General features: G+C 24.1%; 113 protein-coding genes, 21 tRNA genes, 3 rRNA genes and 2 pseudogenes (2 of these 139 cut by a window edge). 53 read left to right on the top strand and 86 right to left on the bottom strand.

Annotated elements, in window-relative coordinates; genetic code table 11:
* Together ESZ_RS00705 and ESZ_RS00710 are read left to right on the top strand one after the other, a co-directional pair.
* Positions 1-203, top strand: the 3' portion of a protein-coding gene (locus tag ESZ_RS00705) for an RsmD family RNA methyltransferase (RefSeq protein WP_176604887.1). It extends 343 nt beyond the left edge of the window; the window shows 203 of its 546 coding nt (coding positions 344-546); the start codon falls outside the window, past its left edge; its stop codon occupies positions 201-203.
* Positions 204-212: 9 nt separating this feature from the next.
* Positions 213-1,433: a hypothetical protein gene (locus tag ESZ_RS00710; RefSeq protein ID WP_176604888.1), complete on the top strand. Its 1,221-nt coding sequence runs from the start codon at positions 213-215 to the stop codon at positions 1,431-1,433.
* Here the strand turns inward: ESZ_RS00710 and cysS are convergent.
* Positions 1,430-2,746, bottom strand: a complete 1,317-nt coding sequence (gene cysS / locus ESZ_RS00715; RefSeq protein WP_176604889.1) for a cysteine--tRNA ligase — start codon at positions 2,744-2,746, stop codon at positions 1,430-1,432. The genes ESZ_RS00710 and cysS overlap by 4 nt on opposite strands.
* A 72-nt stretch (positions 2,747-2,818) precedes the next feature.
* On the opposite strand from cysS, the gene tatC reads away from it, so the two are divergent.
* Positions 2,819-3,499, top strand: coding sequence for a twin-arginine translocase subunit TatC (tatC, locus tag ESZ_RS00720; RefSeq protein WP_176604890.1), 681 nt, complete (start codon positions 2,819-2,821; stop codon positions 3,497-3,499).
* A 20-nt stretch (positions 3,500-3,519) separates the two neighbouring features.
* On the opposite strand, the gene ESZ_RS00725 is transcribed toward tatC, so the two are convergent.
* The gene (locus tag ESZ_RS00725) at positions 3,520-5,094 is read right to left on the bottom strand and encodes an Npt1/Npt2 family nucleotide transporter (RefSeq protein ID WP_176604891.1); all 1,575 of its coding nucleotides are present in this window, start codon (positions 5,092-5,094) and stop codon (positions 3,520-3,522) included.
* Positions 5,095-5,264: 170 nt separating this feature from the next.
* Here ESZ_RS00725 and secY point away from each other — a divergent pair, with 170 nt between their 5' ends.
* From secY to ESZ_RS00765, 8 genes are read left to right on the top strand one after another with little or no spacing between them, the layout of a single operon-like run.
* Positions 5,265-6,566 (top strand): preprotein translocase subunit SecY, encoded by a 1,302-nt coding sequence (gene secY, locus ESZ_RS00730; protein WP_176604892.1) that lies wholly within the window; start codon positions 5,265-5,267, stop codon positions 6,564-6,566.
* 28 nt (positions 6,567-6,594) lie between these two features.
* Positions 6,595-6,708 (top strand): 50S ribosomal protein L36, encoded by a 114-nt coding sequence (gene rpmJ / locus ESZ_RS00735; RefSeq protein WP_176604893.1) that lies wholly within the window; start codon positions 6,595-6,597, stop codon positions 6,706-6,708.
* Between the two features lie 9 nt (positions 6,709-6,717).
* Entirely contained in the window at positions 6,718-7,068 is a 351-nt protein-coding gene (gene rpsM / locus ESZ_RS00740) for a 30S ribosomal protein S13 (protein ID WP_176604894.1), read from the top strand.
* Between the two features lie 13 nt (positions 7,069-7,081).
* Entirely contained in the window at positions 7,082-7,474 is a 393-nt protein-coding gene (rpsK, locus tag ESZ_RS00745; RefSeq protein WP_176604895.1) for a 30S ribosomal protein S11, read from the top strand.
* A 13-nt stretch (positions 7,475-7,487) separates the two neighbouring features.
* Positions 7,488-8,126: a 30S ribosomal protein S4 gene (rpsD, locus tag ESZ_RS00750; RefSeq protein WP_176604896.1), complete on the top strand. Its 639-nt coding sequence runs from the start codon at positions 7,488-7,490 to the stop codon at positions 8,124-8,126.
* Positions 8,127-8,145: 19 nt separating this feature from the next.
* Positions 8,146-9,147, top strand: a complete 1,002-nt coding sequence (locus ESZ_RS00755) for a DNA-directed RNA polymerase subunit alpha (RefSeq protein ID WP_176604897.1) — start codon at positions 8,146-8,148, stop codon at positions 9,145-9,147.
* 12 nt (positions 9,148-9,159) lie between these two features.
* Positions 9,160-9,528: a 50S ribosomal protein L17 gene (gene rplQ / locus ESZ_RS00760; protein ID WP_176604898.1), complete on the top strand. Its 369-nt coding sequence runs from the start codon at positions 9,160-9,162 to the stop codon at positions 9,526-9,528.
* Complete coding sequence (locus ESZ_RS00765; protein WP_176604899.1) at positions 9,521-9,922, top strand: nucleoside deaminase; 402 nt, start codon at positions 9,521-9,523, stop codon at positions 9,920-9,922. The genes rplQ and ESZ_RS00765 overlap by 8 nt, the downstream gene beginning before the upstream one ends.
* Here the strand turns inward: ESZ_RS00765 and ESZ_RS00770 are convergent.
* The 9 genes from ESZ_RS00770 to gltX all read right to left on the bottom strand — a co-directional run bounded on the left by ESZ_RS00770 (position 9,919) and on the right by gltX (position 13,587).
* Positions 9,919-10,494 carry a NifU family protein gene (locus ESZ_RS00770; RefSeq protein ID WP_176604900.1) on the bottom strand — a complete coding sequence of 192 codons (576 nt, stop codon included), beginning with the start codon at positions 10,492-10,494 and terminating at the stop codon, positions 9,919-9,921. The two genes, ESZ_RS00765 and ESZ_RS00770, sit on opposite strands and share 4 nt — an antisense overlap.
* The gene (locus tag ESZ_RS00775) at positions 10,491-11,645 is read right to left on the bottom strand and encodes an aromatic amino acid transport family protein (RefSeq protein WP_176604901.1); all 1,155 of its coding nucleotides are present in this window, start codon (positions 11,643-11,645) and stop codon (positions 10,491-10,493) included. Before ESZ_RS00775 ends, ESZ_RS00770 begins: the two co-directional genes overlap by 4 nt.
* Positions 11,646-11,651: 6 nt before the next feature.
* A tRNA-Leu gene (locus tag ESZ_RS00780) sits at positions 11,652-11,735 on the bottom strand.
* 4 nt (positions 11,736-11,739) lie between these two features.
* Positions 11,740-11,811 (bottom strand) — tRNA-Cys (locus tag ESZ_RS00785).
* A gap of 9 nt (positions 11,812-11,820) precedes the next feature.
* Positions 11,821-11,893 (bottom strand) — tRNA-Gly (locus ESZ_RS00790).
* A 48-nt stretch (positions 11,894-11,941) separates the two neighbouring features.
* A tRNA-Ser gene (locus tag ESZ_RS00795) sits at positions 11,942-12,032 on the bottom strand.
* Between the two features lie 7 nt (positions 12,033-12,039).
* Positions 12,040-12,111, bottom strand: a tRNA-Glu gene (locus ESZ_RS00800).
* A gap of 9 nt (positions 12,112-12,120) precedes the next feature.
* Positions 12,121-12,195 (bottom strand) — tRNA-Ala (locus ESZ_RS00805).
* The gene (gene gltX / locus ESZ_RS00810; protein ID WP_176604902.1) at positions 12,172-13,587 is read right to left on the bottom strand and encodes a glutamate--tRNA ligase; all 1,416 of its coding nucleotides are present in this window, start codon (positions 13,585-13,587) and stop codon (positions 12,172-12,174) included. Before gltX ends, ESZ_RS00805 begins: the two co-directional genes overlap by 24 nt.
* 78 nt (positions 13,588-13,665) lie before the next feature.
* Here gltX and ESZ_RS00815 point away from each other — a divergent pair.
* From ESZ_RS00815 to rpsA, 5 genes are all read left to right on the top strand, one after another.
* Positions 13,666-13,739, top strand: a tRNA-Met gene (locus ESZ_RS00815).
* A gap of 14 nt (positions 13,740-13,753) precedes the next feature.
* Complete coding sequence (miaB, locus tag ESZ_RS00820; RefSeq protein WP_176604903.1) at positions 13,754-15,070, top strand: tRNA (N6-isopentenyl adenosine(37)-C2)-methylthiotransferase MiaB; 1,317 nt, start codon at positions 13,754-13,756, stop codon at positions 15,068-15,070.
* A 5-nt stretch (positions 15,071-15,075) separates the two neighbouring features.
* Positions 15,076-15,148, top strand: a tRNA-Phe gene (locus ESZ_RS00825).
* A gap of 7 nt (positions 15,149-15,155) precedes the next feature.
* The gene (locus ESZ_RS00830) at positions 15,156-16,376 is read left to right on the top strand and encodes an aromatic amino acid transport family protein (RefSeq protein WP_176604904.1); all 1,221 of its coding nucleotides are present in this window, start codon (positions 15,156-15,158) and stop codon (positions 16,374-16,376) included.
* A gap of 64 nt (positions 16,377-16,440) precedes the next feature.
* Positions 16,441-18,114 carry a 30S ribosomal protein S1 gene (rpsA, locus tag ESZ_RS00835; RefSeq protein ID WP_176604905.1) on the top strand — a complete coding sequence of 558 codons (1,674 nt, stop codon included), beginning with the start codon at positions 16,441-16,443 and terminating at the stop codon, positions 18,112-18,114.
* Between the two features lie 112 nt (positions 18,115-18,226).
* On the opposite strand, the gene ESZ_RS00840 is transcribed toward rpsA, so the two are convergent.
* The 9 genes from ESZ_RS00840 to ESZ_RS00880 all read right to left on the bottom strand — a co-directional run bounded on the left by ESZ_RS00840 (position 18,227) and on the right by ESZ_RS00880 (position 21,655).
* On the bottom strand, positions 18,227-18,472 hold the full coding sequence (locus ESZ_RS00840) for a BolA/IbaG family iron-sulfur metabolism protein (protein ID WP_176604906.1): 246 nt from the start codon (positions 18,470-18,472) through the stop codon (positions 18,227-18,229).
* A gap of 2 nt (positions 18,473-18,474) precedes the next feature.
* On the bottom strand, positions 18,475-18,783 hold the full coding sequence (locus ESZ_RS00845) for a hypothetical protein (protein WP_176604907.1): 309 nt from the start codon (positions 18,781-18,783) through the stop codon (positions 18,475-18,477).
* Positions 18,780-19,352, bottom strand: coding sequence for an MlaC/ttg2D family ABC transporter substrate-binding protein (locus ESZ_RS00850; RefSeq protein WP_176604908.1), 573 nt, complete (start codon positions 19,350-19,352; stop codon positions 18,780-18,782). Before ESZ_RS00850 ends, ESZ_RS00845 begins: the two co-directional genes overlap by 4 nt.
* 5 nt (positions 19,353-19,357) lie before the next feature.
* Entirely contained in the window at positions 19,358-19,819 is a 462-nt protein-coding gene (gene mlaD / locus ESZ_RS00855) for an outer membrane lipid asymmetry maintenance protein MlaD (protein ID WP_176604909.1), read from the bottom strand.
* Position 19,820: 1 nt separating this feature from the next.
* Entirely contained in the window at positions 19,821-20,612 is a 792-nt protein-coding gene (mlaE, locus tag ESZ_RS00860) for a lipid asymmetry maintenance ABC transporter permease subunit MlaE (protein ID WP_176604910.1), read from the bottom strand.
* Complete coding sequence (locus ESZ_RS00865; protein WP_407925657.1) at positions 20,584-21,384, bottom strand: ABC transporter ATP-binding protein; 801 nt, start codon at positions 21,382-21,384, stop codon at positions 20,584-20,586. The genes mlaE and ESZ_RS00865 overlap by 29 nt, the downstream gene beginning before the upstream one ends.
* Before the next feature lie 34 nt (positions 21,385-21,418).
* Positions 21,419-21,491, bottom strand: a tRNA-His gene (locus ESZ_RS00870).
* Between the two features lie 11 nt (positions 21,492-21,502).
* Positions 21,503-21,576 (bottom strand) — tRNA-Arg (locus ESZ_RS00875).
* A 4-nt stretch (positions 21,577-21,580) separates the two neighbouring features.
* Positions 21,581-21,655, bottom strand: a tRNA-Pro gene (locus tag ESZ_RS00880).
* 48 nt (positions 21,656-21,703) lie between these two features.
* On the opposite strand from ESZ_RS00880, the gene ESZ_RS00885 reads away from it, so the two are divergent.
* The 3 genes from ESZ_RS00885 (at position 21,704) to ESZ_RS00895 (ending at position 23,509) form a co-directional block, all read left to right on the top strand.
* The gene (locus ESZ_RS00885; protein ID WP_176604912.1) at positions 21,704-22,573 is read left to right on the top strand and encodes a bifunctional 5,10-methylenetetrahydrofolate dehydrogenase/5,10-methenyltetrahydrofolate cyclohydrolase; all 870 of its coding nucleotides are present in this window, start codon (positions 21,704-21,706) and stop codon (positions 22,571-22,573) included.
* Between the two features lie 24 nt (positions 22,574-22,597).
* Positions 22,598-23,293 (top strand): YebC/PmpR family DNA-binding transcriptional regulator, encoded by a 696-nt coding sequence (locus tag ESZ_RS00890; RefSeq protein ID WP_176604913.1) that lies wholly within the window; start codon positions 22,598-22,600, stop codon positions 23,291-23,293.
* Positions 23,294-23,436: 143 nt separating this feature from the next.
* Positions 23,437-23,509, top strand: a tRNA-Lys gene (locus ESZ_RS00895).
* Here the strand turns inward: ESZ_RS00895 and dnaJ are convergent.
* From dnaJ to rpsO, 10 genes are all read right to left on the bottom strand, one after another.
* Positions 23,507-24,631 (bottom strand): molecular chaperone DnaJ, encoded by a 1,125-nt coding sequence (gene dnaJ, locus ESZ_RS00900; RefSeq protein WP_176604914.1) that lies wholly within the window; start codon positions 24,629-24,631, stop codon positions 23,507-23,509. The genes ESZ_RS00895 and dnaJ overlap by 3 nt on opposite strands.
* A 22-nt stretch (positions 24,632-24,653) precedes the next feature.
* Entirely contained in the window at positions 24,654-26,594 is a 1,941-nt protein-coding gene (dnaK, locus tag ESZ_RS00905; protein ID WP_176604915.1) for a molecular chaperone DnaK, read from the bottom strand.
* Positions 26,595-26,609: 15 nt separating this feature from the next.
* Entirely contained in the window at positions 26,610-27,128 is a 519-nt protein-coding gene (locus ESZ_RS00910) for a nucleotide exchange factor GrpE (RefSeq protein WP_176604916.1), read from the bottom strand.
* Between the two features lie 85 nt (positions 27,129-27,213).
* Positions 27,214-28,449: an ATP-dependent Clp protease ATP-binding subunit ClpX gene (clpX, locus tag ESZ_RS00915; RefSeq protein WP_176604917.1), complete on the bottom strand. Its 1,236-nt coding sequence runs from the start codon at positions 28,447-28,449 to the stop codon at positions 27,214-27,216.
* A gap of 8 nt (positions 28,450-28,457) precedes the next feature.
* On the bottom strand, positions 28,458-29,054 hold the full coding sequence (gene clpP / locus ESZ_RS00920; protein ID WP_176604918.1) for an ATP-dependent Clp endopeptidase proteolytic subunit ClpP: 597 nt from the start codon (positions 29,052-29,054) through the stop codon (positions 28,458-28,460).
* Positions 29,038-30,252, bottom strand: coding sequence for a trigger factor (locus tag ESZ_RS00925; RefSeq protein ID WP_176604919.1), 1,215 nt, complete (start codon positions 30,250-30,252; stop codon positions 29,038-29,040). Before ESZ_RS00925 ends, clpP begins: the two co-directional genes overlap by 17 nt.
* Before the next feature lie 17 nt (positions 30,253-30,269).
* Positions 30,270-30,352, bottom strand: a tRNA-Leu gene (locus tag ESZ_RS00930).
* A gap of 22 nt (positions 30,353-30,374) precedes the next feature.
* Positions 30,375-30,447, bottom strand: a tRNA-Lys gene (locus ESZ_RS00935).
* A gap of 1 nt (position 30,448) precedes the next feature.
* Positions 30,449-32,500, bottom strand: coding sequence for a polyribonucleotide nucleotidyltransferase (pnp, locus tag ESZ_RS00940; protein ID WP_176604920.1), 2,052 nt, complete (start codon positions 32,498-32,500; stop codon positions 30,449-30,451).
* A gap of 17 nt (positions 32,501-32,517) precedes the next feature.
* On the bottom strand, positions 32,518-32,790 hold the full coding sequence (gene rpsO / locus ESZ_RS00945) for a 30S ribosomal protein S15 (RefSeq protein WP_176604921.1): 273 nt from the start codon (positions 32,788-32,790) through the stop codon (positions 32,518-32,520).
* Between the two features lie 126 nt (positions 32,791-32,916).
* On the opposite strand from rpsO, the gene ESZ_RS00950 reads away from it, so the two are divergent.
* The gene (locus ESZ_RS00950; RefSeq protein ID WP_176604922.1) at positions 32,917-33,813 is read left to right on the top strand and encodes a DMT family transporter; all 897 of its coding nucleotides are present in this window, start codon (positions 32,917-32,919) and stop codon (positions 33,811-33,813) included.
* Here ESZ_RS00950 and ESZ_RS00955 read toward each other — a convergent pair.
* The 4 genes from ESZ_RS00955 to ESZ_RS00970 are packed head-to-tail and all read right to left on the bottom strand — an operon-like array spanning position 33,810 to position 38,010.
* Entirely contained in the window at positions 33,810-34,571 is a 762-nt protein-coding gene (locus tag ESZ_RS00955) for a hypothetical protein (protein ID WP_176604923.1), read from the bottom strand. The two genes, ESZ_RS00950 and ESZ_RS00955, sit on opposite strands and share 4 nt — an antisense overlap.
* A complete protein-coding gene (gene rsfS / locus ESZ_RS00960) occupies positions 34,561-34,881 on the bottom strand; it encodes a ribosome silencing factor (RefSeq protein ID WP_176604924.1) in 321 nt (106 codons plus the stop codon). The genes ESZ_RS00955 and rsfS overlap by 11 nt, the downstream gene beginning before the upstream one ends.
* Entirely contained in the window at positions 34,844-35,677 is an 834-nt protein-coding gene (locus ESZ_RS00965) for a hypothetical protein (protein WP_176604925.1), read from the bottom strand. Before ESZ_RS00965 ends, rsfS begins: the two co-directional genes overlap by 38 nt.
* Positions 35,674-38,010: a class I tRNA ligase family protein gene (locus ESZ_RS00970; protein WP_176604926.1), complete on the bottom strand. Its 2,337-nt coding sequence runs from the start codon at positions 38,008-38,010 to the stop codon at positions 35,674-35,676. Before ESZ_RS00970 ends, ESZ_RS00965 begins: the two co-directional genes overlap by 4 nt.
* A gap of 73 nt (positions 38,011-38,083) precedes the next feature.
* Here ESZ_RS00970 and mnmA point away from each other — a divergent pair, with 73 nt between their 5' ends.
* Positions 38,084-39,166 (top strand): tRNA 2-thiouridine(34) synthase MnmA, encoded by a 1,083-nt coding sequence (gene mnmA / locus ESZ_RS00975; RefSeq protein WP_206752495.1) that lies wholly within the window; start codon positions 38,084-38,086, stop codon positions 39,164-39,166.
* Positions 39,167-39,168: 2 nt separating this feature from the next.
* On the opposite strand, the gene tilS is transcribed toward mnmA, so the two are convergent.
* Complete coding sequence (gene tilS / locus ESZ_RS00980) at positions 39,169-40,344, bottom strand: tRNA lysidine(34) synthetase TilS (protein WP_176604928.1); 1,176 nt, start codon at positions 40,342-40,344, stop codon at positions 39,169-39,171.
* Between the two features lie 72 nt (positions 40,345-40,416).
* Here tilS and thrS point away from each other — a divergent pair, with 72 nt between their 5' ends.
* Genes thrS through ESZ_RS01020 form a run of 8 tightly spaced genes read left to right on the top strand, consistent with a single transcriptional unit; the run spans position 40,417 to position 48,696 of the window.
* A complete protein-coding gene (gene thrS, locus ESZ_RS00985; protein WP_176604929.1) occupies positions 40,417-42,300 on the top strand; it encodes a threonine--tRNA ligase in 1,884 nt (627 codons plus the stop codon).
* A 13-nt stretch (positions 42,301-42,313) separates the two neighbouring features.
* The gene (gene infC, locus ESZ_RS00990) at positions 42,314-42,820 is read left to right on the top strand and encodes a translation initiation factor IF-3 (protein WP_277875229.1); all 507 of its coding nucleotides are present in this window, start codon (positions 42,314-42,316) and stop codon (positions 42,818-42,820) included.
* Between the two features lie 7 nt (positions 42,821-42,827).
* Positions 42,828-43,022 carry a 50S ribosomal protein L35 gene (rpmI, locus tag ESZ_RS00995; RefSeq protein ID WP_176604930.1) on the top strand — a complete coding sequence of 65 codons (195 nt, stop codon included), beginning with the start codon at positions 42,828-42,830 and terminating at the stop codon, positions 43,020-43,022.
* Between the two features lie 9 nt (positions 43,023-43,031).
* On the top strand, positions 43,032-43,382 hold the full coding sequence (gene rplT, locus ESZ_RS01000; RefSeq protein WP_176604931.1) for a 50S ribosomal protein L20: 351 nt from the start codon (positions 43,032-43,034) through the stop codon (positions 43,380-43,382).
* Between the two features lie 8 nt (positions 43,383-43,390).
* The gene (pheS, locus tag ESZ_RS01005; RefSeq protein ID WP_176604932.1) at positions 43,391-44,395 is read left to right on the top strand and encodes a phenylalanine--tRNA ligase subunit alpha; all 1,005 of its coding nucleotides are present in this window, start codon (positions 43,391-43,393) and stop codon (positions 44,393-44,395) included.
* A gap of 3 nt (positions 44,396-44,398) precedes the next feature.
* The gene (locus ESZ_RS01010; protein WP_176604933.1) at positions 44,399-46,393 is read left to right on the top strand and encodes a phenylalanine--tRNA ligase subunit beta; all 1,995 of its coding nucleotides are present in this window, start codon (positions 44,399-44,401) and stop codon (positions 46,391-46,393) included.
* Positions 46,394-46,400: 7 nt separating this feature from the next.
* The gene (locus ESZ_RS01015) at positions 46,401-47,081 is read left to right on the top strand and encodes a hypothetical protein (RefSeq protein ID WP_176604934.1); all 681 of its coding nucleotides are present in this window, start codon (positions 46,401-46,403) and stop codon (positions 47,079-47,081) included.
* A 40-nt stretch (positions 47,082-47,121) separates the two neighbouring features.
* Positions 47,122-48,696 (top strand): Rne/Rng family ribonuclease, encoded by a 1,575-nt coding sequence (locus ESZ_RS01020; protein WP_176604935.1) that lies wholly within the window; start codon positions 47,122-47,124, stop codon positions 48,694-48,696.
* A gap of 38 nt (positions 48,697-48,734) precedes the next feature.
* On the opposite strand, the gene rrf is transcribed toward ESZ_RS01020, so the two are convergent.
* From rrf to tyrS, 6 genes are all read right to left on the bottom strand, one after another.
* A 5S ribosomal RNA gene (gene rrf, locus ESZ_RS01025) occupies positions 48,735-48,843 on the bottom strand.
* 8 nt (positions 48,844-48,851) lie between these two features.
* A 23S ribosomal RNA gene (locus tag ESZ_RS01030) occupies positions 48,852-51,762 on the bottom strand.
* Positions 51,763-51,859: 97 nt separating this feature from the next.
* Positions 51,860-51,932, bottom strand: a tRNA-Ala gene (locus ESZ_RS01035).
* A 10-nt stretch (positions 51,933-51,942) separates the two neighbouring features.
* Positions 51,943-52,017 (bottom strand) — tRNA-Ile (locus ESZ_RS01040).
* Positions 52,018-52,061: 44 nt separating this feature from the next.
* Positions 52,062-53,603: ribosomal RNA gene (locus ESZ_RS01045) — 16S ribosomal RNA — on the bottom strand.
* The 16S, 23S and 5S rRNA genes sit together here with 2 tRNA genes alongside, the layout of an rRNA operon.
* Before the next feature lie 146 nt (positions 53,604-53,749).
* Positions 53,750-54,943: a tyrosine--tRNA ligase gene (gene tyrS, locus ESZ_RS01050; protein ID WP_176604936.1), complete on the bottom strand. Its 1,194-nt coding sequence runs from the start codon at positions 54,941-54,943 to the stop codon at positions 53,750-53,752.
* Between the two features lie 8 nt (positions 54,944-54,951).
* Between tyrS and ybeY the strand changes: the two genes are divergently transcribed.
* Positions 54,952-55,368 (top strand): rRNA maturation RNase YbeY, encoded by a 417-nt coding sequence (ybeY, locus tag ESZ_RS01740; RefSeq protein ID WP_176605064.1) that lies wholly within the window; start codon positions 54,952-54,954, stop codon positions 55,366-55,368.
* Here ybeY and ESZ_RS01060 read toward each other — a convergent pair.
* From ESZ_RS01060 to sdhC, 6 genes are all read right to left on the bottom strand, one after another.
* Positions 55,322-55,393: transfer RNA gene (locus tag ESZ_RS01060), tRNA-Val, on the bottom strand. The two genes, ybeY and ESZ_RS01060, sit on opposite strands and share 47 nt — an antisense overlap.
* Positions 55,384-55,650, bottom strand: coding sequence for a 30S ribosomal protein S20 (gene rpsT, locus ESZ_RS01065; RefSeq protein WP_176604937.1), 267 nt, complete (start codon positions 55,648-55,650; stop codon positions 55,384-55,386). The genes ESZ_RS01060 and rpsT overlap by 10 nt, the downstream gene beginning before the upstream one ends.
* A gap of 101 nt (positions 55,651-55,751) precedes the next feature.
* Entirely contained in the window at positions 55,752-56,456 is a 705-nt protein-coding gene (locus ESZ_RS01070; protein ID WP_176604938.1) for a succinate dehydrogenase iron-sulfur subunit, read from the bottom strand.
* A 9-nt stretch (positions 56,457-56,465) separates the two neighbouring features.
* Positions 56,466-58,229 (bottom strand): succinate dehydrogenase flavoprotein subunit, encoded by a 1,764-nt coding sequence (gene sdhA / locus ESZ_RS01075; RefSeq protein WP_176604939.1) that lies wholly within the window; start codon positions 58,227-58,229, stop codon positions 56,466-56,468.
* On the bottom strand, positions 58,226-58,576 hold the full coding sequence (gene sdhD / locus ESZ_RS01080) for a succinate dehydrogenase, hydrophobic membrane anchor protein (protein WP_176604940.1): 351 nt from the start codon (positions 58,574-58,576) through the stop codon (positions 58,226-58,228). Before sdhD ends, sdhA begins: the two co-directional genes overlap by 4 nt.
* Positions 58,573-58,938, bottom strand: a complete 366-nt coding sequence (sdhC, locus tag ESZ_RS01085; RefSeq protein WP_176604941.1) for a succinate dehydrogenase, cytochrome b556 subunit — start codon at positions 58,936-58,938, stop codon at positions 58,573-58,575. The genes sdhD and sdhC overlap by 4 nt, the downstream gene beginning before the upstream one ends.
* Positions 58,939-59,100: 162 nt before the next feature.
* Here sdhC and ESZ_RS01090 point away from each other — a divergent pair, with 162 nt between their 5' ends.
* Both ESZ_RS01090 and ESZ_RS01095 read left to right on the top strand, forming a co-directional pair.
* Entirely contained in the window at positions 59,101-59,865 is a 765-nt protein-coding gene (locus ESZ_RS01090; RefSeq protein ID WP_176604942.1) for a CbbQ/NirQ/NorQ/GpvN family protein, read from the top strand.
* Position 59,866: 1 nt separating this feature from the next.
* Positions 59,867-61,693 (top strand): hypothetical protein, encoded by a 1,827-nt coding sequence (locus tag ESZ_RS01095; protein ID WP_176604943.1) that lies wholly within the window; start codon positions 59,867-59,869, stop codon positions 61,691-61,693.
* 4 nt (positions 61,694-61,697) lie between these two features.
* Here the strand turns inward: ESZ_RS01095 and ESZ_RS01100 are convergent, their stop codons facing one another.
* From ESZ_RS01100 to ESZ_RS01135, 8 genes and pseudogenes are all read right to left on the bottom strand, one after another.
* Complete coding sequence (locus ESZ_RS01100; RefSeq protein ID WP_176604944.1) at positions 61,698-62,255, bottom strand: SCO family protein; 558 nt, start codon at positions 62,253-62,255, stop codon at positions 61,698-61,700.
* Complete coding sequence (locus ESZ_RS01105) at positions 62,239-62,934, bottom strand: formylglycine-generating enzyme family protein (protein WP_176604945.1); 696 nt, start codon at positions 62,932-62,934, stop codon at positions 62,239-62,241. Before ESZ_RS01105 ends, ESZ_RS01100 begins: the two co-directional genes overlap by 17 nt.
* 94 nt (positions 62,935-63,028) lie before the next feature.
* A pseudogene (gene nirK / locus ESZ_RS01110) lies at positions 63,029-64,015 on the bottom strand (copper-containing nitrite reductase); the annotation flags it as partial.
* A 16-nt stretch (positions 64,016-64,031) separates the two neighbouring features.
* Positions 64,032-65,363, bottom strand: a complete 1,332-nt coding sequence (locus ESZ_RS01115) for a cbb3-type cytochrome c oxidase subunit I (protein ID WP_176604947.1) — start codon at positions 65,361-65,363, stop codon at positions 64,032-64,034.
* A gap of 13 nt (positions 65,364-65,376) precedes the next feature.
* Positions 65,377-66,075: a c-type cytochrome gene (locus ESZ_RS01120; protein ID WP_176604948.1), complete on the bottom strand. Its 699-nt coding sequence runs from the start codon at positions 66,073-66,075 to the stop codon at positions 65,377-65,379.
* Between the two features lie 71 nt (positions 66,076-66,146).
* Positions 66,147-66,521 (bottom strand): c-type cytochrome, encoded by a 375-nt coding sequence (locus ESZ_RS01125; RefSeq protein WP_176604949.1) that lies wholly within the window; start codon positions 66,519-66,521, stop codon positions 66,147-66,149.
* Positions 66,522-66,535: 14 nt separating this feature from the next.
* On the bottom strand, positions 66,536-67,144 hold the full coding sequence (locus ESZ_RS01130) for a peroxiredoxin (RefSeq protein ID WP_176604950.1): 609 nt from the start codon (positions 67,142-67,144) through the stop codon (positions 66,536-66,538).
* 75 nt (positions 67,145-67,219) lie between these two features.
* Positions 67,220-68,329, bottom strand: coding sequence for a S1C family serine protease (locus tag ESZ_RS01135; protein ID WP_176604951.1), 1,110 nt, complete (start codon positions 68,327-68,329; stop codon positions 67,220-67,222).
* A gap of 138 nt (positions 68,330-68,467) precedes the next feature.
* Here ESZ_RS01135 and tatA point away from each other — a divergent pair, with 138 nt between their 5' ends.
* Complete coding sequence (gene tatA, locus ESZ_RS01140) at positions 68,468-68,662, top strand: twin-arginine translocase TatA/TatE family subunit (RefSeq protein WP_176604952.1); 195 nt, start codon at positions 68,468-68,470, stop codon at positions 68,660-68,662.
* A 142-nt stretch (positions 68,663-68,804) separates the two neighbouring features.
* Here the strand turns inward: tatA and smpB are convergent, their stop codons facing one another.
* The 7 genes from smpB to ESZ_RS01175 all read right to left on the bottom strand — a co-directional run bounded on the left by smpB (position 68,805) and on the right by ESZ_RS01175 (position 71,300).
* Positions 68,805-69,254, bottom strand: a complete 450-nt coding sequence (gene smpB / locus ESZ_RS01145) for an SsrA-binding protein SmpB (protein WP_176604953.1) — start codon at positions 69,252-69,254, stop codon at positions 68,805-68,807.
* Between the two features lie 5 nt (positions 69,255-69,259).
* On the bottom strand, positions 69,260-69,586 hold the full coding sequence (bamE, locus tag ESZ_RS01150; RefSeq protein WP_176604954.1) for an outer membrane protein assembly factor BamE domain-containing protein: 327 nt from the start codon (positions 69,584-69,586) through the stop codon (positions 69,260-69,262).
* Positions 69,561-69,749: a 50S ribosomal protein L33 gene (gene rpmG / locus ESZ_RS01155; protein WP_176604955.1), complete on the bottom strand. Its 189-nt coding sequence runs from the start codon at positions 69,747-69,749 to the stop codon at positions 69,561-69,563. Before rpmG ends, bamE begins: the two co-directional genes overlap by 26 nt.
* Before the next feature lie 14 nt (positions 69,750-69,763).
* Positions 69,764-69,985 carry a 50S ribosomal protein L28 gene (gene rpmB, locus ESZ_RS01160; RefSeq protein WP_176604956.1) on the bottom strand — a complete coding sequence of 74 codons (222 nt, stop codon included), beginning with the start codon at positions 69,983-69,985 and terminating at the stop codon, positions 69,764-69,766.
* On the bottom strand, positions 69,978-70,574 hold the full coding sequence (gene pth, locus ESZ_RS01165) for an aminoacyl-tRNA hydrolase (protein ID WP_176604957.1): 597 nt from the start codon (positions 70,572-70,574) through the stop codon (positions 69,978-69,980). Before pth ends, rpmB begins: the two co-directional genes overlap by 8 nt.
* Positions 70,571-71,200 (bottom strand): 50S ribosomal protein L25, encoded by a 630-nt coding sequence (locus ESZ_RS01170; protein ID WP_176604958.1) that lies wholly within the window; start codon positions 71,198-71,200, stop codon positions 70,571-70,573. The genes pth and ESZ_RS01170 overlap by 4 nt, the downstream gene beginning before the upstream one ends.
* A gap of 26 nt (positions 71,201-71,226) precedes the next feature.
* A tRNA-Gln gene (locus tag ESZ_RS01175) sits at positions 71,227-71,300 on the bottom strand.
* Between the two features lie 108 nt (positions 71,301-71,408).
* Here ESZ_RS01175 and dnaQ point away from each other — a divergent pair.
* Genes dnaQ through acpS form a run of 5 tightly spaced genes read left to right on the top strand, consistent with a single transcriptional unit; the run spans position 71,409 to position 75,669 of the window.
* Positions 71,409-72,074, top strand: coding sequence for a DNA polymerase III subunit epsilon (gene dnaQ, locus ESZ_RS01180; protein ID WP_176604959.1), 666 nt, complete (start codon positions 71,409-71,411; stop codon positions 72,072-72,074).
* Positions 72,071-73,861 carry a translation elongation factor 4 gene (gene lepA, locus ESZ_RS01185; protein WP_176604960.1) on the top strand — a complete coding sequence of 597 codons (1,791 nt, stop codon included), beginning with the start codon at positions 72,071-72,073 and terminating at the stop codon, positions 73,859-73,861. Before dnaQ ends, lepA begins: the two co-directional genes overlap by 4 nt.
* Position 73,862: 1 nt before the next feature.
* Positions 73,863-74,525 (top strand): signal peptidase I, encoded by a 663-nt coding sequence (gene lepB, locus ESZ_RS01190; protein ID WP_176604961.1) that lies wholly within the window; start codon positions 73,863-73,865, stop codon positions 74,523-74,525.
* Positions 74,522-75,322: a GTPase gene (locus ESZ_RS01195; protein WP_176604962.1), complete on the top strand. Its 801-nt coding sequence runs from the start codon at positions 74,522-74,524 to the stop codon at positions 75,320-75,322. Before lepB ends, ESZ_RS01195 begins: the two co-directional genes overlap by 4 nt.
* Positions 75,319-75,669 (top strand): holo-ACP synthase, encoded by a 351-nt coding sequence (gene acpS / locus ESZ_RS01200; RefSeq protein ID WP_176604963.1) that lies wholly within the window; start codon positions 75,319-75,321, stop codon positions 75,667-75,669. Before ESZ_RS01195 ends, acpS begins: the two co-directional genes overlap by 4 nt.
* On the opposite strand, the gene serS is transcribed toward acpS, so the two are convergent.
* From serS to ESZ_RS01220, 4 genes are read right to left on the bottom strand one after another with little or no spacing between them, the layout of a single operon-like run.
* On the bottom strand, positions 75,659-76,924 hold the full coding sequence (gene serS, locus ESZ_RS01205; RefSeq protein ID WP_176604964.1) for a serine--tRNA ligase: 1,266 nt from the start codon (positions 76,922-76,924) through the stop codon (positions 75,659-75,661). The genes acpS and serS overlap by 11 nt on opposite strands.
* Positions 76,925-76,928: 4 nt before the next feature.
* Positions 76,929-77,321: a single-stranded DNA-binding protein gene (locus ESZ_RS01210; RefSeq protein ID WP_176604965.1), complete on the bottom strand. Its 393-nt coding sequence runs from the start codon at positions 77,319-77,321 to the stop codon at positions 76,929-76,931.
* A 7-nt stretch (positions 77,322-77,328) separates the two neighbouring features.
* A complete protein-coding gene (secA, locus tag ESZ_RS01215) occupies positions 77,329-79,890 on the bottom strand; it encodes a preprotein translocase subunit SecA (RefSeq protein ID WP_176604966.1) in 2,562 nt (853 codons plus the stop codon).
* A 15-nt stretch (positions 79,891-79,905) separates the two neighbouring features.
* Positions 79,906-80,583: an MlaA family lipoprotein gene (locus ESZ_RS01220; RefSeq protein WP_176604967.1), complete on the bottom strand. Its 678-nt coding sequence runs from the start codon at positions 80,581-80,583 to the stop codon at positions 79,906-79,908.
* Between the two features lie 229 nt (positions 80,584-80,812).
* Here ESZ_RS01220 and sohB point away from each other — a divergent pair, with 229 nt between their 5' ends.
* Together sohB and ESZ_RS01230 are read left to right on the top strand one after the other, a co-directional pair.
* The gene (sohB, locus tag ESZ_RS01225) at positions 80,813-81,778 is read left to right on the top strand and encodes a protease SohB (RefSeq protein ID WP_176604968.1); all 966 of its coding nucleotides are present in this window, start codon (positions 80,813-80,815) and stop codon (positions 81,776-81,778) included.
* Positions 81,779-81,785: 7 nt separating this feature from the next.
* Positions 81,786-82,355: a thymidine kinase gene (locus tag ESZ_RS01230; protein WP_176604969.1), complete on the top strand. Its 570-nt coding sequence runs from the start codon at positions 81,786-81,788 to the stop codon at positions 82,353-82,355.
* 14 nt (positions 82,356-82,369) lie between these two features.
* Here ESZ_RS01230 and ESZ_RS01235 read toward each other — a convergent pair whose 3' ends face one another.
* Together ESZ_RS01235 and metG are read right to left on the bottom strand one after the other, a co-directional pair.
* Entirely contained in the window at positions 82,370-82,651 is a 282-nt protein-coding gene (locus ESZ_RS01235; RefSeq protein WP_176604970.1) for an ATP-binding protein, read from the bottom strand.
* Entirely contained in the window at positions 82,648-84,267 is a 1,620-nt protein-coding gene (metG, locus tag ESZ_RS01240) for a methionine--tRNA ligase (RefSeq protein ID WP_176604971.1), read from the bottom strand. Before metG ends, ESZ_RS01235 begins: the two co-directional genes overlap by 4 nt.
* 115 nt (positions 84,268-84,382) lie before the next feature.
* Here metG and grxD point away from each other — a divergent pair, with 115 nt between their 5' ends.
* The 4 genes from grxD to ESZ_RS01260 all read left to right on the top strand — a co-directional run bounded on the left by grxD (position 84,383) and on the right by ESZ_RS01260 (position 86,063).
* The gene (gene grxD, locus ESZ_RS01245; protein WP_176604972.1) at positions 84,383-84,691 is read left to right on the top strand and encodes a Grx4 family monothiol glutaredoxin; all 309 of its coding nucleotides are present in this window, start codon (positions 84,383-84,385) and stop codon (positions 84,689-84,691) included.
* A 38-nt stretch (positions 84,692-84,729) separates the two neighbouring features.
* Positions 84,730-84,802 (top strand) — tRNA-Val (locus ESZ_RS01250).
* A 15-nt stretch (positions 84,803-84,817) separates the two neighbouring features.
* Positions 84,818-84,891: transfer RNA gene (locus ESZ_RS01255), tRNA-Asp, on the top strand.
* Between the two features lie 17 nt (positions 84,892-84,908).
* Complete coding sequence (locus tag ESZ_RS01260; RefSeq protein WP_176604973.1) at positions 84,909-86,063, top strand: SurA N-terminal domain-containing protein; 1,155 nt, start codon at positions 84,909-84,911, stop codon at positions 86,061-86,063.
* On the opposite strand, the gene ESZ_RS01265 is transcribed toward ESZ_RS01260, so the two are convergent.
* The 10 genes and pseudogenes from ESZ_RS01265 to nosZ form a co-directional block, all read right to left on the bottom strand.
* Positions 86,035-86,304, bottom strand: a complete 270-nt coding sequence (locus ESZ_RS01265) for an FAD assembly factor SdhE (protein ID WP_176604974.1) — start codon at positions 86,302-86,304, stop codon at positions 86,035-86,037. The genes ESZ_RS01260 and ESZ_RS01265 overlap by 29 nt on opposite strands.
* Positions 86,305-86,307: 3 nt before the next feature.
* Complete coding sequence (gene lysS, locus ESZ_RS01270) at positions 86,308-87,741, bottom strand: lysine--tRNA ligase (RefSeq protein WP_176604975.1); 1,434 nt, start codon at positions 87,739-87,741, stop codon at positions 86,308-86,310.
* 8 nt (positions 87,742-87,749) lie between these two features.
* Positions 87,750-88,742 (bottom strand): annotated as a pseudogene (prfB, locus tag ESZ_RS01275) (peptide chain release factor 2); the annotation flags it as partial.
* A 111-nt stretch (positions 88,743-88,853) separates the two neighbouring features.
* Positions 88,854-89,369, bottom strand: coding sequence for a nitrous oxide reductase accessory protein NosL (locus ESZ_RS01280; protein ID WP_176604977.1), 516 nt, complete (start codon positions 89,367-89,369; stop codon positions 88,854-88,856).
* Positions 89,366-89,674 (bottom strand): hypothetical protein, encoded by a 309-nt coding sequence (locus ESZ_RS01285; RefSeq protein WP_176604978.1) that lies wholly within the window; start codon positions 89,672-89,674, stop codon positions 89,366-89,368. Before ESZ_RS01285 ends, ESZ_RS01280 begins: the two co-directional genes overlap by 4 nt.
* 10 nt (positions 89,675-89,684) lie before the next feature.
* Positions 89,685-90,494 carry an ABC transporter permease subunit gene (locus tag ESZ_RS01290; RefSeq protein ID WP_176604979.1) on the bottom strand — a complete coding sequence of 270 codons (810 nt, stop codon included), beginning with the start codon at positions 90,492-90,494 and terminating at the stop codon, positions 89,685-89,687.
* Entirely contained in the window at positions 90,491-91,405 is a 915-nt protein-coding gene (locus ESZ_RS01295) for an ABC transporter ATP-binding protein (RefSeq protein ID WP_176604980.1), read from the bottom strand. Before ESZ_RS01295 ends, ESZ_RS01290 begins: the two co-directional genes overlap by 4 nt.
* Positions 91,399-92,619 (bottom strand): NosD domain-containing protein, encoded by a 1,221-nt coding sequence (locus ESZ_RS01300; protein WP_176604981.1) that lies wholly within the window; start codon positions 92,617-92,619, stop codon positions 91,399-91,401. The genes ESZ_RS01295 and ESZ_RS01300 overlap by 7 nt, the downstream gene beginning before the upstream one ends.
* Positions 92,604-94,634 (bottom strand): 4Fe-4S binding protein, encoded by a 2,031-nt coding sequence (locus ESZ_RS01305; RefSeq protein WP_176604982.1) that lies wholly within the window; start codon positions 94,632-94,634, stop codon positions 92,604-92,606. Before ESZ_RS01305 ends, ESZ_RS01300 begins: the two co-directional genes overlap by 16 nt.
* A 6-nt stretch (positions 94,635-94,640) precedes the next feature.
* Positions 94,641-96,476, bottom strand: coding sequence for a TAT-dependent nitrous-oxide reductase (gene nosZ / locus ESZ_RS01310; protein WP_176604983.1), 1,836 nt, complete (start codon positions 96,474-96,476; stop codon positions 94,641-94,643).
* A gap of 110 nt (positions 96,477-96,586) precedes the next feature.
* On the opposite strand from nosZ, the gene ESZ_RS01315 reads away from it, so the two are divergent.
* A complete protein-coding gene (locus tag ESZ_RS01315; protein WP_176604984.1) occupies positions 96,587-97,243 on the top strand; it encodes a hypothetical protein in 657 nt (218 codons plus the stop codon).
* On the opposite strand, the gene rsmH is transcribed toward ESZ_RS01315, so the two are convergent.
* The 4 genes from rsmH to rpsB all read right to left on the bottom strand — a co-directional run bounded on the left by rsmH (position 97,244) and on the right by rpsB (position 100,462).
* Entirely contained in the window at positions 97,244-98,113 is an 870-nt protein-coding gene (gene rsmH, locus ESZ_RS01320) for a 16S rRNA (cytosine(1402)-N(4))-methyltransferase RsmH (RefSeq protein WP_176604985.1), read from the bottom strand.
* Between the two features lie 260 nt (positions 98,114-98,373).
* Positions 98,374-98,928, bottom strand: a complete 555-nt coding sequence (locus tag ESZ_RS01325) for a ribosome-recycling factor (protein ID WP_176604986.1) — start codon at positions 98,926-98,928, stop codon at positions 98,374-98,376.
* An 8-nt stretch (positions 98,929-98,936) separates the two neighbouring features.
* Complete coding sequence (gene tsf / locus ESZ_RS01330; protein WP_176604987.1) at positions 98,937-99,770, bottom strand: translation elongation factor Ts; 834 nt, start codon at positions 99,768-99,770, stop codon at positions 98,937-98,939.
* An 8-nt stretch (positions 99,771-99,778) separates the two neighbouring features.
* Entirely contained in the window at positions 99,779-100,462 is a 684-nt protein-coding gene (gene rpsB, locus ESZ_RS01335; RefSeq protein ID WP_176604988.1) for a 30S ribosomal protein S2, read from the bottom strand.
* Positions 100,463-100,543: 81 nt separating this feature from the next.
* Between rpsB and map the strand changes: the two genes are divergently transcribed.
* The 7 genes from map (at position 100,544) to csrA (ending at position 106,778) form a co-directional block, all read left to right on the top strand.
* The gene (gene map / locus ESZ_RS01340; RefSeq protein ID WP_176604989.1) at positions 100,544-101,314 is read left to right on the top strand and encodes a type I methionyl aminopeptidase; all 771 of its coding nucleotides are present in this window, start codon (positions 100,544-100,546) and stop codon (positions 101,312-101,314) included.
* Between the two features lie 9 nt (positions 101,315-101,323).
* Positions 101,324-101,800 (top strand): transcription elongation factor GreA, encoded by a 477-nt coding sequence (gene greA, locus ESZ_RS01345; protein WP_176604990.1) that lies wholly within the window; start codon positions 101,324-101,326, stop codon positions 101,798-101,800.
* A 68-nt stretch (positions 101,801-101,868) separates the two neighbouring features.
* Positions 101,869-103,695, top strand: coding sequence for an ATP-dependent zinc metalloprotease FtsH (ftsH, locus tag ESZ_RS01350; protein WP_176604991.1), 1,827 nt, complete (start codon positions 101,869-101,871; stop codon positions 103,693-103,695).
* An 18-nt stretch (positions 103,696-103,713) separates the two neighbouring features.
* Entirely contained in the window at positions 103,714-103,983 is a 270-nt protein-coding gene (secG, locus tag ESZ_RS01355; RefSeq protein WP_176604992.1) for a preprotein translocase subunit SecG, read from the top strand.
* A gap of 4 nt (positions 103,984-103,987) precedes the next feature.
* Positions 103,988-104,069: transfer RNA gene (locus ESZ_RS01360), tRNA-Leu, on the top strand.
* An 8-nt stretch (positions 104,070-104,077) separates the two neighbouring features.
* Positions 104,078-106,573, top strand: coding sequence for an alanine--tRNA ligase (gene alaS, locus ESZ_RS01365; protein ID WP_176604993.1), 2,496 nt, complete (start codon positions 104,078-104,080; stop codon positions 106,571-106,573).
* Positions 106,574-106,586: 13 nt separating this feature from the next.
* Positions 106,587-106,778 (top strand): carbon storage regulator CsrA, encoded by a 192-nt coding sequence (csrA, locus tag ESZ_RS01370; RefSeq protein ID WP_176604994.1) that lies wholly within the window; start codon positions 106,587-106,589, stop codon positions 106,776-106,778.
* Between the two features lie 39 nt (positions 106,779-106,817).
* On the opposite strand, the gene ESZ_RS01375 is transcribed toward csrA, so the two are convergent.
* Genes ESZ_RS01375 through mutS form a run of 3 tightly spaced genes read right to left on the bottom strand, consistent with a single transcriptional unit; the run spans position 106,818 to position 113,884 of the window.
* Positions 106,818-110,207: a DNA polymerase III subunit alpha gene (locus tag ESZ_RS01375; RefSeq protein ID WP_176604995.1), complete on the bottom strand. Its 3,390-nt coding sequence runs from the start codon at positions 110,205-110,207 to the stop codon at positions 106,818-106,820.
* Between the two features lie 4 nt (positions 110,208-110,211).
* Positions 110,212-111,294, bottom strand: coding sequence for a cell division protein ZapE (zapE, locus tag ESZ_RS01380; RefSeq protein WP_206752496.1), 1,083 nt, complete (start codon positions 111,292-111,294; stop codon positions 110,212-110,214).
* Between the two features lie 4 nt (positions 111,295-111,298).
* Positions 111,299-113,884, bottom strand: a complete 2,586-nt coding sequence (mutS, locus tag ESZ_RS01385; RefSeq protein ID WP_176604997.1) for a DNA mismatch repair protein MutS — start codon at positions 113,882-113,884, stop codon at positions 111,299-111,301.
* Here mutS and nhaD point away from each other — a divergent pair.
* Entirely contained in the window at positions 113,850-115,235 is a 1,386-nt protein-coding gene (gene nhaD / locus ESZ_RS01390; RefSeq protein ID WP_176604998.1) for a sodium:proton antiporter NhaD, read from the top strand. The two genes, mutS and nhaD, sit on opposite strands and share 35 nt — an antisense overlap.
* Positions 115,236-115,238: 3 nt before the next feature.
* Here the strand turns inward: nhaD and bamA are convergent, their stop codons facing one another.
* Positions 115,239-115,343, bottom strand: the final stretch of a protein-coding gene (bamA, locus tag ESZ_RS01395) for an outer membrane protein assembly factor BamA (protein WP_176604999.1). Its footprint extends 2,208 nt past the window's final position; the window shows 105 of its 2,313 coding nt (coding positions 2,209-2,313); its start codon lies beyond the right edge, outside the window; it ends in the stop codon at positions 115,239-115,241.

Consider the following 115,343-nt stretch of genomic DNA (forward strand, 5'->3'; position numbering starts at 1 on the left):
TAGTTTTAGATCCACCATATTCATTTGAAAATATTGATTTTTTTTTATTAAAAATTAATTCAGTAAAATTTTTACGCAAGTGTGTATTCTTTTTTTTCGAAACTAATTTTGTTTTTGCTTTGAATTATTTTTCGTATGATCTTTTTTTAATTAAGAAAAAGGTTATTGGAAATGTTTTATTTTTTTTATTTAAGAAGTTTTAGAATATATTTATGTTAAATGTGTTTTTGGTTGGCGGGTCTGTTAGGGATAAAATATTAAAGTTGAATTTTAAGGAATTTGACTGGGTTATAATTAATTCTGATATTATTAATTTTTTAAGGATGGGGTTTAAACGTGTTGGAAAAGACTTCCCAGTTTTTTTACATCCTTTTAGTAAAGAAGAATATACTTTAGCTAGAAAAGAAAAAAAAGTTGGAAAGGGATATTATAATTTTAAATGTGATTTTTCATTTTATGTTTCATTAAGTGAAGATTTACTAAGACGAGATTTAACTATTAATACTTTAATTTTAAATGAATTTGGGTTTTCATTAGATTTGTTTAATGGTAAAGATGATTTAAAAAATAAAAGAATTTTACATGTATCTTTTGCTTTTTTTGATGATTCGTTGAGAATTTTACGTATTTTTAGATTTTTTATTAAATATTTTAATTTTAATTTTTTTATATCTAGTTATACGGAATCTTTTATAAAAAAAATTGTTTTTAAAGGAGAAATATTAAATTTTACATTTGAACGTGTTTTTAAAGAAATTTTTTTGTCTTTGCATTATAAAAATGCATTTTTATTTTTTTCTTTATTATTTAAATTTAAACTTTTAAAGTTTATCTTTTATGATTTAAATTTATTATTTTTTTTTTCTAATAAATATTTTTTTAATATTTATTTAGATTTTATTTTACAAATAAATAATATATTTTTAAATATTTATTTTTTTACAAATAATATATTTTTTAAGTTTATTCTTTTGTTTTATAAACTTTCATTTTATTATATTTCTTATTTTACATTCGATTATTTATTTTTTTACAATAAAAAAAACTTAATTCTTATAGATAGGTATATTAAAGATTTTAGTTTATCTAAAAGATATAAAGTTTTTTTAATTAATTTATTTAAATTTAAGTGGTTTTTTGAAAATATTTTTTTTATAAATGATTATTTTTTGTTTTTATTTTTTTTTAAAATCAATTCTTTTAAAGATAAATTAAAGTTAATTAATTATATATTAATTAATGATTTAGATTCTAAAATTAATGATAAGAATTATAATTTTTTTAAAAAATATTTATTTATGGATTTAGCTCAATTTATATACTCTAATAAATATTATAATTCGTATTCATTTAAAATTAATTATATTTTTTATAATAAAAATTTTAAAACAAATATATATAAAATTAAATTTTATTATAATAAATACTTTTAATCTGGTTCAAAAATAGTTGTGTTATCTTTTTGATCTTTTATTTTTATATTAAATTTAATTAATTTTTGTCTAATTTTATCAGCTAGTGACCAATTTTTATTTTTTCTTGCTTCATTTCTTTGTGCTATTAAAGTTTCAATATTTTCTATATTTAATTTTTTTATTTTTAGAGTTTCATATTTTAATAGTCCTATTTTTTTTAATAATTCTATTGTTGAATATTTTATTTCTATGTCATTTTTTTCTTTTAATTTTTTAAATAAAATTGCAATTGCTTTTTGTGTGTTAAAATTATTTTGAAGCGCATCATCAAACGCTTTATTTATTTCTGGGTTTATATTAAATTTTTTATTTTTTAAGTTTTCTTTAATTTTATATAATTTATCTAGTGTTATTTTCATTTTTTTAAGTGTTTCATAGTTAAAATTTATACTTTTTTTATAATTGGTTGATAAAATTAAAAATCTTAGATATTCTTCATTATAATTTTTTAATAAATCTTTAATTAAAATTTGATTGCCAAGTTTTTTTGACATTTTTTTTTTTTCTATTTTTAATTGTCCAACATGCATCCATATTTTTATAAAATCTTTTTTACCACTTGCTATGCATTGAGCTAACTCATTTTCATGGTGTGGAAATAATAGGTCTTGTCCTCCACCATGTATATCTATATAGTCTTTTGAATAATACATTGTCATTGCGGCGCATTCTGTATGCCATCCTGGTCTTCCTTTTCCCCATGGAGTTTGCCAGTAAATTTTTTCTTTTTTTTTAAAGTTTTTCCATAATACAAAATCATTTTTATTTTTTTTATTATTTTGATAAGATTGTTTAATGCTTTTATTTTTTTGATTTGATAGCATTCCGTAATTATTTAATTTATTTACTTCAAAATATATTGCAGATTGTTTATTTTTATATGTATATTTTTTTTTAATTATTTTAATTAGTTCTATCATTTCTTTTATGAAAGAAGTTGCTTTTGGTTCGTAAGTCGGTTCTATTATATTTAATTTTTTTGTGTCATCATGCATGCTTTTTATAAATTTTTCAGTTAATGTTTTTATATGTATGTTTTTTTCCTTTGCTTTTTTAATAATTTTATCATCTATATCTGTTATGTTTCTTATAAAAATTATTTTTTTATTTGAAGTATTCAAATATCTTATTAAAGAATCGAATAAAAGAAATAATCTTGCATGACCAATATGGCAGTTATCATATACCGTTATTCCGCATGTATATATTTTTATTATATTATTTTTTATACTTTCATTTTTTTTATTTAAAGTATTGTATATTTTTATCATGTTTATTATTTGATTAATTTTATGTTTTTTGTTAATATTTAACCATTATAAATTTTTTTTTATTTTTATAAAATGAATACACATTTTTTTGAGCTTAGAAAAAGAATAATATATATTATGTTTTTTTGTATTGTTATTTTTTCTGTGTTTTTTTATTACTCTGATATTGTTTATGATTTGTTTTCCTTACCTATTAAATCACAACTACCAATAGGTAGCAGCATTATAGCTACAAATGTCACTTCTACATTTTTAGTTCCGTTAAAATTATCTTTTAATTTAGCTTTATTGGTATGTTTGCCTTATTTTATTTTTAATTTGTGGGGATTTATTGCTCCAGGTCTTTATAGGCATGAAAAAATTTTTGTAAAACCATTTTTATTTTTTAGTATTTTTTTATTTTTTATAGGTATTTCTTTTGCATTTTATGTTATTTGTCCATTAGCGTTAAATTTTTTTATGACATGTTCACCGTCTAATGTAGTTGTTATGATTTCAATAAACAATTATATTGAGTTTATGACTTCAGTTATTTTGGCGTGTGGTATAAGTTTTCAAATACCTTTAGTTATATATTTTTTGACATATGCAGGGATTGTAGAGAAGAAAGATTTTGTAGAAAAAAGATCTTATGTTATAATATTTGCATTTATTTTAGGTATGTTATTGACGCCGCCGGATGTTGTTTCTCAAGTTTTACTTGCAATTCCTATATGGTTATTATTTGAACTTGGTTTATTTTTTTCTAAATAGGGCTTAAAGCCCTATTTTTTCTATTTAGTTCCGTCTGCTTTCAATTTTTCAGCTGCGTTTATTTCGTCCATTTTTCTATCTGTGTTTTCTTTTACTTTAACAGATAAGAATTTAACTGATATAATCCATAATATAGCTACTACGAAGAAAACTCCAAAAGCTATGTGTGCTATTGATAATACGTTTGTTGTGGCCATTATTGATAAAAGAGTACTTTGTACGAAAGCGCCGCCTGCTTTACCTGCTCTTCCACCTATTACATCTACAGCTGCCTTACCCTTTGTTTTTAATTCATCATCTAATGGTATGTAAGCCATTTCTTTTGTTGGATCAAATAAAGAATATTTAACAACTTTTGATATTATAACTATTGCTGCACCCAAGAAGGTTGCTGCTGTTACAGGTGTTGTTCCTAATGATGATAATAAATTATATGTAGCATTTTTAATTAATGATATATCATTTGCTAATATAAAACAAAAGAATACTGTTCCGCCAATAATTATTACAAAAGGAGTTATTACTGCTGCCTTAAACCAACTTAATAATCTTAATATGTTTGATCCTATAAATAAGCTAAACAATATTGTTATTATTCCAGACCAGGTAGAGTAATTTCCCATAAAAGCATTGTACCCACCTTTGTCTCCAGCATAGTAAAATTTTAATTGTTCTTTCCATTGAACTTCTACTAAATTTATTGTTACTCCGTATGCCATTATTAATGTAGCTATCAAACCTAATTCTTTAGATTTTACTATTATTTTTAAGCTTTCTGACAACCCAGGTTTACTTTTTTTCTTTTTAGTTGTTGGTTCATTTTTATTTAGATCATAATATCTTGGGTCTGTTAATACATTTAAATACATCCATCTGTATAAATACATGGTTGCAATTCCCATTATTACCACAGTGCCCATTAATAAATATAATGACCATTTCCAAGGATCATCTGATACAAATGCTTTTATTCCTGTAGAACAATATCTTACTACTTGTCCTGATAATATAAGCGAGATGTTCCCTATTACTACAAATAATCCATAGAATCTTTTTGATTCGCTTATTTTAACTATTTCATTAGCAAATTGCCAGAACATTAGGGCTACCATTGCGCTACCCCAAATTTCTGCTAATACATAAAATGCGGAATATGACCAATATGCATATATATTTATGAATCCACTAAATGCTGGATATTCATTGTTTAAATTATTTATAAGTGTTGATGAAGGATGTAATACATCAAAATTTGGATATATTATAAAAGCAAATGCTGCAAAAAAAAATAAAAACGGGGTTACAACTATATAAAAAATCGTTTCTTTGTTAAAAACATTGCATAATTTTGCATAAATCACCACAAATGCTACTGCTGCTGGAGTTACACAATAGAATTTTAAAAAAGGTATTAATCCGGCGCCAGCTGCAGTTACTACTAAAGTATCTTTTGTATCTCTCAATAAAGTATAATTAAACAATATTCCGAACATTATAAATCCTAAAGGAAGGAATTTTTTTAGTTCGTGATTGTGAATTGGCCAGAGCAATTTTCTCCAACGACCAAATTCTTCTAGTTGCTTAACATCTGACATTTTTATCACTCCGATTTGTCAATTCTGGAAAATTGAATTATACTAATAAAAGATGTTTACTACAATATTATTTAATTATAAAATTTTTTTTACATATTTAGGATTTATTATATTTTTATTTTTTGTTCTTATGTATAATATATTTGTTATTTTATTAATTTTGTTATTTTATGACATCTAAATTTTTTGAAAAAAATAATACCGTTAACGATCTTAGAAATAGATTGTTATTTGTTTTTTTTATTTTAATTATATATAGACTGGGTGCGCATATACCTATTCCATTAGTAGATGCTAAACAGATTTTAAATTCTTTCTCTGATGATAATGCTGGAATATTTAGTTTGTTTAATTTATTTTCTGGTGGAGCTTTATCCAAGATAACTGTTTTTTCGTTAGGTATTATGCCATATATATCATCTTCTATAATTATTCAATTACTTTCAACGACTTGGGAACCAATGATTAAACTTAAGAAGGACGGTGATTTTGGTAGGCGTAAAATGTCCGATTATACACGTTTATTAACTGTCGTTTTGTCTAGTTTTCAAGCTGTAGCTATGGCTAAAATGATTATTAATTTTAGCATATATTCTAATTTTAACTTTTTATTTTATTCTGTAATTGTTATTACTTTAGTTGCTGGCACATTATTTCTTATGTGGTTGGGTGAGTTAATTAATGAGAAGGGCATAGGTAATGGTATATCTTTGATAATTTTCACAAGTATAGTTTCGAATTTACCAAGAAGCGTTGCTTCAACATTAGAAAAAGTAAGACAAGGTGAATTAAATATTATTGTTATGTTTTTATTTCTTATCGTTTTATTTGTTGTTATTTTTCTAATTATTTTTGTAGAGAGAGCACAAAAAAAAATAACTATTAATTATCCTAAAAGGCAGCAAGGTAGAAAAGTTTTTGCTGCGCAAACGACTTTTTTGCCGTTAAAAATCAATATGTCTGGAGTTATTCCACCTATTTTTGCGTCGAGTTTAATTTTATTTCCAATTACTTTAATACACTGGCTAGATCCAAATTCAAGTAATTTTATTTTAAATAGCATAAGATATATAATTACTCCTGGTAAACTTCCTTATTTATTTTTATTTGCTTTATTTATTATTTTCTTTTGTTTTTTTTATACGTCATTGGTTTTTAAATCTTCTGATACAGCTGATAATTTAAAACGATCAGGAGGTTTTATTGCTGGTATAAGACCAGGCGATAACACTGCTGCTTATATAGATAAAATTGTTAAAAAGTTGACTATAATAGGTGCTTTTTATTTGACGTTTGTTTGTTTACTCCCTGAATTTTTAGTTACTTTTTTAAATGTTCCTTTTTATTTTGGAGGAACTTCTTTATTAATAGTTATAGTTGTTATAATGGATTTTATTTCTCAAGTTCAATCAAAAATGATTTCCTATAAATATGACGGACTTATTAAAAAATATAAATTAACTGGTTTTTGAAAAATTTATTAATTATAGGTGTTTTATAATGAAAGTTAGAGTTTCTGTTAAAAAAATTTGCAGACATTGTCTTATTGTTAGAAGAAACAGGATTTTAAGAGTTATATGTATTAATCCTAAACATAAACAAAGGCAAGGTTAAGGAGGGCTTATGGTTAGAGTTGCTGGAGTTATATTAGAATCTAATAAACATATTGTTATAGCTTTGAGAAAAATTTATGGTATAGGAAAAGTTAGTTCTTATTATATTTGCAAAAAAGCTAATGTATTACCATCATTAAAAGTTAATCAATTGGATGAAAGTTCTATAATGTCTATTCAAAAAGTTGTTTCTGAATTTGATATAGAAGGTAATTTAAGAACACGAATTAGATTTAATATTAAACGTTTAAAAGATATAAAGTGTTATAGAGGAGTTAGGCATAAAGTTGGGTTACCTGTTAGAGGACAACGCACTAAGACTAATGCTAGAACAAGAAAAAGATCGAGAAAGAAATCTTAAAATAGGATATTAAATGTTAAAAAAATTAAAAAATAAAACGGTAAAAAAAAGTAAAAAACAAGTTACTTCTGGAAAAATTTACATTAAAGCTTCTTATAATAATACATTGATTTATATAACTGATCTTATTGGAGATGTATTATTATGGAAAACTGCTGGCAGTGAAGGATTTAAAGGCTCTAAAAAAAGTACCCCTTATGCAGCACAAGTAGCATCTAAATCTGTTTCTAAAATTGCAAAAGAAGTTCATGGGTTAACTTCTGTTGAGGTTTATGTTAGTGGTCCTGGTCCTGGAAGAGAAGCTGCAATACGTGGTTTAGCTAATTTTTTAAAAGTTACTTATATAGCAGATGTAACAAGTATTCCACATAATGGTTGTAGACCTGCTAAAGAACGTAGAGTATAGAAGGAGTTTTTTTATGGCGCGTTATTTAAAATCTGGATGTAAAATGTCTAGGAGAATAGGACTTGATTTAGGGTTAAAAAGTATTGGTGGTAGAGATATTAACAGCAAGTGTAATCTAAAAGTTTTTCCAGGGCAACATGGTAATAAAAGAAAAAAATCTAGCGGCAGTCATTCTTTACAGTTAAGTGCTAAACAAACTATAAAATATATGTATGGTGTATTAGAAAAGCAATTTAGATATTCTTATTTTAGGGTTTCAAAAAAAAAAGGCGCTAGTGGTGAATTGCTTTTAAAGTTATTAGAATCTAGATTAGATAATGTTGTTTATAGGTCTGGGTTTGCTGTAACAAGAGCTGAAGCTAGGCAGTTAGTTTCACACAAATCTATTTCTGTTGTTAGAAATGGAATTGAAAAAGTTATTGTTTTTCCTTCTTTTATAGTTAAAGTTGGTGATGTTATAAAAGTTAGGGATAAAAGTAAAGATCAAGTTAGAATACATTATGCTTTGAAATGTGCAGAAAAGATTGGTTTTGTTAAATGGATTGATGTTGACATTAAAAATATGACTTCTGTTTTTTTAAGATCCCCAGAAAGAAAAGAGTTATCTAGTGATTTAAATGAACAATCAGTTGTTGAATTTTATTCCAAATAATTTTTTTTGAGTAATTTATATGTCTAGTTTTTTTGATGATTTTTTAAAACCCAAAATAGTTGATATAAAAGATTTAACAAATAATGATATTTCTGTTGTTATAGAACCATTAGAAAGAGGATTTGGACATACTATTGGCACAGCATTACGTAGAGTTTTATTATCTTCTATGCCTGGATGCGCTATAGTAGAGGCGAGATTATCTGGTGTTTTGCATGAATTTATGATTAAAGATGGTGTTTATGATGATGTTATGGATATTATGATAAAGTTAAGTGGTATTTGTTTTAAAATGCATAATAAGGATAATGTTGAGTTAAGTTTAAGTAAAAAGGGGCCGTGTGATGTTTTTGCGTCTGATTTTGTTTTGCCGCCTGACGTTAAGATTATTAATCCGGATTATTATATAACAACTGTTGATGCATCTGGTGATTTAGGAATAGATATAAAAGTTAATAAAGGCAGAGGTTGTATTTCTTCAAGTGAAAAAATTGATTTTAACAAGCTTGATTTTTCTGGATGGTTAAAGCTTGACGCTTACTTTAGTCCTATAAATAGAGTAAGTTATGAGGTTGAAAATATACGCTTTAAAGATAGAAGTGATTTAGATAAATTAATAATTAATATTAGTACTAATGGAACAATTAGTGCTATAGAATCTTTGCACTGGGCGTCTAAAATTTTATCTGAACAATTATCTGTCTTTATAAGTTTTGAAAAAGAAAAAGTTGATGTTAAATCTTCAGTCAAAGACAAAATTAACCCAGAATTATTTAAAACAGTAGATAATTTAGAGTTAACAGTAAGATCAGCCAATTGTTTAAAAGCTGAAAACATATATTACATTGGAGATTTGGTTCAAAGGAGCGAAGCTGAATTATTAAAAACACCTAATCTTGGGAAAAAGTCTTTAGCTGAAATTAAGCATGTTTTACATGAAAGAGGTTTATCTTTAGGTTGCAAGGATAATAATTGGGTTAAAGTTTTAGAAGAATATAAAAATGATAATAATTTAAAGTGAAATGGATTAATTATGAGACATAGAAATATTGGACGATATTTTAATAGAAATTCAGAACAAAGAAAAGCTTTATTTTTAAATTTGTGCAAGGATTTAATAAAATATGGCATTATAAAAACTACGTTAGAAAAAGCTAAAGAATTAAGAGGTTATATAGAACCTTTAATAACGTTATCTAAAAATGATTCTATTAGTAATAGAAGACTTGTTTTTAAAACAGTTAGGGATAAAAATAGTGTACATATTCTTTTTTCTGTTTTAGGAAAAAGGTATGTTAGTAGGCCCGGTGGATATACTAGAATTTTAAAATATGGTATCAGACGTGGAGATTGTGCTACTTTAGCTTTTATAGAATTGGTAGATAGAAATATAAATGGATGATGAATTTTGGATGGCAAGAGCTTTGTTGATAGCTAATAAAGCCTTGTCTATAAATGAATTACCTGTTAGTGCTATTTTAGTTTATGATAATTTTGAAATTTCTTATTGTTTAAATTCTTGTTACATTTATAATTTTTGTCATGCCGAAAGTAATGTTTTTTCTAGAGCGTGTTTTTATTTGTCAAAAAATTTTTTGAGTGAATGTACTTTATACGTTACTCTTGAACCATGTGTTGTATGCTTTTCTTTCATTTGTTATCATAGAATAAAAAAACTTGTTTTTGGAGTACGTTCTGGTAGTAATAATAAGTACTGTAGTAATAATATAAAAGTTAAGAGTGGTGTTTTAGAAAAGGAATCATTAAAATTATTAAAGAAATTTTTTATAGTTTAGTAGTATGAATTTTTTCTTATTTCATGTGAGGTTGTATCTTTTATTTCATTTATTTGTGGAAAATTTTTTTTAATTATTTTTTCTATGTAATTTGTCATTGTGAAATTTACCATTCCGCATCCTTGACATCCCCCGTGAAATTTTATTATTAATGTTTCATCGTTTTCTATATCTATTAATTCTATAAATCCGCCGTGTTGAGATAACATAGTGTTTATTTCTGTTTCAAAAAGTATTTTAATTTGATCTTTAATATCATATTTTTCATTTTTTTTATTATTAAATAAGTTTGGAGCATTTATTTTTAGTGTGTTTTCCTTTATATCTATAACAGCATCTTTTATAAGTTTTTCTATTTTTTCATCTAAATATATATCAATGTTTTCTAAATTTAATTTTACATCATTTTTACTTAAATCTTCTTTTTTGCAATATGTTATGTTTACATAAGCGTATTGTGTATATGGGTATGTTACTGATATATATATAATTAAATTTTTTTCTTTTTCTAAAATCAAATTAGATGATAAATATTTTAATGCGTCGTTTGTTATTTTTATTAAGTCTGTCATATTATTTTTTTTATTTGAAGTGTTAATGATATAAGAATTATTATTACTGTTATTATATATAAAAAGTTTAATTTAAACAAATTTTCATTTTTTTGTTTTTTAATTGCTATAATAGGCATTAATCCGAATATTGTTAATGTTAATATACCTCCAGATATTTCCAATGCTGTAAAAAATATATTTGTATTTAATTTCATTAAAATTATTGGTGGAATTATTATTAAAATTTTAATTATTTTTTCTGGTATTTCAGTAAATATCTTTTTAAAAAAAAAATTCATACTTATAGTTATGCCAAAAATTGTAGTTATTATAGCTAAAAAAGAAAATGTATTTACTATTGTTATTGTTAAGTTATTATTTTTTTTAATTATTAGTAATTCGGTTATTATTTTATCAGAGTTATAATTTTCTATATCGTCTAATTTATAATAATTATTTTTAAAAATTATTATAAATGATATCCATATAATGTATATTAGTAGTGTTATTATTATACCTATATTAATTGATTTATTTAATTTTTTTTCATTATTTTTAAATTCATTTTTTAAATATGGAAGTATATTATGAAACCCAAAAGATGTTATTAGTATAGGATAAACATATTTTATGTTATTTATATTTATTTTTTCTATATTCGTTATATTAATTTCTGATTTTGAGTTTTGTAATATTATTATTAAAAATACGCTTATTAATGCTATTGTTAATATATTATTTGCATATTTAAATTGGGTATTTTTTGAATTTAATATTAATATCATCGTTGATATTATAATTATATAACATATATTTATGTTTATATTTGTGTAGGCGGTAGTATCTATTATAGTTTTTAATAATGTGCTGCTTTTTGATATATAAGCTGCTATTATGGTTATAAATAAGAAACCATATGTTATTAAGCTGATTGTGTAATTTGATGTGGATAAATTTTTTTTGAAGGCGACACTTAAATCTTCAGATTGTGTTTTTATTAATAAACGAGTTATTATTTTTGCAGTTTCACTCATATATAATGCAATTATTAGCATTAGTATTACTGATGGTATTAATCCAACTAGACTGCAAGTTATTGGCATCCCCAAAACACCAGCACCTATGCTGCTACCAATTATTATTAGAATACCATTTATATTATTTTTCATTTTTTTTACCCGGAGCCGGACTTGAACCGGCACAGAATTACTTCCGAGGGATTTTAAGTCCCTTGCGTCTACCTATTCCGCCATCCGGGCTTTTAAGCTGAGGCCGGGATTGAACCGACATTAATGGCTTTGCAGGCCACCGCATAATCCATTCTGCCACTCAGCCTTATTTATTAGCGGGAAACGAGGTTCGAACTCGCGACCCCAACCTTGGCAAGGTTGTACTCTACCAACTGAGCTATTCCCGCACTTATATTATTCTATCTTTACATAATAATATGTCAAGATTTATTTATCGGAGAGGCAGGGATTTGAACCCTGGGAAGAATAAATTTTATCTTCAATGGTTTTCAAGACCACCGCATTAAGCCGCTCTGCCACCTCTCCTCTTTATCATCCCCAAGGGGATTTGAACCCCTGTTACCGCCGTGAAAGGGCGATGTCCTAACCACTAGACGATGGAGACATGTTTGAATGGAGCTAAGCGGAATTGAACCGCTAACCTCTTGCATGCCATACAAGCGCTCTAACCAATTTGAGCTATAGCCCCATTTTCATATTGTTTAATAATATTTCTAATTTTTTTTAAAAGCAATATCTTTCCAGTAAGAAATATTAATTCATATGTTGATAAGGATATGTTTTTTCCAGTTATTATTATTCTTATTGTTGGAGCTAATTCTATGAAAGTTGTTTTATTTTCATTAATTATATTAGATATAAATATTTTTATATTTTCTATATTCCATTTTAAATTAAATGTTTTTAAATTAGTGTATAAATTTTCTATAATCTTTATTATTTTATCCGAAAAAAAAAGTTTTAATAACTCATCTTCTATTTTAATATTTTCTTTATAAAAAAAAGTATAATTTGTTATTATATCTTCTAAAGTATTAACTTTAAATTTTGCAAAGTTTATTAATTCAGTTAAATTTGGTCCTATCATATAATTTAGATTAAAGTTTTTTTCTATATTGATTATTTCTCTGATTATTTTTTTTGTTTCTAAAGTTTTTATATAATGTTTGTTTAGCCATATTAGTTTGCTTTTATTCATTATGCTTGGAGCGGTATTTATATTTTTTATGTCAAATAAATCTATCATTTCTTTTATTGTAAATATTTCTTTGTCTTTGTTAGACCATCCTAATCTTACTATGTAATTTAATATAGCTTCTGGTAAAAATCCACATTTTTTATAGTAATTTATATTTGAGTCTTTATCTCTTTTTGATAGTGTTTTTTTATTTTCGTCCAAAATCATTGGTAAGTGAGAAAATGTTGGTATTTTTTCGTTTAATAATTTAAAAATTATTATTTGTTTTGGTGTATTAGAAATATGATCTTCACCTCTTATTATATCAGTTATTGAAAACTCTATATCATCTATTACGCTAGCAAAATTGTATGTTGGATAAAAATCATTTTTTGCTATTATAAAATCATCTATTTCTGAATTGGTAACTGTTATTTTGCCTTTTACGCAGTCATCAAAAACTATTTCTTTGTAATTTTCAGTATTTATTCTTATAACAAAATCACCTTTTTGTAATTGGTTTCTTTTACAAAAGCCATCATATTTTATTTTTCCAGTATTTATTATTTGTTCATTTTTTAGTTTTGTCAATCTATCTTTTGAACAAAAACATTTGTAAGCTTTTTTCTCTTGTATAAGTTTTTCCATTATTAGTTTATATGTTCTTAATCTTTTTGATTGAAAAATTAATTTTTTGTCAGATTTTATATTTAGCCAATTTAATATATATGTTATGTTGTTTGTATATGTTTTTAAATTTCTTTCTTTATCTGTGTCATCTATTCTTATTATAAACTCACCGTTATATTTTTTAGCATAAAGCCATGAAAATAATGCAGTTCTTATGTTTCCTATATGTAAGAAACCAGTGGGGCTTGGTGCAAAACGTGTTTTAATGTTCATATTTTTATTTTTTGTGTCTTGTATATTTTAAATATTATGATATAATTAAAAAAAATTATATATGTATATTTTTTCAATGGCTATGTAGCTCAGTTGGTTAGAGCACAGCACTCATAACGCTGATGTCAGTGGTTCAATTCCACTCATAGCCATTTAAAGGTGTTAAATGAAACAAGTCTATATAAAAACATTAGGGTGTCAAATGAATGAATATGATTCTAGTTTGATATTGAATGTTTTGTCTAAAAAGTTTTTTTTTAAAGAGGTATCTGATTTTTCTAATGCTGACATACTTATTTTGAATACATGTTCAGTCAGAGATAAAGTTGATAAAAAAGTTATTTCTGAACTTGGATTATGGAATAAGTTAAGACAAACCAGAGATATAGTTATTTGTGTTGGCGGATGTTTTGCTGCAAGTGATAAAGATTTTTTTATAAAAAAATTATCATTTATTAATGTTATATTTGGACCTCAATCTTTGCATAGAGTAGGCGATATGATATGTGAATATTTAAATACTAGAAAATTGGTTTTAGATATACAATCATCAAATTTAAATAAATTTAATTATGTTTATGATTTATATAATCACGTGGACTTTTCTTCTTGCGTTTCAATAATGGAAGGATGTGATAGGTACTGTTCATATTGTATAGTTCCATTTTCTAGAGGAAAAGAGATAAGTAGAAGTTTCAATAGTATTATATCTGAAATTTATACTTTATTGATAGATGGTGTTAAAGAAATTATTTTGTTAGGGCAAAATATAGGTTCATATGTTAATGTTATAGATAATGGTATTAGTATTGATTTTGCATATTTATTAGATTATATTAGTAACATAGAAGGCATTGGTAGAGTTAAGTTTGTTAGTTTACATCCTTTAGATTTTTCTGATGAGTTGTTAAAAGTTTTTAATCGTAGTAATGTTTTTTCTAAACATATACATTTACCAGTACAAAGTGGATCTGATAGCATATTGAATCTTATGAAACGTGGACATAGTGTATTAGATTATATTAATATTTTTAATAAAATTAAAAATATTTCTGGCTATTTAAGTGTTTCTACGGATATTATAGTTGGGTTTCCAGGTGAAACTGATAATGATTTTGATCTTACTGTTGATTTGGTAAAAAAATTAAAGTTTGATAAATCTTTTGTTTATATATATAGTAAAAGAAATAAAACTATTGCGTCTAATTTAAAAGATAATATTTCTTTTGAAAAAAAAAAATATAGATTGCAAGTTTTAAATGATATATTATTTGATAATGCATTTAATATAACTAGTTCTATGGTTGGATCTGTACAAAGAGTTATTGTTTACAAAAAGTTGGAAGATCAGTTTTTTTTAGGTAAAACTGATAATAATAGAAGTGTTGTTTTTTCTAGTTTTAATAATTTAGTTGGTGATGTTTTATTTGTTAAAATAGAAAAATTTGTAGATTTTTTTTTATATGGTAAAATTTTTTTTTAATTTTTGGCTAGATAGCTCAGTTGGTAGAGCAAAGGACTGAAAATCCTTGTGTCGGTGGTTCAATTCCACCTCTAGCCATTTTTTTATGAATTATATTATTTTTAGTAGGATTGTTGGCTCTATCTTATTTATATCTGGAACATCAATTGGTGCTGGAATGTTGGGGTTACCGATAAGAACTATAGGAATTGAGATATATTTTGTCTGTTCTATATTTTTTTTTGTATGGATTGGTATGACACTTTCTGCTCTGGCTATGTTAGAGATTTCTCTTTGGTTACCAGGAAATACAAATATAATAAGTATATCTAATTTTATTTTTGGAAAAAAAATTGGTATAGTTATTGGATTTTTATATGTATTATTTTTATATTCTTTAATATCAGCTTACATTTCAGGTGGATCATCAATGTTAATAGATCTTTTTTCTATTAATTGTGAAAGTTTTTTTTGTCATTTTTTTTCTTGTTTGTTTTTTATTTCTCCATTTTTTTTAATAATTTTTTTTGGTGTAGGTTTTAGTGATTATATTAATAGATTTTTTTTTATTGTATTGATAGTAACATATATTTTTTTAACACTTAATCTTGTAAATGTTTTAAATTTTGATATTAAAAATTTTAAGTTTTTAGACATTAGTTTATGTTTTTTTTCTTTACCGCTAATATTAACTTCATTTGGTTACAGTCTTCTGATCCCGTCTTTAAAAAGTTATTTATTTAATAATACGCGATTTTTAATTTTTGTTATTATTTTTGGAAGTTTTATACCACTTTTAGTATATATATTTTGGGAATATTTTATATATTCTTTTTTATTTAATATCAGTAATAAATTATTTGTTCAAACTTTATTTGGATATGGCAATCCAGCTGAAAAACTTATGGTATTAATTGGAAATAATAGTATTTTTATATTATATGTTATTTCGTTTTTTTCTTTATCTGCATTAATTAGTTCTTTAATTGGAGTTGCTTTAAGTTTGTACTATTTTTTTTTTGATGCATTAAAATTATCTTATAATTCTTATTTTAATAAACTTTTCTGTGTATTTATTGTATTTTTTGTTCCAGTTATTTTTAGTATTTTTTTTCCTCATGGGTTTATGTTTTTTTTGTCTTATGCAGGTGCTGTGGCAGCAATTCTTCTGGTTATATTTCCTGTTTATACTTTATGGTATGGTAGATATATAAAAAAGTTTTCTTATAAATATATTTTATTTGATAATAAATTTGTTTTAAGTTTATTATTATTATTTGGTTTTTTAGTTTTTTTTATAGATTTATTTTTTATTTATTTTGTATAAATTTTTATTTATTTAAATATTTTATTTTATATAATGTTTATATATTTTTGGGAGATTTTTTTTTATGAAAGATGGTAGTTTTTGTGATTTATATAATAATGTTTTAAAAAATCCTAATATTTATCCTGGAGCTTTAATATTAGGTGAAGTTACCGATATAAGTTCTAATTTTGTTACTATTAATGCTTTTTTGAAGTCTGATGGCTATATTCCAATAGCACAATTTATTGATGAAGATGGTGGATTAGAAGTAGAAATTGGTAATAAAGTTGAAGTTGTTATAGAGTATCTTGAAGATTTGTCTGGAGATATTAAATTATCCAGAGAAAAAGCTAAGAAGATTAGATCTTGGGAAGATTTAGAAAAAATTTATAAATCTAATGAAACTGTTAGTGGTTATGTAACTGCTAAAGTTAAGGGTGGATTTACTGTAAAAATAAATGTTATAAAAGCATTTTTGCCTGGATCTCTTGTTTCGTTTAAATCGGCTATAGATTCTGAGGAAGTTAAGGGTAAAGAGCTGAAATTTAAAATAATAAAATTAGAAAAAAAGAAAAATAATATTGTTTTATCACAAAAATTTATTTTGGAAGAAAAAACTAATAAAAATTTTCAAAATTTGTTATTAAAGATAAACGAAGGTGATACTATATCAGGTGTAGTTAAAAATATAACTGATTATGGTGCTTTTATAGATTTAGGTGGATTAGATGGGTTATTACATATAACTGATATGTCTTGGAAGCGTGTTAAACACCCAAATAATATATTAAAAATTGGCGATGATATAAAAGTTAAAATTTTAAAGTTTGATAAAGAAACAAATAGAGTTTCTTTAGGCTTAAAACAATTGACACAAGATCCTTGGGATATTGTAAAGACTAAATATAAAGAAGGTGTTATGGTTAGTGGCGTTGTTACTAACATAACTGATTATGGTTGTTTTGTTGAATTAGAGGATGGAATAGAGGGATTAGTTCATTTATCTGAGATGGATTGGACAAATAAAAATGTTAATCCTAATAAAGTTGTTAAACAAGGAATTAAGGTTTCTGTTTCTATTTTGGATATAAATGTTGATAGACGTAGAATTTCACTTGGATTAAAACAATGTACAGATAATCCTTGGGCTACTTTTTTTAAGTTACACAAAGATGGAGATATAGTGTCTGGAAAGATAAAATCTATAACTGATTTTGGATTATTTCTTGAATTATCTGGTGGTATAGATGGATTAGTTCATTTGTCTGATCTTTCATGGGATAGTTCTAATGATAATGTTTTAAGAGAATATAAAAAAGGTGAAGAAATAAAAGCCGTTATATTGGGTATAGATGTTGAAAGAGAACGTATTTCATTAGGTATAAAACAATTAACTCAGGATCCTTTTATAAGTTATACGTCTAAATTTGTTAAGGGCAGTATAGTGGAATGTTTTGTTATAAGAAAACTTGAAAAAGGGTTTATAGTTAAGTTGAATGATAAGTTAGATGGCTTTTTAAAGGCTAATGAATTAATTTATAGTAAAATTTGTAAGAAATTAGCAGATCAAAATGATAAATCTTTGATAAAAGCTAGAATTGTTAATATAGATAAAAAGAACAGGAATATTATATTAGTTGTAAAAAATGAAGTTATACATAATAAAAAAGATGTTTTAAAGTCAGAAACTAAATATGTTAATAAGCTACAAAAAAATAAACCAACTTTAGGTGATTTATTGAAGAAACAGATGTAAAATTTATTTATTTGTTTTATAGAAAGCATTTCTTAAAATGGTAATTTAAAAAAAACTTAAACCGGTTTTAAAAAAATCGATTTAAGTTTTTTTTTATTTGTAAAGTAATTATTTAGTCCTTATTTTCTATTAGCCATTCGTCTTTAGTGTAAGTTTTAAAGCTTATTGCGTGTATTGTTTTGTTTATAATGTAATTGCTTATTATATTATATATAAGTTGTTGTCTTTCAACCAAATCTTTATTTAAAAAGTCATTTGATATTATTATTGCGTTAAAATATTTATTGTCATTTGTAAATATTTTAATTTCTACATCAGGTATTTTTTTTGTTATTTCTGTTATTAAGGTTTGTTTCATTTTTATTCCTTTTTAATTTTTTCGTTTATTATGTCATGTAAATTATATACTTTGCTTAATTCTAATAACATTTCTGATACATTTAAGAATTGTATTTTTTTTTTAGTTTTCATTGAATATCTTATACAATTTATTATAAAAAGTAACACAGAGCTGTTTGAATTATATAAATTTTTTAAATCTATTTCTATCATATTCATATTTTTAGTTTTATCTTCAAAAAAAAATATAGTTTTTTCGATATTATCGAATGTAAGATATCCAATAACAAAAACTTTTTCGTTATTAAAAATTAATTCAACCTTATTCATGATTCATTAGCAATTTTTATTTTTTTAATTGCTTCATTAATACCTTGCAATCTTATAATTTCTGAATATTGCGTTTTCAAACTTTTTAATATGCTTATACCTTCTATTATCACATCAAAAACAAGCCAAGAATCATTATTTTTAATTAATCTGTACATTATAGTCACATTTTTATTATTTTTTTTCATAATGCTAGAAATTTGTGTTCGTGTATTATAAATATTATTGTCTATTTTTTTTGATTTTGGTGTTATAAATTCTACATCAGCATCTACATAGTAATATATTGTTTTGCTGTAAGTTTTTAGCATTATTTTTTTTAATTCATTTATAAATAATTCTCTTTGTTTTTCTGAACTATCTTTCCATATCTTTTTACCAGCTATCCATGTTGCTATTTCATTAAAATCTATATATTTTTCCATGGTTTCTTCTAAAAAAGAATTATTTTCTTTAACTAATGCTGGTTTGCATTCATTTATTATGTTTTGTATAAAATCAGATGGTGTTATAGCATTAGAATGTGCTAAGTTGCTTATAAAAAATATTATAAATATTATTATTTTCATTTTATTTACTTATTAAACGCGAGTTTTGATATTATTTCTTCAATTATTAATGCTTGAGTTGTTAATGTTACTATGTCTCCATCTTTTAAAAAGATTTCTTCATTTCCTATTTCTATTTGAATGTAACTATCTCCTAGTAAACTGCTCATAAGTATATTTATAGATGAATCTATAGGTATATTTTTGTAATTACAATTTATAGATAATTCTACTTGTGGATAATATTCATTTTCTTCTGATTTTTTAAGTTCTATCTTGCTTACACTGCCTATTTTTACGCCACCTATTGTTACTCTAGCTTTTTTTTTAAGGTTACCTATATTTTTAAATATAGCTTTTATCGTATAAGTATTTTCTTTTATATATATATTTTTTAGATCTGTTATTTGTGTTATTATTATTAACATTGATATTATACCAAGTAACACAAAAATTCCAACAAAAAATTCTGTTTTGTATTTAGTCATACTATTGCCATTGAAACATAATTGCTGTTAAACAAAAATTAAAACTTAATATTATAAATGATGAATATACAACTGTATTAGTTGTAGATAATGCTATTCCTTCAGTTGTTGGGTTACTATTTAATCCTTGATAAATTGATATCCAACTTATTATAAATCCAAATATTAAGCTTTTAATTAAACTATTTATTATGTCTATTCTAAAGTCTATGTTTTCTCTTATACTTGTCCAAAATATATCATTATCTACATTTAACCATAATACAGTAGATACATAACTTCCAATTATTGACACAACTATAAATATTAATGCTAATATTATCATTGACACTATACAAGCCCAAAATCTTGGAGCTATAATTTTAATTATTGGATTTACGCCCATCATTTCCATAGCTATTATTTGATCTGTGTTTTTCATTAAGCATATTTCAGCTGTTAATGATGCGCCAGTTCTTCCAGCAAATAGCAAAGCGCTTACGACTGGGCCAAGTTCTCTTATTATTGTTAACGCTGTCATTTGCCCTATTATTTCTTCAGTGCCAAATTTTTTAAGTATATAGCATCCTTGTAATCCAACAACCATGCCTATAAATAAACCTGATAGTATTATTAAGCCTAAAGATAGAACACCTATAAAATATATGTGTTTTATAAAGTTTTTTATATTTTTTTTAAGATTTAGAATAGCAAATATAGTTTTTTTTAATAAAATCGTTGCTTTTCCTAACTCATTAACAATGCCTATTATTTTTTCTCCAATGTTAACTATAATTAAATAAATCGTTTTCATATGTATTTTTAGAAGATTGATTAATTTTTTCGTAATTTATTTTTTTTTTTATAAAATATTGTGTAAATTCATTTTTACTTTGTTCTATTTTTTTAGGTGTACCTTCATCTATTATTCTTTTGTCATTTATTATATAGATGTAATCTGCTATGCTCATTGTTTCTATTACATCATGAGATACTATTATTGTAGTTGTTTTTAAAGATTTATTGAGTAACTTTATTAATCGCATTAAAGTAGCCATAGAAATTGGATCTTGCCCTGAAAATGGTTCATCATACATTATAATGCTTGGATCTAGAGCTATAGTTCTAGCTAAAGCCGTCCTTTTAGCCATACCTATTGATAATTCAGATGGCATTAAGTTATATACATTTTTCAACCCAACCGATTGTAACTTTATTAGCACCAAATCTCTTATTAATTTTTCTGATAAATTTGTGTGTTCTCTTATTGGAAAGGCTACATTTTCGTATACACTTAAATCAGAAAATAAAGCACCATTTTGAAATAAAATTCCTATATTTTTTCTAATTTTGTATAATTCCGAGTCTTTTAATTGTGATATTTCTTTATTTTGTATTTTTATTTTTCCACTATTTTGTGTTAGTTGGCGCCCTATTAACTTTAATAATGTAGTTTTTCCACATCCGCTTGGCCCCATTATTGCTGTTATTTTATTTTCTTTTATTTTTAAGGATATATTATCAAATATTATTTTATCACTATGTTTAAAAGATAAGTTTTCGATTGTTATTATTGACATAGACAATTATTTATTATTTTATATTCTTATATTTTTTTTGGGTGAATGATGGGGATTGAACCCACGACAACCGGAATCACAACCCGGTGCTCTACCAACTGAGCTACATCCACCATTTTTTTTTTGCGCTTGGCAGGAATCGAACCTGCAACCCCCAGCTTAGAAGGCTGGTGCTCTATCCAATTGAGCTACAAGCGCTTTTTCGGGGCAGAGGGATTTGAACCCCCGATCCTCTGCTCCCAAAGCAGATACGTTAGCCAGACTACGCTATGCCCCGTGTGTTACTATAATACACATAATAATTTTTTAGGTCAAATTTTTTTTTATGATAACTAAATTTTTTAATGGAAAATATTTTTTTGAAAATTTATTTAAAAATATTTGTAATGAAATATTTTTTTATAAATATTTTTCATACAAATCGTTATGTTTTTCTATTTTTATTGTAGGCAATATTTTTTCCGCAAATTTATATGTTAAAAATAAAATATATTCTTGCTATTTATCTAGTATTGATTTTTTAATTTTTAAATTTTCAAATGATGTCAAAATGAAAACATTATTAATGGTTTTAAAGATAGTGAAATTTGACATTTTAATTAATGGCATTATTATTCAATTGCCTTTAGTTTGTCGTTTAAACAAACCTGTTTTATTTAATTCTATATGTGTTTATAAGGATATTGATTTATTAAATTCGTTTAATTTTGGACATTATTATTTAAGTTATTCTAAAAATATTATTCCTAGTACAGTAAAGTCTGTATTATTTTTGTTAAAAAAGTTTAAAATTAATTGTGTTGGATTAAGATGTGTTGTTTTTGGGTTTTCAAATATTGTTGGCAAACCATTATCTTTAGAATTGAATTCTTTAGGTATGACTGTAGTTATTGTTAGTAAAAATGATTTGTATTTTTATGATATTTTAAAATCTAGTGATATTGTAATTTCTGCTGTTGGCATACTAAATTTTTTAAAAATTAAAAATGTTTCAAAAGGCTCATTAGTTATTGATATTGGTATAAATGAAAGTAACTATGATATTGTATTAGGCGATTTTTGTGTGGAATTTTCATCAAATTTTATTAATTTAATTACGCCTGTACCTGGTGGTATAGGACCTTTAACAGTTTATCATATTTTAGATAATTTTGTTAAAATTAATGTAAATAAAAATTTTGTAGCTATGGTATAATTTATTATTTAATAAGAAGATTTTATGGCTGGACATAGTAAATGGTCAAATATAAAACATAGAAAACAATCTAATGATTTAAAAAAAAGTAAATTATTTTCTAAATTAGCAAACGATATAAGAGTTTCAGTTGGGAATTCTAAATTAGATATAAATTCAAATGTTAAGTTAAAAAAAACAGTAGATAAAGCTTTATCTAATAATATGAGTAAAGATGTTATAAATAACATTATTTCTAGTTTGGATACTGCAAGTCAAATTAAAAATGTTTATTCCGCTACTGGAGATAATGGAGTATCTATAATTATGGAATGTTTAGATTACAATAAGAATAGAATAATAGGCGAAATCAGGTATGTGTTAAATCAATATAATATGGCATTAGTGCCATTTAAATCTATAGAATATACTTATTTTAAAATAGATAAAATTTCTTTAAATTCTGATTATAATGATAGATTATTATTTTATTATTTAGATGAATTATTTTTAAAAGATGTTTTTAGTAATTCTATTTATTCAAATATAGATTTATCAAAAGATTTATTCTCTTTATTAAAAGTTTTAGATATTGGTTTTGAAGTTTGTAAAATTCTTTACCCAAAAAATGTTATTAAATTAGATTGCAATAATAGCAACAAATTTTGTAATATGATCATCGAGTTAGAAAAATTACCTTATATAGCTAATATTTTTTCCAATTTTTTAAAAAAATTATAGTTTTATTAAAATTTTTGTTTTAATTTTTTATACAATACTTGTTGCCTTTATCATTAATATTATATACTATAAGTATTCATTAGTTGTTTGTAATTTAGTAATATATAATAATTTTTATAAACATGTAGCAATGAAAAAAAAATGGGTCGTTAGCTCAGTTGGTAGAGCAGTGGACTTTTAATCCATTGGTCGTAGGTTCAATCCCTACACGGCCTATTTTATTTTTTTATCTATAAAATTTTTTAATAAATTTTGCCAGCTAGTTATTTTAGGAAAATTTATCTTCTTAACAGTAGTCTCAAAATCTGTCAAAATTTTAATTTGAGTTTCGGTTAAATCTATAGGTGTTTCTATTATTATTTTACAAAATAAATCACCATATGAATTATTTCTTAAATTTTTTATTCCTTTATTTTTTATTCTAAAAACTTTATTTGTTTGAGTTTCTTTTGGTATTTTTATTTTAATATTTCCTGTCAAGCATGGAACTTCTATTTCTCCACCTAAAATTGCTGTATTAAATGTTATTGGTACATCACAATATAAATCTGATTCTTTTCTAATAAAAATATCATGTTTTTTTATTTTTATTTGTATATATAGATCACCTGCTGGTCCACCATTTTTTCCTATTTCTCCTTCTTCACTTAGTTTGATTTTATCATTATCATTTATACCTGCAGGTATTTTGGCTGAAATTGTTTTTTCTGATTTGATTCTACCTTTTCCATAACAATTCGCACATATTTCCTTTATATATGATCCTTGACCATTACATTTATCACAAGTTTGTTGTATTGTTAAAAAACCTTGTTGTAATCTAATTTGTCCATATCCGTTACATTTATTACACTTAATAAAAGAATCTTTATCTTTTGCGCCAGATCCATTACATTTTTCACAACTTATTTGTGTGTTTATTTTAAATATTGCTTCTAATCCGTTGGCAGCTTCTTCTAACTCTATTTTTAAAATATGTAGTAAATCATTTCCTCTGTGTGAATATGGTTTATTTTTAGATGTTGTATTATGATCTCCAAATAAATCGCCAAATATGTCACCAAAAATATCAGTAAAGTGCGATGTTGAATTTGAGTATGTGTTGGATGTATTGTTAAATCCTGAATGTCCATATTGATCATAAATTTGTCTTTTGCTTGGGTCAGATAATATTTCATAAGCTTCACCTATTTTTTTAAAGTTTTCCTCAGCTTTTTTGTCTCCTGGATTTCTATCTGGATGGTATTTCATTGCCATTTTTTTATATGCTTTTTTGACTTCCATGTCACTAGCATTTCTATCTATTCCCAAAACGTTATAATAATCTTCTTTATTCATTAATTTTTTTTTAATCTAAACTTTATTTTTTGTTATTTTTAATTTCTTCGTAGTCAGCATCTACTACATGTTCTTCTGTAGTTTTATCTTTTTTTGTATCATTTTCGTTATCATCATTATTTTTATCATTATCATTATCATTTTTATTTGATGTAGCTTGATGCAATAATGTGACAGTTTTATTTAATTCATTTATTTTTTCTTCTATTTCATTTTTATTGTCATTTGATAATAAGTCCTTTAATTCTTTTATTATTTTTTCTATATTATTTTTATCATTTATATTTATTTTATCTCCAATGCTATCCATTGCTTTTTGAGCAGAATGAATTTCACTGTCAGCTCTATTTTTTAACGCAACTAATTCATCAAATTTTTTATCTGCTTCAACATTCATTTCAGCGTCTTTTATCATTTTTTTAATTTCATCATCTGATAATCCACTTGAAGCTTTTATAACCATGTTTTGTTCTTTATTTGTTGATAAATTTTTAGCAGAAACTTTCAATATACCATTTGAATCTATATCAAAAGCTACTTCTATTTGTGGAATACCTCTTGGAGAAGCTGGAATATCCGTTAAATCAAATTGGCCTAATAATTTGTTAGCGGCTGCTTGTTTTCTTTCTCCTTGAAAAACTCTAATTGTAACAGCAGGCTGATTGTCTGTTGCTGTTGAAAAAATTTGTTTTTTACTTGTAGGTATTGTTGTATTTTTATCTATTAGTTTTGTCATTACACCACCCATTGTTTCTAACCCTAAAGATAATGGTGTCACATCTAATAATAAAACATCTTTTATTTCTCCAGACAATACACCACCTTGAATTGCAGCACCTACTGCTACAGCTTCATCTGGATTTATATTTTTTTTGATTTCTTTTTTAAAAAAAAATTTTACAGCTTCTTCTACTTTTGGCATTCTTGTTTGTCCACCAACTAAAATAACTGTACTTATTTCTTTTATATCCTTACCAGAATCTTGCATAGCGATTCTACAAGGTTCTAATGTTTGTTCTATTAAATGTTCTACAAGTGATTCTAATTTTGCTCTTGTTAATTCTATATTTAAATGTTTTGGTCCACTTGCATCAGCTGTTATATAAGGCAAGTTTATTTCAGCTATATCTTTTGAGGATAATTCAATTTTTGCTTTTTCTGCTGTTTCTTTTAATCTTTGTAAAGCTATAGAATCATTTTTTAAATCAATCCCTGTGTTTAATTTAAAATCTTTTATTAAATAATCTATTATACAAGTATCAAAATCTTCTCCACCTAAAAATGTGTTACCATTTGTTGATAATACTTCAAATTGTTGTTCTCCATCAACATCCGATATTTCTATTATAGAAATATCAAAAGTTCCACCACCTAAATCGTATACAGCTATTATAGAATCGCCTTTTTGTTTATCTAATCCATATGCTAATGCCGCGGCAGTTGGTTCATTTATCATTCTTTTTACATCTAAGCCAGCTATTTTACCTGCATCTTTTGTAGCTTGGCGTTGAGAATCATTAAAATAAGCCGGCACCGTTATTACAGCTGAAGTTACTTTTTTACCTAAATAATCTTCAGCTGTTTTTTTCATTTTCATTAAAATTTCTGCTGATACTTCTTGTGGAGAAATATTTTTACTTCCAATCTTTACCCAAGCATCTCCATTTGGTGACTCTGTTATGTCGTAAGGAACTGTTGATTTATTTTTTTGTACTATTGAATCATTATATTTTCGTCCAATCAATCTTTTTATTGCAAACAAAGTATTTTTAGGATTTGATATTCTTTGATTTTTTGCAACTTGACCTACTAATTTTTTATCATTTTTTACATAAGCAACTACAGAAGGCGTAGTTCTTGCTCCTTCATTATTTTCTATAACTTTAGGTTGCCCATTTTCAAGAATTGCTACACAAGAATTTGTCGTACCTAAATCTATACCTATTGTTATTTCTTTTGACATTTTTTTTCCCTTTTTTTAATTTTTTCTTTTCAACACAGATACTTTTACATATCTTAATACTCTATCATTTAAAATATACCCATTTTGTAAAACCGTTTTAATTGTATCGTCTTCTTCTATATCATCTTTGTATTCTACTGATATTGCTTCATGTTTTGAAATATCTAGTTTTTCATTTTCTTCCGTTGATATTTTTTTTAGATTGTATTTATCTAAAATATTTAGAAGCATTTTATGCATTAAAATTACTCCATCTATATTTATTAAGTTATCTTCAGTTTTTTTTTTAAAACACAATTCAAAACTATCTAGTAATGGTATAAAATCACATAATATATTTTGTAACGCGAAATTAGATGTATTTAATATTTCCTTATCAGTGCGCTTTTTTAAATTTTCCATTTCAGCTTTACATCTTACAAATAATTCCCAATTATTTTTAGATTCATTATTTAACTTATCTATTTCCAAATTTAATGATTCTATTTTTTCATTTAAATTTTGCTGTGTATTATTTATATTTGTTTCGTTCATTTCAAGAATATTGTTTCTAATTTTATATTAATGGTGGGGACTAAATTTTGCTATTCAAGTATGTTAATGTATTTTTTTTAATTTGTTATTTTTTATTAATCAAAATTGGGTTAGAATTATTTTTTATAACAGAATCATTTATTATTATTTTTTTTATATTTTTTTTAATTGAAGGTAAATTGTACATTGTATCTAAAAGTATTTCTTCTAATATTGAACGTAATCCTCTTGCGCCTGTATTCCTTTTTTTAGCTCTAGTTGCTATTTCTTTTAATGAGTCAGTATCAAATTCTAACTCTACATTTTCAAAACTAAATAATTTTATATATTGTTTTATCAAAGCATTTTTAGGTTTTGTTAAAATATCTATTAATGCATTTTCGTCTAAATTTTTTAAAATACTTATTATAGGTAATCTTCCAACAAACTCTGGTATTAATCCATATTTTATTAAATCTTCTGGTTCGACATTTTTAAATATTTCGGATTCAATATGTTCATCTTTTAAATTTGCTGAAAAACCTATACCACTTTTATTTAATCTTTGAGAAATTATTTTATTTAGCCCTATAAATGTTCCACCACAAATAAAAAGTATTTCTGTAGTATCTACTTGAAGTAATTCTTGTTGAGGATGTTTTCTTCCGCCTTGTGGTGGAACTGATGCTACTGTACCTTCTATTAGTTTTAATAAAGCTTGTTGCACGCCTTCACCAGACACATCTCTTGTTATTGAAGGGCTTTCACTTTTTCTGCAAATTTTATCTATTTCATCAATATAAACTATGCCTTTTTGAGTTTTTTCAATATTATAATCGCTATTTTGTAGTAATTTTTGTATTATATTTTCCACATCTTCTCCAACATAACCAGCTTCTGTTAATGTTGTTGCATCTGCTATTGCAAATGGAACATTCAAAACCTTTGCTAAAGTCTCAGCTAATAATGTTTTGCCGCTGCCAGACGGACCAATTAATAATACATTACTTTTACTTATTTTAGGTTCAGCGGTTTTGCTAGAATTTTTTAATCTTTTATAATGATTATAAACTGCTACTGATAATATTTTCTTAGTTTCATCTTGCTGTATTATGTATTGATTTAATATATCATTTATTTCCATTGGTGTCGGTAATTTTATATTTTCTATACTATCTGATTTTTTGTTATCACTATTATATGCCAATATATCATTGCATAATTCTATACATTCATCACATATAAATACATTAGGTCCTGATATTAATTTTTTAATTTCAAGTTGGGTTTTATCACAAAAAGAACACTTTAGTATAGATTTTTTATTATTTTTTGTATTCATTATATCACCTAATCTCTTTTGTATATTATTTTATCTATTAATCCATAATTTAAAGCGTCTTCTGCTGACATAAAATAATCTCTTTCTGTATCTTTTTCTATATCTATAATATTTTTTTCCGTATGTTTTGACAATATTTTATTTAAGTTAGATCTTATTTTAATTATTTCTTCTGCATGTATTTTTATATCTGATGCTTGTCCTGAATAAGAACCTAATGGTTGATGTATCATTATTCTAGAATTTGGGAGTGCATATCTTTTATTTTTATTTCCAGCTGATAATAATAGTGCTGCCATACTACATGCTTGCCCTATAGATATCGTACTTATTTCTGGTTTTATAAATTGCATTGTATCATATATAGATAATCCAGCCATAACTGATCCGCCTGGGGAATTTATGTAGATTGCTATGTCTTTATTTTGATTTTCTGATTCTAAAAATAATAATTGAGACACTATTAAACTTGATATCTCATCATTTATTTCTCCAACTATGAAAATTATTCTTTCTTTTAATAATCTAGAAAATATGTCATATGAACGTTCCCCTCTACCAGTTTGTTCTATAACAATTGGTACTAAATTAATATTTGTGTACATTTTCAATTTCCAGTTTTTTTAAATCTTTATATGTTATTTTTTTTGTCATCTTATTAGCTTTGTTAAGTATTAAATTAAATATTTTTTCTTCTAAAAGATTATTTTCTATCTTTTTATAAAGATCATCTTTATTGTTTTTAACATTTTTATAAAATGTGTCTAAAACTTTTTGTATTTCATCATGTAATACATTTATGTTAAACTTAATTTTTATTTCATTTAATAATAATTCTAGCTTTATATTTTTTTCTATTTCTATTTTATCAACCTTCATTTCTTTTTTTTCATAATCATTTAATGACTCTGTCATTAAATATTTAGGAATTTCAAATGTGTTATTTTCTAATAACTTATTTATAATTGATACTTTTAATAATTTTTTTGTTACGTTTTTGCTTATTTTTTCTAGTTTGTCTTTTATTTTTTCAATAATGTCTTCTTTTATATATAATTTTTCTTTTAATTCTATTTCTGTTTCTATTTTTTTGCTTCTCATAATTTTTTTAATGTAAATCTTAATGAGATTTTTATTATAAAAAATTTTATCAAATATTTTAATGTCTTTTATGTTTATTGAAATATCCATTCCCGTGCTGTAATTTTTAATTATATTTATGAACCCATCAAAAAATACAAATTCTTCATGTAAAAATACATCATTATTTATCAAAAGTGGGGTTTCTTGTTCATTTTCTAAAGAGAAAATATCCAATGTTATTAGATCTCCAAAATTTATGGGCAAATTTGTTTCTTCCCACTTACCATTAATAATTTTTAATTTTTCTATTTCATCAGCTATTTCTTCATCTTTTATTTCAGATATATATTCAATAATTTTAATGTTATCTATATTTAATTTTATTTCAGGCAATATTTCAAAATTTATTACTACTTTTGTATTTTCATTTATTTTTGATATTTGAAATATTGGTAAATTAATTATTTTAAAGTTATTTTTATTTATTAACTCTATGAAAATTTTATTTATTAATTCTTTAAGCGAATCATTTGTTATTTTTTCGCCAAATTTATTTATTAAGACATCTTGAGTTATATGGCCTTTTCTAAATCCTTTGATTGTAATTGATTTTAATAATTCCGATATTTTTTTATTTTTTTCATTTTCTATTTCTTCGTTAGATAGAGTTATTATTATTTCTTTTTCTAACAAATCTTTTTTTTTAATCTCTACGTTCATAATATAAATATCCAAAATACGAAAGGAGAGATTCGAACTCTCACAGGATATTCCTACTGGGTCCTAAACCCAGCGCGTCTACCAATTCCGCCACTCTCGCTACCAATATTTTATAAAAATTTTGAGCCGTGTAGGAATTGAACCTACGATCAGCTGATTAAGAGTCAGCAGCTTTACCAACTAAGCTAACGGCTCATTATTCAAATATATTTAAACTTATTTTACCATCTGTATCAATATTAGATATTACAACATCAATAACATCATCTTCTTTAATTTCCCATAAAGGATTTACAGTTTTATATTTGTTAATTTTACTTATATGTAATAAACCATCTGTTTTATTCATTATATTTACAAAAGCACCAAATTGAATTATTCGCGTAACCTTTCCTCTAAAAATTGTGCCTATTTTCACTTCTTTTATTAAATTTTTAATATCATTTATTACTAAATTTATATTTTCTTGTGAATTAGCTGAAACTCTTATTATTCCATCATTTGATATATTTATTTCGCATTCATATTTTTCTGTTAAATCTTTAATTATAGATCCATTTTTACCTATTATATCCTTTATCTTATTTTTATTTATATGTAATACTTTTATCTTAGGTGCCTTTTCAGATAACTTTTCTTTGTGTTTTGGGATTAATGTTATCATTATGTTTAACAATTTATTTGTTGCTAACCCTGCTTCATTTATTATGTTTTTTATTAAATTTAGTGTTATTCCTGGTATTTTTAAATCCATTTGTAAAGCAGTTATACCATTTTTTGTTTTTGCTAATTTAAAATCCATATCACCAAAAAAATCTTCTTCACTTGAAATATCTGTTAGAATAATACAATCATTTTCTTCTTTAATTAATCCCATTGCTATTCCAGCAACATGATTTTTAATAGGAACCCCAGCATCCATTAAAGCTAAACTACTGCTACATACAGTAGCCATTGAGCTAGATCCATTAGATTCTGTTATCTCGGATACAACTCTAATTACATATGGAAATTCATCATAAAGTGGTATTATATAGTTTAAAGCATTTTTAGCCAGATTACCATGCCCTATTTCTCGTCTTTTTATTACATTTACATTTCCTAGTTCGTTAACTGCATATGGTGGAAAATTATAATGTAATATAAAGTTATTTTTATAACAAGAAAAAAATGGGCAATCTATTAATTGTAAATCTTTGTGTGTGCCTAATGTTACTACAGCTATTGATTGAGTTTCGCCTCGCGTAAAAATAGCTGATCCATGTGTTGATTTAAATATGTTTGTTTCTGAATTTATATTTCTTATCTCATTAAAAATTCGTAAATCTAATCGTTTACCTGTATCAATTATTTTTTTTCTAATTATTTTTTTTTCTATACTGCTTATTATTTGTGTTAATATATTTTTATTATTTAAATTATTTTTTTCATTTATTAAATCTGTTAATAAAGTATTTTTAAATTCTTTAACTTTATTTTTATCATAATTATAATATAATTCATAAAATATTTTTTCATATTTATTGAATAAAATACTACTTACTTCATCATAATTACTTGATAATTTCAATTTTTCTTGCTTTTTTAATTTTATTTTAAGTTCTTGAATTGATTTTATCACATTATTGAATTCTGTTAATCCAGTTTTTAAACACTCTAATAAAATTTCTTCTTTTATTTCATTAAAACTACCTTCTATCATGGTTATTTTATCTTCTGTGCCTGATAAAACTAACTCCATAAAAGATTGTTTCATTTCGCTTGAACTTGGATTTACTACTACTAAATTATTACATAATCCTATTCTGACTGAAGATATTGGTAAAAATGGAAGATCTGATAATGCTAATGCTATAGATACACCATTTATTGCTAATATATCCGGATTTATTTCTTTATTTATTGATAAAACTGTTACTGTTATCTGTATTTCTAATTTAAGATCTTTCGGAAACATTGCTCTAATTGACCTATCAATTAATCTAGCAATTAAAATTTCTCTTTCACTAGGTTTACCTTCTCTTTTAAAATAATTAAACGGTATTTTACCATTTGCATAAAACCGCTCAAAATATTCAACTTTTAGTGGCAAAAAATCACAATCATCTGTTTGAGCATAAACTATTGTTATTAATAAAGTTGTACCTTCCACATCTAAAAATATCGAAGAAGCAGTATTTCTGGCTATTTTTCCTATTTCTATATTTAAAGTGTAATTATGTAATTTTATATCTGTTTTAATGTACAATTTTTTTTTCCTTTTTATTATTTTCTAATATTTAGATATTTTGTTATATGATCATATTTTTCTTTATCTTTAATTTTTAAATATTTTAATAAACTTTTTCTTAAATTAACTTTTTTAATCAATCCTATTTTAGAATGATTATCTTTTTTAAATTTTTTTAAATGTGTTGTTAACATATCTATTTCAAAGGATAATGATGATATTTGAACAATACTTGATCCACAATCTTTGTTATGCATTTTTAAATTATCTACTATTTCCTTTTTATTTGTATTTAATTCTGAACTCATAATATTATTTACCTATATAACAAAAAATTTTAATTTTTTTTTTGTATTAAATTATATATATTTAACTTTTGACTGTCTATATTTTAATTGGTATTATTTTAAATTAATTTATATTTTTTAATTAAATTGAAAAAAATACGACTTTTATTAGTTTTTTTGTTATTTGCTTTGTTTGCTAGCGTGTTTTCATTACAAAAAATTTGTTTGTGTTATGCTGATCCATTGTTTCTTATGGGGTTTAGAATGGCATTATCTGGGTTTTTGTTAATATTTATATTATTTTTAAATGGTAAAATAAAAATTAAAAAAGAACATTTTTATTTATTCTTTCTATTGGGATTATTTAATATTTATTTTACAAATATATTTGAAATATTAGGACTTAAAACTATGTCATCAGCTAAAGCGTGTTTAATATATAGTTTATCTCCGTTTTTAACAGCTTTTATAGCACCTATTTTTTTAAATGAATTTATAACTGCTAGAAAATTTTTTGGGATATTAATAGGTTTTTTTGGTTTAATACCAATGATTTATATAAAATCATTAGAAGAATTAAATATTAAAACTATATGGGTATTTTCAATGTCTGAATTATTTTTATTATTTGCTGTATTTTTCAGTGTTATAGGTTGGATTTTTTTAAAAAAAATTCAATTAAAAGGATATTCATTTTTTTTAGCCAATGGTATAAGTATGTTTTTTGGTGGTTTTTGTATTCTAATTACATCTTTTGTTGTAAATGAAAACTGGAACCCTTTTCCTATTTATAACCTTTTCTATTTTATGTTTTTTACATTTTTAACAGCCATAATTTCTAATATAATTTGTTATAATCTTTTTGGTTATCTTTTAAATTATTTCTCCGCTACTTTTATGACATTTTCTGGATTAATGACTCCATTTTTTGCTGCTTTTTTCGGATATTTTTTTTTAAAAGAGGGTATAACATGGCATTTTTTTTTATCTGTTTTTATATTTTTTTTTGGGTTGTTAATTTTTTATTTTGACGAAAAAAATTAAGCATTAATGTATTCTATTATAAAATTTATTAATAAAAAAATATTTAAATTATTATTTTTAAATGTGTTTTTTTTATATTTTTCTAAAACATTTAATATAAAAAATGTATTTTTTTTAATCAATTTTTTTTTAATTTCATTGTTTATTAATATCCTATTTTTTTTTAAAGAAAAATTGTATAAATAAATTTTAAAAAAAAATATTAACGAATCTATTATTATTACTTTATCTATATTTAAAAAGTTTGTTGGTTTAAAGCTAAATTTTTTGTTTAAAAATTTATAATATATGAATTTTATAACTTTTATAGATATTAGATTGACTTTATTCTTTACATAAAAAATTAATGATAAATTATTTATTTTTAAATTTTTATTATTTAAAAAAAGTAAAAAATATGTGTTATTATTTTCAACATTATTTTCTAAAAATTTTATAATGTTTTTGCTTTTATTGTTTAAAAATAAAAATACAACTTTTATGTTAGAAAAAATTGGTTTATTTTTAATAAATTTTTCTAAAATAAAAATTTCATTATTTACTAACTCAAAATAATCATAATTTATATTTTTTTTAAATCTTATGCATGATTTGCATTTCTTGCAAATAAATTCTTTTTTTTTCGTGCACATTAACCATATAGCTATATTTTTTATTTTAAAAAAATCATTTTTATTTAAATTATAAATAGATATAATTCGTGGTAAATTATTTTTATAAAAATAAAACTTAATTGTCCTGAAAATTTTATTTATCATTTTCAATTTTATTATATAACGATTCTAAGTCATAATAAGCTCTAGCCTCTTTTAACATAATGTTTATAATAATGTTTTCTAATTCTATTAGCACCCAATCTGTATTAACGCCTGCCTTTGTATATATTACACCACTAAAATTCTTTTTTAAAAAAATTGTTAAATTTTTTGTAATGCTATTTATATGAACAAAGGATGTCCCAGTTGTTATTATTATTTCACTTTTTTCTGTAAATCCAAAATCTTTTTCTAAAATTAGAATATTTAATGCTTTACTTTTTTGTAATATATTTAATATTAAGGTTATCAAAATAATTTCCCCTATTTCTCTTTTCAAAAAATGTATTAATTATGAAATTAAATAATATTATTTCGTAATTTAATTGTTCATTATTTTTTTCATTTATATCTAAAATTATAAATAGATACATTATAAATTTATTTTTAAAGTTAAGTTCGTCATATTTTTTTAATAAATTAACATGATTATTCTTATTTTTATATGCATATAAAAGCATATTTATTTTTTTTTTATGTAAATTTATTAAAGAAAAGTCATAATTAATATTTAAATTTATATTTAACAATAATTGCAATAAAGATTTATTATAAATGTTTAATTCGAAATTTATTATAAAAAGTTCAAGTTTTTTTTTAAAAAAAATACTTAAATAATTGCAAATTCTATCATTGAAATAATATGATTTGTAAATAAAAAATTGTTTAATCCATAAAAAATTTTCTCTATAAGTTAATTCTTTAAATGTTATTATAATTATATATTTTTTAAAAAAATAATTTATTTTATTTATAAAAGTTTTATCTTTAAAATCGTTAGATATTAATATAATAACATTATTGTTAGATATTAATTTGTGTATAATTTCATTATCAAAAATATTATGAAATTTTTCTTTAAAAACTAATATTTTATTAGCATATGTACTACAATTAAAATCTTCAAAATTTACTAAAAAAATTTTTCTTTTAAAAAAATTTTTAATTATGTTGAAAATTATGACACTTCTTAAAGAATCATCTAATAAAAAAAAAAATTTAAAATTTTTCTTTAAAAAAAACATTAATTCAAAATCATTTACTATCATTTAACTACTAAATTTATAAGTTTTTCTTTTTTATAAAAAACATTTTTTATTTCTTTATTTTCTAAAAATTTATTAAGATTATTATCCATAAGAATAAGTTTTGTTAAATTTTCTTGATTAGTATTTTTTTCTATTTGTATTTTTTTCTTAAATTTTCCATTTATATATATTGGTATCCATATTAAAAGTGGATTTTCATTAATTAAATCGATATTTTTTGGAAATGATTCATTTAATATTGTAGTATTTTTTTTAAGTATGTGAGTCCATATAACATGTGTTATATGAGGAGAAAATGGTGATAACAATATAATTATAGCTTCCAATATTTTTTTAAATATATATTTATTTATATCGTATGTTATTTCCATTTTATATATTAAATTTGTCAATGTCATTAAAATTGCTATAACAACGTTAAATGTCATTTTATTATCAATTATTGATTTTATATTAATTAAACTATCATTATATGATTTAACTATAGATAATTGAATTTCATTTAAATTTTCTTCTTTTATAAAAAAATCGAAATTTTCATTTAAATTTTGTATTTTTTTTGATAAATTCCATATTTTATCTAGAAATTTTTTACAGCCAATTATTCCATTTTCATTCCATTCAAAAGATTGTTCTGGTGGTGCTACGAACATAATAAATAATCTTAATGTGTCAGCCCCATATTTAGATATTATTTGAGCTTGATCTATTATATTGCCTTTAGATTTAGACATTTTTGATCCATGCATCAATACCATTCCTTGTGTCAATAAATGAGTGAATGGTTCGTCATAATTTAAAATATCAAAGTCTTTCATTACTTTACAAAAAAATCTTGCGTATATTAAATGTAAATTTGCGTGCTCAATACCGCCAATGTATTGATCAACAGGCAACCATTTATTTAAGTACTTGCTGTTTAAATTTTTTTTACATAAATATTTAGCATAATACCAAGATGATTCAAAAAAAGTATCAAAAGTATCTGTTTCTCTTTGAGCTTTATTTTTACATTTGTAACATAATATATTAATAAAATATTTATTTTTTTTTAATGATATATTTTTGTAACATTTTTGATTAATTTTTGGTAATTTAATTGGTAATCTTTCTATATTTTCTGGTATAATTCCACATTTTGAACAATCAATAATTGGGATAGGTACGCCCCAATATCTTTGCCTTGAAATGCACCAATCTTTTAAATTGTAATCATTAATTATTTTTATTTTTTCATATTTATTTAATATACGAAACGATAATAGACTTTTATTATTATTATTTAAATTTTTCAATAAAAAATTTAAATTATCATAATTATTAATTTTACTAATCACTATCTTCGATTGGCTATTTGTTAATATTTCTATTTCTTCTATTTTTATATTTAAATTATTTTGTTTGTTAAAAATATATAAGCAGTTAGTTATGTCATCGTTTATAAATAAAATATGTGTTTTATTATTTAATTTATTTAGCAATAAAATTTGTTCAACATTATCTAAAGAAATGAAATGTTTGTTTTTTATTAAATCTAGATTTTCTTTTGAAATTTGGATAAAAAGAATATTATTTAAATTATTAATTTGTTCAAAGAATAAATTTAATTCTAGATTATTTTCAATATCATTATAATTTATATTATATCCAACTTTTTTTTCTATCCAATTTTTTTGCATATCTTTTACTTTTTGTGGCCAATGTTTTAATTTTAAAAGATCATCAAATAATAAATCTGCGTATTTTGTTATACTAATGTACCATTGATTTATTTTTTTTCTTTCTACTAAAGCGTTAGAACGCCATCCTCTACCATCTATTACTTGTTCATTGGCTAAAACTGTTTTATCTATTGGATCCCAATTTACAAATGTATTTTTTTTATAAACTAACTCGGATTCAAAAAGCTTTATAAAAAACATTTGTTCCCACTTGTAATAACTATAATGTGATGTATTTATTTCTCTATTCCAATCAAAACTAAACCCTAAATTTTGTAATTGTGTTTTCATGTCTTTTATATTTTTTTTGGTCCATTCTTCCGGAGATATATTATTGTCTCTTGCGGCATTCTCTGCAGGCATGCCAAAAGCATCCCATCCAATAGGATTAAATACAACATGTCCACACAATTTTTTATAGCGTGAAATTATATCACCTATTGTGTAATTTCTAATGTGCCCCATATGTAATTTACCACTTGGATATGGGAACATAGATAAACAATAGTACTTGTTTTTTATATTTATCTTCTTTAAAGTGAAAGATTTATTTTTTTTCCAAAATTCTTGCGCTATTTTTTCTATTTCATTTGGCGAATATTTATCTATCATATTATCTAAAAAATTATTCTATTTTTTAATTATAACATTTCTTAAATATAGAAAATATATTTTAATATTTTTTATGTTTAGTATTTTTTATTATATGACATGTAAAAAAAAAATTGCTTTATCATTTTCTGGTGGGTTAGATTCTTCTTTTTCCACATTTATTTCAAAAAAAAATAATTTTTATATAGAAGTTTTTTTTATAAAAAATTGGAATGCTTTTGAAAATAAAAATTGTTTTTTTAAAATAGATTTAGTTTATGTAAAAAATTTATGTAAGAAATTTAAAATTAAGTTGCATATTTTAGATTATTCTAAAATTTATTGGAATTCAGTTTTTTTACTTTTTTTAAAATCATTGAAAATGGGACTAACTCCAAATCCGGATGTGTATTGTAATAGAGAAATAAAATTTAAAATTTTGTTTTATTATTTAATTTATATATTAAAATTTGATTTTTTATCGACAGGACATTATTCAAAAATATTAAAATTTAAAAAAAAAAATATTTTTTTAGTAAGCGCAGATTTAAAAAAAAATCAAACATATTTTTTATTTAATATAGATAAAATAGCACGAAAAAAAATTTTTTTCCCAATATCTAACTATTTGAAATCATCAATAAAATTGTTTATCTATTATTTTAATTTTTTAAATTTTAATAAAAAATCTAGTATTGGAATATGTTTTATTGGTGAAAAAAAATTTAAAGTTTTTATAAATAAATATATTAAAAAAAAAGCAGGGTTTGTCATTGATGACAAAAAAAAAATTATAGCAAAACATGATGGAATTTTTTTTTACACTATAGGTGAAAAATTTTTTTGTTGTGAAAATGTCGATAAGAGTTATATCTTTAAAAAAAATATTAATAAAAATTTATTATATGTTACGAATGAAAAAGAAAAATTATTAATGCAACACATTTTAATTAAAAAAATAAATTTCAAAGGTAAAGAAAGTAAAAACATTTATTTTACAAAAACAAGACATTCTATAGATTTTAATTTATCAATTTTTTATTGGAATAAAATTTATAAAAAATACGCTATTTTTTTTAAATTTAAACAAAAAATTGTTAATCCTGGGCAATATGTTGTTTTTTATAAAAATAATGAATGTATTGGCGGAGGCGAAATATTTAAAATAATAAAATAAACTCATTTTAATACCTTAATATAAAAAAAATTTCTTAAAAATTTAGAATAAATTTTTGATTTCCATATACCAGATAATATAATTAAAAAATTATCATACTTTATTATCATATGTTTTTTTTTATCTATATTTAATATTAAATTATTTAAAAGAATTCCATCAATATTAAAATTCAATGAATTGGAATTTTTAATTTTTTTATAAAAATTATTACTTTTTAAAAATTTAAAATTAAAAAAATGAGTTTTTATCTTTTTAATATAAAGTTTTTTTAAATTTATATAAAACATAAAATTATTTATTTTAAAAAATGAAAATTTATTTCTATTTATTAAAATTTTATTTAATTCATTAATATGTTTATATGATAAAGGTTTAATATTGTTATTTTTTATAAAAATCTTAAGTATTTCAGTTTTAATATAAGATGGTAAAAAATTAATACTGTCTAAATTTAAATAGTTATTATTTTTATTTTTTTTTAGAAAAAAATTACACCTATATTTAATATATAAATTCAAATATTTAGATAAGTCTATATACCTTAAAATTGGCGTTTTAAAATTTTGCCATTTTTTATTAATTTCATTAAATAAATTATATCTTATAAAATTTCTATTAAACTTAATATCAAAATTAGTAAAATCAGTTATGTAATTAATATTGTTTTTTGTTGCGTAATTAAATATTTGATCTTTATTAAAATCAGTCATAGGACGAAAAATTGAAAAATTTTTATATACTGGGTTATCACTTATGCTTGAAAATCCAGTAATTCCACACCCTCTGAAAAGATTTAAAAAAAAAGTTTCTATTATATCATTAGAATTATGCGCAAGTAATAAAGTTGTTGATTTATTTAGTAATTTTAAAAATATTTTATATCTTATAATTCTTAATTCTTGTTCTAAATTTTTATCTTTAATGCTATTAATGAAAAAAGTTGTAATAGGTATTTTATATTTATAACATTGAGTTTTACAAAAAATATACCAATTTTTTGCATTTTTATTATTCATATAATTTATGTTTATAACTCTAATTGAAAAGTCTTTTTTTTTCAAAATATTAAAACATAGATGCAATAAGACGCTTGAGTCTATTCCACCACTATAACCAATATATACTTTTCTATTGATTTTAAAATTAATAAATTTTTCGTGAATTTTTTTAAACATAAAACTGTGTATACTATTGTAATTTAATTATGTATTATTATATTAAATAATAAGTATTTTATTAATTTATATATGATAACTGTAATAGATAATAATATTATATTTTTTAAAAAAAAAAATTCTTTTAAAGAAGAAAAAAGAAAACTTTTCAAAAATACATTTAATTTTTTTATATCTATTTATTTAAATGGAAAAATTAAAACAGTAGGCTACGAATTGGTAATAAATGCAACGTTAATTTTTATTAAAATAAATAGTTCAAAAGCATTAAGCATAATAAGACATTCATGCGCACATTTATTAGCACATTCATTGATTAATATTTATAAAGATATTAAATTGTCCGTTGGACCTGTTATAAAAAATGGATTTTATTATGATTTTTTTTCAAATGTAAAATTATCTTTTTCTGATTTAAAAAAAATAGAAAAAAAAATGTTTGGTTTAACAAAAAAACAATTTGAAATAATAAGAGTTAATGTAAATAAAGACGCAGCAAATATTCTGTTTAAGCATAATAAGTATAAAAAAGAAATCATAGATAATATATCAGAAAATAGCATAATATCTATATATGAACAAGATGATTTTTCAGATTTATGTAGAGGCCCACATTTGCCAAATGTTTCTTTTTTAAAATTTTTTAAATTAATTAAAATTTCTGGAGCGTATTGGAAAAATAATAATAAAAATGAAATGTTATATAGAATATATGGGACTGCGTGGGAATCAAAAAGAAATTTGCATAAATACGTTAATAAAATAAATAATTTAAAAGAATGTGATCATAGAGTTCTAGGAAAACATCTTAATTTATTTGATTTTTATAAACATTCTCCAGGTGTAGTTTTTTGGAATAAAAATGGGTGGAATATATACACAAGCATTAAGGAATTTATTAAGAAAACTCTTGAAAAATTTAATTACTTTGAAGTAAACACTCCTGTTTTGACAGGTTCATTTTTATTTAAAAAATCTGGGCATATTGACAAATTTATAGATAATATGTTTATTTGTAATATAAAAAATAATATAAATGTTTTAAAACCAATGAATTGTCCTTGTCACATAGAATTATTTAATAATTTTTATAAAAAAAGTTATAAGAATCTACCATTTAGAATAGCAGAGTTTGGCATGTGTTTTAGAAACGAATTATCTGGATCTTTGCATGGATTAATGCGATTAAAAAACTTTACGCAAGACGACGGTCATATTTTTTGTTCAGATTATCATTTAGAGAATGAAATCATAAATTTCATTCATCTTTTAAAAAATGTTTATTATAAATTTGGATTTAATATTTTTAAATTAGTGTTATCTAAAAAGCCTATAGATATTTCTGATAATTTAGATATTTGGTATAAAGCTGAAAAAATTTTAGAAAATGTTATAAAAAAACTTAAAATAAATTATTCTGTTTCAAATGATGGTGCATTTTATGGTCCAAAATTGGAATTTTCTTTACGGGATAAATTTAATCGTATATGGCAATGTGGAACAATTCAAGTGGATTTTTTTACAGCAAAAAATTTAAACGCTAAATATGTTGATCATAAAGGTTTTTTGCAAACTCCAATAATTTTACACAGAGCTATTTTAGGATCAATAGAAAGATTTATAGGCATTCTTATAGAAAATGGATCTGGATATCTACCATTATGTTTAACACCAATACATTTCATTTTAATATATATAAGTAATAAATATTTATTTTATGTAAAAAACATTTATAATATAATTAAAAACAAATATAATGTTACAATATATTTTGGAAATGAAAGGTTAGAGTATAAAATTAAACATTGTATTTTAAAAAAAATACCATATATCATAATAATTGGAAATAAAGAATATACAAGTAAAACAATAACTTTAAGAGATAATAAAACAAATTTTGTGAAAAATATCTCATTGAAAAACTTTTTAAAAGAATTTAATTTTAAAGGAGATTAATATTAGAAACAAAATAAATAATGAAATAAAATCATTGCAATTAAGATTAATAGATGAAAATGGAAGACAAGTTGGAGTGGTTTCTTTAGAAGAAGCCTTAAAGATGGCAATAGCTGCAAATTTAGATTTGGTTGAAATTCAACCAAAATTAGTACCGCCTGTTGCAAAAATAATGAATTATGGTAAATTTCAGTTTTCTATAAATAAAAGAAAATCTTTAGCAAAAAAAAAGCAAAAAGAAATAAAAATTAAAGAAGTAAAATTTAGACCAAATACTGGAAATAATGATTATTTAATAAAATTAAAAAATATTAAAAATTTTTTATTAAATGGAAATAAAATTAAAATAATAGTTTGTTTTAAAGGTAGAGAAATAATTCATAAAAATTCTGGACTTGAATTAATGAAAAAAATATGTTTTGATTTGCAAGATTTTTGTAAGGTAGATGCTGATCCAAAATTTGAAGGTAAAAATATAATAACTATTATTAGTTCATTGACTAAAATAAAAAACCCGTAGGATTTATATGAAAATTAAAACGCACAAAAGCGCTTATAAACGTTTTAAAAAAACAAAAAGCGGAAATTTTAAACATAAACAATCTTTTTTAAGACATATTTTGACAAAAAAAACTTCAAAAAGAAAAAGACAGTTAAGACATTTAAAATGTGTAGATATTTCTCATAAAAAAACTTTAAATAGAGCTTTGTTATATATATAGGAAAATAAAATGAGTAGAGTAAAAAGGGGAGTTACAGCTAGAAAAAGACATAAAAAAATTTTAAATAGAGCAAAAGGCTATTATGGAGCTAGAAGTAAAGTATTTAGAGTAGCAAAACAAGCTGTTATAAAAGCTTTGCAATATTCATATAGAGATAGAAAATGTAAAAAAAGATTAATGCGACAAAATTGGATAATAAAAATAAATGCAGCAGTTAGACAGTTTGATTTGTCTTATAATAATTTTATTTTTTTGATGAAAAAAAATAATATATTAATTAATAGAAAAGTGTTATCAGAAATAATTGATAAGAACTTTGAAATATTTACACAATTAGTACATAAGATTAAAAATGCGTAATAATTATTATGAAAGAGCTAGAAATTTATGACCTTTTAAATGTTTTTAAAAAAGAAATAACATTTATAAATAACATTTCAGATATTAATAAAATTAATTCTTTATATCTTGGAAAAAATGGTAAGTTAAATAAAATTTTTGATTATTTAAAAAAAGAGAATTCAAATAATAAAACTGAACTTTTAAAAACAGTGAATAATGTAAAGTCAGAAATATTAATTTTAATAAATACAAAAAAAAGTGAAATATTTAATAAAGAATCAATAATAGATTTTGATTTTACAATACCTAAAAATTATTATAATGTAGGATCTATGCATATAATAAATAAAACCATTACTGATATTAAAAAGTTTTTTAATATTTTTGGATTTAAGTGTGAAAATGGAATAGAAATAGACAATAAATATAATAATTTTGACGCATTAAATATGCCATTGAATCATCCATCAAGAAATTTACAGGATACGTTTTATATAGATGATTTTTTTTTGTTAAGAACACACACATCAAATATGCAGATTCATTTAATGAAAAATAAAATGCTTCCAATGCGTTTTTTATCTTGTGGAAAAGTTTATAGAAGAGATTATGATTTATCACATACACCAATGTTTCATCAAATAGAAGGCTTTATTATAGAAACTAATATATCTTTATCTAACTTAAAATTTATATTATTAGAATTTCTTAACTTTTTTTTTAATAATACAATAATAACGAAATTTAGATCATCTTATTTTCCATTTACAGAACCTTCTTTTGAAGTTGATATAAAATGTTTTTATTGTAGCGGCATTGGTTGTTCTATATGTAAAAGTAGTGGATGGATAGAGATACTTGGATGTGGATTAATACATCCAAATATATTAAAAGAATGTGACATAGATCCTTTTATATATAATGGATTAGCTTTTGGAATAGGTGTAGAACGATTAGCTATGATAAAATATAAAATAAACGACATTAAGTTATTTTTTGAAAACAATATTGAATTTTTGAATCAATTTTAAATCATGAAAATAAGTATCAAGGCATTGTATTATTTGCTTAATAAAAAAACAAATATATCAAAACTAGTTGAAAAATTGAATATCTTAGGTTTTGAATCTAATATAATTGAAAATTACTTAGACATAAATGTTCCATATAATAGACATGATTGTAATAATTTTGTTAGCATTTTAAATGAAATTAAAAATTTTGATAAAAATTTTTCAATTAAATTATTTGAAAATGAAAATGAAAATCAAAATAAAATAAGTAATAATATTGATATTAAAATTATTAACAAAAACTTTTGTCCAATTTATTCGTATAAAATAATAGGTAATTTAAATATTATAAAAAGCATTCCAAATTATATAAAAGAGACTTTAAAACTTAATAATATTAATAGTGTTAATAGTTTAGTAGATATATTAAATTATTCTACAATAATAACTGGGCAGCCATTTCATTGTTATGATTTAAACTGTTTAGATAAAGAAATTAATATAATTAAAACTGAAACACTTTTAAATTTTAATACAATCAATGGGCTGGAAATTAAATTGCCGAAAGACATTTTTGTTATAAAATCTAAAAAAGAAATAATATCAGTACCAGGAATAATAGGATCTTTTAATTCTAAAGTTTGTGAAAATACAAAAAAAATTCTATTAGAAAGCGCTTTTTTTGATTATAGCGAAATAAAAAATATAGAAGATAAGTTAAATATTTCTACTGACGCTTCAAAACGTTTTGTAAATAAAATAGATTTTAATTTAACATTAAAAGCATTAAATTACGTTTCTAGTCTTGTAGTCAAAATACTAAAATCTAATATTATTTGCACTGGCTTTAAAATAGAAAAAAAAAATCTACCACAAAATAAAAAAATAAAAGTAAATAAATTTTTTTTTCTTACTTTACTAAATAATAATTTAAATAATGAAGTTTTTTCTAATTGCATAGATAATATTTTTTTAAAAAAAAAAATATCAAAAACTTTTATAACTTTTGATATACCAAATAATAGAAAAGATTTAGAAATAAATGAAAATATTTTTTCAGAAATATTGAAATTATATGGATATAATAATGTTTTGCCAACAAAATTGAAAAATGCTTTTTCAAACAAAAACATAGATGATGAGTTTAATTATAAAATAGCATATTTTTTAAAAAATATGGGATTTAACGAAATAATATCTTATAGTTTTGTAGATTCTAAAATTGAAAAACTTTTAAATTTTGATGATAATTTTGTTTATATAAAAAATCCAATATCTGAAAAAATGGATGTTATGCGCCAAACTTTAATACAAGGTTTAATAAAAACAGTAACATTTAATGTAAATAGAAAAAATAATAAATTAAAATTATTTGAAATTGGAAGCATTTACAAAAAATGCAAAAATAAAAAATTTGAAGCAGAAAATAACTTATCATTATTGATAACTGATAAAATTAATAAAGACAACGACTTTTTTTATATGAAAAATATTGTAATCAATTTATTGAAAAACTTATTTAACATAGAAGAAATTGATCTTATAGAAAAGAAATATGTTTTTTTAAATAAAAGAATTAGTTTATCTATTTTATACAATAATGAAGAACTAGGTTTTATCGGATTAATTAGAAAAGACTTATTAAATTTTTTTGATTTAAAGCAAGAAATCTATTATTGTTCGTTATTTCTAGATAAGATAAATATTAACTTTTTAAATTTTTTCGAAGAGATTTCTAAATTTCCATACGTTATGCGTGATTTGTCACTTATATTTAAAACAAATATCTTTTATAAAGATATAATTAATTTTATTAAAGATTTAAAAATAAATAATTTAACAAAAATATCTTTTTTAGATTTTTATAAAATAGATGATATTAATAAAAGTTTAACATTAAGATTTAAGTTTTGTAGCAAAATAAGAACGTTGCTTGATACAGAAATTTCTGATTCCATGGAAATTATTAATAAACATTTAAAAATTAAATTTAACATAGAAATTAAAAAGCAATAACATTTTTATGAAAATAAATTCATTATGTATAGAATTGGCTTTAGATTTTTGTTCAATTACTTTGAAAAATTATAATAAACTTTATTACAAAGAATACATAAATGTTTCGCAAAATACAAAAACTATAATCCAGGCAATAGATTTAATTTTATTAGAAAGCAATATGCGTTATAAAGATATTGACTTTATAGTTTTTGGGGATTATCCAAATAATTTAATGAACTCAAAAGCAATAAGTATTATTATTAAAAGTTTATTTTTTACTTGGAAAATACCTATAATGAAAATTAATTCTTTATTAACATTAAGTTTAGAAATATTTTCTCTATATGAAAATAATTCTATATTAATATTCATTGAAACTAATGAAAATACATTACTTTATTGTAAATGTATTTTTGAAAAAAAAAAATTATTAAATTTTAATATTAAAGAATTAATTTCTATAAAAGAATTTGAAGAAAAAAATTTAAATAATTTTATATTAATTATAAATTGTGATAAAAAAATTGTTGATTTTTTAAAATCTAATTATAGATTTATGAAAATTGAAGAAAATATTTTACCAAAATCTTTATATACAAACTTAATTATCGAAGAATTAATTTTAAAAAAAAAAGAATTGAATCATAACAATATTAAACTGTCTTATTTAATAAAAAATTCATTTATTAAATATAAATATTGATTACGATTATACATTTTAAATAATAATTAACTAATAAATGATGAAAAAAATACTAATAAATACAAACGAATTTAACGAGACACGCTTAGCTGTTTTAGAAGACGATTTTTTATTTAACTTAGAAATTGAAAATAAAAAATTAATTCCAAAAAAAGGTAATATATATAAAGGTGTCATAACCAAAGTTGAACCTAGCTTAGATGCAGTTTTTGTAAATTATGGCGAAAATAAAGAAGGATTTTTGCCGTTCAAGGAAATAATAAAGGACTATGTTAATTTCAATAAATCTAGTAAAAATTTATTGACAAAGGGCAAGGAAATATTAGTACAAATAGAAAAAGAAGAAAGAAAAAATAAAAGCGCAGCGTTAACAACATATATAAGTTTAGCTGGATTTTATTTAGTTTTAATGCCCAGTAGTTCCAATTTAGAAGGGATATCTAGACATATAGAAGGTGAAATGAGAAATAATTTAAAAGATAAACTAACAAATATAAGCATACCAGATGATATGGGAATAATAGTTAGAACAGCAGGTATAAGTAAAAGTTTGGAAGAGTTAAAATGGGAATTGAATGTTTTACTAGCTCAATATAATCTAATTAAAAATTCCAGTAAAATTTTTAAAGCTCCATGCTTAATTCATGAAGAAAGCGATTTAATAGTAAGATCTGTTAGAGATTATTTACGTTCAGATATAGAAGAAATAATAGTTGATAATATTAAAACTTTTAATTATTTATATAAATATTTAGTTAATATAAATTCTGATTTTGTTAGTAAGATACGTTTATATTGTGAAAATATGCCCTTATTTAGCAAATATAAGGTTGAACAACAAATTGAATTGGCATTTAAACGTGAAATATTTTTACCTTCTGGAGGATCCATTATTATAGATCATACTGAAGCATTAGTTTCTATAGATGTAAATTCAGCAAAATCTAACAGATGTCTAGATATAAAGGAAACAGCGTTACAAACAAATTTAGAAGCTATAAATGAAATAGCCAGACAAATGAGATTAAGGGATTTAGGCGGATTAATAATAGTTGATCTAATAGACATGCCAGATAATAATAGTCAGAAAACAATAGAAAAAAAAATAAAAGAATTAATTTTATTTGACAGAGCCAAAATCCAAATAGGTAAAATATCTAAATTTGGATTGTTAGAAATGTCTAGACAAAGAATACGTCAATCTTTATCAGAATCAAATCAAGAAGTATGTGATAAATGTAATGGAAATGGCAAGGTTTATAACATAGAAACACTTAGCAATAAAATATTAAGAGCGATTGAAGAAGAATCTTATAATACAAATCAAATAAATATAGAAGTTAATATAAAGTTAATGGTTTATTTATTAAATTTGAAAAAAATAGAACTGTTAAGAATAGAAAAAGTTCAAAATATCAAAATAATAATTATACCAAATGATCAATTATCTTTATTGGATTATAAAATATATAAGTTAAAACTTTCTCAAAAAAATAAATATAAAGAAATGATTAAAAATAATAATATAAAGGGGAAAAAAAATGTAGGAATTAATGTAAAAAACGACTCTCATGTATCATCAATTGTAAAAGCAATTATCAAAATAATAAAATAATAAAATAATAAAATAAATATCAACGTAAAAAAGAAAATGTCTGGCAGCGACTTACTTTCGCACTTTCGTACTATCATCAGCGCAGCATAGTTTAACTTCCGAGTTCGGGATGGTATCGGGTGGGTCCTATGCGCTATAGCCACCAAACAAAATGTATGGTCAAAACTCACGGTCAATTAGTACAGGTTTGCTCAACATCTCACAATGCTTACACATCCTGCCTATCAAAGTCGTAATCTTCAACAGACCTTTAGAAGGATTAAATCCTTAGGGAAAACTTATCTTGAGGTTGGCTTCCCGCTTATATGCTTTCAGCAGTTATCCTATCCGTACTTAGCTACCCGGCAATGCAATTGGCATCACAACCGGAACACCATTGGTACGTCCACTCTGGTCCTGTCGTACTAAGAGCAGGTCCTCTCAATTTTCCAACGCCCACGGCAGATAGGGACCGAACTGTCTCACGACGTTCTAAACCCAGCTCGCGTACCACTTTAAATGGCGAACAGCCATACCCTTGGGATCTTCTTCAACCCCAGGATGTGATGAGCCGACATCGAGGTGCCAAACACCCCCGTCGATATGAACTCTTGGGGGGTATAAGCCTGTTATCCCCGGCGTACCTTTTATCCGTTGAGCGATGGCCCTTCCATGCAGAACCACCGGATCACTAAAACCAACTTTCGTTCCTGTTCGACTTGTGTGTCTCACAGTCAAGCATCCTTATGCTTTTGCACTCATAACATGATTTCCGACCATGTCGAGGATACCTTCGCGCTCCTCCGTTACTCTTTAGGAGGAGACCGCCCCAGTCAAACTACCTACCATACAATGTCCGTTTTCCGGATTACGGAAAATGTTAGAACCTTAAATAAACTAGGGTGGTATTTCACCATTGACTCCACAAAAACTAGCGTCTTTGCTTCAAAGTCTCCCACCTATCCTATACAAATTTATTCAAAATTCAATGTAAAGCTATAGTAAAGGTGCACGGGGTCTTTCCGTCTTGCCGCAGGTACACTGCATCTTCACAGCAAATTCAATTTCACTGAGTCTCGGGTGGAGACAGTATGGCCATCGTTACGCCATTCGTGCAGGTCGGAACTTACCCGACAAGGAATTTCGCTACCTTAGGACCGTTATAGTTACGGCCGCCGTTTACCGGGGCTTCTATCAATAGCTTCACTTCTATAAAAAGAAGTTAACCACATCAATTAACCTTCCGGCACCGGGCAGGCGTCACACTCTATACGTCCTCTTGCGAGTTTGCAGAGTGCTGTGTTTTTATTAAACAGTCGCAGCCACCTGGTATTTTCAACCACTTTAAGCTTCATTTTGCTAGAAAACTAACTAAAAGTGGCGCACTTTCTCTCGAAATTACAGTGCCATTTTGCCGAGTTCCTTCACCCGAGTTCTCTCAACGCCTTAGTATTCTCTACTTGTCTACCTGTGTCGGTTTGTGGTACGGATTAATAATACTTAACCTTAGAGGTTTTTCTTGGAAGCATAGCATAAATTACTTCATTATCCCAAAGGATAACTCGTACTCTCACCTCAAATAAATGTACCCGGATTTTCCAAAGTACACATTCTACATGATTGAACTATCAAAACCAACTGATAGCTAACCTAGCTTTCTCCGTCACCCCATCGAAATATTACTAAGTACAGGAATATTAACCTGTTGTCCATCGACTACTCTTTTCAGCCTCACCTTAGGACCGACTAACCCTGCTCCGATTAGCGTAGAACAGGAAACCTTAGACTTCCGGCGTATAGGTTTTTCACCTATATTATCGTTACTCATGTCAGCATTCGCACTTCTGATACCTCCAACATATCTCTCAATACATCTTCTACGGCCTACAGAACGCTCCTCTACCAATATATAAAATATATTCCGTAGCTTCGGTGCGCAGTTTTAGCCCCGTTAGATCTTCCACGCATGAAAACTAGACCAGTGAGCTGTTACGCTTTCCTTAGAGGGTTGCTGCTTCTAAGCCAACCTCCTGGCTGTCTACGCTCTCACACTTTGTTTCCCACTTAACTGCGACTTTGGGACCTTAGCTTACGGTCTGGGCTGTTTCCCTTTCCACCATGGACCTTATCACCCACAGTGTGTCTCCAATACTATTCTTCCTGGTATTCGGAGTTTGCATCAACTTGATAAGCCAATTACGACCCTCTAATTGAAACAGTGCTCTACCCCCAGGAGAAAAAATATTAGGCACTACCTAAATAGTTTTCGAGGAGAACCAGCTATCTCCGAGCTTGATTAGCCTTTCACTCCTATCCACAACTCATCCCCTAATTTTTCAACATTAGTGGGTTCGGACCTCCAATACATGTTACTGTATCTTCACCCTGGTCATGGATAGATCGCTCGGTTTCGGGTTTATTCATTGAAACTAAACGCCCTATTAAGACTCGATTTCTCTACGCCTACGTTAACACTTAAGCTCGCTACAATGAATAACTCGCTGACCCATTATACAAAAGGTACGCAGTCACTAGATAAATCTAGCTCCTACTGCTTGTATGCATACAGTTTCAGAATCTATTTCACTCCCCTAACAGGGGTTCTTTTCACCTTTCCCTCACGGTACTAGTTCACTATCGGTCAATAGGTAATATTTAGCCTTAGAGGATGGTCCCCCTATTTTAAATCAAGATACCACGTGTCTCGATCTAATTAATTAGTAAGAAATGTGAAAATAAATTTAATATACGTGACTATCACACAATTTTGTTTATTTTTCCAAATAATTCTACTATAAATTTTCATAACAATTTCTTACACGGCTAATCCAATTTCGCTCGCCACTACTCTCAGAATCTCAATTGATTTATATTCCTTTAGGTACTTAGATGTTTCAGTTCCCTAAGTTCGCTTTGTTATTCTATATATTCAAATAACAATACCTTAAATTAAGGTGGGTTTCCCCATTCGGAAATCTCCGGCTATAACGCTTATTTGAAAGCTTACCGAAGCTTTTCGCATTCTATAACGTCCTTCATCGCTTCCTATTGCCAAGGCATCCACTATATGCACTTATTCATTTGACCATACAAAAAAAAATTAAATAACGACAATAATGCAACATACAATAATGCAGTATACAATAAATATTAAAAATTATAAACAGAATAAACCTATTTAACATGGAGCCAGTCGGAATTGAACCGACGACATCCTGATTGCAAAACAGGTGCTCTACCAATTGAGCTATGGCCCCAAATAAATGATGGGTCTGGGAGGAATTGAACCACCGACCCCACCCTTATCAGGGGTGTGCTCTAACCAATCTGAGCTACAGACCCTACTAAAATAATAAGATACCTATTTTTAATTGAGTTAAATACTATAAGGAGGTGATCCAGCCGCAAGTTCCCCTACGGCTACCTTGTTACGACTTCACCCCAGTCATGAATCATACCGTGGCAACTACCCCCAAAAAAGTTAAGCACATTGCTTCTGGTACAATTCACTCCCATGGTGTGACGGGCGGTGTGTACAAGGCCCGAGAACGTATTCACCGTGGCATTCTGATCCACGATTACTAGCGATTCCAACTTCATGGAGTCGAGTTGCAGACTCCAATCCGGACTACAATTGACTTTAAAAGATTTGCTCCACCTCGCGATTTCGCGACCCTTTGTATCAACCATTGTAGCACGTGTGTAGCCCTACCCATAAAGGCCATAATGACTTGACGTCGTCCTCACCTTCCTCCGGATTATCGCCGGCAGTTTCCTTAAAGTGCTCAACATTACTTGTTAGTAACTAAGGATAAGGGTTGCGCTCGTTACGGGACTTAACCCAACATCTCACAACACGAGCTGACGACAGCCATGCAGCACCTGTCATCCAATTCCCTAAGGCACCCAAATATCTCTACTTGGTTTTGGAGATCAAGGGTAGGTAAGGTTCTTCGTGTAGCATCGAATTAAACCACATGCTCCACCGCTTGTGCGGGCCCCCGTCAATTCCTTTGAGTTTTAACCTTGCGATCGTACTCCCCAGGCGGAAAACTTAACGCGTTAGCTACGCCACTAAACATATATAAATGCCTAACAGCAAGTTTTCATCGTTTACAGCGTGGACTACCAGGGTATCTAATCCTGTTTGCTCCCCACGCTTTCGTGTTTCAGTGTCAGTATTTGTCCAGGAAGTCGCCTTCGCCACTGGTGTTCCTTCCGATATCTACGCATTTCACCGCTACACCGGAAATTCCACTTCCCCCTACAATACTCTAGATAAAAAGTATTAAATGCAATTCCTAGGTTACGCCCAGGGATTTCACATCTAACTTTTTTAACAACCTACACACCCTTTACGCCCAATAATTCCGATTAACGCTTGCACTCTCTGTATTACCGCGGCTGCTGGCACAGAGTTAGCCAGTACTTCTTCTGCAACTAACGTCAATCATATTAGATATTAGCTAATATAACTTCTTCATTGCTGAAAGTGCTTTACAACCCTAAGGCCTTCTTCACACACGCGGCATTGCTGGATCAGGCTTTCGCCCATTGTCCAATATTCCCCACTGCTGCCTCCCGTAGGAGTCTGGGCCGTATCTCAATCCCAGTGTGGCTGATCATCCTCTCAGACCAGCTACGGATCGTAACCTTGGTAGGCCTTTACCCTACCAACTAGTTAATCCGACGTAAGCTCCTCTGAAAGCGCAAGGCTTAAAAAGTCCCCTGCTTTTTCCTTAACGGAGATATGAGGTATTACTTAATGCTTCCATTAACTATTCCTCTCTCTCAGGTAGATTCCTACGCATTACTCACCCGTCCGCCACTCGTCAGCATCTTCCGAAAAAGACCTGCTACCGTTCGACTTGCATGTGTAAAGCATGCCGCCAGCGTTCAATCTGAGCCAGGATCAAACTCTTCGATTTTAAATACACAAATTAATAAACTCAAAAAAATAGGTATCATTAATTTAATAGAACTATAAGCTACAACTTTAAAAAAGCTTCGCTAATAAGATATAACACATGATAACATTATATATTTAATAGTCAATATAATTTTATAAAAAAAGCTAATTTTTTTTCAAAAAAATTTTAAAAAACTGTTTCTTACCAAATTTCAAATAATAAACAACATTAAAATCAAAAATATACGACTTATCAATAATGATTTTTCCATTTATCTCTATAGATTTACAAGATAAAAACCTTTTAAAATCAGATTTACTAGAAACAACAGAAAGAGTAAATAAAACATCATATAAATAAACTGGGAAAAAATCAAAATTTAAATTTGTAACATTAATATCAACTGGGAAAATTTTCTTTGAAAAAATGTCAAAAAATTTATTTTTTGACAATTCTGCACTACTCTCGTTATGAATTAAACAAACAATTCTATAAGCTAAAAAACTTTTTAATTTCATAGGATTATCAAAAGATAAAATAAATGATTCATGATCCTTTAAATCCAAAATATCCAAATAGATTAAATAATCCTTAATTAAAAAATCTGGTATAGACATAACTTTACAAAAAACATCATACGCATCATCATTTAAATTAATACAATTATGCAAACTTTTAGACATCTTATTTTTTCCATCTGTACCTAATAAAAGTGGCATCATCAAACAAATTTGATTTTTTTGAAAAAATTTTTTTTGAACTTCTCTGCCAATCAAAAAATTAAATTTTTGATCAATTCCACCTATTTCTAAATCAACATCTAAAAATACAGAATCATAAGCTTGTAATAAAGGGTAAACAAATTCATTAATAAAAATTGGCGAATTTGAATCAAATCTATTTTTAAAATCATTTCGCTCTAACATTCTAGAAACGGTTGAAAATGAAAGAAGTTTAATAAAATTATCAAAAATAAAAAAATTATACCATGAAGAATTAAAATAAATATTTGTCAAATCTGGCAATAAAAATTTGCAAATCTGAGAATGATAATTTTTATAATTTGAAATAATTTTTTCTCTGCTTAAAGCCGGCCTGGCTGTATTTTTACCAGAAGGATCTCCAATCATTGCTGTGAAATCGCCAATTATAATATTAACTCTAAAACCTAATTCTTGTAATTTACGCAATTTCAAAATAATAACTAAATGCCCTAAATGTAAATCACTTGTTGTTGGATCAAATCCAATTTTTATAATAAAATTACTTTTTAAAGAAATTAAATTTTTTAATTCATCTAATGAAACAACTTCTAAAGAAGATGATATAATGGTTTCTATAATTTTATCAACAGACATAAAATAAAATGAAAGTAAACATAATAAATAAAACACCAAACAAAATTAAAAATAAAATACTAGACACAGCAAAGTATATATTAAAAAATAAAAAAAATAAAACAATAAATATTAAAATAACAAACGAAAAAAATATAAAAATTTTAAATAAGAAATACAGAGGAAAAAATAAAACAACAGACGTATTAACATTCAAAAACGAAAATATAAAAATACATAACGACATAGGAACGATAATACTATGTCCTGAAATAATGAAAAAAACACAAAAAAAAAATCATTGGCAAAAAACATTAATACATAGCATACTGCATATACTAAATTATAATCATATAAAAAACAAAGACTTTATAATAATGTCAAAAATAGAAAAAAAAATAGGCATGAGTGGAATCGAACCACCAACAATCACCACGTCAAAGTGACACTCTACCATTGAGTTACATGCCTATTTTTTTTAATCTCAAAAATAATCTACTTTTCAATCTATTTGCTTTGTTTTTATGAAAAACACCCTTAGTTACACTCTTATCTATTTTAGAAGTAGCTAAACTATACGCTTTCAAAGATAAAGCTAAATCCTTAATAATTAACGACTTAAGAAATTTTTTCACATAAGTTCTAACTATAGAAACAGTCATTTTATTAATAAGCTTACGCTTATTATTTTGTTTTATACGTTTAATTGATTGCTTTAAATTAGCCAATTTAAAAACTCCAAAAAAAACTTAAATATATTTAATATCACATATGATATTAAATATATATTTAAAAAGCAATTAAAAAATTACAATCAATTAAAAATATACTAAATTTTATGTTTTAACATCTCCATTCTTAATTCTGATATAGCTTTAGCAGGATTTAACCCTTTAGGGCAAACATATGTACAATTCATAATAGTTCTACATCTAAAAATATTAAATTTATCATCTAATTCTAACAAACGTTCTCTCTTCTTAGAATCTCTACTATCATTAACAAATCTAGCACTTTGCAAACACGCGGCAGGTCCTAAAAACTTGTCAGGATTCCACCAATAAGAAGGACACGAACTAGTACAACATGCACACAATATGCATTCATATAAGCCATCTAACTTTTCTCTTTCTTCCTTTGATTGTAAATTTTCAGCACTATAAGAAACAGTAGAATCTGTTTGTAAAAATGGGTTTACTTTCTTATATTGATTATAAAAATTAGTTAAATCTACTACTAAATCACGAATAACTGGCATACCAGGTAATGGTCTCAAAACAACTTTATCTTTTAATGATGCTAATGAAGTTATACATGCTAATCCATTTTTACCATTTATGTTCATAGCATCAGATCCGCAAACACCTTCTCCACATGATCTACGAAAAGTCACAGTTTCATCAATATGTTCTTTTATAAAAATTAAAGCATCTAATAACATAACGCCATCACAATCAGATGGATTAATATTAAAATCTTGCATTTTATAATCAGAACTTTCTTTATAATTATAACGATAAACAGAAATTAACATAAAAAAATCCTAATATTTTCTAATTATAGGCTTAAAAGGTTCAACTAAAGAAGGTTTCATATTAACAGGTCTGTATTTCATAGTATCATCTGCAAAAATAATAATATGTTTTAACCAATTTTCATCATCTCTGTTAGTATAATCTTCTCTTGAATGAGCACCTCTACTTTCAGTTCGTTTATTTGCGCAAATTGCTGTAGCTGTAGCAACTGAAATAAGATTTTCCAATTCAAAAATTTCTATCCTAGCCATATTATAAGCTAACCCATGATCATTTAACTTAACATCTGCTAAACTATCACGCAAGGATAAAATCTTTTTCAACCCTTTTTCCATGAATTTTCCAGTCCTAAAAACACCAAAATCAGCTTGCATAACCTTTTTCATTTCAGAACGTATTTTAGCTGCTTGTAATGTTCCTCTACTATTTTCAAGTTTAAAAAATCTACTGGCAGCTTTTTCAACATTAGATGGTTTAATCAAAGTTTCTGAATCAATATTATTATAATTACTTATAAAATGATCACCTGCAGCTCTACCAAAAACAATTAAATCTAACAATGAATTTCCGCCCAATCTATTTGCGCCATGCACTGACACACAAGCGCATTCTCCAACTGCGTATAACCCATTAACAATTTTATCAACGCCATTAGAATCAACAGTTATAACCTGCCCAAACATATTTGTTGGTACACCACCCATCATATAATGACATGTAGGTACAACAGGTATAGGCGTCTTAATTGGATCCGAATTTGCAAAAGTTATAGACAACTCTCTTATTCCCGGTAAAAATGTCTTTATAACATCTTCCCCTAAATGATCAAGTTTTAAAAATACATGATCTTTTCTAATTCCACACCCACGACCTTCTCTTATTTCTAAGGACATGGATCTAGCAACAACATCTCTAGAAGCTAAATCTTTTGCATTTGGTGCGTAACGTTCCATAAATCTTTCGCCATTACAATTTACCAAATAACCACCTTCGCCTCTACAACCTTCAGTTACTAAAACACCTGACCCAGCAATGCCTGTTGGATGAAATTGCCACATTTCCATGTCTTGAATAGGAAATCCAGCTCTTAAAACCATACCAATACCATCCCCAGTGTTTATAATAGCGTTAGTTGTTGATTGAAATATTTGACCACTGCCGCCAGTAGCTAATATAACAGATTTTCCACGTAAAAAACTTAATTCACCGGTTTCAATACAAATGGCAATAACACCAACTATAGAACCACTATCACTTTTTACTAAATCTAAAGTATACCACTCGTTAAAAAATATAGTATTATGCTTCAAATTTTGTTGATATAAAGTATGCAATAAAGCATGTCCTGTTCTATCTGCTGCTGCTGATGTTCTAGTTGCTTGACCGCCCTTACCAAAATCCTTAGATTGGCCACCAAAAGGTCTTTGATAAATTTTACCATTTTCTAATCTAGAAAATGGTAACCCCATATGTTCCAATTCATAAACTACTTCTCTACCATTTCTACACATATATTCAATACAATTTTGATCACCAATATAGTCAGAACCTTTAATTGTATCAAACATATGCCATAACCAATTATCATCATCAACATTACCCAAAGCAGCAGTTATTCCACCTTGAGCAGAAACAGTATGCGATCTAGTAGGAAAAACTTTAGAAACAAGCGCTACCTTAAATCCAGCTTTAGCTAATTGCAATGAAGCTCTCATTCCAGCTCCTCCAGCTCCAATAACAACCGCATCAAAAGAATGTTCTGGTATATTCATTTAAAACCCCAAAGAATCTGCATTATAAAAAATACATAAGATAATAAAACAAAATTAATTAAAAAATCTAAAAACACCCTTGAAAAAGTTCCTTTTATATAATCTGTAACAATAATTCCTATTCCAATACTTGAATGTAAAACTAAACTAAACACAAATAAAATAGAAAAAACCTTAAAATAAAAACAAGAAAATAAATTAGAAAAAACTAAATAATTAACCTCTCCATTAAGCTTTAACGAAAAAAATAAAAACAAAAAATAAAAACCTATATATATTGCAGTAAAACGCTGTAAAATCCATTCTCTTAACCCACTTTTCATTCCAGAATTACTTAATATAATCATACTAAAACACTCAAAAAAATTAACAATACAGATAAAATTAAAGCAAATAATGAAAAATTACTACTAGAAGTTTTACCTTCAAAATAACCAAGGTCCATAATAATATGTTTTACCCCCATAATAAAATGATAAATAAATGAAGATAAAAAAATAAAAAGAAAAAACTTTATATAAAAAGAATCAAAAAGATTTTTAGCTAACAAAAAAGAACTTTCCGAAGCTAAAGAAATTTTCAAAAAATATAAAAATATCGGTATACACAAAAATAAAAAAAGTCCAGTTACTCTATGAACTATAGATGTCATAGCAGTAATAGGAAATTTTATAAAAAATAAATTTAAAAATATATGTTTACTTTTCACGTTTCACCATATAAAAAATAATAAATAATTATCATTATTATTAATAATAATATATTTATTTTATAACAAAAAAGTACATTTGATCAATACAAAATAAAAAAATTAATCAAAATAAAATAGATAAAGTTTAAAAAAAATAATAAAATAAAAATAAAAATAAAAATGTACTACAAAGAAATAAATAACGAAAAAAATATATTTAAAAACACCTTTGAAGAAAAAATACCTTTAATGATAAAAGGGCCTACAGGATGTGGTAAATCACGATTTGTTGAAAAAATGGCAAAAGAATTAAATTTAGAAATAATTCAAGTAGCTTGTAATGAAGAAACATCTGCTGTTGATCTTCAAGGAAGATACATAATACAATCAGGTAATACTGTATGGCAAGATGGGCCAGCAACAACTGCTGTGAAAAACGGATGTATATTATATTTAGATGAAATATCTGAAGCAAAAGAAGATGTTATAGTTGTAATACATCCTCTAGCAGATCATAGAAGAGAATTATATTTAGATAAAAAAAATGAAAAAATTAAAGCACACAACAATTTCATGCTAGTAGCAAGCTACAATCCAGAATATCAAAACAAAATTAAAGATTTAAAAACTTCTACTAAACAACGATTCATAACTTTACAATTTAATTACCCACCTGAAAATATAGAATCTGAAATTATACATTGCGAGACAGGTATAAACAAAAATATAGCAGAAAAACTATCTAGATACGCAAAAAAACTTAGAAATTTACAAAATTTAGACCTATTAGAAACAGTTTCAACTAGATTATTGATCAATACTGCTAAATTAATAAAGTCTGGCATAGATATTAAAACATCTTACATAACAGGTATAATACAAGTTTTAACAGATGATCAAGAAACACAAATAAGTTTAAAAGATATAATGAATTTAATAATATGATATGACAAAAGACAAAAATGCAATTATTTTAAAAAAAAATATTAAAATATTTAAAATACTGGCTTCAGCGTTTGCAAATGAAGAAATAACAATCTTACAATCACATGATGAGACAGGCAGTTACTATGAAAAAAATATAATTTTACCAAAAAAAATATGCTTAATACAAAAAAAACAATTAAATAAATACTGCTATATATACAAGATATTATTTTCTATAATATCAAAAAAACTTAATTTATATATTAGAAATAATAAAGAAAATATAGATTATAAAATATTATTTTCATTAATAACTATTAAAACAATAAATAAAAAATTAACTCAACATTACAAAAATATTAAAAAAATATTAAAAAAAATATATCCAATAGTAAATAAAACGCGCAGAAACATAACTAAATTAAATGAAAGATGTTTGCTAATAGAAATAATAATTAAAAAATTAACATATGAAAAAATTAAAGAAAATTTAATACTAAATAAAGAAGAAAAAATATGGTTATTTGAAATAGAAAATACATTAAATATTGAAGAAAAAAATATAACAGAAAAAACCACTTACCTATATAATAAATTAACAAAAATACACAAAAATTATCAAGAACCAACTTTTTATTTATTATGGGGATACATTTATACAAAAAAAGATATTAAAATAAATAAAATAATTAAACAAATAAAACAAAATAAAATTAAAAAACAAAAATCATCAAATAAATCATTAATAATAAATAAAATAAATAACATTAAAAAACAAAACAATATACAAGCAATATTCGATTATAAAAAAACACATGATAAGTATAATAACAATAATAAAAACACAGACAAAAGCACAAGCATTTCGGAAAATAAAAATAAAAATTCTTCAACAACAAATGCAGATCATTCAATAAGTTTATTGGTAAAATCTAATATAATAAAAACTATAACAACACAAAATAATTATTCTAACAATAAAAAATTAACATATAAAGAATGGGATCACACACAAAATACATATAAAAATAATTGGTGTCACCTGTTCATAAAAAACTTACACTCAAAAAATAAAGAAACGTTTAAAATAAATGAAAATATAAAGACAGAGATAAAACTATTTAAAAAATATTTTAAATTAATTTTAAATAAAAGTAGTATAAACAAAAAAAAAATAACTGGGTATGATATAGATATAGATTCAATCGTTGATAATTACCAAGAAGTATATTGCAATATTTATAATAAAGTATATATACAAAAAAATAAAAAAAGTAAAGACACAGCAGTGCTAATACTAATAGATTCAAGTTTATCAACAGAAAGTTTTTATAACGAAACGCAAACTTTAGAAAAACTAAAAACTATAGCATATATAATAGCAGAAGGTATAAATAATACTACAAGTAAATTTATAATATCAACATTTCATAGTAACACACGATATGATTGCAGGTATTTAATTATAAAAGACATAAACGAACAATGGATTAAGAAAAAATATACATTATTAAATATAAAACCAAATGGTTACACAAGAATAGGCCCAGCTTTAAGACATTCCATAACACTGCTTAAAAAAATAAAAACAGAAAAAAAAATAATAATATTATTAAGCGATGGAACACCAACGGATTATGACGAATACGAAGGTCTATATGGATTAAGTGATATTAAAAAAGTAATTACAGAAGCAAATAAACAAAAAATATATATAAAAACACTTCTTATAAATAATAAAAATAATGATCTTTTTATTAAAACAATGAAAAAACAAAATTGTTATAAGATTGATGATAAATCAAAAATTTATACCAAAATAATAAAAATATTCAATTCAATATAATTTTTTATTTAAGTGATTTAATTAAATCTATAACACCATCATAATTCTTATCTAAGCCAGGATGATGTAAACGTATTACACCCTCTTTATCTAAAATTACTATAACATTAGAATGCGTATATTCATCATTCTTTTCTTTCTTATACTTTATTCCCGTAGCCAATGCTATTCTTAATGTTTCGCTCTTATTGGTCTTACATAAATTCCATCTATCAGGACCAAACTTTTTTTCATTAAAAAACTTCTTTAAAACATCCACAGAATCTCTATCTGGATCTAAAGAAATTAATAAAAAATTAACATCATATTTTAAATCTTCTGATAACAATTTTTCTATTGCTTTCATATTTGATATTATAACAGGACAAACTGTTTTGCATCTTGTGTAAATCATAGAAAAAACCTGAATTTTACCACTAAACTTTGGAAAATCAAGAATTTCACCATTATAATTTATTAACCTAGAATTCAAATTATAAATAGAATTACCAGAAAAAGAAAACACAGAAAAAGAAAACGTCAAAAAAAATAAAAACAAAAAAAATTTATTTATCTTTAGCACATCTAAACCCCAATTTAATCATAGTATAATTAGCATCTAAAGTATTTCTAAAAGCAAATCTTAAAAAAGCTATATAATCTGCAGGATCAATAGCATTAGTAGATGTAGCTCCACAGTATAATAGTTCCTCTAATCCTCCACCTTCAGCATCAGTATTAATTAATATAACACTATTAAAATCATGTACCCATTCCCATAAAAAAAAATGTATACCACATGCACCAAAAAAATTACATGGCATATCAAAAACTGTTGATATATCATTTAAACTAGAATTAATATACAAACTTAACAAATTAAAATATCCAGGTTCACTTTTACCATTTATAGTTTTAGCTCCAACAGAACCAACGTATTCCCATTCATCTACACTAGGCAATCTAGAATCATAAAAATTACAAAAAGCATCAGAAGAAAACCATGACACATTAACAACTGGTTTATCAGCATAAATTACAAAATTATCTATATTACTCCAATAATTTAAATATGAATCATCAACCAAAATATCTTTTTTAGTCAAAGTATCCCAAAAAGGATTATTTAAAACAAAAATAAGATAATCAAAATTAGTAACTTGATATTTATCTAAATAAAAACTATCAACTTCATGCTCTAAATAATCCAAATTTGAATTTCTAAATAAAGGAACATAATTACCATTTGGAATGAACACCATACATCTACAAAAACATTCGTTACAAAAAATAAGTAAAAAGAGATTTAAAAATAAAAATTTACATATGGAGTTCATAACATTTCTAGAATTTACCCTTATCAGAATAAATTTCCTTATTTTCCTTACCAATAACCTTCAATATTCCAACAGCACCTTTATTAAATGCTCTGAAAATAGAATGATCTACTAAAACATAATTGCCAGGAACTTTTAATCCAAATTCAACCATAGTTGCTCCACCAGCAGGAACTAAAGTAGTTTGAACATTTAAATTAGGTACACTTCCAGCTTCAGTATAAACTTTATCAAAAATAAGTCCAATTACATGAAAAGAAGAAACTAAATTAGGACCACCATTGCCAAAAAATATTCTTACATAATCTCCAACATTTGCAACCAACGCTTTATTATCAACAAGAGAGCCAACTCTACCATTAAAAACAACATATTCAGGAAACTCCATTACAGCTCTTTCTTGACTAAATCCATGAAGTCCTTTTTGACCGAAAAGATTATCTGTATAAAACTCAGATTGAACTATATAAAATTCTTTATCAGCTTTAGATAAACCTTTATAAGGTTCAACTAACATTAATCCATACATTCCATTAGCAATATGTAAAGGAACTGGAGGTGTTGCGCAATGATATATATACAGGCCTGGATTTAAAGCTTTAAAAGAAAAAACAGAAGTACGACCAGGAGAAGTATTAGAAACAGCAGCGCCACCACCAGGACCGGTAACTGAGTGTAAATCTATATTATGAGGTACTTTACTATTCTTATTATTATGTAAAGTAAATTCAACTATATCATCTTGTCTAACCCTAATAAATTTACCTGGAACAGAACCATCAAAAGTCCAAAAATGATATCTTACACCATCATCTAATTCTTTAGTTAATTCAATTGTTTCGAATTTAACAACAACATTAGCAGGATAATTTCTTTTTATAGGAGGAGGTACATCTGGTGCAAAAGTAGTAATTGCATCTATACGTACCAAATCTTTACTAAAAGAAACATTGAAAAAGCTAAAATAAAAAAATACACTAAAAATTAAAATAAAAATTTTCTTCATAAATAAACCTTAAAAATTATGAGAATTTAGCAACTTTAGGCAAACCAGATTTTATAAAAACAAAAACAAATGACAAAATACCGGTTATAAAAAATGAAGCAAAAAATATTAAACAACCAAAATAAAATTTCAACTCATCTCTAACTACAAAAAAATCTAAATCTAACATACGCTCCAAATAAACTTGCAAAATACCAATTACACCAAAACACAAAACCATACCAATCATACCTGTATTAGCAGCCCAAAATGCATATTTAGAGAGCTTATGAGAATATACAGCTTTGCTATTAGTAATTATTGGTAATGTATAAGTTATCATAGCAAAAACTATCATAGCGTAAGCACCCCAAAAAGCCATGTGTCCATGCATAGCAGTTACAAACGTTCCGTGCGTATATATATTTATTCCAGGTAATGTGTGAACCATACCTAAGAAACCAGCACCAAAAAAAGCCATAGCAGCACATCCTAAAGTCCAAGTTAAAGCAATTTTATTTGGATGTTCTATAACTCTATTACTATAAACATAGTATGCGTAAAAAGTCATACCTAAAAAAGCAAGAGGTTCTAAAGCGCTAAAAAAACCACCAACAAATAACCAATATTGAGGTGTACCAATCCAATAATAATGATGTCCTGTACCCAAAACTCCACTTAAAAATGTTAATCCTATTATTATATACAACCATTTCTCTAAAATTTCTCTATCAACACCGGTTAATTTTATTAATAAAAAAGCTAACATAGCCCCTAAAATTAATTCCCAAACACCTTCAACCCACAAATGAACTACCCACCATCTCCAAAAAGAATCATTTGTTTGATTTGTTGTGTCAATCATACCAGGCAAATACAAAAGTGCAGCTGCAAACAAACCAAAGAATAAAATTAAACTTGTGGTAGTTCTTTTTTTTGCCCTTAAAAGAGTCAATCCAATTAAACCCAAAAACAACAAAACATCAATAACGACTAAATAATCTAAAGCTCGTGGTATTTCTAAAAATTTTCTTCCTTCCCACCAATTTAAATGAAATCCAATTATAGCAACAACACCAACAACTACTAACGCAACATACTGAACAACTGCTAAGGGCAAAGAAACTAATTCCATATCTACTTCTTCAGGAATGATATAATAAGCTGCGCCCATAAACCCGCTTAATAACCAAACAACAAGCAAATTGTTATGAGTAGCTCTGGCAACATTAAAAGGAATTATTTCATGTAAAACATCATATCCTAAATGAGCTGTAGCCATTATTAATCCATACACTAACTGTAGAACTAATAAAAGCAATGAAGTAGCAAAAAAATAATATGCTATCTGCTGAGATTTAAACTTCATAAAACACCACTAATTATTTTTGTTTTGATAAAAATTCTGATAATTCTAAAATTGTAGACTCAGATAATGGAAATTTAGGCATTAACGATCCCTTTTTAACGGCATTAGGATCACGCAACCATTTTTCAAAAAAAGCCTTATCTCGAATATTTCCAATACCATCTAAATTAGGTGCAGGTTCTATCCTGTTACCCTTACCATTTAAAATATGACAAGTTAAACATAACTTATCAAAAATAACTGGTTTAGCAATATCTGATGCTAAATTACCAGAAACAACGGGTTGAATATGTTTTTTCAAATATGGTTCTGCAGGGAATCCATTCAAATCAACCTCACTACACCACTTTAAAAATGCAATTAAATCATCTATTTCTCCATCAGAAAAATCATATTTAACCATTTTTCTTTTACCTGGATACATAGCTAAAGGATCTTTTAAAAATATTTTAATAAATTCTTCGCTACGTCTAACATAAACTTTTGTTAACTCTGGTGCGTAATAAGCTCCTTCTCCAAAAATTGTATGGCATCCCATACAATTATTACTTTCCCATATATTTTTACCTCTTATAACACTTTCAGTTATATTCTGCTCATTTGTTTGATCAGGTATTTTTTTTAAAGTGTCATAACTCAAAAATAAAAATACTATCACAGCAGTAACCGTTACAACTGTAAATATTTTTAATGAATCAGATTTTGATAACATTTTAATTCTATAAAAAAATTAATAACGACTCATTGTAACATAATAACAAAAAATTATCAATGTCATTAAAATTACTCAGAAGAACTCATAAATTCAATAACAGAAACTAAATTTTCATCTGTGCAATCACTACAAGTACCTTTTGGTGGCATACCTTTATCCGTTCCTGATTTTGCTGTTTCAAGCAATTCATTTATACTATTCCAATCCTTTGGTTTATCAGCCACTATACTATTTTTTTCCACTGCTCTATCATAGGCAAGTTTTTTTCTTTCGTTCCAAGCGCTTAAATCTTGTGCTGCTGGAGCCCCAAACATAGAAGCCATACCAGGAGAATGACATACAGTACAATATCTATCAAAAATGTCTTTACCAGAACCAGATTCTGCAGACAAAGAAAATGAAAAAAACAAAACAAAACTAAAAATTAAATAAAGTATTCTCATATTACTCTCTCAGTTTATAAATTTTTATAATTAGATTTTAAAAAACTACCAATTCCATCAGAAGATGGCTTAATTCCAGAACTACCACTAACCCATCCAGCTTGACAAACATTTCCATATTCATTATAAAAAGAAATGGCATCAAACAATCTAACGTATTCATCAATATTTCTACCTATAGGAAAATCATTGATATGTTGAACTCTTACAGTCTTAAATACATCTAAAACAAAAGAAGCTCTATATGATACACCACTAATATCATCTAGTATCCCCAAATAACTACTAATATCTTTTTTTATATCAGAAAGCAAAACATAATTTAAACTTCCACCCAATCCACCATTTTCTAAAGATGTCTTTATCCAAGCATTATGTGAATAACAAGAGTCTACAGATATACCTAAAACTTCCACATTTCTTGATTTAAAATCATTTATTCTATTATTAATAGCTATTAGTTCAGAAGGGCAAACAAAAGTAAAATCCATAGGATAAAAAAATATCAAAATATTTTTATTTTCAGTTTCTTTATAAAAATTAAAATTTTTATTTATAGATCCATTAGCCATAACAGCAGGAATAGTAAAATCTATAAACTTTTTACCAATAAAATTTTTCATAAAATTGTCCAAAAAAAATTTAAATATAATATAATAATAAATTAAAAAAATATCAATTAAAAAAATATTTAAAAATTATTGGTCTTTAGGAACTTGACTTATTAAAACGGAAAAAGAATAAAACTTAAATTTTCTAAAAACTTCTATAGAATAATTCTTATTTGGTTGCAAAGAACCAACTAGCTTAACAGCTTCACTAACAGATTTAACATCAATATTATTTATTTTAACTATAATATCACCTGGTAAAATACCAGCTTTCTGCGCTGGGCTATTTCTTATAACTCCTTGAACATAAACACCATAATCTTCACTATATCCTAAGCGAGATTTAAGTTCATTGCTAATATCCTGCAATTGCGCACCTATCCAACCCCTAACTATATGACCAGTTTTTATTAATTGTTCCATAATGTCTTTTGCTAAATTTATAGGTATTGCGAACCCAATTCCTTGACTTCCTCCAGATCTAGAAATTATAGCTAAATTAATCCCAACTAAATTTCCATGAACATCTATAAGTGCTCCACCAGAATTTCCAGGGTTTATAGCAGCATCTGTTTGTATTAAATTATCTAACCAACCACCAAAAGACACTTGTTGTTCATTTGATCTTGCGCTAACAGAACCTAATCCACTAACTATTCCTTGCGTAACTGTATTATCAAAACCAAAAGGATTGCCTATAGCTAGAACAACATCTCCAACTCTAAGAATATCAGAATTTCCCAAAGATATAACAGGTAAATTATTTAACAATTCTTTTTTCTTTATTTTCAAAATAGCTAAATCCGTTCTAGTATCACTGCCAACAAGTTCAACAGCACTAGAAGAACCATTATACAATTTAACAGATATTGAATTAGAATCTTTTATAACATGATTATTAGTCAAGATATAACCAAGCTTATCAACAATAACTCCAGATCCTAACCCCTGTTGAAAATGTTTGTTTAATGGATTGCTTTTATTCTCATAATTATCCTGAGGTATTTCTCCAAAAAAAAACTTAAAAACCGGATCATCAAAAGACGGATGAGGAGTATACTGTATTTCCTGCACTGTTTGTATGCTTACAACAGCATGAACAGCTTTTTCTACAGCTCTAGCATAAGAAATATTTTCACAAACAAATTCCTCATTATTTGCAAAAACAAAATTAAAAAAGTAAAATAAAGAAACCACATAAAAAAACCTGCTCATAAAACATGCCTGTAAAGAAAAAATTTAATAGATAATACTATTATAAAACAATTTCGACAATATGTATTAATTTTTTTTTTCAAATATAGTAAAATAAAGAAATAATTACAAGGAGATATTATGGGATTCGGTAGTATAAGTCCAATGTCATTGCTATTAATATTTTTAATAATAATAGTATTATTTGGCACAAAAAAATTAAGAAATATAGGAGAAGATCTAGGTCATGCTTTTAAAAGTTTCAGAAGAGGACTACAACAAATAGATGATGATAAAAAGAAAATAGAAAATAAAAAAGACGAAGAAGAAAAATAAAAAGTTATGGCTGAATTAGCGATAATACTATTATTATGTGTAATTTTATTAAAACCAAAAGATATAGAATTCTTGATAAAAAATATAACACAAATAATACTGAAAATAAATAAATATATTAATCAAATTAAAAAAGATCTACTTAATTTATAAACCCATCATTTAAATTATTATGAAGTTCTCTAGTTTTTAAAATTTGTCTTTTATCATAAAGTTTTTTTCCAAAACATAATGATATTTCAATTTTTAAAAAAGATCCCTTCCAATAGGCTTTAGAAGGTATTAATGTATAGCCTTTAATTTTTAAAGCGCTATACAAATGCAAAATTTCTTTTTTTTTTAATAATAAATTTCTATTTCTTAAAGAATCAATATTAGAATAATTAAAAACAAAATTATTTGAATTAATAAAAGCCCCAATTAAAAATACATCTAAAACATTATTAATAGAAACAAAAGATCCAACTAAATTAATACCACTAATTCTAATACACTTAACTTCCCAACCAAACAGAACTATGCCTGCTTCATGCTTATATTTAACAAAATAATTATAAGATATCCTTTTATTTAAATCTGTTACTATAATCATGCAAGTTATATTTTAAAATAATAAGAAATTAACAAAGATTTATCAAAAAACATTAAAACATAGCTATATTTTATACAACTAGATTTATCTACAGATAAACTATAAAAATAATAACAAAAACAATCTTCTTCGAAATTTGGTAATAAAACTGGCGTGCCAAAATTTTTTAATACATCATTTTTACTAATGCCAATATAAATTTTAGATAAAAATTCATTAGTTATATCATCACCTTGCTTAATATCTACGTTAGCAAAAGAAATTGAACAAAATAAAAATAAAAAAGATACAAAAAATAAAAACAACTTACTTACTAATTTTTTTTTCAACATATTCAACGTGTTTTCTTATAACTGGATCATATTTTTTTAATCCGGAAAGCTTACCATCTTTTTTTGGGCCGCCAATCATTTTTGTGCTCTTAGTAGTAGTGTAAAAATGACTAGACTTAGTTGAAACTAATCTAACTTTTACTATTTTATTTTTTTTTGCCATAAAAACACCTAAAATTAAACTTTATTATTTTTAATAAAATTATCAATTCCAATTTTATTTATAAATCTCAATCCTTTTTTTGAAAGATTTATTTTAATAAAACAACCTTTTTCATAAGACCAAAATCTATGCTTATGTAAATTAGGCAAAAATTTTCTTCTAATTTTTCTATTAGAATTAGAAACATTATTTCCAAAAGAAACTTTTTTGCCTGTAACAAAACAACATTTAGACACGTAATCCTCCAGAATTAAATAAAAAAAGAAAATTATTTCTAAAACTAGAAAAATTCAAGTTTAAAATATCATCAATACAAAAAAGACTACACTTTATAGAAAAAAGAATGTCGCACTTTTCTTTATAACTAGGTTCAGATAAAACATATGTTTTTTTCGAAATAGCAAAGTTATTACCTATACCTATTCTTAGTCTAAAAAAATCAGATGACTTTAAAAATGAAATAACACTATTTACTCCGTTATGACTTGATGTAGTACTAAAAGATTTTAACCTAATATCACCAACATTCAAATCTAAATCATCATGAACAATTAATATAGAACAATATTGTATAGAATTGCACAATAAAAAATTATATAAAATATTTCCAGAAAAATTAATATAATTAAATGGCTCAATCAAAAATAACTCTGTATTTAAAAAATTAACTTTAGAAAAATAAATTAAAAACCTATTATCTTTAACCAAAGACACATTATTCAAATAACAAAAATATCTAATCCACCAAGAACCAATGTTATGTCTAGTAAAATGATATGTAGATGCATCATTATTTAAAGACATTATTAAAAATATTCTCTTCATTTATTTGTTTTTGTTTCTAGTACTTTCTTTTCTAGTACTTTCTTTTCTAGTACTTTCTGTTCTGCTGCTCTAGGTCCTAATATACTTGCTATTAAAACTCTACCTTTGAAACGATTTAATAAAGGAATATTTATAAAATCAGGTATAAATAAATCAGATAAAAACACAGACTTGTTAACGCCTAAATCAGTAACATCAACTTCTATAAAATTTGGCATCTTAGATCTAACACATTTAATATCAAGTGATAACTTATGCTTAATTAAAAAACCACCATGTTTAATGCCAATGGATGTTTTTTCTCCAATAAACTTAAAAAATACCTTAGTATTAATGACATCATTTAATTCAACTTTTTGAAAATCAAAATGCAATATACAATTTTTATACGGATGGTTATAAAAATCTTTTAAAATAACAGAATATTTTTTATCGCCAATTAAAATATCAAAAAAATTTTTACCACGATTAAAATTGCTTATAATATCTGTAGAATAAAACTCATCAAAAAATATAGGAATAGATAACCCTGAAAAATAAATAACTGCAGGCACTTTTAATTTTTTTCTTAATTTAGAATTACAATTTCTTCCAACATCAGTTCTTATTTCAGCAACAATATCCATTAAAAACCCCATTAATAATAAAAAAACTAGGGTGCCAGGACTCGAACCTGGGTATTGCAGGGATCAAAACCCTGTGCCTTACCAACTTGGCTACACCCCAACACAAAATAAATTATGCAAAGTAAAAAAAATAATGTCAAATAAAAAAAAATAATTACAAAAAAATTTTATTTTGTATAAAATAATAGAAAAAATTTAATTAAAAAAAATGAGACAAATATCTTTAGACACAGAAACAACAGGATTATTTTACTATCAAGGACACAGAATAATAGAAATAGGATGTGTAGAAATAATAGATAGAAAAATAACAAAAAATACGTTTCAAGCATATATAAATCCTGAGAGATTAATAGATAATGATGCTAAAAAAATAACAGGACTTACCGATTTATTTTTAAAAGATAAACCGTTGTTTAAAAACGTGGTAAATATTTTTTTAAATTTCATAAAAGATGCTGATGAAATAATAATACACAACGCTCCATTTGATATAAATTTTATAAATAATGAATTTAAAATAATAAACCACGATATTAAAAACATTAAACATAATTTTAAAATTTTTGATACGTTAGAATTAGCAAGAAAATTACACCCAGGGAAAAAAAATAATTTAGATGCATTATGCATGCGATACAATATAAGCTTATCAGAAAGAAAAATACATGGTGCTTTACTAGACGCAGAATTATTAGCAAAAGTTTATTTAGCTATGACAGAAAATGAAGAAAATTATGAAAATAAAAAATCTAACATTGTTAATGATCTTACTTTAAACGAAAATATAGAAATATTAAAAGCAAATAAACAGGAATTAAACTCACATATAACATATATAAAAAATCTTCAAGAACAAATAAGAATAATATGAAAAACATAATAAATTTTTCTATAATAGCGCATATAAATCACGGGAAATCGACGTTAGCCGATAGAATAATAGAAATAACAAAAGAATTAAAAATAAACAGTTTAAAAAATCAAAGCCTCGATACAATGGAACTAGAAAGAGAAAGAGGTATAACAATAAAATCTCAATGTGCTACACTAAAATATAAAATAAATGAAAAAGAATACATATTAAATTTAATAGATACACCAGGTCATACTGATTTTGGCTATGAAGTATCCAGAGCTTTAGCAGCATGTGAATGTGCTATATTACTTATAGATGTTAATCAAGGAATAGAAGCTCAAACAATATCTAATTATAAAAAAGCTATAAATGAAAAAATATCTATAATAATAGCATTAAATAAAATAGATATAGCAAAAGTAGATATTAAAAAACAAAAACAAAATATAATTAATCTATTAAAAATAGAAGAAGATGACATAATAGAAATAAGCGCAAAAACTGGAACTGGAGTAAAAAAATTAATTGAAAAATTAATAACATATGCATATTCTACAAAAGAAAATAATGAAGAAAAACTACAAGCTTTAATAATTGATTCTTGGTTCAATAATTATTCTGGAATAACATGTTTAATAAAAATAAAAAATGGTAAAATTAAAAAAGATGAAAAAATAATAACTTTATCAAATCTAGCTTCATATAAAATTACAGAATTAGGCATATTTACTCCAGAAAAAGAAAATAAAAATGAATTAATAGCTGGAGAAATAGGTTTTGTAAATATAAATTGCAAAAACCCTAATAACATAATCATTGGTGACACAATAACATCGGCTATAAACCCGTCAGAAATTAAATTAAAAAAAATTAACAAAATACATTCAAGAGTATATGCAAGTATATACCCAACAGAGTCAGAAGATTTAGAAAATTTAAAAACATCATTATCAAAATTAGCTCTAAATGATTCATCATTAGAATACGAAATCCAAAAGTCATCAATATTTGGCATCGGATTTAAATGCGGTTTTTTAGGATTATTGCATCTAGAAATTATACAAGAAAGATTAGAAAGAGAATACGAACTAAAAATAATAATAACACCCCCAAATGTAACATATAAAATAACATTAAAAAATAATTCAGAAAAATACATAAACAATCCTTCAGATATGCCAGATAATAATTTCATAAAAGATATATATGAACCAATAGCTTTAACAACAATAATAACCCCACTACAATATACAAAGAAAGTTTTAGAACTATGTAAAGAAAATAGATGTGAAAAAATAAATACAACATATTTAACTGATACTGTATCAATAGAATGCGAACTACCATTATCAGAAATAATATTTATTTTTTTTAGCAAATTACAAACATTAACAAATGGATTTTCGTCTATGGATTATACAGAAATAATATATAAAAAATCAGATTTGGTAAAAATTAACATACTTTTAAATGATAAAAAAATAGACATATTAGAATTTATAACACATAAAACAACATCGCTTACAGTTGGAAAAAACTTGATAGAAAAATTATCAAAAACTATTCCTAAACATTTATTTGATATAAAAATACAAGCAGCAATAGACAAAAAAATAATAGCTAGAACAACAATCAAGGGGCTTAAAAAAAATGTTATAGCTAAATGTTATGGTGGAGACATATCAAGAAAGAAAAAGTTAATAGAAAAACAAAAATTAGGCAAAAAAAGAATGAAAAAATTTGGAAACATAGAAATTCCACAAAATGCATTTTTTGCTATGCTAGATATAAGTAAAAAATAATATGATTAAAAAATTGATTAAACATAAAAATATAATACTAATAATTATCACCATATTAATAATACGATCTTTTATTATTGAACCATTCAGAATACCATCAGGGTCAATGATCCCAACATTATTGCCGGGTGATTTTATTTTAGTAAATAAATTTTGTTATGGGATTAAAATACCTATAATTAATAAAAAAATATTAAATATAAATAAACCTCAAAAAGGTGATATAATAGTATTTATTCATAAAAATAAAAAAAAATATATAAAAAGAATAATAGGAATAGAAGGTGATAAACTAGAATATAAGAATAAAAAATTAAAAATTAATAACATAAAAATTAAAAACAAAAAGTTATCAAAAAATATAGATATAGATAAAATGTTTATAATTGAAACAGTTATATATAAAGAATTTTTAACGCCTCAAAAAGAATATAACATACAAAAATACGAAAATATAGAAAATTATAATACTGACATAGAAATAGAAATTCCTAAAAATTCATTTTTTGTTATGGGAGATAACAGAGATAATAGTGAAGATAGCAGAGCTTGGGGCTTTGTAAACGAAAAAGATTTAATAGGCAAAGCGATCATAATATGGGGTAGCATTGATCTAGATAATTATATAATAAGAAAAGATAGAATAATTAAAAAAATAAAATGAAAAAAAATACAATATTAATACTTGGAAAAACAAATGTAGGAAAATCTACGCTTATAAATAATTTATCCAAAGAAAAAATAAGCATAACAACACCTAAAAAAAATACTACTATACAGTGTATAACGAATAAAATAAATAAAAATATAACTATAATTGATACCCCAGGCCCAATAATAAAAAATGATGATAAAAATATAAATAAATTAATTTATGAATCAATAAATCAATCAACTAAATTATTAATAATTATTGATAAAATTTTCTTAAATTCAGAAGATTTTTTTATTCTCGAATTAACAAAAAAAATAAAAAAAGAAAAATTCTTATTAATTAATAAAATAGATAAATTTAAAAATAAATTATATCTAATACCATTTATAGAAAAAATTAAAAAAAAATATAAAACAATACAAGAAATAATACCAATCTCAAACAAAAAAAACATAAACATAACAGAAATAAATAAAATAATAAATGTAAATATAAATAAAAAAAATAAAAAAATAAAAAATTTAAACACATTTATATCAGAAACAATACGCGAAACATTATTAAATAAATTGGAAAAAGAAATACCTTACACAACCAAAATAAATATTTTAAATACCAAAATAAATAAGAATATTAAAACAACTATATTAGAGCTACTAGTAAAAAAACAAAGCCACAAAAAAATAATAATAGGTAAAAATGGTAAAAAAATAAATGAAATAATAGCAGATATAAAAAACAAATTAATTAAAAAATTAAAATACATAGAAAATATAAAAATAACAATAAACGTTAATAAAAAATGATAATAGGTATAGGAATAGATATTTTAGAAAAAAAAAGAATAACAAATATAAATAATAAATATGGTTATTTTTTTGAAAAAAAAATACTAAATAATATAGAAATTAATCAATGCAAAAATTCTAAAAAAAAAATAACAAATATAGCTAAATTATTTTCATTAAAAGAAGCTTTTATAAAATCATTAGGGACGGGGTTCATAAAAAATTTTTCATTTAAAAAAATAAAAATAAAACATACGAAACTAGGCAAACCTATTATTAAAAAAAAAAATATTAAGATCTACACCAGCATCTCTCACGAAAAAAATATAATAATAGCACTAGCAATAACAAAAATTAATAACTAATATTTTTCTTCCCATTCATATATTTTATTAAAACAGATGGTATAACAATATTACCAAAAGAATCAGAATAATTTTCTATAATTGCTAATAAAATTCTACCAATAGCTAACCCAGAACCATTTAAAATATGCGGTAAAAAATTTCTATTTTTTAAAATAAATTTTACATTCAATCTTCTTGACTGAAAAGTTTCAGTATTACTACAAGAAGAAACTTCTAAATATATTTTTCTTTTTGGCATCCAAACTTCTAAATCATATGTTTTAGAAGAAGTAAACCCAATATCTGAACCACACAAAGATAAAACTCTATAAGACAAATTTAAATCCTGCAATATACTTTCAGCATGAAAAACAAGTTCATCCAAAGCATCATAAGACTTATTTGGATCAACAATATTAACTAGCTCAACTTTATCAAATTGATGTTGCCTAATTATTCCTTTAACAAGATATCCATAATTACCTTTTTCTTTTCTAAAACACAATGTTTTAGAAACAAATTTTAAAGGCAAATCACAGTGATTAATATAAGAATTACAAACCAAGTTTGTTAAAACGACTTCTGCTGTAGGAATAAGCCATAAATCAGAATCTAAAATATTAAATTGATCATCATGAAATTTAGGAAAATGTCCAGAACAATACATAGACTTACCATTTACTATAACAGGAGAATAAATCTCTTTATAACCATGTAAAAATATATGTTTATCTAACATATAATTTCCTATTGCTCTATGCAACTCAGCAAGATCATTTTTCAAAATAACAAAACCGGACCCAGAAATATTGGCGGCCAAATCAAAATCCAAAAACGATTTATTAGATTCAAAATCTTTAAACAAATCTTTATTAAATAAAAAATTATCATTTAAAAAAGTTCTAACTTCTAAATTATCTGAAGCCGATTTTCCAATTGGTACTGAATTATGTAATAAATTAGGAATGTTAGATAAAAATAAATTAAAATCATCATCAAGAACTTTTAATTTAGCACTCTTGTCAAAGATAATATTTTTTAATTTTTTAATTTTTATAATTAAAAAACTAAAAAATAAAAAATAATCTTTATAATTACTAACTAAATAAGACATAAAATTATGCTCACGTTGTAACAAATAAACTTCCGTTCTTAAAACTCTAATTCTATAGTAATAACTAAAAAATAAATTATAATCAAAATCAAAACCTCTTTTGGTAAAATTTTTAATAACAAAATCTTTATTATATTTTAACAAATTAAAATTAATCATAAAATTAAAAAGGTATATTATCTTTATTATTTATATCATTTTGATAAATATTATTATCAGTTTTTTCAACTTTAGTTTCAAACGTTAATAATCTAAGAATGGAAACATTTATTTCAACATATTCTTTAGATTTAGTCTTAACTGTTCTAAAAGAACCTTCTATATAAACCTTATGTCCTTTTTTTAAATAATCTTTAGCAGATTCAGCAAAATTACCATATAAAACAGCTTTATACCATTCGGTTTTTTTTGAAAAATATCCTGTTTTTAAATCTTTTTTAGAAATTGATGTAGCAATACTAAATGAAATAACAGGGACACCATCAGAAATATATCTTAATTCTGGGTCTGCTCCTAAACGCCCTATTAAAATAGCTTTATTAATATCATCAAACATAAAAAAACTAAAACTCCTTACCATGACAATGTTTATATTTTTTACCAGATTTACAATGACATAAAGAATTTCTACCAATTTTTATTTTTTTCTTTTCAATAATACCATTTTCAGAATTATGATTAAAATTTAAACTATTAAAATCTACTCCAGAATTCAATTCATCATTAACAACAATATTATTAATTGGAAATTTTAAAAAAAGCAATGTAAATTCATACTTAGCTAATTTCAACATTTCTTCAAACAACAAGAAAGATTCTTTTTTATATTCTTGTTTAGGATCTTGATTAGCATAACCACGCAAATGAATTCCTTTTTTTAAATAATCTAAATTTAATAAATGTTCTCTCCATTTAACATCCAAAACATTTAAAAACAATACTCTTTCAAAAAAATTAAAAATCTTATCCTCAATTAACATCTTTTTATCAAAATAACATTTTTTTAAATAATCAACTAAATTAGATTTAAATAAATCTAAATTTTCACTATATTTTTCAATAAATTTAAAATTTAATCCAAATTCCAAATTAAACTTTTTAACAAGCTCATCAAATTGAAAAAAATCTAAAGAAAAAAACTTATCACAAAACAAGTTAATAACATCTAAAAATAAGCTATTTAAAATAATCGAAATATCATCATTTAAAATAATAAAATTTCTATAATTGTAAAATACAATTCTTTGCTCATTAAAAATGTCATCAAATTCCAATAATTGTTTTCTAATTTCAAAATTATGCGCTTCTACTTTTTTTTGTGCATTCTCTATAGATTTACTAATTAAATTATGGCTTATAACATCATCTTTAGCAATATTAAGTTTGCTTATCAATGAAATAAAATTATCACCAATAAAAATGCGAACCAAATCATCTTCTAATGATAAATAAAATTGTGAAGAACCAGGATCCCCTTGTCTGCCACACCTACCTCTCAACTGATTATCTATACGCCTAGATTCATGACGTTCTGTACCTATAACACGTAATCCGCCTAATTTAACAACAGCATCATAAGAATCACACCCCTTTAAAGATAAAACATGTCCACCCAAAACTATATCTGTGCCTCTGCCAGCCATATTAGTAGCAATTGTAACACTACCGAATCTACCTGCTTCAGAGACTATATGTGATTCTAATTCATGATTTTTAGCATTTAAAACATTATGCTTAATATTAATTTTAGTTAACAAATCTGACAAAAATTCCGATGCGGCTATAGATATAGTTCCAACTAAAACAGGGTTACCCAAAGAATGACTTTTCTTTATATCATTTATAACAGCTTTAAATTTAATATCTTTTTCTAAAAAAATTAAATCAGATTCATCTACTCTAATGCATTTTTTATTAGTAGGTATAACGACAACTTCTAATCCATATATATTGTTAAATTCAGACGCCTCTGTATATGCAGTTCCTGTCATACCAGACAAAAATTCATATAATCTGAAATAATTTTGAAAAGTTATAGACGCTAAAACTTGATTTTCACTCCTTATAGATACATTTTCTTTTGCTTCCAATGCTTGATGCAACCCATCACTCCATCGCCTGCCATCCATAACTCTACCCGTATGTTCATCTATTATCAAAATAAAATCATCTTTAACTAAATAATCAACATCTTTTTTTAAAAAATAAATAGCTTTTAAAGCAGAATTAATGTCATGCAATAAATTTATATTAGAAATCTCATATAAAATAGAATCATTACTTAATAATTCAAATTTTTTAAAAAAAAATTCTAATTTAATAAACCCTTCTTCAGTTAATTGAACTTGCTTATTTTTTTCATCCAACAAAAAATCAATATTATTAGACAATAACTTGGCTATTTTATTTAAATGTAAATAAATTTTACTATCAAACTTATCTGGCAAAGAAATAATAAGTGGTGTTCTAGCTTCATCAATTAAAATAGAATCAACTTCATCAATTATAACATAGGTTAAATCGTTTTGTACTTTATCTTCTTTACTTAAAACTATATTATCTTTTAAATAATCAAACCCAAATTCACTACATGTACCATAAACAACATTAGATTTATAAGCATTTTTTTTGTCATTAACTGACATGCCAGCAATCAAAACATCTACACTAACACCTAAAAAATCATAAATTGGTTTCATCCAATTAGCATCTCGCTTAGCCAAATAATCATTAACAGTAACAACATGTATGGACATTCCAAATAAGGAAAATAAACATACAGGTAATGTAGCTATTAATGTTTTACCTTCTCCTGTTGCAACTTCTATAATTTTATTATCATAAATTGCTATACCGCCTAAAATTTGTACGTCAAAATGCCTTAATTTCAAAACTCTAAACGAAACTTCCCTAACTATAGCGTAAACCATTGGTAATATATCTTCAAATACATCTACTTGCTTAAAAGAACTTTTTAAAGAAAAAAAATTATTTTTTAAATCACAATCAGACATATTAACTAAATCAAGACCTATATTATTAACTTTAAATAATATTTTATTATATTTTTTTAAAGTTCTATCATTTTTAGAACCAAAAATAGTCCTCAAAACATCAAAAAACATCTATACCTCATTAAATTAATCAGGTGGATCAATAAACAAACTATCAATATCAAGATTAAAAACAGACTCAAGATTTTGAATATATATATCTTTCAAAAAAGTATAACCATCTAACATAACAGAATGAAAAAAATTAACATCAAAAAAAACAACACTTTTCTTATTTAAAACTTCAAAAAAATAATAAAAAAACACACAATCAAAAAAATAAAAAAATGGATTAACAAGATGCGAAATTAATAATCCAAAATTAAAATACAATGTACTTGGGCCAATAATTGGTGTAATCATATAAATAATATCTTTATTTTCTAATGAAAATAAATACGCCTGAAAATCAAAATTGATATAATTTTTATTATAAAACATAGCAACGTCTAAAAATCCTAAAAATCCAAAATAAAAATTTAAAAAAAATCTATGGAAACTATTTATAATGTCATCACAATTAGATTTAATTAAAAAAAAGCAAACATTATTAAATTCAGACATGGTTTTAAAAAAATTTTCAAAACCTTTATCTAAGACAGATGGACATACCTTAATATAAATAGTTAAATTAGGATTTAAAAATGATTTATCAAATCCTCTATTAAAAGCATAAATTCTTCTATTAAAAGAATCATCAACTTTTAAATTAGATAAATTTAAAAAACAAAAATAAATAAAAATTAAAAAACACAAAATACGCATAAAATGAAAAAAATCACAATAATACAAATATTAATAATAATAATAATAATAATAATAATACAAATATTAATCAAAAATTTATAACAACTTTAAAAAATAAAATCAACACACATATTTAAAAATAGCATATTTTATAGCACTAATAAAAATAAAATAAAATAAAATATGTATGTAAAAAATATAAATTATTAATATATACATTAAAAAATAATAAAATATAGGATTTAAAATGGCAAATATATTGACAGACTATACAATTTTTTTTTTAAAAATAATAACAATAATAATATTATTATTGCTTACAATAATAACTTGTTTAATTATAATAAAAAACAAAGATAATAAATACATTGAAATTAAAAATATAAATAAAAAATATATAACATTAAAAAAAATGTTTTTATCAGAAATATTAAAAAAAACAGAGAAAAAAAACATAATTAAAAACATAAATAAAGAAGAAAAAATAATAAAAACTAAAAATTTATTTATATTAAATTTCAATGGAGATATTAATGCTAGTGATATAAATAATTTAAAAGACATACTATCTATACTTATATTAAATAAAAAATATGTTGACGAAGTACTAATAAAATTAACAAGTAACGGTGGTATAGTAACAAACTACGGACTAGCTGCCACTCAATTAAAAAGATTAAAAAATGAAAACATAAATTTAACCATATCTATAGACACTATAGCCGCAAGTGGAGGATATATGATGGCATGCGTTGCAAATAAAATAATAGCATCACATTTTTCTATAATAGGATCTATAGGTGTATTAGGGATAATACCAAATATAAATAAAATGTTAAATAAAAATAATATAGAAATAGAATATCATACATCAGGAAAATACAAAAAAACTTTAAGTGTGATAGGGGAAAACACAGAAATAGGCAGAAAAAAATTTATAGAATCATTGGAAAATACACACTTTTTATTCAAAAATTTTGTTAAAGAAAATAGATCACAAATAAATATAGATGAAATAGCTACCGGTGAATATTGGTATGGCATAGATGCTTTGAAATTAAATTTAATAGATAAAATACAAACAAGCGATGAATATATAATGGAAAATTTAAATAATACAAAAATTTATGAAATAAAATTAAACGAAAAAACAAACATTAAAAATAAAATTAAAGAAAACATTCACAATATTTTATTTAACATATTAAATTAATGAAAATATGGCTAAATTATATTATTTCACATCAACTATGAATGCAGGAAAAACAACACAACTGCTACAGTTTAATTATAATTGCATTAAAAAAAATATAAATACATTAACATTTATATCAACATTAAAAAATAAAAAAAATTGTATAAGATCTAGGGTAGGGTTAAAAAACTTAGCAATACCAATAAACAATAAAATAAATATATATAAATACATAGAAAAATATAAACATATGACAAAATACATATTTATAGATGAAGTACAATTCTTAACAAAAAAACAAATATACGAAATCATCACAATTGTGGATAAACTAAAAATCAATGTTATAACATATGGATTAAAAACAGATTTTAAATTAAAATTATTTACAGCAAGTAAATATTTAATATCTTTATCAGATAAAATTTTTGAAATAGAAGCTTTATGTAAATGCGGAAAAAAAGCCATAGCAAATGCAAGAATAAATAAATTTGGTAAAAAAATAACACAAGGTAAACAAATAAATTTAAATAAAAAAATATATATTCCTACATGCAGATATCATTATTTTAATTTTATCGATAAAAAAAAATAACTAAATAAAAATTATTAACTTCTAAAATAACTGGTATAATTTTTATTATACAATGTTTTTTTTATACACAATCTATCCTTAAAAACATATTTATTAATTTTTAAATCACTTTTAACTTTATAAAATTCTACAGCATTTACAGGACAAATATAAAAACATTTAAAACAATCAACACATCCAGAATCTAAAATTAAATAATATCCATTAATATTTTTTTTTATTGTATGTGTAGGACAACAATCCAAACAATTATTGCAAAAAACACATCTATTATTTATAAAAAAAACATAATTCATGAAAATTTAACAATATCACAAATATCAATTTTTTTGTAAACGTGGATATATTTCTTTATACTAAAATTAACAATAGGTTTTTGTATCAAATTAAAATTAATATCATTTAAATTTAAAATATACGCAAATCTATCTAACAAATCTGGTAGGATTGGCTTAATATAAAAAAGCAAAATAACAAATAAATTTAACGCTGTAGTACATACACCATTTGCTCTATAAAATGTACTAGAATCTTTTAATAAAAGCCAAGGTTTTTCTCTATCTAAATAAATATTTATAAAATCGGCATATTTCATAATAAAAGAAATAACCTTAGAATATAATCTTTTAGAATACAAATCTTGAATAATTGGCCAAAAACTTAAAAACTCTAAAAACATATTTTTATCCAAAATATCTAAAGCTAATTCACAATTAAAATTATTACATACAATATTTATACATCTACTACCTATATTAACAAATTTAGAAATTAAATCAGAATTTATTTTTTCTACAAAATCTTCAATTTTAAAATCAACATCCAAAAAAGAATCATTTAATTTAGAAGCAAAATAATATCTAATGAAATCTGATTCATAAAAATTAAAAAAATCATCTACATTAAATAAAGTGCCAGACGACTTAGACATTTTTTTACCATTCATGGTCAAAAAACCATGAACAAAAACATCCGACGGAATATTTAAAAAACATCCATTTAAAAAAGCAGGCCAAAATAAAGTATGAAAATATATAATATCTTTACCTATAAAATGAACAAATTTATACTCTGATTCAGGCAATAAAAAAATATTAAATTGTAAGTTATTATTTAAACAATAATTATAAAGTGAAGAAAAATATCCAATTGGAGCATCAAGCCAAACATAAAAAAACTTATAATAATCACAAGGAATTTTAAATCCAAAATATGGTATATCACGAGATATATTCCAGGCAAGCAATCCAGAATTAAACCATTCTAATAACTTATTTACAACATTTTTTTGAGACAATTTTGAAATCCAAGTTTCTAAAAAAAATCTAAATTTTTCTAAATTAAAAAAATAATGATTAGAAAAAATTTTACTTGGTTTACATCCACTTAAAATAGAAATTGGGTCTATTAAATCTGTAGCATCGTATTTAAAACTACACTTTTCACAAACATCACCAAACTGATCACTAGAATAACACTTAGGACACACACCCTTAACGTATCTATCTGGTAAAAAAATTTTCTTTTCATCATCGTACAATTGTAGGACATTAGACTCAAATATAAAATCATTAAATTTCAAAATATTAAAAAAACGTCTAGAAAAAAATTCATTTTCATAAGAATGTGTATAATGAAAACAATCAAAATCAATACGAATATTATACAGATCTTTTAAATGTAATAATCTATAAAAATTTAATAAAAAATTAATAGACATTTTTTCATTAATAGATTTAAGCATAATAGGCGTGCCATGACAATCATCGCCAGAAACATAGACACAAAAATTATTAACAAGTTTATTATATCTAGAAAATATATCTACCTGAATAAATTCCATAATATGCCCCATATGTAGAGCACCATTAGCATAAGGTAAAGCAGAGGTTAAAAAAAATCTTTCAGACATTTAAAAAAAATAAAAAAATAACACTTACATAAATATACAATAAATACTTTAAAAAAAGCAATTGATATTTAAATTTTTTTTTTTTAAAATAAATTAAAATTATATTCAAAATAGTATGTCAGAAATAATTCAAACCATAGAAAAACAAATTAAAAATAATAAAACAATAATTTATATAAAAGGCACACCAGAAAATCCAATGTGTGGTTTCTCGGCGCAAGCAATTCATATATTAAATGAATTAAAAATAAATTACGCATACGTAGATGTGTTGGAAAATCAAGATATAAGACAAAATTTACCCAAATATTCAAAATGGCCAACATTTCCACAACTTTTTCACAAAGAAAAATTAATAGGTGGAGCAGATATAATATCAGAATTACATAAAAATAATAAACTTTTAACAACTTTGAGTAAATAATTATTGACAAAAAAAAAATATAAATATAATTTATATATGGGTGCTTAGCTCAGTTGGTAGAGCGCCGCCTTTACACGGCGAGGGTCGTGGGTTCGAGTCCCTCAGTACCCAATTATTAATAGAAATGGAGCGGTAGTTCAGTTGGCTAGAACATCGGCCTGTCACGCCGAAGATCACGGGTTCAAATCCCGTCCGCTTCGAAAAAAAAAAAACAAAAATGAATATAAAAAGCATAACAACATGGATAATAATAACATTATTATCATTATCACTAGCAATCACAACGATAACGAACCCAATTCAAAAAGAAAAAAAAAATATTAATAAAATAGACTCTTTTATAATAACAAAAAACGAAATAGAAAATATATTAAACAAAATAAAAAACATATACCCATCATTAACAAAAATAGAAAATGTAAATTCAATCCTAGAAAAAAAATTAATAGAACATATAACATCAAATATTAAATTTAAAAAAACAGCCATTACATGTGAAAAAAAAGAACTTGTGTATTTAATAAAAAAGTCAAAAATTTTTCAAAACAATGGTAATTTTTCAGAAGAAAAATACAAAAAATATTTAGAAAAACAAAAAATAAGTGAAAATACACTACAAAAACATATTAAAACGTTATCAGAAAATGCAAAAATAACTAAATTAAAAAAAAAATATGAAAATGAAAATATTAAAACACATAATTTACCACACACATACACATATTTAGAAAAAAATAAATACAAATTAATATCAAAAAAAAAATTAATACAAAATACAAAAATTAAAAAAGATTTTATAACATTTGAAAAAAAACATATAGAAAACTATAAAATAGCCACAATATATAAAATACTATATGAAAATGTAAATAATAAAACAAATAAATATATTTTAGTGTATCAAAATGATATAAATGAAAAAATATTAAAATTAATAAATAAAAACGAAAAAACAATATCTCTACTAACTAAACATGGAAATTTTTTAATAAAAAAAATAAATATAATTAAACAAAAGTTAAATAAAAAAACATACAAAAAAGATTTAATAAATAAATACAAAACGTTCAAAATTAAAAAACTTATTAAAAATAAGGAAAAAAATATAAAAAGTATAGGACAAGAAAAAATAGTTTTCACATCAGCAAAATGTAAAAAAAACTATACACTAACTAACATAAAAAAAAATGACATTACAAAAAATAAAAACGGTATAATAATAATTGAAAAAAAATATAACAAAAAATTAAAAATAATAAATAACAAAAAATTAAAAATAATAAAAGAAATTATTGAAAGCAAAAAACAAAATTTAAAAAAAATGCTAATAAACACAAATCATTTCAATGAAAATCAAACATATTTGTGGTAATAATAATTTTTTCAATTACGTTATAAAATTTTAAAGTATTAGTGTGATTTTTTTTCACTAACCAAGAATACAAATTATTGTCAGATTCAAGCAAAAAATCATAAAAATTTTTTTTAAATTGTAGATCTAAATCATAATATCTAACGTCTAAAAAATTTAATAAAATAACATCCAATTCTAACATTCCACGTCTACAATTCAAAAAAAACAAAGAAAATTCTTTTTTATCAAATTCATTCATAATTTATTTATGCCTCATTAAAGGGAAGAATAAAACATCTTTAATAGATAAAGAATTAGTAAATAACATAACTAATCTATCTATACCTATGCCTTCCCCAGCTGTAGGTGGTAATCCATACATCAAAGAATTTATATAATCTGCATCATATTTTAAATTAACATCATCATTTAATGCTAATTGCTTTAAAAATCTATTAGATTGATCTGTAGGATCATTAAGCTCTGAAAAACCATTTGCAATTTCTTTACCACAAATATATAATTCAAATCGCTCAACTAATAAAGAGCTATCATCTTTGCATCTAGCTAAAGGAGAAATTTCTATAGGATAATATAAAATAAATGTAGGAAAAAATAAATTTTTTTCAACAAAAACATCGAACAACTTAACATGAAAATCACTAATGCTAAATTTTTCATCGAAATCTATATTTTTTTCTTTAAAAAAAACAATTAAAAAATTAAAATCATTTAAATCTTTTAAAGAAATACCAGAATATTTAACAATTGAATCAAAAAAACTAATTTGATCAAATTTTTTAGAAAAATCTATTAAAAAATTGTTATATTCAATAAACAATTTTCCGGTTAAAGAAAATGCCACATACTTAAATAAATTCTGAGTTAAAAGGATTAAATCTTTATAATTAGAATACGCTTGATAAAACTCTATCATAGTAAATTCTGGATTATGTTTAACGGAAATACCTTCATTTCTAAAACTTTTACCTATTTCAAAAACCTTTTCGAATCCTCCAACTATCAATCTTTTTAAATACAATTCAGGCGAAACTCTTAAATATAATTTATTTCCCAAATAATTATGATACGTTTCAAATGGTTTTGCATCAGCTCCTCCTATAATACTTTGCATTATTGGAGTTTCAACTTCTAAATAATCACGTTTATAAAAAAATTGTCTTATTAAATATAAAATCTTAGATCTAATAATAAATTTCTTCTTTGATTCATCATTAACCATTAAATCTAAATATCTATATCTATAACAAAGTTCTTTATCAACCAATCCTTCCCATTTATCAGGAAACGACTTAAAATTTTTAGATAAAACATTGAAAAACAAAACTTTAATAGAAATTTCTCCACTATGAGTTCTAAATAATTTTCCCTCTACATGTATTAAATCGCCTAAATTTAAATTATACATAATTTCATAATAAGATTGTAAAACATAAGAACTTAAATATAGTTGAATATTACCAGAAAAATCTCTCAACTCTAAAAAAGAAGCTTTACCCATAACTCTTTTTCTAAAAACTCTACCACAAATAGAAAAAATTTTTTCATTTAAAAATTTTTCATCAAATTCTTTTCTAGAAAAAATAATAAACAATTTACTTATAATTAAACGTTTTTTTATTTTATTAGGATAATTACAAATATTTTTTTTTTCACAAAAACTTTTTACTTCCATAAACAAAACTATTTAAAATAAAACAAAGAATAAATAAATGGATCTAAATATCCATTTAAAACCAAATCAACATTATAAATTTCCAAATTAGTTCTTAAATCCTTAATAATACATTTATCAAAAAAATAAGACCTTATTTGATTACCCCAAGATATAGACAACTTATTTTTTTCACATGCTTCTTTATTTTTTTTTTCTTCTAAAAAATAATATTCTTTAAGTTTAGAATGCAATTGTTTAAGCGCTTGTGCTTTATTTTTATGCTGAGATCTTTCAGACTGACATTGAACCACAAGTTTTGTTGGTAAATGTGTCATTCTAACAGCAGAATCAGTTGTATTAACATGTTGTCCTCCAGCACCACTAGACCTAAAAGTTTCTATTTTAAGATCACAATCAAAAATTTTCACACTAGAATCACATTCTAAAATAGGATAAACAAACACAGAAGAAAATGATGTATGTCTTTTATTATTAGAATCAAACGGAGATTTTCTAACTAATCTATGAACGCCACTTTCACCTTTTAAAAATCCAAAAGCATATTTACCAATAATTCTTATAGAAACATTTTTTATACCAGAAATATCACCATATGATATAGCATCTATAATATATGAAAAACCATTTTTATTAACCCAAGAAGTATACATTTTTAATAAAATACTACACCAATCTTGAGCATCCACACCACCTGACCCGGAATTAATTTCTAAAAATGCATCCATATGATCTCTATCTGAAATAAAAATAATTTCTTTTTCAAAATCTAAAAATTCACTCTCTATTTTTTTAAAATTAAATAACAAATTATTCAATAAATCTAAATCCTGATCGGATTTACATAAATTATAAAAATCTAAAATATCAGTAAGTTCATTAAAAAAATAATCACACTTACTTATTTTTTTTAATAAGATAGATTTTTCTATTAAAATCTTATCATAATCCAAAAAAGATTCAAAAGAATAATCTTTGTTGCTTAATAAAGAATTAATTTCATTAAAACGTACTAACAAACTATCATATTCAAAGATACACCATTAATTTTTTCAATCTATCTTTAAATTTCAAAATATCATCCAAAAAAATAGAATTTTGCATAAATTAAGTCAATTAATAGCCCTGTTTTTTAACAAATTACTACTTATAGACAATACATTAGTATCTATATCACTAAATTTAACTATTTTACCACCATATAAATTAAAAAAAATATTGGCAAACTCATAATTACTAAAAGGAACATATGTTAAACCCATAGCTCCATCCTTATTACTATCTATTACATAAAACGCATCTGATGCTAAAATCCACTTATCTACATAAGAACCCCATTCTATATTAGAAAAATCCTGAACATAAAACGCTAAAACCTGTTTACCTCTAACTCTATCTAAGCTATCATAAAAAGCTTCTCTAACTTCACAATAAAATGACCTTTTACTATCTTTCCACACAATTTGCGCTTTTGGCCCATTATAATTAACTATAATCATGCTATCATTTGCGCATATTTCACTTCTTGATAAATCATGTGGTTTTGAATCATACGGTCCTTTCTTAAATAAAAAAAAATTTAAAAAAAATAAAATACACAAAAAAATTAAAAAATAGAAAATTCTCATATATCTGTTACACCATCACTTAACAATTTTTTACATTTATCATATAAACCATTATAAGTATTATAAATTAGCAAAACATAATCAAAATCTTTTTTTGTTACGATAACACCATTAACAGTTGTGCCAATAAGCATATTAACTTTTTCTGGATCATCTGTATTATAAATACTTCTAATATTTTTTTTAATATTTAAAACTTCCTCAAATGCAATTAAAGTATCTCTAATTATTTTATTTTCTTTCATTTCAGCGCTAAAATATTTATAAGATTTACTTTTCAAAAAAAATTCATCATCAGATACCATAAATTCCTCTTTATTTTTTCTCAAAATAAAAAAATAAAAAACTAAAAAAAACAAACACAACCCAAATAAACATGGATAAACATACATAAAAGTTATTAAAAGAACTAACATTTATTCCAAATAAATCAGTAATATCATTTGGTATAAAATAAAATATAGAAATTAATCTAAACATTTCTGCTGGATTGAAAAATAATAAAAAATTCAAAAAATAATTAGAAATAGAACCATAAAATAAAACAACGAAAAAAGTAAAAATAATGTCATAAACAAAAATAAAAAATAGCCAAATAAAAATACTTAATAAAATAACAAAAGTTCTATCTTTTGATGAATTTGAAACGTACAAAGCAAAAGAATTAAATATAAAACTTAACCAAATTGAAACTAAAACAAATTTAAATAAAACTAAAAATTTAATACCTAAAAAATAAAGATATAAAAATACAGGTAAAAAACCCAATAAAAATGATATTGTAAAAACAATACAATTACCCAAAAGTTTGCCAAACATAACTTCTAATAAAGTTACTCTATAAGATAAAATAAGATCTAATACGCCAGATTCCCTTTCTGATAAAATTGCATCATAAGACAAAATGAAAGAAAATAACGGTATAAGATACATTTGCAAATGTATAATAGATAAAGACAAAGATCTTATGTCCGTTTGAGAATAATCACCAGAAATTATTTCACCAAAATAAATTATTATAAAATTCAAAAAACAAAAAATAACAGATGACAACAAAAACCAATGATTTTTAATATTGAAACCAAATTCTTTTTTTGCTATTACATAAGCATTATTAATATTCATGATAAATTTAACAACATGTCCTCTAAAATTTTATTATCGATTCTAATATCTTTAATAAATATTTGCATATCCAAAAGAAATAAAATTAAATCTAAAATAGATTTATTATTAGCCCTACCATATACAATGTTATTATTTTTAACATTAAATTTTGGAAATTGCTTACTTAATAAAGATAAAATAACATCATTTAAAAACTCAATTCTTATATAAACTTCTTTAAATAAAAAACTATCATCATAATCAAATGAATTAATATCAAATTCTTTTATAATCACACCATTAGACAAAATAAGCACATTATCAACATTACCATATATTTCAGTTAAATGATGACTAGATATTAAAACTATGGTTCCATTATCTGCTAATTTCCTTAAAATGCTATAAAACATAGTTATGCTACCGCAATCAAAACCATTAGAAGGCTCATCAAATAAAACTACCTTTGGATTGCCTATAATAGCTTGAGCTAAATTTAATCTCTGTTTCATTCCCTTAGATAACGCTTTTACTTTTTTATTTGAATGCTCTAATAAAAAAACAGTGCTCAAAATTTCATCAAAATTAATATTATAATATCCCTTTAATTCGGCAAAAAAACATAAAACATCTCTAACATACATATCTTTATATAATTGCAAAAATTCAGGCATAAAGCCTAACTCTTTTTTATAAAAAAGAATAGTATCATTATTAATATTAACATTATTATAGTAAAAATTCCCAAAACTAGGATTATACAAACCAGTCAAAATTTTAAATAAAGTAGTTTTACCAGATCCATTTATGCCTAATAAAGCCGTTATTCTACCACCTAAAATCTTAGCACTTAATTTTTTTAAAATAAAAACATTTTTTTTATAAAAAAATTCAACATTTTTTAATTCTATAGAATTTTCACTTACCATATAATTGGCCTCATTAAAGGATAATTATCAATAATAGAAAACTTTCTAAAAGATGGAAATTGATTTTCTATCTTTTGTAACAAAACCAATGCTGGACTATTAAACATAATTTTTAAAATAGGATAAGACGATAAAATCCAATCACTAATATTAGTAACATAAAACTTTTTATCACCAATTCCATCAAAATTTAAATCCCATCCAACATAATTAGACCAAAAATTACCTATACTATTAGAATTCCAAACAATTTTTCTATTATCTAAAAATTGAACCTGTAAATTATTACTTATGAAATTATTATCATAAACCAAATTATCATCACTACCACTATAAACTTTCATACCAACATTATTTTTAATAATGTCATTATTAATAACATCATTAAAATAACTATCTCCAAATAAAACACCATCTTTATTATACAAAGATTTATTTCTTAAAATTCTACTGTACAAAACATCTCTGAAAAACAATCCATGAGTAACATTAGAATATGCAAAATTATTTATTAAATCAACATATTTGGAATACATAACAGCTATGCCTATCATAGAATCACATACTATATTAGAAACAACATTACATTTATTACTAAACATATAATGTATTCCAAATCTAACATTAGTAAAAATATTTCTATTTATAGAAACTTCATTGGAATTAGTTATATAAACACCATCTCTACCATTAATAATGAAATTATCAGCTATAACAGAATTAATATTCCTATATAAATGTAATGTATTACCTCTATCTGATAAAATATCATCAAATCCACCTATAAAAATATTATTAAAAAAATAATTACATGTTGATTCATTTGACCATAAAGAAAACCCACATTCAGAAAAAAAGTTATTAATAATGTTAACATTACTACCATTTATAAAAATACACGAATCAGATACAGACATATCTTTACCGCTGTTATAAAATAATATCCCCTTAACATTAACATTAGAACTTTCTATTGTAAGAATGTTGCCAACACCACCAGACGTTAAAACAACGTTGCCATTAGAAATAAAATTTATAGATTTATTAATAACAAAATTACCAACATATACGCCAGACTCTAAAATAATAGACTCACCATTTTTAGAATTAGTAAGTGCTAATAATAAATCATATGAATTATGAACATGCTTATTTGAATTAGCACTAACATTGAAAAAGAAAAAAATAAATATAAAAATTAGTATTTTATCCATACACCTGTCTCATATTTATCCCAAACTTTTTTACTAATAAGTGGTGGACAAACTTTATTATTATACATGTTATTAACACATGTAAAACAACCAAAACATTCTTTAGGGTCTATCTTTCCATCATCGCCTATGGCTTTAGAATTACAAGTTTTACCACATTTTTGACAAGCACCACAGGAATTTCTTCTTTTCAATCTAAAAATAGTTAAAAATGATAAAGCAGATAAAAACGCACCAAGTGGACATAAAATTCTGCAAAAAAACCTATACATGAAAACACTTATTATTAATAATGAAAGTGTATAAAATGATATATACCATGGCCTGTTAAATATTCCAACACTCCAAATAGTTTTAAATGGTTCAACTTCTGAATATAACTCAGCAGTAGCAACGCCCTTATAAATAGCTATAAAAATTAAAAAAAATAAAATTAAATAACGTAAATAACGTATTTTATTAAAAAACCTATCACTAAATTCTAAACTACGATCATTAAAAATAAGAGATCTAACTTTAAACAAAATTTCTTGCAAAGCTCCAAAAGGACAAACCCATCCACAAAAAATAGATTTTCCCCAAATAAGTATTGTTGATAAAATCATTATCCATCCAACGCACAAATATGGATCATATAAAAAAACATCGAGTTTTTTTATTGCATAAAGATTAACAACAGATGGTTGCCCACGTAATAAAACGCCTATTATATATACATCTAATAACAAAATAAAATTATAAATAATTGATAAGTAAAAATTATTTTTAGAAATTACATCTCTAAATATGAAAACAAATACAACGAAAATCCATAAAGAACATAGCAAAGATATATTAAAAATTTTAGAATGCCAATGTTCAATTATCTTGTTAGTCTTATCAATTAAAAATACTTCAGGAATTTTATATTCTATAGAAAAAGTTTTATAATTTAATAATAAAATTAAATTCCATGATTTCCAAGGTTTATATTTAGAATTATTAATAACAAAAATACCACTTTCTCTGTAATCATCTATATCAATTAAATTTAAATTATAAACATTTTTAAAATCACTATCTCTAAAAGTAAAAATATTACCATCCTGCTCTATTCTAAACCTATCAAAAATACCGCCTCTAACAAAACCACTGCCCTTAAAGCTCCATGTTCCATTATTTAATATAAGAATGACAGACTTTCCTTCAAAATCATTAAATAAATCATCGTAATAATCAACCCCAAGCAAATTTTTACCAATAGATTGATGAGTTAAATCAGAAAAATAAATATCAACCAACAAATTCTCGCTTTCACTTTTGCTAACAACATTTAAAAACTGATCCAAAGCATAATGTTTAACAGCCTTTATTGATAATAAATCATTCCAAGAATATTTTTTAAATTTATCATTTAATCCGCCTTCAGAAAATGAGTTTTCTATAATACCAAATTTAAAAGCAATTTCTCTAGCAGACTCTAAAATAGTTTCATGTAAAATTAAAGAAGTAACTGTAGCTCCAGCTATTATAGGTATACTAACACCACCAGTAACGTCTTCACCTATAGCTAATTTTTCTTCAACATTCTTACCTTTATAAAATGCAACAGCTTCCAATAATTTTTCAATAGGAATGCCTGTTAATAAAATTGGTTCGCTATGTTTAACTAATTTTAAATCATTAATAATTCCATTTAAAGATAATGATATTAAAATTTCTAAAGGCTTACCGGAATACGCTACTACACTAACAATATCCGTAGTATAAAATAAATAGCTAATAAGTTTATCTTTTCCATGTACATCTTCAGTAAAAAGCTCTAAAACTCTATTATCTTTAGAACTAACTAAAAGCTTAGTATTATTTTCAAGCTTAAAATAACAATCCCTTTCAAAACAAGAAATATTACCATTATCTAAAGATAAATAAGCAGCATTTACATTACAAAAAATATATATACTTAATAGCAAAAAAATGAGCCTTATTTTTAAAATAAGGCTCAAAAACTTGTCAATGAAAAAAGCTAAAATCATTTTATTCTAATGAACTAACAATCTTCCTCTCATTTCCAAATGCAATGCATGACAGAACCATGTGCAATAATACCAAAAAACACCTCTTCTAGTTGCTCTAAATGTAACAGATGCAGTTTCTCCTGGCGAAACACCAAAATTCAAATTATGTTCACTCAAACAAAATCCATGAGTTAAATCTTCAACTTTATCTAAATTAGTTTGAACAATTGTAACTTCATCACCTAAATTTACATCTATAACTTTTAATCCATAATTTGGAGCTATGCTAGACATAATTGCAAAAACTTTATCATCCTTTCTAACAATTTTATTAGCACCAAATTCTAACCCTAAATCTTGGACTAATTTACGTTCATAAGCAAATTTTCTATCATTTATATTCCAAATTTTCACTGTTTTTATTAAAGATCTATTAACAATCAAAGCATCATGTGGTTCAGGTGCTACTGGACCATCATGTAATAATTTCATTCTACCTTCAGATATACCTATCAACTGATCATTATCTGGATATGATGGACCTACAGGTAAAAATCTATCTTTAGAAAATTTGTTCAAAGAAACAACATAATTGCCGTCAGCATCTTTAGTTTCACTCATAGATGCATTTATATGACCTGGTTGATAATGAACATCTAATTTTTGAATTAAATAATCTTTATCACCCTTTATGGCTTTATCTATATTCCACATACAAACCATAGAATCTAAGAATAATGTTGTATAACAATTACCTCTTCCATCAAAAGCTGTATGTAATGGTCCTAACCCTAATTCAGGTTCAGCCAATATACAATCTTTAGGGGCAATTTTTCCAGCAAAAGCATCTGCAATTTTTTCTATAGATATTACAGAAGCTGTTGGTGATAATTTACCTGAACATATAGCATATTTGCCATCTGGAGATATATTTACACCATGAGGATTTTTTGGCACAGGTATATATAAAACATAAGGATTTTTACCTCTACCATCAATTATAGGAGCATCAGACTCTTTAAATTTTATACCCTTACCTTGATTCACTGCTTCTTCTATTTTTTCTAAATTAAATACTGTTAAATGATCTCTATCAGCAGACATCATATCTTCTAACAAAACACCTTCTTCAGAATTATAACAAGTACCCATTGAATACTTACCTTGATAATCTGTTGCACATAAATCCAAATTACCATCTATCATAACTTGCCATCTTACTTTCATTGTTTTAGCATCTATGCATGTATGTAATGCAACATATTTATCAGGATTTTCTATATCTCTACCATCATTAGGTAATGGAATGGCAAACTCACTATTACAAAAAACAGCATCTAATTTATGTCTAGATGTAAATAATCCATGTGTACCTTGAGCATATGGAACTTTTGTTATAGCATCTGTTTCCATAACATCTAATCTTACTCTAGCAACTCTTCCTGTAGATTTATCATTTATAAATCCAAATTTACCATCATAAGTCCCATTGTTATAAGATAAATGAAGATGATGTGTATCTCCAACAGTATAACCTTTCAATATTTGCTTGCTATAATTAGTAATGCCCCAACCATTAGTGCAATCATAATTAAAACAAGGAATTAACTTAAGTTCTCTCATAGATGGAACAGCAAGAACCCTTACCTCTCCAGATTGCCCTGAAGACCAAAAACCATAATATTTATCTAATTCACCAGGATTAACTACATGGCTAACAACTTTCTTCTTACTAGCTGCTTTCACAACGTTCATAGCGCCAGATGCAAAATAAACTGCTGCAGCTGCAACACTTACGCCTAAAGTTTTTCTAAGAAAACTACGTCTATCTTTTGACATAACTAAATTATTTTTATTCATTTACTTTCTCCAATAAAATACTTAATATTAAATATATTCAATATATTTAATATTAGTATTTATATAATACACAATTTTTAAAAAAACCTTAAGATTTTAAAAAAAAATATATGAAAAAAATTAACAGTATAATAGTATCAAGCGAAAATGAAAAAATAATAACAAACTTAAGTAAAAATATAAAAGAAAAAATTATTTTACTTAATAAAAATATTTTTAATTTAGAAAAAATAATGAAAAATAATAATAAAATTATTATATATCCAATTAATCTTGAAGAAAAAAATTATGAAAAAGAAAAATCAATTTTTTTAGAAATAACTACAAAACATTTAAACGAAATTAAAAAAATAATAATAGATACTAAAGAACCTAAATACGCAAAAACATTTCAAAATATTAACAATGAAGAATTTATTAATACATTGAAAAATGACATAGAACATGTTGTAAATTTATTAAAAATGTTTTTTAATCAAAAAAATAATGTTAAAATAATAATTTTAATTCATAAAGAAAAGACTGAAAAAAATGATTTTTTAACTATAAAATCATGTATAAATAAATTTTTAATAGAATTAATGAATAATATTAACAAAAATAATATAAATGTGAATTGTGTATCAACAGAAAACATAAAGCTAAATTATAAAAAAAATATATACCCATTCAAAAAAAATACAAATCTTAAAAAGATTTCCGACTTAACAAAAGTTTTTAAATTCATATTTAAAAAAAATATAAAAAATAAAATAATAATAGCTTAATTATTTTTTTATAAAAAAACGCATAATAGCACTTCTAGAAGAATAATTATTATTTAATTCTTCTATAGATGGCTTAATAAAATTAACGAAAGATTTCAAAACTAAAGAATTATTTTTGAAAAAATTTTTAATTATCTTATCTTCTAGTGAATTAAAGCTAATAAACAATAAAACGCCAGAAGAACTAAGCGAGTCGAAAATATTTCTTAAAAATGAAAACAAAACAGACATATCATTATTTATAAAAATTCTTACTGCTTGATATATTTTATTAAAATAATTCATATAATTTTTACTAGAACTACAAACTTTAAATAAAATTTTATAAAAATCATCCGAAGTTCTTATTTTATTTTTTTTTCTAAAAAATAAAATCTCACTTACAATAGCTTTAGAAAGCTTTAAATTATCAATAAAACTAAAAACAATCACCAATTCATCTAAACTAGCAAAATTAAACCAATCAACAGCTCTAATATTTTGATTTAAATCTAACCGCATATCTAAAAATCCATCTGTTTTAAATCCAAAGCCTCTGTTAAAATCTAATAATTGATAATTAGATATACCAAAATCAACTAAAATACCATTAACTTTTCCAAATAAATTATTGTCATAAATAATATCTGAAATTTCATCAAAAGCACATTTATAAAAAAAAAATTTCTTTTTAATAAAAAAAAATTTTTTTCCAAATATAAAAAAGTTAGATAAATCTTTATCTATCATTTTTAAAGAAGCATGTCTATTCAAAAATTTAGACACAACAAAAGAATGTCCACCTGTTCCAAATGTACAATCAAAATAAATGCCATTTGAAATAATATCCAATCCTTTTAGCACTTCATTTAACATAACAGGAATATGCATAAATTTTTCAATTAAAAAATAAAAAATAAAAAATTAAATAAACAAAAAATAAAAACAAGAAAAATAAAAACAAAAAATTAAATAAATAAATAAAAAATAAAAATTTCTCTACAAAAAATAAAAATCTTTCTATAAAAAATAAAAATAAAAAATCCACAACAAATAAACAAAAAAACAAATATTTTAAATAAAAAAATTTAATTTTGAATAAAACAAAAAAACTATAAAATAATAAAAAAATACCCACTAATTCTAAACACCTAACCTAATAAATCTTTTTCTTTTTTTTTTATCATAACATCTATAGTATCTATATATAAATCAAATATCTTTTGTAATCTTAAAAAAAATTTTTTTTCATCATCCTCTGAAATTTTATTAGATTTTAAAAAAAATTTAACATCTTGAGTTATATGCTTTCTAATATTACGCATAGAAACTTTTGTATCTTCACTTATCTGTTTAACTTTCTTTAAAAAAAATTGTCTACGATCAGTGGTAACAATAGGAAAAACAACCTTAATAGAATCACCAACAACACTTGGATTCAAATCCATTTTTAATTTTATAATTTCATTACACATCAAATTTATATGATTTTTTTCAAAAGGCTTAATAAATAAAATATTACCAGATTCAATAGTCATAACAGAAATATCATCAAAAAATAGTTTATCTCCATTATAAATAATAAATAAAGCTCTAACTAAATTAAAATTAACCTTATTAAGAACCATTTTAGAAAATTCAATTTTCAAAAGCTCAATACTTTTTTTTAACTTATCTTCCATAAGTGCAAAAAAATCATTTAACATAAATATACCTAACTATTACCTAAACAAAAAGTTGTAAAAGAAATAATATTACATCTAGAAGCTATAACTTGTTTAAGTTTTTTCTTATTATCTTTAACAAAATCTTGCTCTAACAATACGTTATCACTGTAAAATTTATTTATTTGACCATCAACCATTTTAGTTAACAAGTCTAAACTTTTTTCTGGATATTTATTTTTAAGTTTATCAAAAGATATTTGTTTTTCAGATAATAATTCATCTTCTGGAATATTAAAAATATTCAAATATTTGGGCTTCATAGACGCTATTTGAATTAAAATTTCTTTTGCTAAAAAATTATCATCTTTATCAATATTCAAAATAACACCAAGTTTATTATCAAAATGTAAATAACTAAATAAAAAATTACTTTGAGAAAAAAATTTAACAACGCGCTTTAAAATTAAGTTTTCTCTTAATTTTAAAATTAAATCAATTTTTAAATCATTCAATTCTTTATTTAAAACTATTTTATCATCATTCATAATAAAATTTTTACCTAAAAAATCATTAGAAACAAAATATTTACATAATTTATCAACATAATCTAAAAAATCTGAAGATTTAGCCACAAAGTCTGTTTCGCAGTTAACTTCTAGCATTACACCATCATGTTTACTTTCATCAATAAAAATAGATATTACACCATTATTAGCTTGTCTATTAGATTTACTTTCCATTATTGATGCACCACTCTTTCTTAAATATATGACGGCTAAATCAACATCATTATTTGACTCTAATAAAGCCTTTTTACAATCAATTATACTTATACCTGTTAATTCTCTTAATTTTTTAACATTATTTAAAAAATCTGACATAAAATACCTTAAATCTTTTTACTGAAAATAATAAAATTATAAAAAGTTTCTAAATAAAATTTTATAGCATCTGTAGAATCATCATTGCCAGGTATAACATATGTAACCAAGTCAGGATTACTATTAGTATCTACAATTCCTATCACAGGAATAGACAATCTATTAGCTTCCAATAATGCTATTGACTCATAATTAACATCAATTATGAATAAAACATCTGGTAATTTATCCATATTTCTAATGCCCTCTAAACTTAACTTCAATTTATTTAATTTTCTATTTAAAATTAAACCTTCTTTCTTTGTAAACTTATTTTCATTATTAGAACTTAATTTAATTTCTAATTCTTTTAACTTATCTATGGAATTTTTAATAGTTTTATAATTTGTTAATAAACCACCTAACCAACGAAAATTAACATACGGCATATTCATTTTTTCTGCATATTCTTTAATCAATTTTCTAGCTTGTTTTTTAGTGCCAACAAATAAAATAACTCCATTATTTTTTATAACATTTCCAACAAAAACTAAAGCCTCATTCAACATTTTTAATGTTAAATCAAGATTAATTATACTAATTTTATTATTCATACAATAAATATACTTAAACATTTTTGGAGACACAAAACGTTTTAAATGTCCAAAATGAACCTTAGAATTAAATAAATCTGATATAGGAATATTGTTCATAAAAAAATCCTCGAACAAAAAATAAAAATTTTTTTTTCATATTACTATGATACAAAAAAAAAATAAAAAAGTGAAATTAAAATGAAAAATTATATTAAAAAAAAAATTGAAATAAACAAAATTAAAAATGCTTGCAATTTAGCAGCAAAAGTTTTGGAAATGATAGAAGAACACATAATAGATGGTGTAACAACAAACCACATAAATAATATTTGTCATAAATATATAACAAATGAATTAAAAGCATATCCAGCATCACTAAATTATAATGGATTTCCAAAATCTGTATGCATCTCAGTTAACGAAGAAGTGTGTCACGGAATACCAAATGAAAAAATATTGAAAAATGGTGATATTATAAACATAGATGTAACGATAATGAAAAATGGATATTATGGCGATACAAGTAAAATGTTTACAATAGGCAATATTTCAAATGAAGCTAAAAACCTAATTAAAATAACTCAAGAATGTTTATATAATGCGGTTAAAAAAATAAAACACAATGAAAACTTAAGCATAATAGGAAAAACAATAGAATCACATGCTGAAAAATATAATTACAAAATAATAAAAGAATATTGTGGCCATGGCATAGGAAAAAATTTACATGAAGATCCGTATATATTACATTATAAAAATGATAAAAATAAAATAAAAATATATACCGGTATGATTTTTACTATAGAACCAATACTAACAACAGGTGATGGGAAAACCATACTTTCTAAAGATGGATGGACCGTACTAACTCAAGATAAATCTTTATCTGCACAATGGGAACATACAATTTTAGTAACTGAAAATAGTTATGAAATATTAACATTAAGAAAAAATGAATTTTTTTATTAGGAGTAACAAATGGAAAAAAACCCAATAACACAAGAAGGTTTTGAAAAATTAAAACAAACATTAAATAAGTTAAAAACAATAGATAGAATAAAAATAATAAACGATATTAAAACAGCTCGTGAATATGGTGATTTAAAAGAAAATGCAGAATACCATGCTGCTAAAGAAGCACAATATTTGTTAGAAAAAAAAATACAAGAACTTGAAAATAAAATAATAAATGCTCAAATTATAAATAGTTCAGAAATACATCAACATAATAAGATTTATTTTGGATCAATAATTGAATTAATCAATATGCACGATGATAAAAAATATAAATATAAAATAGTTGGTGAAGATGAAGCGGATATTAAAAATAATAAAATATCAATAAAATCACCATTAGCAAGAGCACTCTTACAAAAATCAGAAGGTAATATTATAAATCTAGAACTACCAAATGGTGTGATAAAATATAAAATAATTGCAATAATAAATGCATAAATAAAATAATTTTATTAAAATTTTTAAATATGATAAAATTCAGAACCAAATAAACAAAGGAGAATATTTTGAATAAAACAATAAAAAATATAATACTTTGGGTAGTAATTGGAGTTGTACTTATATTTGTATTTAGTAATTTTGGACAAAATAACACCAATCAAAAAAAAATAACATATTCACAATTCATAGAAAAAATACAAAATGGTGAAATAAAACAAATAATGATTGACAAGCAATTAATAGACGGTATAAGTAAAAATGATGAATACTTTTCAACATATGCTCCAACAATGCTAGATCAATATACTATAGATGAAGAATGGATAAACAAATATAACATAAATATAAAAAGCAAACAACCAGAACAACAAAGCGTTCTTTTACACATATTTATAAGTTGGTTTCCAATAATAATATTTATAGCTATTTGGATATTCTTTATGCGACAATTACAAGGTGGTGGAAAAGGAGCTATGTCTTTTGGGAAAAGCAAAGCAAGATTAATAAGTGACGAAAAAATTAAAATAACATTTAAAGATGTTGCTGGCGTAGATGAAGCAAAAGAAGAGACGTATGAGTTAATAGAATTTTTGAAAAATCCATCTAAATTTTACAATTTAGGCGGAAAAATACCAAAAGGTATTTTATTAATAGGACCTCCTGGAACAGGAAAAACATTACTAGCGAAAGCCATAGCTGGTGAAGCAAAAGTACCATTTTTCACAATATCTGGATCAGATTTCGTTGAAATGTTTGTAGGCGTAGGAGCATCAAGAGTAAGAGATATGTTTGAACAAGCAAAAAAACATTCACCATGTATAATTTTCATAGATGAGATAGATGCTGTAGGCAGGCATAGAGGTGCTGGCTTAGGTGGAGGCCATGACGAAAGAGAACAAACTTTAAATCAATTGCTAGTAGAAATGGATGGCTTTTCAGACAATACTGGTATAATAATAATAGCTGCAACAAATAGACCAGATGTATTAGATCCAGCTTTACTAAGACCAGGAAGATTCGATAGACAAATATCTGTAAACTTACCAGATTTGAAAGGACGAATAGACATACTTAAAGTACATATAAGAAAAGTTCCAATAGATAAAGATGTTAACATAGAACTAATAGCACGCGGCACTCCAGGGTTTTCAGGAGCTGATTTAGCAAATTTAATAAATGAATCAACATTATACACAGCTAAAATAAATAAAACTTTGGTAAATATGGAAGCACTAGAAAAAGCAAAAGACAAACTCTTAATGGGTGTAGAAAAGAAATCACTAATGATAACAGAAGAAGAAAAAAAATTAATAGCTTATCATGAAGCTGGCCACACTATAGTAGGTCTTTTAAGCCCAGAACATGATCCAGTTTACAAAGTAACAATAATACCAAGAACAATGGCTTTAGGAGTAACTATTTTTTTACCAAAAAATGATAAATATTTGCATAATAAAACACAATTAGAAAGTCAAGTAACAAGCTTATTTGGTGGTAGAGTAGCTGAAGAACTGATATATGGAAAAGAAAAAATAACAACTGGGGCAGCAAATGATATAAAACACGCCACAGATATTTCAAGAAAAATGGTAGTAAAATGGGGATTATCTGAAAAAATAGGGCCTATAAATTTATTTGAAAATGATGAAGAAGTGTTTTTAGGTCATCAAATAACGCGTCATAAAAATATATCAGAAGAAACTGTTAAACTTATAGACAAAGAAATAAAAAATATAATAACATTAGCTTATTTTAGAGCAACAAAAATATTGACAGACAATATAGATAAATTGCATATAATGGCTGATGCATTAATAAAATATGAAACAATTAATGTAAATCAAATATTAGATATTATGAGTGGAAAAGATTTAACAGAAAAAAATGATTAATAAAGATATGAGAAAGATATGCTTAATTTTTTATTAACTTTTCATATAATTTTGGCCGGATTATTAATTACATTTATATTAATTAACAAAGGGAAAGGTTCTGAAATTGGAGCAACATTTAATAATAATATAGATTTTATGAGCTCTAAAGAATCAAATTCATTAATAAAAAAAATAATAATAATACTTACTATATTATTGTTATTATCAATAATTTTTATAAACATAACTAATAATAAGCAAAAAAATAATCAAGAAAAAGAAATAGTTAAAATAATAGAAAAATAAAAAAGCCGGTGTGGTGAAATTGGTAGACACGCTGTCTTGAGGTGGCAGTGGCTAATGCCGTGCCGGTTCAAATCCGGCCACCGGTAAACAAAAAATGAAAACAGATGAAATTAAAAAAAATTTTATAAATTTTTTTAAAAAACATGAATATAAAGAATTAAACCCATCGCCACTTGTAATAGAAAATGACAAATCATTACTTTTCACAAATTCTGGTATGGTACAATTCAAAAATATATTTTTGGGCTTAGAAAAATATTTATATCCGAGAATAACAACAATACAACCATGTGTAAGATTAGGTGGAAAACACAACGATTTAGACAATATAGGTAAAACTCCACATCATAATACATCATTTGAAATGCTAGGAAATTTTGGATTTGAGCATGTATCAAAAGAAGAAGCAATAAATTTGGCATTTAACTTTTTAACACATACTCTTGAACTAAATAAAGATAAAATATTTATAACAATAAATAAAAATGATGATGATGTTTTAAATATCTGGTTAAATCAAGTTAAAAAAGATAAAATCATACTAGGTGATAACGATACAAATTTTTGGCAAATGGCTGAAAATGGTCCTTGCGGATTTTGTAGTGAAATATTTTATAACATAAATGAAAGTAACGAAAACAAAAATCTATTAGAAATATGGAATTTAGTTTTTATAAATTTTAACAAAGAAAATGGAAAATTAAATAAATTAAATACACTAAACATAGATACCGGAATGGGACTAGAACGAATAGCTTCAATAAAACAAAATGTTTTTGACAGCTTCAAAACTGATATTTATTCAGAAAAAATAAAAAACATAATAGATCTATTTAAAATAAATATAAAAGAAGATAACCCAAATATACGCATTATAACAGATCACATAAAAACATCAATAATGTTAATAAATGAAAACGTAATGCCATCAAATGATGGAAGAGGATATATACTTAAAAAACTATTACGTAGATCAATAATTAAAAAACAAGAATTAAAAATAAAAACAAGTTTATCTACTTTAGTCGATATTTTTTTAAATAAAAATGAAAAAATAGATAATACAAATATTAAAAAAAATATAATAAGAAATGAAGAAATAAAATTTGAGAATACAATAAAAAATGGAAAAAAATTCATTAAAAAAATAACACAAAAAGAAAAAAATATATCAGGAAAAACATTATTCACGTTATATGATACATATGGTATACCTATAGATATAATAGAAAATTTTACTAAAGAGTCAAATATAAAACTTGAAATAAACGATTTTAAAAAAGAACTTGAAAATAACATTTTAAAAAATAAGTTAAAATCGAAAAAACAAATTGACGATATTTCTTATATAAAAAATATAACACCAACAAAATTTTTAGGATATGATAAAAACAACATAGAAACTAAAATACTGAAAATTATAATTGATAAAAACGAAGAAAAAGAAATAAATATAAATAAAAAAGGCATTTTAATAACCCAAGAGACAACTTTTTTTTCTGAAAAAGGCGGACAAATAGGTGATACTGGTACAATAACAGCTTCAGAAAAAACATTTGAAGTAACAGATACAAAAGAAATAAATAATATATACTTACACTATGGCATAATGAAAAATGGATCATTTAAAACAGGGGATTCTGTAATAACAAATATAAATGAAGATAAACGACATTTAATTGCTAACAATCATTCTGCAACACATTTACTTCATTCAGCGTTAAAAAAAATACTAGGTGCACATGTCAAACAAGCAGGGTCTTTGATTAATGAACATTATTTACGATTTGATTTTATACATTTTAAAACTCTATCTATAGAAGAAAAAAATAAAATAGAAAATACAATAAATAATCACATACAAAAAAATTTACAAGTGAAAATAAAATTAGATTCATTAAGCAAAGAAAAAAATAAATTCAACAAAATAAAAGACAGAAAAATAATTATAGGCGAAGATACATCAGAAGAATTATGTGCTGGCACACATGTAAAAAGCACAGCAGAAATAGGTTTGTTTAAAATAATAAAAGAATTTGGAATAGGTAGTAATACAAGAAGAATTGAAGCAATAACAAATTACACAATAATAAAATTACTAGAAGAAAATGAAAATATAATAGAAAAATTAAATATTATGTTAAAAACAAAAAAAGAATCGCTAATAGAAAAAATAGAAAAAATAATAAAAAATAATAAAGATATAGAAAAAGAAAATCAAAAATTAATATTAGAAAATGCTAAAATCCAACTTGAAAAAAATCAAATTACTATAAATAATAATATTAAAATAATACCATTTTATATAAATTCAAATGATATACAACAATTGAATAATTTAATATCAGATCTTAAAAAAAGCATAATAATTAACTTATTTAAATATAAAGAAAAAAATATTATAAAAATTATTTTAACAAAAGATTTAGAATGCCTTAATGCAGTAGACATATTAAATGAAATTAAGAAGAATGTTCATTGCGAAGGAAATGGAAATAAAAAAATAGCAAATGGAATAATATTAAATAAAATTAACAACAATGAAATAATAAGCTACGTACAGCTATATTTACAAAAACACACAAAATAAAAGTGAGGATAATATGTTAATATTAACAAGAAAAATAGGAGAATCGTTAATGATATATGATAATATAACTGTAACTGTACTAGGTGTAAAAGGTACACAAGTAAGAATAGGTGTTGATGCTCCAAGAAATGTAATTGTGCATAGAGAAGAAATTTTTAAAAAGTTAAAAATAGAACAAGAAAAAAAAATAGCAATGCAAATATAAAATAACACACAACTGGAAATAAATCATATTTCCAGAAAACTAAAATTTATATGTAATTTTAATATCTAAAATTTCTTTATTTTTTTTTAATTCCAAAATTAAATCATCATGTGGAGATACGCCCATATAAATAAAAGATTTAATTAAAATCCACTTACCATAGTTAAAATATAATAATCGTATCTTAGCTATACTATTACCAGATTTATTCGAAACAACATGAAAAAATCTTTTTATAAAATTATCGGATAAAAAACAAGATGACAAATATATATCAAAAAATTCTGAAAAAATAATTTTAAAGAAATAAAAATCTTCTACAAATAATTCATATAAACGCTTATTATAAGAATAAACGCCTATCACAATCATTTTTCCTGGTCTCAAAAGTTCTTTTTTATAAACATATTTTAAAGAAGACAATAAAATTAATTTAGTATCATATAAATTGCCAACGCAAAGTGAATAAAAACTTTTAGAACTTTGATAAATACTTATTATAACTCCACAAAATATTTCATTATAATAAATACCACTTTTATGTGATAATTTAGATATTGAAAAAAAATCATTTATATAATAATTAAGGTAAAAATCTATTATAAAAGAACCTAAAAAATATCTATTACTAGCAAATTCAGTATTTTTATATTCAACCATATAGTAAAAATTTTTTATAAAATAATTAAAAAAATTATCTAAAATAGAGTCAAAAGAAATATAATTAGAAACATTAAAAAAAGCATACAAATCAAATAATTTATTTCCAATTAAAACTAACTTAAACCTAGACTTATTAATTTTATCAAAAATGCCAGAATAAACTAAAGCTTGCAACATTTTCTTGGTTAACAAAGTTACTTCTATTCTATATAAAAAATCAAAAAAACTATTGAAAAATCCAAAAATACCTCTTGTAAAAATAATATCAGCTATTAATGTTTTTCCTAAACCCTTAATAAACCCAAATCCAAAAAGCATCGCATTATCATTTAAAATTGAAAAACAATAATTACTTCTATTAACATCTGGAGGCAAAATTTTTATACCAAAATAAATACATTCATCAATATAAAAATCAACATTTTCAATATTATCCATGTCAGAAGAAAGTAAAGATGATAAAAATATAACATTAAAATTAGTTTTCAACCAAGCTCCAGTATAAGCTAAAACAGCATAACCCACAGAATGAGCTTTATTAAATCCATAACCAGCGAATTTTTCAACCAAATAAAATATATCTTCAGCAGTATATTTATCAACACCATTTAATTCTGCACCATAGCAAAAATTTTTTAAATGAGCTAACATTTCTAAAGTTTTTTTCTTACTCATAGCTATTCTCAATAAATCTGCATCAGCTAAACTATAATTAGCAAAAATTTGAGCTATAAGCATTACTTGTTCCTGATAAACAATCATACCGTATGTTTCTCTTAATATGGGCGTTAATTTAGGGTGAATATAATCTATAACTTCATCACCCATTTTTCTTTTAGCAAAAGATAATAATAAACCAGATTGTAATGGCCCAGGCCTATACAAAGCTATTAAAGATACTATATCTGAAAAAACATATGGATGAATCTTTTGTAAAACACTTTTTATACCATACGATTCAAATTGAAAAATACCTAAAGTATCACCACGATCTAACAAAATATAAGTACTATCATCATCGAATACTTCGTAATCAATGCAAAAAAAATAATTATCATGCAAACTATAATAAGAACACAAAGTATCTAAAACATCAGCAAAAATAGTTAAAGTTTTCAACCCCAAAAAATCAAATTTAGTAAATCCTAAAGATTCTGAATCATCTTTATCTAATTGAGTTAAAAAATTGAATTCAAGGTCTTCATACTGCATTGGTAAATATCCCAAAAGTTCAACTGACGAAATTAATAATCCACCAGCATGTTTACCTATACCCTTAATAACACCTTCGATTTTCAAACTTAAAGCAATGACAATTTGAACATCGTTACTAGCATCATATTCATATTTTAAAAACGGGTTATGAATAAGTTCATGTTTAAGTGAAACACCAAATCCACTTGATAAAGTTTTAATAACTTTATCAATAAAACTATAAGAATAACCTAAAATTCTGCCAACATCTCTTATAACAGATTTTACAGTCATACAACCAAAAGTAACAATTTGAGCAACATTTTTTATACCATAAAATTCAAAAATATAATCCATCACTAGATCTCTTCCTTCAATGCAAAAATCTACATCAAAATCAGGACTAGAAATACGATCTTTATTTAAAAAACGCTCAAACAACAAATCATTTCTAACTGGATCTATACCAGTTATATACAATAAATAAGCAACCAAAGACCCAACTCCGGATCCTCTGCCAGGCCCAACAAAAATATCATTATCTTTTGCCCAACAGATAAATTCATGCGTAACTAAAAAATAATTTGAAAAACCAATATTTACTATAACATTTAATTCAACTTTTAGCCTACTAATATAAATTTCAAAATCAACATAACTAAAAAAATAATAATCAAAAATTAATTTATTAAATGTATACAAAGATATATACTTTTCCAAAGATAATCCAGTTCTATTTTTATATTTAGGAGAATAATCATACCCAAACTTTAAAAAAAAATTACATCTCTTAACTAATTCACTAACATTTGTTATAACATTAGGAATATCAAAAAAAAGATCTTTCATTTCTTTATCTGATTTAAAATACTTATTATCTAAAGATTTATCATATGAATCTGTTAGTCTAGTAACAACATCATCAAACATAGCTATTTTAGATCTATAAGATAATAATTCATTTTTCCTAAGATAAGCAACTTCATTCGTAGCAATAAATATAATCTTTTTATTTAAAGAGAAATCCATAACTCTTTCAAAAAAAAGATTTTCTCCAAAAAATCCCATTCTTGTAATAGATAAATAAAATCTATCTTTAAAAACTGTACTCCAAAATTTGTAAAAATACTCAGCTTGAACAAAATCATTATTTAATAAAGCTTTACCTATATCACTATCTACAGATATTCCTATAGCAATTAAATCATCTGACAGACTAGAAATACATCTATACTTAACAATTGGAACGCCATTAACATCTTTATCTAAATAAGATTTGGCTAAAATAGAAACTAAATTTCTATAACCTTTATAATTTTTACATAATAAAACAGCTTTACCATAACTATATTTTTCAGATTCTAAAAAAATTTCACATCCAATAATAGGTTTGATGCCAAAATCTAAACACTTATTATAAAAAAATAAAAAAGAATAAAGATTAAAACGTTCTGTAAGCGCAGCAACAGAATAATTATGTGCATAACAAGTTCTCACATAATCTCCAACATTAAAAAAACCTGAATCAAAAGAATACTCACTATGAACATGCAAGTGAACGAATCTATTCATTATATTAACTTAAATCTTTTAAATAATTTTTGGTAGACATTTCATTTAATCTACTAATAGTACGTTTAAAATCAAACTTTAATAATTCTCCTTTATATAAATCTAAAACCAAACATTCAAAAGACATAACAACATTTATTTTTCTATCATAAAATTCATCTATTAAAGCTATAAATCTTCTAGCTTCATCTTCGTCATTTATTTTTTTTATTCCACTTATAAATACAATTTTAAACAAAGTTGCAATTTCACAATAATCTAAATGACTTCTACCAAATCCACAAATAACCTTAAAATCAAACCAAATAATATTATCTGCAATATAATGTGAAAAAATTTTTCTATCATTAATCGTTAAAAAAAACTTTTTATTAGGCAAACTTTTTGCAATATTCAAAAATAAATTTTTCATAGATTTAAAAGTAGAAAAACATAAAGAATAAAAAAATAATCGTTCACTACTTAAATACATAAATCTATAATCAACATCACTATTAACACAAACAACTTTTAAAAATTTTTCTAAAAGAACTATCGTTGGCAAAAATTTTTGTCTTTGTAATCCACCTTCATATAATCTAGATGGAATAACATTTGATGTCATAATAAAAAATACACCAAAATCAAATAAATAATGAAAAAGTCTTGCCAAATTCATGGCATCACCTATATCTTTAACAAAAAATTCATCTAAACAAACAACAACATACTCTTTTTGCATAAACTTAGCTAAAACTTTCAAAGGATCTTTTTCACCAGAATAATTTTTTAATTTATCATGAATTAATTTCATAAAATGATGAAAATGAAATCTACCCTTCTTATCAAAAGGCAAAGAATTAAAAAATAAATCTACCAAATATGTCTTACCTCTACCAACATCTCCCCAAATATATAAGCCAAGATTAGCATCTTTTTTAAAAAAACTAAAAACTTCAGAAAAAAATATGCTATCTCTTTGACTCTGTTTTAAAATTAATCTTTCAAATAAATCATTCAATTCTAAAACAACTGCTTCTTGTGATTTATCATAAAGAATTTTTCTATCATTCAAATTTGATCTATATAAATCAATTAAATTAGCCATAAAATTATTTATTATTATCAAAAAAATCTTTTAAAATATAAAGCTGTTCTAAAGCATCCTTAGGTGATAAATTATCAGGATCTATTTTGTCTATAAAATCAAAAATTTTTTTTCTATTATCATTATCACTAATATTTAAAATAAAACTCGTTTTAAATTCGATTAATTTTTTACGAGCAAAAGTAATTACACTGTCTGGTATACCAGCCATACTAGCAACTTCAATTCCAAAACTATTATCGGAAAAACCCTTTTCAAACCTATAAAAAAATTTAAGCTCGCCAGCATCATCTAAAACAATGCAATATATTTTACCTATAGACTCAAAAAAATCACATACAACATGTAAGTCATGAAAATGAGTTGAAAATAAAAAAAATGACCCATTAACTTCAATCAAATATTTTAGTATAGAAAAAGCTAAAGCTTTACCATCTAAATATCCAGTTCCCCTTCCAATTTCATCAATCAAAATCAAACTATTTTTTGTGGCTTTTAATAAAATATCAGCCATCTCTTTCATTTCAAGCATAAAAGTTGAATAAGAATTAGCTAAATCATCTCCAGAACCTATTCGTGTGAAAATTTTATCAAAAATTCCTATTTTAGCAAAGCTAGCTGGAACATGCGATCCTATATGTGCTAATAAAACAATTATTGCAGATTGACGCATATAAGTTGATTTTCCACCCATATTAGCACCTGTAATAATCAAAGACCTTATCTTAAAATCTAAAAATATATCATTGGGAATAAAATCTTTTTTTTTAAATTCAATAACTGGATGTCTGCCAGATTTTATATCTAAAATATTTTCATCAACTAACAAAGGTTCACACCAATTAAACAAACTAGATTGCTCAGCAAAAGAACACAAAATATCTAACATAGAAATGTATCTAGCTGCATTCTTAATAGAAAAAATTTTTTTTTTTACTTTATATAAAATAATATTATAAATACATTTTTCTCTATCTAAAACTCTAATTTTAGATTCACTAAATTTTTTTTCTAACGTCTTTAATTCATCTGTAAAATATCTAACATATCTAGGACCAAATCCTATTTTTTTATACTTATCATCTACTTTATCAGATTCAGATTTAGGTATTTCTATAACATAAGAATTATTTAAAAATAAAACATTTAATGTAGAAATCCCTAAACGTTTTTTTTCATCACTTTGATATTTAATTAAAGAAAAATTTAAATCTTTAACAACTTTTTTATATTTATCTAACCTTTTATCAAATCCATTTTTAATAAAATCACCATCTTTTAAACTAGAAATAGGATTATCTATTATAGCTTTTTCTATTAAATTAACAAGATCATCAAAAAATCCTACATTATGAAAAATAGTTTCTAACAACCCAACCAATCCAATTTTTTCTAACTCAATTTTTATTAATGGTAAAATACTTAAAGATATTTGCAATTGTTTTAAATCAGATGGTTGAGCTAAATAAAAAACAATTTTGCCTAAAATCCTTTCTAAATCAGAAACCATGTCTAAGTTTTTTTTTATTTTCAAATAGTTTTGATTAGTTTTTAAAATCGAAACACTTGAGATTCTATCATTCAATATAAACCTAGATAAAATAGGATATGTTAACCACAACTTTAACAATCGCTTACCCATAATTGTTGATGTTTTATCAATAACATAAAACAATGAATCTCTATCATTCTCGTTTAAACTCTTAAATAACTCCAAATTTTTTCTAGCACTATGATCCAAATACAAAAAACTATTAATGCCATGCACTTCTAATGACACTACATTTTCTAATTTATTATTTCTAGTATGTAAAACAAAATTTAACAAACATCCGGCAGACAAAAGAGAAGCAGAAAAAAAATTTATATCAATACATTTTATGTTTGAAATTCCAAAAAAATTAATCAAAGAATTATAAGCTAAATTAAAATTAAACTTTTCATCAGAAATAGAATTATAAAAAAAATTTTTAGGTAATAAATTAATAAAACTAGATTTATCAGATATTAATATTTCTATAGGATTAATTCTATCTATCTCATTGTATAAATCAAACTTACTATCAACTCTAGATATAAAAAAATAACCAGTACTAATATCTAAAGAAGCTATTCCATAAAACCCATCAAAAAAACTAATACACGTTATATAATTATTATTGTCAGGTGATAAATAACTATCATGAAAGAAAGTTCCTGGAGTAAGTGTGGTAACAACAGCTCTTTCTATCAATCCATCTTTTTTTGTCAAACTTATTTGTTCACAAATTGCAACTTTCATATTAGCTTTCATCAATTTAATAATATGAGTATTTAAAGATTTTGCTGGAAATCCAGCCATTGGCACAGACTTTCCCTTATTAGTTAAAGTTAATGACAATAATTTTGAAGCTTTTGATGCATCATTAAAAAAAAACTCGTAAAAATCACCAACTCTAAATAATAATATTTTATCTTCATGTTGCGATTTTATTTTTAAATATTGTTGAATTATCGGTGTATATTTATCCATAAAAAATAATAATATATATATATAAAAATCAACCAAAATGAAAATGAAAAAAATAATAATTTCTTTTATTATAATCATAATATTTAATAATTGCTACGCAAATGTAAATTATAATAACACAAACATAGAAAAAAATACTATTCTAGCAATAAGTATACCACTTATATTTATAATATGCTATATCTTAATAATTTTGGAAGAAAAAATAAAAATTAAAAAATCAACAATAAGCATATTTTTTGCTACAATAATGTGGATAATAATAACATATTTAACAAAACAATCGGAAAATAGTTCATTGATAAATTTTAAAATATACGAAATTTTACATAAATATTGTGAATTACTTATTTTTTTACTTATAACTATAACATATATAAATGTTATTAAAAAAACAGATATAATAGATATTATACGCAATAAAATAGCTAAAAATAATATATCTTATAAAAAAATATATTGGACAACTGGATTTTTAGCTTTTTTTATTTCACCAATAGCCGATAATTTAACAACAGCATTATTCGCATCATCTATACTAATATCAATGGAAAGTAAAGATACTAAATTTTTAAATCTAGCAACAATAAACATAGTTATTGCATCAAACGCAGGTGGTGTATTTAGTCCATTTGGAGATATAACAACGTTGATGATTTGGCAAAATAATTTAGTAAATACAAAATCATTTATATACACATTTTTACCTTCATTTATAAATTTTATAATACCAGCAATTATAATGAACACACATATAGAAAAAAAAATACTTATAATAGAAAATAAAAAAGTTCAAATAAAAAATAAAAACTACATAATAATACCATTACTATTTATAATAACAATAATAATGACAACAACAATACAAATATATTTGAAAATCCCAGCAATAATAGGAATGTTATTAGGATTTTCATTGCTAGAAATATTTGAAAAAATAAACAATTTTAAAAATAAAAAAAAGTTAAATATACATGAAGAAATAAAGCTTATAGATTGGGATACATTACTATTTTTCATAGGAATAATGCTTTGTATAGGTGCTTTATCAATAATAGGTGTGCTTGAAAAAATATCAATTTACATATACAAAGATATGTTAGAAAATACAAATATAGAAATAAAACATATCATTGCAAATACACTAATGGGAATATTATCTGCGATAATAGATAACATACCAATAACATACGCTTTAATAGAAATGAATCCAAATATGCCGGAAAACCAATGGTTAATTCTGACATTAGCTGTAGGTACTGGCGGAAGTATATTATCAATAGGTTCTGCAGCTGGTATAGCACTAATGGGAACTATGAATGGGAAATATACTTTTATGTCACACTTAAAATGGAGCTGGAGTATACTATTAGGTTATATAATAAGTATACTCGCACAAATACTAATAAATAAATATTTTTTTATGTAAAAATTAACCAAAAGATATAGCTATTATATTTTTACTTTCTTCATCATCTGAATTAAACGGATAAGCTAAAGCAATTTCTAATGGCATGCCAAATGGCGTACTCCACAC

Source organism: Candidatus Azoamicus ciliaticola, from assembly GCF_902860225.1.
In the GTDB taxonomy this organism is placed as follows: Bacteria; Pseudomonadota; Gammaproteobacteria; order UBA6186; family Azoamicaceae; genus Azoamicus; species Azoamicus ciliaticola.

Coding starts and splice junctions, on each gene's coding strand:
- ESZ_RS00710 (WP_176604888.1), top strand. CDS start 213: ATGTTAAATGTGTTTTTGGTTGGCGGGTCTGTTAGGGATAAAATATTA.
- cysS (WP_176604889.1), bottom strand. CDS start 2,746: ATGATAAAAATATACAATACTTTAAATAAAAAAAATGAAAGTATAAAA.
- tatC (WP_176604890.1), top strand. CDS start 2,819: ATGAATACACATTTTTTTGAGCTTAGAAAAAGAATAATATATATTATG.
- ESZ_RS00725 (WP_176604891.1), bottom strand. CDS start 5,094: ATGTCAGATGTTAAGCAACTAGAAGAATTTGGTCGTTGGAGAAAATTG.
- secY (WP_176604892.1), top strand. CDS start 5,265: ATGACATCTAAATTTTTTGAAAAAAATAATACCGTTAACGATCTTAGA.
- rpmJ (WP_176604893.1), top strand. CDS start 6,595: ATGAAAGTTAGAGTTTCTGTTAAAAAAATTTGCAGACATTGTCTTATT.
- rpsM (WP_176604894.1), top strand. CDS start 6,718: ATGGTTAGAGTTGCTGGAGTTATATTAGAATCTAATAAACATATTGTT.
- rpsK (WP_176604895.1), top strand. CDS start 7,082: ATGTTAAAAAAATTAAAAAATAAAACGGTAAAAAAAAGTAAAAAACAA.
- rpsD (WP_176604896.1), top strand. CDS start 7,488: ATGGCGCGTTATTTAAAATCTGGATGTAAAATGTCTAGGAGAATAGGA.
- ESZ_RS00755 (WP_176604897.1), top strand. CDS start 8,146: ATGTCTAGTTTTTTTGATGATTTTTTAAAACCCAAAATAGTTGATATA.
- rplQ (WP_176604898.1), top strand. CDS start 9,160: ATGAGACATAGAAATATTGGACGATATTTTAATAGAAATTCAGAACAA.
- ESZ_RS00765 (WP_176604899.1), top strand. CDS start 9,521: ATGGATGATGAATTTTGGATGGCAAGAGCTTTGTTGATAGCTAATAAA.
- ESZ_RS00770 (WP_176604900.1), bottom strand. CDS start 10,494: ATGACAGACTTAATAAAAATAACAAACGACGCATTAAAATATTTATCA.
- ESZ_RS00775 (WP_176604901.1), bottom strand. CDS start 11,645: ATGAAAAATAATATAAATGGTATTCTAATAATAATTGGTAGCAGCATA.
- gltX (WP_176604902.1), bottom strand. CDS start 13,587: ATGAACATTAAAACACGTTTTGCACCAAGCCCCACTGGTTTCTTACAT.
- miaB (WP_176604903.1), top strand. CDS start 13,754: ATGAAACAAGTCTATATAAAAACATTAGGGTGTCAAATGAATGAATAT.
- ESZ_RS00830 (WP_176604904.1), top strand. CDS start 15,156: ATGAATTATATTATTTTTAGTAGGATTGTTGGCTCTATCTTATTTATA.
- rpsA (WP_176604905.1), top strand. CDS start 16,441: ATGAAAGATGGTAGTTTTTGTGATTTATATAATAATGTTTTAAAAAAT.
- ESZ_RS00840 (WP_176604906.1), bottom strand. CDS start 18,472: ATGAAACAAACCTTAATAACAGAAATAACAAAAAAAATACCTGATGTA.
- ESZ_RS00845 (WP_176604907.1), bottom strand. CDS start 18,783: ATGAATAAGGTTGAATTAATTTTTAATAACGAAAAAGTTTTTGTTATT.
- ESZ_RS00850 (WP_176604908.1), bottom strand. CDS start 19,352: ATGAAAATAATAATATTTATAATATTTTTTATAAGCAACTTAGCACAT.
- mlaD (WP_176604909.1), bottom strand. CDS start 19,819: ATGACTAAATACAAAACAGAATTTTTTGTTGGAATTTTTGTGTTACTT.
- mlaE (WP_176604910.1), bottom strand. CDS start 20,612: ATGAAAACGATTTATTTAATTATAGTTAACATTGGAGAAAAAATAATA.
- ESZ_RS00885 (WP_176604912.1), top strand. CDS start 21,704: ATGATAACTAAATTTTTTAATGGAAAATATTTTTTTGAAAATTTATTT.
- ESZ_RS00890 (WP_176604913.1), top strand. CDS start 22,598: ATGGCTGGACATAGTAAATGGTCAAATATAAAACATAGAAAACAATCT.
- dnaJ (WP_176604914.1), bottom strand. CDS start 24,631: ATGAATAAAGAAGATTATTATAACGTTTTGGGAATAGATAGAAATGCT.
- dnaK (WP_176604915.1), bottom strand. CDS start 26,594: ATGTCAAAAGAAATAACAATAGGTATAGATTTAGGTACGACAAATTCT.
- ESZ_RS00910 (WP_176604916.1), bottom strand. CDS start 27,128: ATGAACGAAACAAATATAAATAATACACAGCAAAATTTAAATGAAAAA.
- clpX (WP_176604917.1), bottom strand. CDS start 28,449: ATGAATACAAAAAATAATAAAAAATCTATACTAAAGTGTTCTTTTTGT.
- clpP (WP_176604918.1), bottom strand. CDS start 29,054: ATGTACACAAATATTAATTTAGTACCAATTGTTATAGAACAAACTGGT.
- ESZ_RS00925 (WP_176604919.1), bottom strand. CDS start 30,252: ATGAACGTAGAGATTAAAAAAAAAGATTTGTTAGAAAAAGAAATAATA.
- rpsO (WP_176604921.1), bottom strand. CDS start 32,790: ATGAGTTCAGAATTAAATACAAATAAAAAGGAAATAGTAGATAATTTA.
- ESZ_RS00955 (WP_176604923.1), bottom strand. CDS start 34,571: ATGATAAATAAAATTTTCAGGACAATTAAGTTTTATTTTTATAAAAAT.
- ESZ_RS00965 (WP_176604925.1), bottom strand. CDS start 35,677: ATGATAGTAAATGATTTTGAATTAATGTTTTTTTTAAAGAAAAATTTT.
- ESZ_RS00970 (WP_176604926.1), bottom strand. CDS start 38,010: ATGATAGATAAATATTCGCCAAATGAAATAGAAAAAATAGCGCAAGAA.
- mnmA (WP_206752495.1), top strand. CDS start 38,084: ATGTTTAGTATTTTTTATTATATGACATGTAAAAAAAAAATTGCTTTA.
- tilS (WP_176604928.1), bottom strand. CDS start 40,344: ATGTTTAAAAAAATTCACGAAAAATTTATTAATTTTAAAATCAATAGA.
- thrS (WP_176604929.1), top strand. CDS start 40,417: ATGATAACTGTAATAGATAATAATATTATATTTTTTAAAAAAAAAAAT.
- rpmI (WP_176604930.1), top strand. CDS start 42,828: ATGAAAATTAAAACGCACAAAAGCGCTTATAAACGTTTTAAAAAAACA.
- rplT (WP_176604931.1), top strand. CDS start 43,032: ATGAGTAGAGTAAAAAGGGGAGTTACAGCTAGAAAAAGACATAAAAAA.
- pheS (WP_176604932.1), top strand. CDS start 43,391: ATGAAAGAGCTAGAAATTTATGACCTTTTAAATGTTTTTAAAAAAGAA.
- ESZ_RS01010 (WP_176604933.1), top strand. CDS start 44,399: ATGAAAATAAGTATCAAGGCATTGTATTATTTGCTTAATAAAAAAACA.
- ESZ_RS01015 (WP_176604934.1), top strand. CDS start 46,401: ATGAAAATAAATTCATTATGTATAGAATTGGCTTTAGATTTTTGTTCA.
- ESZ_RS01020 (WP_176604935.1), top strand. CDS start 47,122: ATGAAAAAAATACTAATAAATACAAACGAATTTAACGAGACACGCTTA.
- tyrS (WP_176604936.1), bottom strand. CDS start 54,943: ATGTCTGTTGATAAAATTATAGAAACCATTATATCATCTTCTTTAGAA.
- ybeY (WP_176605064.1), top strand. CDS start 54,952: ATGAAAGTAAACATAATAAATAAAACACCAAACAAAATTAAAAATAAA.
- ESZ_RS01070 (WP_176604938.1), bottom strand. CDS start 56,456: ATGTTAATTTCTGTTTATCGTTATAATTATAAAGAAAGTTCTGATTAT.
- sdhA (WP_176604939.1), bottom strand. CDS start 58,229: ATGAATATACCAGAACATTCTTTTGATGCGGTTGTTATTGGAGCTGGA.
- sdhD (WP_176604940.1), bottom strand. CDS start 58,576: ATGATTATATTAAGTAATTCTGGAATGAAAAGTGGGTTAAGAGAATGG.
- ESZ_RS01090 (WP_176604942.1), top strand. CDS start 59,101: ATGTACTACAAAGAAATAAATAACGAAAAAAATATATTTAAAAACACC.
- ESZ_RS01095 (WP_176604943.1), top strand. CDS start 59,867: ATGACAAAAGACAAAAATGCAATTATTTTAAAAAAAAATATTAAAATA.
- ESZ_RS01105 (WP_176604945.1), bottom strand. CDS start 62,934: ATGGTGTTCATTCCAAATGGTAATTATGTTCCTTTATTTAGAAATTCA.
- ESZ_RS01115 (WP_176604947.1), bottom strand. CDS start 65,363: ATGAAGTTTAAATCTCAGCAGATAGCATATTATTTTTTTGCTACTTCA.
- ESZ_RS01120 (WP_176604948.1), bottom strand. CDS start 66,075: ATGTTATCAAAATCTGATTCATTAAAAATATTTACAGTTGTAACGGTT.
- ESZ_RS01125 (WP_176604949.1), bottom strand. CDS start 66,521: ATGAGAATACTTTATTTAATTTTTAGTTTTGTTTTGTTTTTTTCATTT.
- ESZ_RS01130 (WP_176604950.1), bottom strand. CDS start 67,144: ATGAAAAATTTTATTGGTAAAAAGTTTATAGATTTTACTATTCCTGCT.
- tatA (WP_176604952.1), top strand. CDS start 68,468: ATGGGATTCGGTAGTATAAGTCCAATGTCATTGCTATTAATATTTTTA.
- smpB (WP_176604953.1), bottom strand. CDS start 69,254: ATGATTATAGTAACAGATTTAAATAAAAGGATATCTTATAATTATTTT.
- bamE (WP_176604954.1), bottom strand. CDS start 69,586: ATGTTGAAAAAAAAATTAGTAAGTAAGTTGTTTTTATTTTTTGTATCT.
- rpmG (WP_176604955.1), bottom strand. CDS start 69,749: ATGGCAAAAAAAAATAAAATAGTAAAAGTTAGATTAGTTTCAACTAAG.
- pth (WP_176604957.1), bottom strand. CDS start 70,574: ATGAAGAGAATATTTTTAATAATGTCTTTAAATAATGATGCATCTACA.
- ESZ_RS01170 (WP_176604958.1), bottom strand. CDS start 71,200: ATGGATATTGTTGCTGAAATAAGAACTGATGTTGGAAGAAATTGTAAT.
- dnaQ (WP_176604959.1), top strand. CDS start 71,409: ATGAGACAAATATCTTTAGACACAGAAACAACAGGATTATTTTACTAT.
- lepA (WP_176604960.1), top strand. CDS start 72,071: ATGAAAAACATAATAAATTTTTCTATAATAGCGCATATAAATCACGGG.
- lepB (WP_176604961.1), top strand. CDS start 73,863: ATGATTAAAAAATTGATTAAACATAAAAATATAATACTAATAATTATC.
- ESZ_RS01195 (WP_176604962.1), top strand. CDS start 74,522: ATGAAAAAAAATACAATATTAATACTTGGAAAAACAAATGTAGGAAAA.
- acpS (WP_176604963.1), top strand. CDS start 75,319: ATGATAATAGGTATAGGAATAGATATTTTAGAAAAAAAAAGAATAACA.
- serS (WP_176604964.1), bottom strand. CDS start 76,924: ATGATTAATTTTAATTTGTTAAAATATAATAAAGATTTTGTTATTAAA.
- ESZ_RS01210 (WP_176604965.1), bottom strand. CDS start 77,321: ATGTTTGATGATATTAATAAAGCTATTTTAATAGGGCGTTTAGGAGCA.
- secA (WP_176604966.1), bottom strand. CDS start 79,890: ATGTTTTTTGATGTTTTGAGGACTATTTTTGGTTCTAAAAATGATAGA.
- ESZ_RS01220 (WP_176604967.1), bottom strand. CDS start 80,583: ATGCGTATTTTGTGTTTTTTAATTTTTATTTATTTTTGTTTTTTAAAT.
- sohB (WP_176604968.1), top strand. CDS start 80,813: ATGGCAAATATATTGACAGACTATACAATTTTTTTTTTAAAAATAATA.
- ESZ_RS01230 (WP_176604969.1), top strand. CDS start 81,786: ATGGCTAAATTATATTATTTCACATCAACTATGAATGCAGGAAAAACA.
- ESZ_RS01235 (WP_176604970.1), bottom strand. CDS start 82,651: ATGAATTATGTTTTTTTTATAAATAATAGATGTGTTTTTTGCAATAAT.
- metG (WP_176604971.1), bottom strand. CDS start 84,267: ATGTCTGAAAGATTTTTTTTAACCTCTGCTTTACCTTATGCTAATGGT.
- grxD (WP_176604972.1), top strand. CDS start 84,383: ATGTCAGAAATAATTCAAACCATAGAAAAACAAATTAAAAATAATAAA.
- ESZ_RS01260 (WP_176604973.1), top strand. CDS start 84,909: ATGAATATAAAAAGCATAACAACATGGATAATAATAACATTATTATCA.
- ESZ_RS01265 (WP_176604974.1), bottom strand. CDS start 86,304: ATGAATGAATTTGATAAAAAAGAATTTTCTTTGTTTTTTTTGAATTGT.
- lysS (WP_176604975.1), bottom strand. CDS start 87,741: ATGGAAGTAAAAAGTTTTTGTGAAAAAAAAAATATTTGTAATTATCCT.
- ESZ_RS01280 (WP_176604977.1), bottom strand. CDS start 89,369: ATGAGAATTTTCTATTTTTTAATTTTTTTGTGTATTTTATTTTTTTTA.
- ESZ_RS01285 (WP_176604978.1), bottom strand. CDS start 89,674: ATGGTATCTGATGATGAATTTTTTTTGAAAAGTAAATCTTATAAATAT.
- ESZ_RS01290 (WP_176604979.1), bottom strand. CDS start 90,494: ATGAATATTAATAATGCTTATGTAATAGCAAAAAAAGAATTTGGTTTC.
- ESZ_RS01295 (WP_176604980.1), bottom strand. CDS start 91,405: ATGGTAAGTGAAAATTCTATAGAATTAAAAAATGTTGAATTTTTTTAT.
- ESZ_RS01300 (WP_176604981.1), bottom strand. CDS start 92,619: ATGGATAAAATACTAATTTTTATATTTATTTTTTTCTTTTTCAATGTT.
- ESZ_RS01305 (WP_176604982.1), bottom strand. CDS start 94,634: ATGATTTTAGCTTTTTTCATTGACAAGTTTTTGAGCCTTATTTTAAAA.
- nosZ (WP_176604983.1), bottom strand. CDS start 96,476: ATGAATAAAAATAATTTAGTTATGTCAAAAGATAGACGTAGTTTTCTT.
- ESZ_RS01315 (WP_176604984.1), top strand. CDS start 96,587: ATGAAAAAAATTAACAGTATAATAGTATCAAGCGAAAATGAAAAAATA.
- rsmH (WP_176604985.1), bottom strand. CDS start 98,113: ATGCATATTCCTGTTATGTTAAATGAAGTGCTAAAAGGATTGGATATT.
- ESZ_RS01325 (WP_176604986.1), bottom strand. CDS start 98,928: ATGTTAAATGATTTTTTTGCACTTATGGAAGATAAGTTAAAAAAAAGT.
- tsf (WP_176604987.1), bottom strand. CDS start 99,770: ATGTCAGATTTTTTAAATAATGTTAAAAAATTAAGAGAATTAACAGGT.
- rpsB (WP_176604988.1), bottom strand. CDS start 100,462: ATGAACAATATTCCTATATCAGATTTATTTAATTCTAAGGTTCATTTT.
- map (WP_176604989.1), top strand. CDS start 100,544: ATGAAAAATTATATTAAAAAAAAAATTGAAATAAACAAAATTAAAAAT.
- greA (WP_176604990.1), top strand. CDS start 101,324: ATGGAAAAAAACCCAATAACACAAGAAGGTTTTGAAAAATTAAAACAA.
- secG (WP_176604992.1), top strand. CDS start 103,714: ATGCTTAATTTTTTATTAACTTTTCATATAATTTTGGCCGGATTATTA.
- alaS (WP_176604993.1), top strand. CDS start 104,078: ATGAAAACAGATGAAATTAAAAAAAATTTTATAAATTTTTTTAAAAAA.
- csrA (WP_176604994.1), top strand. CDS start 106,587: ATGTTAATATTAACAAGAAAAATAGGAGAATCGTTAATGATATATGAT.
- ESZ_RS01375 (WP_176604995.1), bottom strand. CDS start 110,207: ATGAATAGATTCGTTCACTTGCATGTTCATAGTGAGTATTCTTTTGAT.
- zapE (WP_206752496.1), bottom strand. CDS start 111,294: ATGGCTAATTTAATTGATTTATATAGATCAAATTTGAATGATAGAAAA.
- nhaD (WP_176604998.1), top strand. CDS start 113,850: ATGAAAAAAATAATAATTTCTTTTATTATAATCATAATATTTAATAAT.
- mutS (WP_176604997.1), bottom strand. CDS start 113,884: ATGATTATAATAAAAGAAATTATTATTTTTTTCATTTTCATTTTGGTT.